General features: G+C 56.3%; 107 protein-coding genes and 2 tRNA genes (1 of these 109 running past the window's edge). 59 read left to right on the plus strand and 50 right to left on the minus strand.

Going from position 1 to position 115343, the window contains the following annotated elements; genetic code table 11:
• Positions 1 to 207: 207 nt before the first annotated feature.
• The 16 genes from QLG07_RS21585 to QLG07_RS21660 all read right to left on the minus strand — a co-directional run bounded on the left by QLG07_RS21585 (position 208) and on the right by QLG07_RS21660 (position 15613).
• A complete protein-coding gene (locus QLG07_RS21585; protein ID WP_048914403.1) occupies positions 208 to 969 on the minus strand; it encodes an amino acid ABC transporter ATP-binding protein in 762 nt (253 codons plus the stop codon).
• A gap of 8 nt (positions 970 to 977) precedes the next feature.
• The gene (locus tag QLG07_RS21590) at positions 978 to 2078 is read right to left on the minus strand and encodes an amino acid ABC transporter permease (protein WP_282470147.1); all 1101 of its coding nucleotides are present in this window, start codon (positions 2076 to 2078) and stop codon (positions 978 to 980) included.
• Positions 2079 to 2093: 15 nt separating this feature from the next.
• A complete protein-coding gene (locus QLG07_RS21595) occupies positions 2094 to 3272 on the minus strand; it encodes an amino acid ABC transporter permease (RefSeq protein ID WP_282470148.1) in 1179 nt (392 codons plus the stop codon).
• Between the two features lie 67 nt (positions 3273 to 3339).
• Positions 3340 to 4365 (minus strand): amino acid ABC transporter substrate-binding protein, encoded by a 1026-nt coding sequence (locus QLG07_RS21600; protein ID WP_048914406.1) that lies wholly within the window; start codon positions 4363 to 4365, stop codon positions 3340 to 3342.
• 339 nt (positions 4366 to 4704) lie between these two features.
• The gene (gene lpxP / locus QLG07_RS21605) at positions 4705 to 5625 is read right to left on the minus strand and encodes a kdo(2)-lipid IV(A) palmitoleoyltransferase (RefSeq protein WP_048914407.1); all 921 of its coding nucleotides are present in this window, start codon (positions 5623 to 5625) and stop codon (positions 4705 to 4707) included.
• Between the two features lie 345 nt (positions 5626 to 5970).
• Positions 5971 to 6267, minus strand: a complete 297-nt coding sequence (gene fis / locus QLG07_RS21610; RefSeq protein WP_003855228.1) for a DNA-binding transcriptional regulator Fis — start codon at positions 6265 to 6267, stop codon at positions 5971 to 5973.
• A gap of 25 nt (positions 6268 to 6292) precedes the next feature.
• The gene (gene dusB / locus QLG07_RS21615) at positions 6293 to 7258 is read right to left on the minus strand and encodes a tRNA dihydrouridine synthase DusB (RefSeq protein WP_282470173.1); all 966 of its coding nucleotides are present in this window, start codon (positions 7256 to 7258) and stop codon (positions 6293 to 6295) included.
• Between the two features lie 307 nt (positions 7259 to 7565).
• Complete coding sequence (gene prmA, locus QLG07_RS21620; RefSeq protein ID WP_048914409.1) at positions 7566 to 8447, minus strand: 50S ribosomal protein L11 methyltransferase; 882 nt, start codon at positions 8445 to 8447, stop codon at positions 7566 to 7568.
• A gap of 11 nt (positions 8448 to 8458) precedes the next feature.
• Positions 8459 to 9913, minus strand: coding sequence for a sodium/pantothenate symporter (gene panF / locus QLG07_RS21625; protein ID WP_048914410.1), 1455 nt, complete (start codon positions 9911 to 9913; stop codon positions 8459 to 8461).
• Complete coding sequence (locus QLG07_RS21630; RefSeq protein ID WP_048914411.1) at positions 9903 to 10148, minus strand: YhdT family protein; 246 nt, start codon at positions 10146 to 10148, stop codon at positions 9903 to 9905. The genes panF and QLG07_RS21630 overlap by 11 nt, the downstream gene beginning before the upstream one ends.
• Before the next feature lie 193 nt (positions 10149 to 10341).
• Positions 10342 to 11691, minus strand: coding sequence for an acetyl-CoA carboxylase biotin carboxylase subunit (gene accC, locus QLG07_RS21635; RefSeq protein WP_048914412.1), 1350 nt, complete (start codon positions 11689 to 11691; stop codon positions 10342 to 10344).
• An 11-nt stretch (positions 11692 to 11702) separates the two neighbouring features.
• Positions 11703 to 12179: an acetyl-CoA carboxylase biotin carboxyl carrier protein gene (gene accB / locus QLG07_RS21640; RefSeq protein ID WP_282470149.1), complete on the minus strand. Its 477-nt coding sequence runs from the start codon at positions 12177 to 12179 to the stop codon at positions 11703 to 11705.
• Between the two features lie 21 nt (positions 12180 to 12200).
• The gene (gene aroQ, locus QLG07_RS21645) at positions 12201 to 12653 is read right to left on the minus strand and encodes a type II 3-dehydroquinate dehydratase (protein ID WP_048914414.1); all 453 of its coding nucleotides are present in this window, start codon (positions 12651 to 12653) and stop codon (positions 12201 to 12203) included.
• A 240-nt stretch (positions 12654 to 12893) separates the two neighbouring features.
• Positions 12894 to 13493, minus strand: a complete 600-nt coding sequence (gene msrQ, locus QLG07_RS21650) for a protein-methionine-sulfoxide reductase heme-binding subunit MsrQ (RefSeq protein WP_282470174.1) — start codon at positions 13491 to 13493, stop codon at positions 12894 to 12896.
• Between the two features lie 3 nt (positions 13494 to 13496).
• Positions 13497 to 14501, minus strand: a complete 1005-nt coding sequence (msrP, locus tag QLG07_RS21655; RefSeq protein WP_048914415.1) for a protein-methionine-sulfoxide reductase catalytic subunit MsrP — start codon at positions 14499 to 14501, stop codon at positions 13497 to 13499.
• 134 nt (positions 14502 to 14635) lie between these two features.
• Positions 14636 to 15613, minus strand: a complete 978-nt coding sequence (locus QLG07_RS21660; protein WP_282470150.1) for an MDR family oxidoreductase — start codon at positions 15611 to 15613, stop codon at positions 14636 to 14638.
• Between the two features lie 223 nt (positions 15614 to 15836).
• On the opposite strand from QLG07_RS21660, the gene csrD reads away from it, so the two are divergent.
• The 8 genes from csrD (at position 15837) to tldD (ending at position 28197) form a co-directional block, all read left to right on the plus strand.
• On the plus strand, positions 15837 to 17786 hold the full coding sequence (gene csrD, locus QLG07_RS21665) for an RNase E specificity factor CsrD (RefSeq protein ID WP_048914417.1): 1950 nt from the start codon (positions 15837 to 15839) through the stop codon (positions 17784 to 17786).
• A 314-nt stretch (positions 17787 to 18100) separates the two neighbouring features.
• Entirely contained in the window at positions 18101 to 19144 is a 1044-nt protein-coding gene (gene mreB, locus QLG07_RS21670; RefSeq protein WP_003855260.1) for a rod shape-determining protein MreB, read from the plus strand.
• Positions 19145 to 19213: 69 nt separating this feature from the next.
• Positions 19214 to 20239 (plus strand): rod shape-determining protein MreC, encoded by a 1026-nt coding sequence (mreC, locus tag QLG07_RS21675; RefSeq protein ID WP_282470151.1) that lies wholly within the window; start codon positions 19214 to 19216, stop codon positions 20237 to 20239.
• Positions 20236 to 20724, plus strand: coding sequence for a rod shape-determining protein MreD (mreD, locus tag QLG07_RS21680; RefSeq protein WP_048914419.1), 489 nt, complete (start codon positions 20236 to 20238; stop codon positions 20722 to 20724). The genes mreC and mreD overlap by 4 nt, the downstream gene beginning before the upstream one ends.
• Before the next feature lie 9 nt (positions 20725 to 20733).
• Positions 20734 to 21327 (plus strand): Maf family protein, encoded by a 594-nt coding sequence (locus QLG07_RS21685; RefSeq protein ID WP_048914420.1) that lies wholly within the window; start codon positions 20734 to 20736, stop codon positions 21325 to 21327.
• Entirely contained in the window at positions 21317 to 22786 is a 1470-nt protein-coding gene (gene rng / locus QLG07_RS21690) for a ribonuclease G (RefSeq protein ID WP_048914421.1), read from the plus strand. The genes QLG07_RS21685 and rng overlap by 11 nt, the downstream gene beginning before the upstream one ends.
• A gap of 26 nt (positions 22787 to 22812) precedes the next feature.
• On the plus strand, positions 22813 to 26637 hold the full coding sequence (gene yhdP / locus QLG07_RS21695) for an AsmA2 domain-containing protein YhdP (protein ID WP_282470152.1): 3825 nt from the start codon (positions 22813 to 22815) through the stop codon (positions 26635 to 26637).
• A gap of 114 nt (positions 26638 to 26751) precedes the next feature.
• Entirely contained in the window at positions 26752 to 28197 is a 1446-nt protein-coding gene (gene tldD, locus QLG07_RS21700) for a metalloprotease TldD (protein ID WP_048914423.1), read from the plus strand.
• 84 nt (positions 28198 to 28281) lie between these two features.
• On the opposite strand, the gene aaeR is transcribed toward tldD, so the two are convergent.
• Positions 28282 to 29196: an HTH-type transcriptional activator AaeR gene (aaeR, locus tag QLG07_RS21705; RefSeq protein ID WP_048914424.1), complete on the minus strand. Its 915-nt coding sequence runs from the start codon at positions 29194 to 29196 to the stop codon at positions 28282 to 28284.
• Between the two features lie 267 nt (positions 29197 to 29463).
• Here aaeR and aaeX point away from each other — a divergent pair, with 267 nt between their 5' ends.
• From aaeX to QLG07_RS21730, 5 genes are all read left to right on the plus strand, one after another.
• Positions 29464 to 29667 (plus strand): p-hydroxybenzoic acid efflux pump operon protein AaeX, encoded by a 204-nt coding sequence (gene aaeX, locus QLG07_RS21710; protein WP_048914425.1) that lies wholly within the window; start codon positions 29464 to 29466, stop codon positions 29665 to 29667.
• 7 nt (positions 29668 to 29674) lie between these two features.
• Positions 29675 to 30607: a p-hydroxybenzoic acid efflux pump subunit AaeA gene (gene aaeA, locus QLG07_RS21715; RefSeq protein WP_048914426.1), complete on the plus strand. Its 933-nt coding sequence runs from the start codon at positions 29675 to 29677 to the stop codon at positions 30605 to 30607.
• 13 nt (positions 30608 to 30620) lie between these two features.
• Positions 30621 to 32579 (plus strand): p-hydroxybenzoic acid efflux pump subunit AaeB, encoded by a 1959-nt coding sequence (aaeB, locus tag QLG07_RS21720; protein ID WP_133622587.1) that lies wholly within the window; start codon positions 30621 to 30623, stop codon positions 32577 to 32579.
• A 137-nt stretch (positions 32580 to 32716) separates the two neighbouring features.
• Positions 32717 to 34171 (plus strand): NAD-dependent succinate-semialdehyde dehydrogenase, encoded by a 1455-nt coding sequence (locus tag QLG07_RS21725; RefSeq protein ID WP_282470153.1) that lies wholly within the window; start codon positions 32717 to 32719, stop codon positions 34169 to 34171.
• Positions 34172 to 34222: 51 nt separating this feature from the next.
• Positions 34223 to 34492 carry a hypothetical protein gene (locus tag QLG07_RS21730; protein WP_099753739.1) on the plus strand — a complete coding sequence of 90 codons (270 nt, stop codon included), beginning with the start codon at positions 34223 to 34225 and terminating at the stop codon, positions 34490 to 34492.
• Positions 34493 to 34571: 79 nt separating this feature from the next.
• Here the strand turns inward: QLG07_RS21730 and yhcN (QLG07_RS21735) are convergent, their stop codons facing one another.
• From yhcN (QLG07_RS21735) to argR, 4 genes are all read right to left on the minus strand, one after another.
• Positions 34572 to 34835, minus strand: coding sequence for a peroxide/acid stress response protein YhcN (gene yhcN, locus QLG07_RS21735; RefSeq protein ID WP_048914429.1), 264 nt, complete (start codon positions 34833 to 34835; stop codon positions 34572 to 34574).
• Positions 34836 to 34939: 104 nt separating this feature from the next.
• Complete coding sequence (yhcN, locus tag QLG07_RS21740; RefSeq protein ID WP_048914430.1) at positions 34940 to 35209, minus strand: peroxide/acid stress response protein YhcN; 270 nt, start codon at positions 35207 to 35209, stop codon at positions 34940 to 34942.
• A gap of 108 nt (positions 35210 to 35317) precedes the next feature.
• Entirely contained in the window at positions 35318 to 35581 is a 264-nt protein-coding gene (yhcN, locus tag QLG07_RS21745) for a peroxide/acid stress response protein YhcN (RefSeq protein ID WP_099753738.1), read from the minus strand.
• A 454-nt stretch (positions 35582 to 36035) separates the two neighbouring features.
• A complete protein-coding gene (gene argR, locus QLG07_RS21750; protein ID WP_048914434.1) occupies positions 36036 to 36506 on the minus strand; it encodes a transcriptional regulator ArgR in 471 nt (156 codons plus the stop codon).
• A gap of 368 nt (positions 36507 to 36874) precedes the next feature.
• Between argR and mdh the strand changes: the two genes are divergently transcribed.
• Positions 36875 to 37810: a malate dehydrogenase gene (gene mdh / locus QLG07_RS21755; protein ID WP_048914435.1), complete on the plus strand. Its 936-nt coding sequence runs from the start codon at positions 36875 to 36877 to the stop codon at positions 37808 to 37810.
• 100 nt (positions 37811 to 37910) lie between these two features.
• Here the strand turns inward: mdh and degS are convergent, their stop codons facing one another.
• The 3 genes from degS to zapG form a co-directional block, all read right to left on the minus strand.
• Positions 37911 to 38972, minus strand: coding sequence for an outer membrane-stress sensor serine endopeptidase DegS (degS, locus tag QLG07_RS21760; RefSeq protein WP_048914451.1), 1062 nt, complete (start codon positions 38970 to 38972; stop codon positions 37911 to 37913).
• Positions 38973 to 39054: 82 nt separating this feature from the next.
• Complete coding sequence (degQ, locus tag QLG07_RS21765) at positions 39055 to 40437, minus strand: serine endoprotease DegQ (protein WP_048914436.1); 1383 nt, start codon at positions 40435 to 40437, stop codon at positions 39055 to 39057.
• 121 nt (positions 40438 to 40558) lie between these two features.
• Positions 40559 to 40957 carry a Z-ring associated protein ZapG gene (gene zapG / locus QLG07_RS21770; RefSeq protein ID WP_048914437.1) on the minus strand — a complete coding sequence of 133 codons (399 nt, stop codon included), beginning with the start codon at positions 40955 to 40957 and terminating at the stop codon, positions 40559 to 40561.
• A 176-nt stretch (positions 40958 to 41133) separates the two neighbouring features.
• On the opposite strand from zapG, the gene zapE reads away from it, so the two are divergent.
• The 5 genes from zapE (at position 41134) to sspB (ending at position 44798) form a co-directional block, all read left to right on the plus strand.
• Positions 41134 to 42261: a cell division protein ZapE gene (gene zapE / locus QLG07_RS21775; protein WP_282470154.1), complete on the plus strand. Its 1128-nt coding sequence runs from the start codon at positions 41134 to 41136 to the stop codon at positions 42259 to 42261.
• A gap of 244 nt (positions 42262 to 42505) precedes the next feature.
• A complete protein-coding gene (gene rplM, locus QLG07_RS21780; protein ID WP_048914439.1) occupies positions 42506 to 42934 on the plus strand; it encodes a 50S ribosomal protein L13 in 429 nt (142 codons plus the stop codon).
• A 15-nt stretch (positions 42935 to 42949) separates the two neighbouring features.
• Entirely contained in the window at positions 42950 to 43342 is a 393-nt protein-coding gene (gene rpsI / locus QLG07_RS21785; RefSeq protein WP_034890399.1) for a 30S ribosomal protein S9, read from the plus strand.
• A gap of 308 nt (positions 43343 to 43650) precedes the next feature.
• The gene (gene sspA, locus QLG07_RS21790) at positions 43651 to 44292 is read left to right on the plus strand and encodes a stringent starvation protein SspA (protein ID WP_048914440.1); all 642 of its coding nucleotides are present in this window, start codon (positions 43651 to 43653) and stop codon (positions 44290 to 44292) included.
• 5 nt (positions 44293 to 44297) lie between these two features.
• A complete protein-coding gene (gene sspB / locus QLG07_RS21795) occupies positions 44298 to 44798 on the plus strand; it encodes a ClpXP protease specificity-enhancing factor (RefSeq protein ID WP_048914441.1) in 501 nt (166 codons plus the stop codon).
• 40 nt (positions 44799 to 44838) lie between these two features.
• On the opposite strand, the gene QLG07_RS21800 is transcribed toward sspB, so the two are convergent.
• Positions 44839 to 46596, minus strand: coding sequence for a sulfite reductase subunit alpha (locus tag QLG07_RS21800; RefSeq protein WP_048914442.1), 1758 nt, complete (start codon positions 46594 to 46596; stop codon positions 44839 to 44841).
• A 35-nt stretch (positions 46597 to 46631) separates the two neighbouring features.
• Positions 46632 to 52163, minus strand: a complete 5532-nt coding sequence (locus tag QLG07_RS21805; RefSeq protein WP_048914443.1) for a glutamate synthase-related protein — start codon at positions 52161 to 52163, stop codon at positions 46632 to 46634.
• 983 nt (positions 52164 to 53146) lie between these two features.
• Between QLG07_RS21805 and arcB the strand changes: the two genes are divergently transcribed.
• The 9 genes from arcB to QLG07_RS21850 all read left to right on the plus strand — a co-directional run bounded on the left by arcB (position 53147) and on the right by QLG07_RS21850 (position 64430).
• Entirely contained in the window at positions 53147 to 55486 is a 2340-nt protein-coding gene (arcB, locus tag QLG07_RS21810) for an aerobic respiration two-component sensor histidine kinase ArcB (protein ID WP_187496956.1), read from the plus strand.
• A gap of 793 nt (positions 55487 to 56279) precedes the next feature.
• Complete coding sequence (gene mtgA, locus QLG07_RS21815) at positions 56280 to 57005, plus strand: monofunctional biosynthetic peptidoglycan transglycosylase (protein WP_099753735.1); 726 nt, start codon at positions 56280 to 56282, stop codon at positions 57003 to 57005.
• A gap of 106 nt (positions 57006 to 57111) precedes the next feature.
• Complete coding sequence (locus QLG07_RS21820) at positions 57112 to 59883, plus strand: sigma-54-dependent transcriptional regulator (RefSeq protein WP_282470155.1); 2772 nt, start codon at positions 57112 to 57114, stop codon at positions 59881 to 59883.
• Between the two features lie 117 nt (positions 59884 to 60000).
• A complete protein-coding gene (locus QLG07_RS21825; RefSeq protein ID WP_282470156.1) occupies positions 60001 to 60423 on the plus strand; it encodes a PTS fructose transporter subunit IIA in 423 nt (140 codons plus the stop codon).
• Positions 60424 to 60445: 22 nt separating this feature from the next.
• Entirely contained in the window at positions 60446 to 60931 is a 486-nt protein-coding gene (locus QLG07_RS21830) for a PTS sugar transporter subunit IIB (RefSeq protein ID WP_187496952.1), read from the plus strand.
• A 24-nt stretch (positions 60932 to 60955) separates the two neighbouring features.
• Complete coding sequence (locus QLG07_RS21835; RefSeq protein WP_282470157.1) at positions 60956 to 61708, plus strand: PTS sugar transporter subunit IIC; 753 nt, start codon at positions 60956 to 60958, stop codon at positions 61706 to 61708.
• Positions 61705 to 62562, plus strand: a complete 858-nt coding sequence (locus tag QLG07_RS21840; RefSeq protein ID WP_187496950.1) for a PTS system mannose/fructose/sorbose family transporter subunit IID — start codon at positions 61705 to 61707, stop codon at positions 62560 to 62562. The genes QLG07_RS21835 and QLG07_RS21840 overlap by 4 nt, the downstream gene beginning before the upstream one ends.
• A gap of 10 nt (positions 62563 to 62572) precedes the next feature.
• Positions 62573 to 63682: a DgaE family pyridoxal phosphate-dependent ammonia lyase gene (locus QLG07_RS21845; protein ID WP_282470158.1), complete on the plus strand. Its 1110-nt coding sequence runs from the start codon at positions 62573 to 62575 to the stop codon at positions 63680 to 63682.
• 1 nt (position 63683) lies between these two features.
• Entirely contained in the window at positions 63684 to 64430 is a 747-nt protein-coding gene (locus tag QLG07_RS21850; RefSeq protein WP_282470159.1) for a KDGP aldolase, read from the plus strand.
• A 47-nt stretch (positions 64431 to 64477) separates the two neighbouring features.
• Here the strand turns inward: QLG07_RS21850 and npr are convergent, their stop codons facing one another.
• The 11 genes from npr to QLG07_RS21905 all read right to left on the minus strand — a co-directional run bounded on the left by npr (position 64478) and on the right by QLG07_RS21905 (position 72483).
• Positions 64478 to 64750, minus strand: coding sequence for a PTS phosphocarrier protein NPr (gene npr / locus QLG07_RS21855; RefSeq protein WP_048914448.1), 273 nt, complete (start codon positions 64748 to 64750; stop codon positions 64478 to 64480).
• Positions 64747 to 65601: an RNase adapter RapZ gene (rapZ, locus tag QLG07_RS21860; protein ID WP_048914449.1), complete on the minus strand. Its 855-nt coding sequence runs from the start codon at positions 65599 to 65601 to the stop codon at positions 64747 to 64749. Before rapZ ends, npr begins: the two co-directional genes overlap by 4 nt.
• 41 nt (positions 65602 to 65642) lie before the next feature.
• On the minus strand, positions 65643 to 66125 hold the full coding sequence (gene ptsN / locus QLG07_RS21865) for a PTS IIA-like nitrogen regulatory protein PtsN (RefSeq protein WP_048914450.1): 483 nt from the start codon (positions 66123 to 66125) through the stop codon (positions 65643 to 65645).
• Positions 66126 to 66301: 176 nt separating this feature from the next.
• A complete protein-coding gene (gene hpf, locus QLG07_RS21870; protein ID WP_062818062.1) occupies positions 66302 to 66589 on the minus strand; it encodes a ribosome hibernation promoting factor in 288 nt (95 codons plus the stop codon).
• A 22-nt stretch (positions 66590 to 66611) separates the two neighbouring features.
• The gene (rpoN, locus tag QLG07_RS21875) at positions 66612 to 68045 is read right to left on the minus strand and encodes an RNA polymerase factor sigma-54 (RefSeq protein ID WP_048914454.1); all 1434 of its coding nucleotides are present in this window, start codon (positions 68043 to 68045) and stop codon (positions 66612 to 66614) included.
• A gap of 48 nt (positions 68046 to 68093) precedes the next feature.
• Positions 68094 to 68819 (minus strand): LPS export ABC transporter ATP-binding protein, encoded by a 726-nt coding sequence (lptB, locus tag QLG07_RS21880; protein WP_048914455.1) that lies wholly within the window; start codon positions 68817 to 68819, stop codon positions 68094 to 68096.
• 5 nt (positions 68820 to 68824) lie between these two features.
• Complete coding sequence (lptA, locus tag QLG07_RS21885; RefSeq protein ID WP_048914456.1) at positions 68825 to 69373, minus strand: lipopolysaccharide ABC transporter substrate-binding protein LptA; 549 nt, start codon at positions 69371 to 69373, stop codon at positions 68825 to 68827.
• Positions 69345 to 69920, minus strand: coding sequence for an LPS export ABC transporter periplasmic protein LptC (gene lptC, locus QLG07_RS21890; protein ID WP_048914457.1), 576 nt, complete (start codon positions 69918 to 69920; stop codon positions 69345 to 69347). Before lptC ends, lptA begins: the two co-directional genes overlap by 29 nt.
• A complete protein-coding gene (gene kdsC / locus QLG07_RS21895) occupies positions 69917 to 70483 on the minus strand; it encodes a 3-deoxy-manno-octulosonate-8-phosphatase KdsC (protein ID WP_133622601.1) in 567 nt (188 codons plus the stop codon). Before kdsC ends, lptC begins: the two co-directional genes overlap by 4 nt.
• Positions 70484 to 70500: 17 nt before the next feature.
• Positions 70501 to 71487 carry an arabinose-5-phosphate isomerase KdsD gene (kdsD, locus tag QLG07_RS21900; RefSeq protein ID WP_133622602.1) on the minus strand — a complete coding sequence of 329 codons (987 nt, stop codon included), beginning with the start codon at positions 71485 to 71487 and terminating at the stop codon, positions 70501 to 70503.
• Positions 71488 to 71502: 15 nt separating this feature from the next.
• The gene (locus tag QLG07_RS21905; RefSeq protein WP_048914460.1) at positions 71503 to 72483 is read right to left on the minus strand and encodes a calcium/sodium antiporter; all 981 of its coding nucleotides are present in this window, start codon (positions 72481 to 72483) and stop codon (positions 71503 to 71505) included.
• A 228-nt stretch (positions 72484 to 72711) separates the two neighbouring features.
• Between QLG07_RS21905 and mlaF the strand changes: the two genes are divergently transcribed.
• The 7 genes from mlaF to murA all read left to right on the plus strand — a co-directional run bounded on the left by mlaF (position 72712) and on the right by murA (position 77637).
• Positions 72712 to 73524, plus strand: coding sequence for a phospholipid ABC transporter ATP-binding protein MlaF (mlaF, locus tag QLG07_RS21910; RefSeq protein ID WP_048914461.1), 813 nt, complete (start codon positions 72712 to 72714; stop codon positions 73522 to 73524).
• A gap of 7 nt (positions 73525 to 73531) precedes the next feature.
• A complete protein-coding gene (mlaE, locus tag QLG07_RS21915) occupies positions 73532 to 74314 on the plus strand; it encodes a lipid asymmetry maintenance ABC transporter permease subunit MlaE (protein ID WP_048914462.1) in 783 nt (260 codons plus the stop codon).
• A gap of 4 nt (positions 74315 to 74318) precedes the next feature.
• Positions 74319 to 74867 (plus strand): outer membrane lipid asymmetry maintenance protein MlaD, encoded by a 549-nt coding sequence (gene mlaD / locus QLG07_RS21920; RefSeq protein WP_048914463.1) that lies wholly within the window; start codon positions 74319 to 74321, stop codon positions 74865 to 74867.
• Between the two features lie 11 nt (positions 74868 to 74878).
• On the plus strand, positions 74879 to 75514 hold the full coding sequence (mlaC, locus tag QLG07_RS21925) for a phospholipid-binding protein MlaC (protein WP_133622604.1): 636 nt from the start codon (positions 74879 to 74881) through the stop codon (positions 75512 to 75514).
• Positions 75514 to 75810 carry a lipid asymmetry maintenance protein MlaB gene (gene mlaB, locus QLG07_RS21930; protein WP_282470160.1) on the plus strand — a complete coding sequence of 99 codons (297 nt, stop codon included), beginning with the start codon at positions 75514 to 75516 and terminating at the stop codon, positions 75808 to 75810. Before mlaC ends, mlaB begins: the two co-directional genes overlap by 1 nt.
• 227 nt (positions 75811 to 76037) lie before the next feature.
• The gene (gene ibaG / locus QLG07_RS21935) at positions 76038 to 76292 is read left to right on the plus strand and encodes a BolA family iron metabolism protein IbaG (protein WP_048914466.1); all 255 of its coding nucleotides are present in this window, start codon (positions 76038 to 76040) and stop codon (positions 76290 to 76292) included.
• 76 nt (positions 76293 to 76368) lie between these two features.
• Positions 76369 to 77637, plus strand: a complete 1269-nt coding sequence (murA, locus tag QLG07_RS21940; protein WP_099753981.1) for a UDP-N-acetylglucosamine 1-carboxyvinyltransferase — start codon at positions 76369 to 76371, stop codon at positions 77635 to 77637.
• 51 nt (positions 77638 to 77688) lie between these two features.
• On the opposite strand, the gene QLG07_RS21945 is transcribed toward murA, so the two are convergent.
• Positions 77689 to 77949, minus strand: a complete 261-nt coding sequence (locus QLG07_RS21945) for a helix-turn-helix transcriptional regulator (RefSeq protein WP_048914468.1) — start codon at positions 77947 to 77949, stop codon at positions 77689 to 77691.
• A gap of 239 nt (positions 77950 to 78188) precedes the next feature.
• Positions 78189 to 79163, minus strand: a complete 975-nt coding sequence (gene ispB, locus QLG07_RS21950; RefSeq protein WP_282470161.1) for an octaprenyl diphosphate synthase — start codon at positions 79161 to 79163, stop codon at positions 78189 to 78191.
• Between the two features lie 255 nt (positions 79164 to 79418).
• Here ispB and rplU point away from each other — a divergent pair, with 255 nt between their 5' ends.
• The 4 genes from rplU to cgtA all read left to right on the plus strand — a co-directional run bounded on the left by rplU (position 79419) and on the right by cgtA (position 82279).
• Positions 79419 to 79730: a 50S ribosomal protein L21 gene (gene rplU / locus QLG07_RS21955; RefSeq protein WP_048914470.1), complete on the plus strand. Its 312-nt coding sequence runs from the start codon at positions 79419 to 79421 to the stop codon at positions 79728 to 79730.
• A gap of 15 nt (positions 79731 to 79745) precedes the next feature.
• Positions 79746 to 80003 (plus strand): 50S ribosomal protein L27, encoded by a 258-nt coding sequence (gene rpmA / locus QLG07_RS21960; RefSeq protein WP_048914471.1) that lies wholly within the window; start codon positions 79746 to 79748, stop codon positions 80001 to 80003.
• Between the two features lie 105 nt (positions 80004 to 80108).
• Positions 80109 to 81104, plus strand: a complete 996-nt coding sequence (locus tag QLG07_RS21965) for a DMT family transporter (protein WP_048914472.1) — start codon at positions 80109 to 80111, stop codon at positions 81102 to 81104.
• The gene (gene cgtA / locus QLG07_RS21970) at positions 81101 to 82279 is read left to right on the plus strand and encodes an Obg family GTPase CgtA (RefSeq protein ID WP_282470162.1); all 1179 of its coding nucleotides are present in this window, start codon (positions 81101 to 81103) and stop codon (positions 82277 to 82279) included. The genes QLG07_RS21965 and cgtA overlap by 4 nt, the downstream gene beginning before the upstream one ends.
• A 49-nt stretch (positions 82280 to 82328) precedes the next feature.
• Here cgtA and QLG07_RS21975 read toward each other — a convergent pair whose 3' ends face one another.
• From QLG07_RS21975 to dacB, 8 genes are all read right to left on the minus strand, one after another.
• Positions 82329 to 82700 (minus strand): hotdog fold thioesterase, encoded by a 372-nt coding sequence (locus QLG07_RS21975; protein ID WP_048914474.1) that lies wholly within the window; start codon positions 82698 to 82700, stop codon positions 82329 to 82331.
• 49 nt (positions 82701 to 82749) lie between these two features.
• Positions 82750 to 83508 carry a 2,3-dihydro-2,3-dihydroxybenzoate dehydrogenase gene (dhbA, locus tag QLG07_RS21980; protein ID WP_282470163.1) on the minus strand — a complete coding sequence of 253 codons (759 nt, stop codon included), beginning with the start codon at positions 83506 to 83508 and terminating at the stop codon, positions 82750 to 82752.
• A complete protein-coding gene (locus QLG07_RS21985; protein ID WP_187498751.1) occupies positions 83508 to 84362 on the minus strand; it encodes an isochorismatase in 855 nt (284 codons plus the stop codon). The genes dhbA and QLG07_RS21985 overlap by 1 nt, the downstream gene beginning before the upstream one ends.
• A gap of 15 nt (positions 84363 to 84377) precedes the next feature.
• Entirely contained in the window at positions 84378 to 85991 is a 1614-nt protein-coding gene (locus QLG07_RS21990) for a (2,3-dihydroxybenzoyl)adenylate synthase (protein ID WP_282470164.1), read from the minus strand.
• Positions 85992 to 86002: 11 nt separating this feature from the next.
• A complete protein-coding gene (locus QLG07_RS21995; protein WP_282470165.1) occupies positions 86003 to 87178 on the minus strand; it encodes an isochorismate synthase in 1176 nt (391 codons plus the stop codon).
• Between the two features lie 227 nt (positions 87179 to 87405).
• A complete protein-coding gene (pmrB, locus tag QLG07_RS22000; RefSeq protein ID WP_187498677.1) occupies positions 87406 to 88461 on the minus strand; it encodes a two-component system sensor histidine kinase PmrB in 1056 nt (351 codons plus the stop codon).
• Positions 88458 to 89120, minus strand: a complete 663-nt coding sequence (pmrA, locus tag QLG07_RS22005) for a two-component system response regulator PmrA (RefSeq protein ID WP_187498678.1) — start codon at positions 89118 to 89120, stop codon at positions 88458 to 88460. The genes pmrB and pmrA overlap by 4 nt, the downstream gene beginning before the upstream one ends.
• Before the next feature lie 4 nt (positions 89121 to 89124).
• Entirely contained in the window at positions 89125 to 90558 is a 1434-nt protein-coding gene (gene dacB / locus QLG07_RS22010) for a serine-type D-Ala-D-Ala carboxypeptidase (RefSeq protein WP_099753983.1), read from the minus strand.
• 249 nt (positions 90559 to 90807) lie between these two features.
• On the opposite strand from dacB, the gene greA reads away from it, so the two are divergent.
• Complete coding sequence (gene greA, locus QLG07_RS22015) at positions 90808 to 91290, plus strand: transcription elongation factor GreA (RefSeq protein ID WP_048914481.1); 483 nt, start codon at positions 90808 to 90810, stop codon at positions 91288 to 91290.
• 130 nt (positions 91291 to 91420) lie between these two features.
• Here the strand turns inward: greA and yhbY are convergent, their stop codons facing one another.
• On the minus strand, positions 91421 to 91714 hold the full coding sequence (gene yhbY / locus QLG07_RS22020; protein ID WP_048914482.1) for a ribosome assembly RNA-binding protein YhbY: 294 nt from the start codon (positions 91712 to 91714) through the stop codon (positions 91421 to 91423).
• Between the two features lie 128 nt (positions 91715 to 91842).
• Between yhbY and rlmE the strand changes: the two genes are divergently transcribed.
• The 16 genes from rlmE to QLG07_RS22100 all read left to right on the plus strand — a co-directional run bounded on the left by rlmE (position 91843) and on the right by QLG07_RS22100 (position 109981).
• On the plus strand, positions 91843 to 92472 hold the full coding sequence (gene rlmE, locus QLG07_RS22025; RefSeq protein ID WP_048914483.1) for a 23S rRNA (uridine(2552)-2'-O)-methyltransferase RlmE: 630 nt from the start codon (positions 91843 to 91845) through the stop codon (positions 92470 to 92472).
• 102 nt (positions 92473 to 92574) lie between these two features.
• Positions 92575 to 94509: an ATP-dependent zinc metalloprotease FtsH gene (gene ftsH, locus QLG07_RS22030; protein WP_048914484.1), complete on the plus strand. Its 1935-nt coding sequence runs from the start codon at positions 92575 to 92577 to the stop codon at positions 94507 to 94509.
• 159 nt (positions 94510 to 94668) lie between these two features.
• On the plus strand, positions 94669 to 95505 hold the full coding sequence (folP, locus tag QLG07_RS22035) for a dihydropteroate synthase (protein WP_187498272.1): 837 nt from the start codon (positions 94669 to 94671) through the stop codon (positions 95503 to 95505).
• A gap of 4 nt (positions 95506 to 95509) precedes the next feature.
• Positions 95510 to 96844, plus strand: a complete 1335-nt coding sequence (gene glmM / locus QLG07_RS22040; protein ID WP_099753985.1) for a phosphoglucosamine mutase — start codon at positions 95510 to 95512, stop codon at positions 96842 to 96844.
• A gap of 268 nt (positions 96845 to 97112) precedes the next feature.
• Positions 97113 to 97445, plus strand: a complete 333-nt coding sequence (gene secG, locus QLG07_RS22045) for a preprotein translocase subunit SecG (protein ID WP_048914487.1) — start codon at positions 97113 to 97115, stop codon at positions 97443 to 97445.
• A gap of 55 nt (positions 97446 to 97500) precedes the next feature.
• Positions 97501 to 97587: transfer RNA gene (locus tag QLG07_RS22050), tRNA-Leu, on the plus strand.
• Between the two features lie 48 nt (positions 97588 to 97635).
• Positions 97636 to 97712, plus strand: a tRNA-Met gene (locus QLG07_RS22055).
• A 212-nt stretch (positions 97713 to 97924) separates the two neighbouring features.
• A complete protein-coding gene (gene rimP, locus QLG07_RS22060; protein WP_048914488.1) occupies positions 97925 to 98377 on the plus strand; it encodes a ribosome maturation factor RimP in 453 nt (150 codons plus the stop codon).
• 24 nt (positions 98378 to 98401) lie between these two features.
• A complete protein-coding gene (gene nusA / locus QLG07_RS22065; protein WP_048914489.1) occupies positions 98402 to 99907 on the plus strand; it encodes a transcription termination factor NusA in 1506 nt (501 codons plus the stop codon).
• Positions 99908 to 99931: 24 nt separating this feature from the next.
• The gene (infB, locus tag QLG07_RS22070; protein WP_048914490.1) at positions 99932 to 102625 is read left to right on the plus strand and encodes a translation initiation factor IF-2; all 2694 of its coding nucleotides are present in this window, start codon (positions 99932 to 99934) and stop codon (positions 102623 to 102625) included.
• Positions 102626 to 102694: 69 nt separating this feature from the next.
• Positions 102695 to 103108: a 30S ribosome-binding factor RbfA gene (gene rbfA, locus QLG07_RS22075; RefSeq protein ID WP_048914491.1), complete on the plus strand. Its 414-nt coding sequence runs from the start codon at positions 102695 to 102697 to the stop codon at positions 103106 to 103108.
• Complete coding sequence (gene truB, locus QLG07_RS22080) at positions 103108 to 104052, plus strand: tRNA pseudouridine(55) synthase TruB (RefSeq protein ID WP_048914492.1); 945 nt, start codon at positions 103108 to 103110, stop codon at positions 104050 to 104052. Before rbfA ends, truB begins: the two co-directional genes overlap by 1 nt.
• A gap of 107 nt (positions 104053 to 104159) precedes the next feature.
• On the plus strand, positions 104160 to 104429 hold the full coding sequence (rpsO, locus tag QLG07_RS22085; RefSeq protein ID WP_048914493.1) for a 30S ribosomal protein S15: 270 nt from the start codon (positions 104160 to 104162) through the stop codon (positions 104427 to 104429).
• Between the two features lie 308 nt (positions 104430 to 104737).
• Positions 104738 to 106876 (plus strand): polyribonucleotide nucleotidyltransferase, encoded by a 2139-nt coding sequence (gene pnp, locus QLG07_RS22090; RefSeq protein ID WP_099753986.1) that lies wholly within the window; start codon positions 104738 to 104740, stop codon positions 106874 to 106876.
• Positions 106877 to 107005: 129 nt separating this feature from the next.
• On the plus strand, positions 107006 to 107890 hold the full coding sequence (gene nlpI / locus QLG07_RS22095) for a lipoprotein NlpI (RefSeq protein ID WP_133622611.1): 885 nt from the start codon (positions 107006 to 107008) through the stop codon (positions 107888 to 107890).
• A 177-nt stretch (positions 107891 to 108067) separates the two neighbouring features.
• On the plus strand, positions 108068 to 109981 hold the full coding sequence (locus QLG07_RS22100; protein WP_062818065.1) for a DEAD/DEAH family ATP-dependent RNA helicase: 1914 nt from the start codon (positions 108068 to 108070) through the stop codon (positions 109979 to 109981).
• 89 nt (positions 109982 to 110070) lie between these two features.
• Here QLG07_RS22100 and QLG07_RS22105 read toward each other — a convergent pair whose 3' ends face one another.
• Positions 110071 to 111081, minus strand: a complete 1011-nt coding sequence (locus QLG07_RS22105) for a luciferase-like monooxygenase (RefSeq protein ID WP_133622612.1) — start codon at positions 111079 to 111081, stop codon at positions 110071 to 110073.
• A 339-nt stretch (positions 111082 to 111420) separates the two neighbouring features.
• Between QLG07_RS22105 and QLG07_RS22110 the strand changes: the two genes are divergently transcribed.
• The 3 genes from QLG07_RS22110 to QLG07_RS22120 are packed head-to-tail and all read left to right on the plus strand — an operon-like array spanning position 111421 to position 114637.
• The gene (locus QLG07_RS22110; RefSeq protein WP_133622613.1) at positions 111421 to 112392 is read left to right on the plus strand and encodes an efflux RND transporter periplasmic adaptor subunit; all 972 of its coding nucleotides are present in this window, start codon (positions 111421 to 111423) and stop codon (positions 112390 to 112392) included.
• The gene (locus QLG07_RS22115) at positions 112380 to 113528 is read left to right on the plus strand and encodes an ABC transporter permease (RefSeq protein WP_282470166.1); all 1149 of its coding nucleotides are present in this window, start codon (positions 112380 to 112382) and stop codon (positions 113526 to 113528) included. The genes QLG07_RS22110 and QLG07_RS22115 overlap by 13 nt, the downstream gene beginning before the upstream one ends.
• Positions 113525 to 114637, plus strand: a complete 1113-nt coding sequence (locus QLG07_RS22120; protein ID WP_282470167.1) for an ABC transporter permease — start codon at positions 113525 to 113527, stop codon at positions 114635 to 114637. Before QLG07_RS22115 ends, QLG07_RS22120 begins: the two co-directional genes overlap by 4 nt.
• 312 nt (positions 114638 to 114949) lie before the next feature.
• Here QLG07_RS22120 and QLG07_RS22125 read toward each other — a convergent pair whose 3' ends face one another.
• A protein-coding gene (locus QLG07_RS22125; RefSeq protein ID WP_048914501.1) for a U32 family peptidase crosses the window boundary here: on the minus strand, positions 114950 to 115343 show its end. The gene runs 485 nt beyond the window's last position; only the last 394 of its 879 coding nucleotides appear in the window; the start codon falls outside the window, past its right edge; the stop codon is at positions 114950 to 114952.

Raw genomic sequence — 115343 nt, forward strand, 5'->3', positions numbered from 1 at the left:
CGATGGTAGTGTGGGGTCTCCCCATGCGAGAGTAGGGAACTGCCAGGCATCAATTAAACAGACAAGCCTCATGCGAAAGCATGGGGCTTTTTTGTTTGTGCGCAATCCAGGAAAACACAATATTAGCGGATAACCGTTGAAAACATGGCGTTAAAAAAGCCCCGTTCATCACTGATCGGGGCTTTGTACCTCAGTTACCACGTGAAATTAGTGGATGACCTGCGACAGGAAAGCGCGGGTGCGTTCTGACTTAGGATTAGAGAAGAACTCCTGCGGCGCAGCCTGCTCAACGATCTCACCGCGGTCCATAAAGATCACGCGGTCGGCCACGGTGCGCGCAAAGCCCATTTCATGGGTTACGCAAAGCATGGTCATACCATCTTCTGCCAGGCCAATCATGGTATCGAGAACCTCCTTCACCATCTCGGGGTCCAGCGCTGAGGTCGGTTCATCGAACAGCATGATTTTCGGCTTCATGCACAATGAGCGGGCAATCGCCACGCGCTGCTGCTGGCCACCGGAGAGCTGCCCCGGGAATTTGTGCGCATGCTCGGCAATACGCACACGCTCCAGGTAATGCATCGCCAGCTCTTCAGCTTCTTTCTTCGGCGTTTTGCGTACCCAGATAGGGGCCAGAGTACAGTTCTGCAATACGCTCAGGTGCGGGAAGAGATTGAAGTGCTGAAACACCATGCCGACTTCCGTGCGCACGCGTTCGATATTACGCAGATCGTCATTAAGCAGGGTGCCATCTACCACAATACGGCCCTGCTGATGCTCTTCCAGATGGTTGATGCAGCGGATCGTTGTCGATTTTCCCGAGCCGGAAGGCCCGCAGAGTACGATACGTTCGCGCGGTTTTACCTGCAGATTGATATTCTTCAGGACATGAAACTGACCATACCACTTGTTCACGTTTTCCAGCGTAATCATCATCGCGTCGTCAGCTTGAGTAATAATTTGAGTCATGTTGAACCTCAGTGTGGCGTACGCCCGGTGTTAAAGCGCTTCTCCAGATACTGGCTATAGCGCGACATGCTAAAACAGAAAATCCAGTAGACCAGTGCAGCAAAGACGTAACCCTCGGTGGACATACCCAGCCAGGTTGGGTCGACGGTGGCCTGCTGCACGCTACTGAACAGATCGAACAGGCCGATGATGATCACCAGGCTGGTATCTTTGAACAGGGCGATGATGGTGTTAACCAGCCCGGGGATGACCAGCTTCAACGCCTGCGGCAGGATCACCAATCCCTGGGTTTTCCAGTAGCCCAGCGCCAGCGACTCAGCGGCTTCGTACTGACCTTTTGGCAACGCCTGCAACCCGCCGCGCACCACCTCGGCAACATAGGCTGACTGGAACAGGATCACCCCAACCAGCGCACGGATCAGCTTATCAATAGTGCTGCCTTCCGCCATAAACAGCGGCAGCATCACCGAGGACATAAACAGCACGGTGATCAGCGGGACGCCGCGCCAGAACTCGATAAACAGGATACAGAGCGTGCGCACCACCGGCATACGCGAGCGACGGCCCAGCGCCAGCAGAATCCCCAGCGGCAACGCACCGGCGATACCCACTGAAGCGATGATCAGCGTCAGCGTCAGGCCGCCCCACTGTCGGGTTTCCACGCGTTCCAGCCCCAGATAGCCGCCGTACAGCAGGAACCACACCACAATCGGATAGATCACGGCCCAGGCGGCGATATAGCTACCGCGACGCGGCAGGATTTTCAGGAACATCGGGACGATTGATAGCAGGCCGATAACCAGCGCCAGATTAATGCGCCAGCGTAACTCGTGAGGATACAGCCCATACATAAACTGGCCGAAACGCGCATGGATAAACACCCAGCATGCGCCTTCCCTGGTACAGTCTGCGCGGGTGTTGCCGAACCAGTTCGCCTGGAACACCAGCCAGTTCAGCGCGGGGGGGATCACCACCCACATCACCCAGATACAGAACAGGGTCAGCAGTGAGTTTCCCCAGCTGGAGAACAGATTTTTTCTTGCCCAAACGACGGCACGTGAGAACGCGTTAGTCGGTACGGGCGGAGTGTCATGAGTCGTTACAGTCATAATTATCCCGTTCTCTTAGCGTTCAATCAGCGCGATTTTGCGGTTATAGATATTCATTAACAGCGAAATCGTCAGGCTGATGATGAGATAAACACCCATGGTGATGGCGATTGTCTCAATGGCCTGGCCCGTCTGGTTCAGCACCGTCCCGGCAAACAGCGACACCATATCGGGATAGCCAATCGCGGCAGCCAGCGAGGAGTTTTTCACGATATTGAGATACTGGCTGGTCAGCGGTGGAATGATCACGCGCATCGCCTGTGGGATGATGACCTGGCGTAGCGTCACCGGGTTTGGCAGGCCGAGCGAGCGGGCAGCCTCATGCTGACCGTGCGGTACGGACTGAATGCCTGAACGGATCACCTCCGCGATAAATGACGAGGTGTAGATCGACAGCGCCAGCGTCAGGGCCGCCAGCTCAGGGATCAGAACAAAGCCACCGCGATAGTTAAAGCCCTTCAGCTCCGGGATATCCCAGTGCATCGGGCTGCCGGCAAACGTTGAAGCCAGCAGCGGAAACAGCACCAGCATCGCAATCGCCGCCGGCCAGGTGCGGCGCAGCTGCCCGGTTTTAAGCTGATGCTTTTTGTTATAGCGGAACAGGCCGACCGTCGACAGGACGGCAAGCAGTAACGCCAACAGAAATGGCAGGGTGCCCGGCGCGTACTCAGGCCATGGGATGTAGAGCCCACGGTTACTGACGAAAGCGAGATCAAAGGCATTCAGCGCCTGGCGCGGTCCCGGCAGATTGCGCAGCACCGCAAAGTACCAGAAGAAGATCTGCAGCAGCGGAGGAATGTTGCGGAACGTCTCAATATAGATATTGGAAATTTTCCGCAGCAGCCAGTTGTCAGACAGACGTGCCAGACCAATAAAGAAGCCGAGAAAAGAGGCAAAGACAATACAGAGTGCGGAAACCAGCAGCGTGTTGGTGAGACCCACCAGGAACACGCGTGCGTAGGTATCCCCCTCGCTGTAGTCGATCAGATGCTGGACGATACCGAAGCCAGCGCTACGTTCAAGGAAACCAAAACCGGAAGTAATGCCACGGCTTGCCAGGTTAATGATGGTGTTATGAATCAGATAACCTGCTACGGCAACAACCGCGACGATCGCAATGATCTGGTAAAGCCAGGCGCGCACCGCAGGATTGCTGAATGAAAAATCCCTTTTTACGGTTGGGCGTTGAGACATGATGAGACCTCAGTAACGAAAATTCTGTCGTGGGCACCCGCACACGGGTGCCCGGTAATCGGGGGAATTAACGTACTGGTGGCGCGTACTGGATGCCGCCCTGGTTCCACAGCGCATTCTGACCACGGGCAATTTTCAGCTGGCTATCTTTACCGACGTTACGGTCAAAGACTTCCTGATAGTTACCCACCTGCTTGATGATGTTGTAAGCCCATTTGTTGTCCAGCTTCAGGTCTTTACCGAAGTCACCTTCGGCGCCCAGCAGGTGAGCCATATCAGGGGTAGAGGGTTTAGCCGTCATCTCGTCGACGTTTTTAGAGGTAATACCCATCTCTTCCGCGTTCAGCATGGCGAACAGGGACCATTTAACGATGGTGAACCAGTCATCATCACCGCGGCGTACTACCGGGCCCAGAGGCTCTTTAGAGATCACTTCCGGCAGTACGATGAACTCGTTTGGTTTGCCCAGCTTGATGCGCAGTGCATACAGCTGAGACTGGTCAGAAGCGAGGGTATCGCAACGACCGGTATCCAGCGCTTTCGCCGACTCGTCAGAACGGTCGAAGGTCACCGGGGTATACTGCATTTTGTTGGCTTTAAAGTAGTCCGCCACGTTCAGTTCAGTGTCGGTACCGGCTTGTATGCAAACGGTTGCGCCGTCCAGCTCTTTAGCACTTTTCAGACCTGCTTTCTGGTGGGTCAGGAAGCCGATGCCATCGTAGTAGTTAACGCCAGCGAAGATGAAGCCCATGCCGCCGTCACGTGCAGAAGTCCAGGTGGTGTTACGTGACAGGATATCCACTTCACCTGACTGCAGTGCGGTGAAACGCTCTTTTGCCGTCAGCGGGGTGTACTTTACCTTGGTCGCATCACCAAATACGGCTGCGGCAGCCGCACGACAAACGTCCACGTCGATGCCGGAAAACTTACCGCTGGCATCCGCATAGGAGAAGCCCGGTAAGCCGTCACTGATACCGCACTGCACAAACCCTTTCTTCTTAATCGCGTCCAGCGTGGTGCCAGCGTGAGCCTGATTCGCAACCGCAAACAGCGTAGCAGCGGCAACCAAAGTTGAAAGCATCATCTTTTTCATAAAGCATCCTGTGTGGCGAAAACGTTTTGTTATGTGTAATGCACGCTTTGGTGCACTTTGCCTGTCTGTGGCCGAAGCCATTCACTGCTTTGCAAAGGTAATGCCAGATTTGCAGAGCCCTGAATCTATTGGAAAGCATTGCTAATATTCAGAAGCATTTGGTAAGTTCGATTAATATCGCGCACCAGGACGGGGCAAAAATAGCACTAATGGTCACAAATAGTGCAAATAGTTTCACTATATGGAAGCAGTGTGAGGGAGATAGCAGTTTTAGTGACTGAAGTGTAAAAAGAGTGGCTAACTCCAGCGCGCAGAGGCGCTGGAGGGGGGCAACGCGGGTTAATAGAGGGAACTGGCTCCGCCGGGACGCGTTTTAAAGCGGCGGTGTAGCCACATATACTGATTCGGCGCACGCATGATCTCGCGCTCAATGACGCGGTTCATGTACTCGGCGGCCTGCTGCTCGCTTTCGATGGGATAATCTTTCAGCTCTGGCTGGATCACTAATTCATAGCCGCTGCCGTCTTCGTTGCGAATCAGCACAACGGTGATCAGCGCAGGTTTTGCCATGCGTGCCAGCATCCAGGTGCCGCTGGTCGTGGCCGCCTCAGGCACGGCAAACAGCGGGGCGAAGACGCTACCTTTCGGGCCGTAATCCTGGTCCGGTGCAAACCACACGGCCTCACCCTGTTTCAGCGCCTGCACCATACCGCGCAGATCGCGACGATTGATCATCGCTTTGTTCGAGCGCATGCGTCCTTTAGTCTGCACCCACTCCATGAATTTGTTGTTATGCGGGCGATACATGGCCATCATCGGCTGACAGAGGCCCATTGCCCGTCCGCCAAGTTCCAGCGACATAAAATGCACGCCGATAATCAGCGCGCCACGGCCATCGGCCTGTGCAGCCTGCAGGTTGTGCAGACCATTAACTTTAAACCAGCGCTTCACGCGGCGGTCGGACCAAAACCAGGCCATGCCGGTTTCAATCAGGCCCATACCCAGGGATTCGAAATTGCCGACGATGCAGCGCTCCAGCTGCTCTTTGTCCATATCCGGAAAGCACAGCTCCAGATTGCGGCGCGCAATCGAGACGCGGCGCTTCATAAAGCGCATAGAAGTGCGTCCTATCCAGATGCCGAACTTATGCAGTAAAGGATACGGGAGTTGGACCAGCAGAAAGAGTACGCTGACGCCAAACCAGGTTAACCAGTAGCGTGGGCGAAGAAAACCCCGGCGGAATTTTTGTGACGGCTTCATCTATTGCTCATTTTGACGTTAAGGACCAGAGAAACTGTAACGCAAGTTGACAACAATCAGCTGCGATACAATCACTCAGACACCCATTCAGGACGATGGTTTAGCCTGCTTCCTGAGCTGGCAGAACTTTACATTTGCGGGGCGTGACGCACGGCTATCAGAAAGGTAAGGGCTGCAGGCCTGGGTAGGCATTTCCATTGGCTGTAATTTTACACAGATTAACGGGACTTCAGGAAGATGTGCAGAGGAATAATCTGACAAGAAAATTTTATCCGCTCAAAAAATAAAAAAGCGCCAGCCCCGGAGGGACAAGCGCTTTCGCAACAACATGATAGCCAAAGACTATTAGTTCATGCCGTATTTTTTCAGTTTCTTACGCAGTGTACCGCGGTTGATACCCATCATCAGGGCTGCACGGGTCTGGTTGCCACGGGTGTATTGCATCACCATGTCCAACAGAGGCTGCTCTACTTCAGCCAATACCAGCTCATACAGATCACTTACATCTTGACCATTCAGTTGAGCAAAATAGTTCTTCAGTGCCTGTTTGACCGAATCACGAAGTGGCTTTTGGGTCACCTGATCCTGTGAATTTACGGTAGATACGGTCAGTACGTCAGAATTTACGCGTTGTTCGAACATAGTTCTGTCAGCTCTTTATTTCTAATTACGCAAGATTTTCGAAGTATGCCTCCAACGCCTCCAGCTGTTCGCTGGCATCCTCTATGGCGTTGAATGTGCGCCGAAACTGGTCGTTTGGGGCGTGCTCCTGTAGATACCAGGAGACGTGCTTCCGGGCAATACGGTATCCCTTGCGATGACCATAAAAGTCGTGCAGTTCCCGTAAGTGCCCGATGAGCAAGCGCTTTACTTCAGCTAGTGGCATCGGTGCCAGCAGCTCCCCAGTGTCCAGATAGTGCTGGATTTCCCGGAAGATCCACGGTCTTCCCTGAGCCGCCCGTCCTATCATCAGGGCATCAGCCCCCGTATAGTCAAGTACGGCTCTGGCTTTATGCGGGTCAGTAATGTCTCCATTCGCGATAACCGGAATGGATACGTTCTGCTTAACTGTCCGAATGCTGTCGTACTCAGCTTCGCCGTTGAACAAACACGCGCGTGTGCGTCCGTGAATGGTCAGGGCCTGAATCCCACAGCGTTCAGCCAATTGGGCAATCTCTACGCAGTTGCGGTTGTCGCTATCCCAGCCAGTGCGAATCTTTAAGGTCACCGGTACTTCGACTGCATTAACTACCGCTGAGAGGATAGACTGCACCAGCTCAGGATGCTGCAGCAGTGCCGAACCTGCCATCTTACGATTCACTTTTTTGGCCGGACACCCCATGTTGATGTCGATGACCTGCGCACCCGATGCTGCATTGATACGCGCGGCTGCCGCCATCTCTTCCGGGTCACAACCGGCAATTTGCACGGTACGAATACCAGGTTCGTCACTGTGAACCATACGCAACCGTGACTTATCGCTGCTCCAGACTTCAGGATTAGACGACATCATCTCGGAAACAGTCATCCCAGCGCCCATTGCATAGCAAAGGGTCCTGAATGGCCTGTCTGTTATCCCGGCCATCGGGGCTGCAATCAAACGATTACGAAGCTGGTGATTTCCTATGCGCATGAAAAAAAAGTGACCATAGTGTGTCCGCAAGGCGGCGTATATTACGCATTTTTTCAGGAAGATGAAAGGCCAAACTTTGAACAATTCGCTGTTGCCAGGGGCTGGTAAGCCTTACCTGGCGGGCTTATTTTTTTAAATCATTTATAAAACAATGGATTAAAAAAAATTGACGAAATTGTGTACAAAGATTTTTCTTTTTTTGTGACCTGGATAACAACATAATTCACGTCAGTTTGCCTGTTATTCGGGACATCTGACGGATGTAAAGCGCTGGCGCAGCTCATCCGATCTGCGCCAGGTGGCTGTTTTATCGGCGGATCCCGGTAATGCGACACCACTCTTCTTTCTCGGCCACCGGGTCGAGAACAAAGGTATCGGCATAAGCTTCACACACGCTCTCGGCCTGGCTGGCCAGTACGCCGGAAAGGCCCAGATGCCCGCCGCCGATCGGCAGTACGCTAATCAGCGGTGCCAGTTCGCGCAGCGGCCCGGCAAGGATATTCGCCACCACCACATCGGCACTGAGGTTCTCCGGCTGCTGATGTGGCAGATAGAGCGACAGACGCTCTGATACGCCGTTACGCTCGGCGTTATCACGGCTGGCCTGAATCGCCTGTGGATCGATATCAATGCCGATGGCGGCGGCGGCCCCCAGCTTCAGCGCGGCAATCGCCAGAATGCCGGAGCCACAGCCGAAGTCGATCACCGTTTTGCCTGCCAGGTCGAGGCCGTCAAGCCAGGCAAGGCACAGCGCGGTAGTGGGATGGGTGCCGGTGCCAAACGCCAGGCCCGGGTCAAGCATCACGTTCACCGCCAGCGGGTCCGGTACATCGCGCCAGCTCGGGCAGATCCACAGGCGCTCGCCGAAACGCATCGGGTGGAAGTTATCCATCCACTCACGCTCCCAGTCTTTGTCCTCGATCTGCTCAATTTTATGCGGAAAACCTGCGCCTAACAGCGGGCACTGCTCCAGCCCGGCGATGACATCTTCCATCTCCGTTTCGGCATCAAACAGGCCAATCACATCGGTATCGCCCCACAGGCGCGTTTCGCCCGGCAGCGGCTCAAACACCGGATTATCATGCGTATCCTGGAAGGTGACCGAAACGGCCCCGTTCTCGATCAGCGCGTCGCTCAGCTCTTCAGCCTGGGCGCCGGTGCTGTTAATTTTCATTTGTATCCAGGGCATAGCGATTCTCTTTATTCAGACAATAGGGCGGCAGCGTCCGCTTCGGCGTCAACACGGCCAAAGCGGTTGCCAATGACAAACGCCAGCAGGCTAAGCAGCAGCGCTGGCACGATAGGGTGGAAGCCCCACGGTTGCAGATTCAGGCTGGCGAGCAGGGTATAGCAACCGGCACCGGCGATCATACTGCTCAGTGCGCCAGCAGCGTTAGCGCGCTCCCAATAAAGGCCCAGTACCAGCGGCCAGAGGAACACCGCCTCCAGACCGCCAAAGGCCAGCAGATTAAGCCAGATGATCATATCCGGCGGGTTCCAGGCCGCCAGCAGCAGCAGCATGCCCAGCACCAGGGTAATCGCGGAAGAGAGACGTTTCAGCAGCGGTTCGTTATCCAGGTGCTGCGGGCGCACGCGCAAAAACAGATCTTTAACGATCGTCGCCGATGATTGTAGCAGCTGGGCATTAATGGTGGACATGATCGCCGCCATCGGTGCCGCCAGGAAAACGCCGGCAGCCAGCGGCGGCAACACCTGGATCATCAGCGTCGGGATCACCTGATCGGGGATCGCCAGGTCAGGCAGCACCGCGCGTCCCAGCGCGCCCGCCAGGTGCATACCCAGCATCAGCACGGCGACCACCACGGTGCCGAGCAGGATCGCCAGATGCATCGCCTTACTGTCTTTATAGGAGATGCAGCGCACCGCCGTATGCGGCAGGCCAATCACCCCAAAGCAGACCAGCACCGAAAACGAGGCAAGGAAGGTGGGCGTCAAAATGCCCCCGACGCCGGATGAAGAGACCAGCTGCGGATCAATTTTCTGCAGCGTGCTGACGGCGCTGTGCATTCCACCTGCGGCATGGATCACGGCAAACAGTAACAGGAAGGTGCCAATCAGCATCACCACGCCCTGCATCGCATCATTCAGCACGCTGGCGCGGAAGCCGCCAAGGGCGGTATACAGCGCAATGGTGCTGCCAAAAATCAGCAGACCTTTGTCGTAGGGGATCCCGGCGGCGGTTTCCAGCAGGCGCGCTCCGCCGATGAACTGCACGGTCATCGCGCCGATAAAGGCGACCAGCAGGCTCAGGCTTGCCAGCCACACCAGCAGCGGGCTGCGATAGCGCGCGTACAGCATATCGTTGAGGGTGACTGCATTGTAGCGGCGCGCCAGAATGGCAAACTTCTTGCCCAGCACGCCAAGCGACAGCCAAACGGCAGGCACCTGCACCATCGACAGCAGCACCCAGCCGAGCCCATATTTATAGGCTGCTCCCGGACCGCCGATAAATGAACTGGCGCTGATATAGGTGGTTGTCAGCGTCATGGCCAGCACAAAGCCGCCCATCGAGCGGCTGCCGAGGAAATACTCGCTCAGGAAGCTGCCGGCGCGGCGCTGGCGCATGGCAAAGACAGATAAACCGGCGACCAGCAGCAGATAGCCAATCAGCGGCAGAATAATTTCAAACTTCATGTTTATCGTCCTCCAGAGGAATGTCGCGGAAGACGACGCGCACCATCAGCCAGCAGAGAAAGATAAACAGGCCGGGTATCAGCAGGCAGGCCATTTCGAACCAGTGCGGCAGGCCGGTTACCCCCTGCGCGTCGCCCGGCAGCCAGGCTGACAGCGCCCAGCAGGCGAGATAAGCCACCGCCAGCCAGAAAGACCAGCGAGCTTCACGGTGGGCCTGTACAAAGCGTTTTTCCATGCGTTTCTTTCCCAAATAAGAAGGGGCCGAATAATCGGCCCCTCTGCATATCGATCGCTGACATTGTTGCGGGCCGGGCATGCCCCCCCCCCCCCCCCCCCCCCCCCCCCCCGCAACAATAGCGCAGTGGCGCGATAACCGCCCCCCACGGGAGCCAATCCCGTAGGGGCAGGCATGCCAGACCCGCGCTTGATTACTTCTCCTGCAGGCCGAGTTTCTTCTCCAGGTAGTGGATATTGGTCCCACCGTGCTGGAAGTTCTCGTCTGACATGATTTTCATCTGCAGTTCGATATTGGTTTTGATCCCATCGATGATCAGCTCAGCCAGCGCATTTTTCATGCGTGAAATCGCCACATCGCGGTTCTCACCGAAAGTGATCAGTTTGCCGATCATGGAATCATAGTACGGCGGCACGGTATAGCCGGCGTAGATATGAGATTCCCAGCGCACGCCAAAGCCACCCGGTGCATGGAAGCGGGTTATCTTGCCAGGGCTTGGCAGGAAGGTGTTAGGATCTTCAGCGTTAATACGGCATTCCACCGCATGACCACGGATGATCACCTCTTCCTGTTTGATCGACAGCGGCTGACCGGCAGCAATGCGCAGCTGCTCTTTGATCAGGTCAACGCCGGTGATCATCTCGGTAACCGGGTGCTCAACCTGAATACGGGTGTTCATCTCAATGAAGTAGAACTCGCCGTTTTCGTACAGGAACTCGAAGGTACCTGCACCGCGATAGCCGATCTCCACGCAGGCTTTCGAGCAGCGCTCGCCGATGTAGCGACGCATCTCTTCGGTGATGCCTGGTGCTGGCGCCTCTTCCACGACTTTCTGGTGACGGCGCTGCATGGAGCAGTCACGTTCTGCCAGATAGATCGCGTTGCCCTGACCATCTGCCAATACCTGAATTTCGACGTGGCGAGGGTTTTCCAGGTACTTCTCCATGTACACCATGTCGTTGTTGAAAGCCGCTTTGGCCTCCGCTTTCGTCATGTTGATGGATTGTTCCAGATCTTTGTCGCTGCGCACGACGCGCATACCACGACCGCCGCCGCCGCCGGAGGCTTTGATGATTACCGGGTAGCCGATACGTTTGGCGAAGGCACGGTTTTTTTCCATATCTTCGGTCAGCGGACCGTCAGAGCCAGGTACGGTCGGTACACCGGATTTTTTCATCGCGGTAATCGCCGACACTTTGTCGCCCATCAGGCGGATCGTGTCAGCTTTCGGGCCGATGAAGATAAAGCCAGAGCGCTCAACCTGCTCAGCAAAGTCGGCATTCTCAGACAGGAAGCCGTAGCCAGGGTGGATAGCCACGGCGCCGGTGATTTCCGCCGCGGAGATCAGCGCCGGGATGTTCAGATAGCTTTTAACCGATGGAGCCGGGCCGATACAGACGGTTTCATCCGCCAGCAGCACGTGCTTCAGGTCGCGATCGGCCGTGGAGTGGACAGCAACGGTCTTGATGCCCAGCTCTTTACAGGCACGCAGAATACGCAGCGCGATTTCACCGCGGTTAGCAATTACAATTTTATCCAGCATGGTTCGCCTCGTTATTCGATGACTACCAGCGGCTCGTCAAACTCAACAGGCTGACCGCTTTCGACCAGAATCGCTTTCACGACGCCGGATTTATCGGCTTCGATCTGGTTCATCATTTTCATCGCTTCAACGATGCACAGGGTGTCACCGGCGTTAACTTTCTGACCGATTTCCACAAACGCTTTCGCGTCAGGGCTTGGGGTGCGGTAGAAAGTACCGACCATTGGGGAACGCACGATATGGCCACTGATCTCGGCAGCAGCTGGCGCTTCCATTGCTGGAGCGGTCGCTGGAGCAACGGCGGTAGCCAGAGCTGGCTGCTGCTGCTGCATCATCGGCGCAGCATACGCCTGCTGCATCATCGGGTAACCGATGTTAGCTGGTGAGCGGCTGATGCGAACTGACTCTTCGCCTTCAGAGATTTCCAGTTCAGCGATGCCTGATTCTTCAACCAGTTCGATCAGTTTTTTAATCTTACGAATATCCATGAGTGTGGTTCCGTACTCTGTTTAATTAGATGGTGACAGGCGTTTAACTGCCGTCTGTAAAGCCCAGGAATAACCGTCGACGCCAAGTCCACAGATCACGCCGGCAGAAATATCAGAAAGATACGAATGATGGCGAAAGGGCTCACGAGCATGCACATTGGACAGGTGAACTTCGATAAACGGAATACTCACCGCCAGCAGCGCATCACGCAGTGCTACGCTGGTATGAGTGAATGCCGCCGGGTTAATGACGATATAATCGACATTGCCTTTCGCTTCATGAATGCGATCAATTAACGCATGTTCCGCATTGGACTGGAGATGGCTCAGAGTCACGTTGAGTTTGCCTGCCTGTGCGGTCAGATCGCTGACAATATCGGCCAGCGTGGTGTGACCATACTTCTCAGGCTCACGGCTCCCCAGCAAATTCAGGTTGGGGCCGTTTAAGAGCAGTACATGAAACTTATCGGTCATCTTGCTGCTATCTCCTGCGATAACTGAGGCATCGCACAAAATACATCGCCAAAGCCGATTTGTCACCTTTTCAGATGAAATTTGGCCCTGGTCACCCTTCGAAGTCGGGCATTATAACGATATCAACGCAATTAGCAGCTAAATACTGGTCGTATCAGCGAAGATGATCAACCGCGCCGCTGAAAAAAGGCGCAGTTGAGTGTAGCAACTGTGGGGTGGGACACAATATTCGCGGTTCGCTTATCGGAACCAATTGCGAACCTTCTTATAGCGCCAGGCCAGCAGGAGCGCCGCAATTAGCGCATAAATCCACGGCTGCGGCGAGTAAACCTTAACCGACCACAGGTAGTGAATGGGCGCAAGGATCGCGACCAGATAGACGCCATTGTGCAGCAGCTGCCAGCGTTTACCCAACTTGCGCTGCGCTTTCTGGAAAGAGGTGAGTGCCAGCGCCAGCAAAATAAGCCAGCTGATAATGCCGAGCGTCAGATAAGGGCGCGAAACCAGCTCCGAGCCGAGCAGGCCAAGATTGCTGATACCCAGCTCCAGCAGGGAGTAGCTCACCAGGTGCAGGGTCGCCCAGGCAAAACACCACAGTCCGAGCAGACGGCGCACGCGGATCAGCAGCGGTTGCTTACCATAGCGCGCCAGCGGAGTGATCAGCAGCGACCCCAATAGAAATTTCAACGCCATCCTGCCGGTAAAATGCTGGATATCTTTCGCTGGATCGGCGCTAAACCAACCCTGATCGATGGATAACAGCAGCCACAGCAGGGGCAGAAATCCGGCGAGATGCAGCACAACCTTCAGTCCGGTGATCTGTTTAACCGACAGGCGCACCATTTAGAAGTTTTCCCGCAGATTCAGCCCGCGATACAGCGAAGCGACCTGGTCAGCATAGCCGTTATACAGCAGCGTTGGCTGGCGTTTCACATCGAGAATACCGCCGGACCCGATAAAGCGTTCGCTGGCCTGCGACCAGCGCGGATGGTCGACGTGTGGGTTCACGTTGGCAAAGAAGCCATATTCGTTCGGGGCGGTCTGGTTCCAGGTGGTCGGCGGCATATCCTTCACCAAAGTGATTTTGACGATCGACTTGATCCCTTTGAAACCGTATTTCCACGGCACCGTCAGGCGAATAGGGGCGCCGTTCTGCGGCGGCAGGGCTTTGCCGTATACGCCGGTGGTGAGCAGGGTGAGTGGATGCATCGCTTCATCAAGGCGCAGCCCCTCAACATAGGGATAATCCATGCCGCCGCCGATAAAGCGGTCCTTCTGGCCGGGCATCTCATCCGGCGCATAAATGGTCTGGAAGGCCACATAGCGCGCATTGCTGGTGGGCTCAGCGGCCTTCAGCAGTTTGCCCAGCTCAAAGCCAATCCACGGCACTACCATCGACCAGGCTTCAACGCAGCGCATGCGATAGATGCGCTGTTCCTGCGGGAAGCGTTTAAAGATGTCATCCATATCCAGCGTCAGCGGTTTACCGACCTCGCCGCCGATCTCAATTTTCCAGTCGGTGGTCTTCAGCGTCCCGGCATTGGCTGCCGGATCGGCCTTATCCAGCCCAAATTCATAATAGTTGTTGTAGCCGGTAACTTTATCTTCCGGCGTCAGGGCAAGGTCGGCCTGATACTGCTGTGGCTTACTGAAATCAAGTGGCTTACCGGCGGGTGCAGGTGGGCGATCGTGGCCTTTAAACCACGACAGCACATCCGCGCGTGCGGCGTTCGGCAGCGACAGGGCCGCCGCGCTCAGGCCCAGGGTTTTCAGCAGCGTGCGGCGACGGCTATTGAACACGCTTTCCGGCGTGACGTCATTTTCAGTCAGTTTATTCACGGGTTTCATCGGCGACCCTTGCTCTTTGTAGGGGAATAATGTTGAGCATGGCTCAGGGCCGGAGTTTGCGCGAGTAATCGGCAAAAAATGTGAAATTTCCTGGAAGAGATCCCCCGCCGGGCGGCAGGGGAAGGGGCGGTCAGTTAGCGGATGCGCACCAGCGTGCGGCCGGTGCTCTGATTATTCAGCAGCTTTTCTGCAGCAGTGGCGGCGTCGGCAAGGGAAACCTCCGTCGTGGCCTGCTGATAAAACGCGGCGGGCAGCACTTTCAGCAGGCGTTTCCACGCTTCGATGCGGCGCGGCGCGGGCGTCATGACTGAGTCGATACCCTGCAAGCGCACGTTGCGCAGAATAAACGGCATCACGCTGGTGGGCAGCGCAAAGCCGCCCGCCAGGCCGCAGGCCGCGACCACGCCGTTGTAGTGCGTCTGCGCCAGCACGCTGGCCAGCACGCGATCGCCTACGGTGTCGACGGCCCCGGCCCAGCGCTGTTTCTCCAGCGGGCGCGACTGCGCGCTGAAGTCGCTGCGCGCCAGGATTTCATCGGCGCCGAGCTGACGCAGATAGTCGTGCGTTGATTCACGTCCGCTGACCGCCGCCACCCGATAACCCAGCGCGTGCAGCAGCGCCACGGCGGTACTGCCCACGCCGCCGCTGGCTCCGGTAACCAGTACCTCGCCACTGTCAGGGGTGACGCCTCCCTCTTCCAGCGCCATCACGCACAGCATCGCGGTGAATCCGGCGGTGCCGATAATCATCGCTTTGCGCCCGTCCATGCCCTGCGGCATTGGCACCAGCCAGTCCGCCTTAACCCGCGCCTGCTCGGCCAGCCCGCCCCAGTGATTCTCACCCACCCCCCAACCGGTCAGCAGTACCGGCTGCCCGCTGTGAAAACGCGGGTCGCTGCTGGTATGCACCCGTCCGGCGAAGTCAATGCCGGGCACCATTGGGAACTGGCGGATAATCTTGCCCTTACCGGTTATGGCCAGCGCGTCTTTATAGTTAATGCCTGACCAGTCAATGTCCACCGTCACATCGCCCGGCGGCAGCGTATCCGCGTCGATCTGCTTAACCGTCGCGACGGTGTGGCCTTCAGACTGTTCGAGAACCAGTGCCTGCATAAGAATCTCCTGAAAATGATGTCTGTAACGAAAATAGCAGCCTGCTGAGACTATACTCGCGAAAATGCGTTTTTATCTGACGCCGGGCAAGCAATCGGCGCGATGATTGTGTTATTTTTGCCCGCCGCTGCCGCCAGGTAGCCGAAATTCTCCGGTCGTTAACAATCAGGCTGCGGTTCAGTGTTAATGACGACTCGATTACCGCTGTTACATGGGCACAAGGATGCGATTAACCACCAAACTCTCTGCGATAGTCACGCTGCTTTGTTCACTGGCGACATTACTGATGCTGGTGGGCTGCGTGCTGAGCTTTTTTTATCTCAGTAACCAGCGGGCAGAACATCGGCTCCAGCGGATGGCCGATGATGTGGATAGCGCACTCCTCACTCAGTCGCCGCAGCAGGTTGAGCCCTGGCTGCGTCAGCTAATGAATCCGCTGCAAATTGAGCGAATTGAGCTGCTGCGCCATCAAACGCCCCTTCTGCAGCTTGCCCGCCATCAGCAGTCGCTGCTGGACGACGAACCCAACCGCTACCGCCAGATCCTGCTACCGCTGCCGCGCCATGCGGATATGACGCTGCGCGTGCAGTGGGTCGATCTCAGCCGCACCTGGTTTACCTCATTTATTGGCGCCTCAACGCTGTCGGCGATTGTCGCGGTGGTGGTGATCATGACCCTGCTGCTGTTACAGGCTCACCGCTGGATGTACCGTCAGCTGCGGGGAATGGAGCGGCTGGAGGCGCGTGCCGAAGCGATCATCAGGGGCGAGCGTTCATCAGTGCGCTCCGGTTCGGTCCATGAGTGGCCGCCCAAGGCCAGTAGCGCTATCGATCTGCTGCTGAGCGATCTGAAAGAGGCGGGCGAGCAGCATAATCGCATCGATACGTTAATCCGCGCGTTTGCCGCCCAGGATGCCCGCACCGGGCTGAACAATCGTCTGTTTTTCGATAATCAGCTGACCACGCTGCTGGAAGACCCCGAAGCGGTCGGGACGCACGGCATGGTGATGATGATCCGCCTGCCGGATTTCGACAGCCTGAGCGAACGCTGGGGCCATGCGGCGGTGCAGGATTATCTGTTTGCCCTCGTCAATATCCTTTCTACCTTTGTACTGCGCTATCCCGGTGCACTGCTGGCGCGTTACTTCCGCAGCGATTTTGCCGTTCTGCTGCCGCATCGCAGCGTTAAAGATGCGGACGGCATCGCCTCGCAGCTGATTAACGCTGTGGATACACTGCCGCCGACGCGTATGGTCGATCGCGACGATATGATCCATATCGGCATCAGCGGCTGGCGCAGCGGGCAGAGCACGCAGCAGGTGATGGAAAATGCAGAGCTGGCGACGCGGCAGGCGACCTTGCTGGGCGGCAATAACTGGTCAGTCGGTGAAGGCGGGCAGCAGGATCTGGCGCGCGGTAGCGTGAAATGGCGCACTTTACTGGAAAATACCGTCAACCGTGGCGGACCGCGGCTCTACCAGAAACCGGCGGTCAATGCGCGCGGTGAGGTGGATCACCGGGAGATGATGCCGCGCATCTTCGACGGCGAGAAAGAGCTGCTCTCTGCGGAGTATCTGCCGATGGTGCAGCAGCTGGGGCTGGCGGAACGCTACGACAGGCTGATGGTGATGCGTATCGTGACGCTGATCGAACTCTGGCCGGAGGAAACGCTTGCTATCCCGTTGACCCTCGACTCATTATTACAGCGCTCATTCCTGCACTGGCTGCGCGATATGCTGCTGCAATGCACTAAATCGCAAAGAAAACGTATTTTATTTGAACTTGCAGAAGCGGATGTGTGTCAACACATCAGCCGCTTAGAACCGGTGTTCCGCTTACTCTACGGTTTTGGCTGTAGCGTAGCGGTGAATCAGGCAGGGTTAACGGTGGTCAGTACCGCCTATATCAAGCAGTTTCAGGTGCGGTTGATCAAGCTGCATCCGGGCCTGGTACGCAATATCGATCGGCGTACCGAAAATCAGCTGTTTGTACAAAGCCTGCTGGAGAGCTGTAAGCAGACTTCAACTGAGGTTTTTGCCGCAGGAGTGCGTTTTAAGGAAGAGTGGCAAACCCTGGTTGAGCTGGGCGTTACTGGTGGTCAGGGGGACTTTTTCGCTACCTCACAACCGGTTAACAGTAGCGTGAAAAAATATTCGCAAAGATATCGAGTTTAGTCTCACGTCTGGCGGGTTTTCACGTAGAATACCCGCGCGGTCGTGGTGCGATGCGGCTTTGTCGCAGACCCAGGCGAAACTGAAAATGTTAATTTTTATGTATGTTATGTCCGCTGAATCGTCGGAAAACCAGGGCAGATTGCCGGAATGACGGCCTCTGTCTCACAACAGATGCTTAAGGTTGTGACGCTGGCGCGAGATAGCATGATTTTTCACCGGAGCAGAACGTTTTTGCGCCTTGTCGCTGCTTCGTGTGGTTGGTAAAGTAAGCGGATTTTATTTTCCGCCCCCAGCTTGCAGGATTATCCTTTAGTATGTTTAAAAAATTCCGTGGCATGTTTTCCAACGACTTGTCCATCGACCTGGGTACCGCCAATACCCTGATTTACGTGAAAGGGCAGGGCATTGTTCTTAATGAGCCTTCCGTCGTTGCTATCCGTCAGGATCGTGCCGGTTCCCCTAAAAGCGTGGCGGCAGTCGGTCATGACGCCAAACAGATGCTGGGTCGTACCCCCGGCAATATCGCAGCTATTCGCCCAATGAAAGATGGCGTTATCGCCGACTTCTTTGTCACCGAAAAAATGCTGCAGCACTTTATCAAACAGGTTCACAGCAACAGCTTCATGCGCCCAAGCCCGCGCGTGCTGGTGTGTGTACCGGTAGGTGCGACTCAGGTCGAACGCCGTGCCATTCGCGAATCCGCGCAGGGCGCTGGGGCACGTGAAGTGTTCCTGATTGAAGAACCGATGGCTGCGGCAATCGGTGCTGGCCTGCCCGTTTCTGAAGCGACTGGCTCAATGGTGGTGGATATCGGTGGTGGTACCACTGAAGTCGCCGTGATCTCGCTGAACGGTGTGGTTTACTCCTCTTCCGTGCGTATCGGCGGTGACCGCTTCGACGAAGCGATTATTAATTATGTGCGCCGTAACTACGGCTCTCTGATTGGTGAAGCCACCGCAGAGCGTATTAAGCATGAGATCGGTTCAGCCTACCCGGGCGACGAAGTGCGCGAAATTGAAGTCCGCGGTCGTAACCTGGCAGAAGGGGTTCCGCGTGGATTCACTCTGAACTCCAACGAGATCCTCGAAGCGTTGCAGGAGCCGTTAACCGGTATCGTGAGCGCGGTGATGGTTGCGCTGGAACAGTGTCCGCCAGAACTGGCATCGGACATCTCCGAACGTGGCATGGTACTGACCGGTGGTGGTGCGCTGCTGCGTAACCTGGACCGCCTGCTTATGGAAGAGACCGGGATCCCGGTGGTCGTTGCAGAAGATCCACTGACCTGCGTTGCGCGCGGCGGTGGTAAAGCGTTGGAAATGATCGACATGCACGGCGGCGATTTGTTCAGCGAAGAATAATCTGCCTGAAGGAGTGCCGGGGCGCTGCCCGCACTCCTTTTTCATGTTGTCGAGGAAAACGCCGAGTTTATGAAGCCGATGTTCAGCAGGGGGCCTTCCCTGCAGTTACGCTTATTTTTAGCGGTTATAGTGGCAATAGGCGTAATTGTTGCCGACAGTCGTATGGGAGCTTTCTCCCAGATCCGCACCTATATGGACACTGCCGTCAGTCCATTCTACTTCCTGGCCAACGGGCCGCGTCAAATTCTGGACAATGTTTCTGAAACATTGGCCTCCCGCCAGCAGCTCGAGCTGGAAAATAAAGCCTTACAGCGTGAACTGATCCTGAAAAACAGCGAATTGCTGATGCTGGGGCAGTTTAAGCAGGAAAACGCCCGCTTACGCGAACTGCTGGGTTCACCCCTGCGTCAGGATGAGCAGAAAATGGTGACGCAAGTGATCTCCACCGGTACCGATCCTTACACCGATCAGGTGGTGATCGACAAAGGCAGCGTCAACGGCGTGTATGAAGGTCAGCCGGTGATCAGTGATAAAGGCGTGGTCGGCCAGGTGGTGGCGGTGGGTAAAATCACCAGCCGCGTGCTGCTGATCTGCGATGCTTCACACGCGCTGCCCATTCAGGTGCTGCGCAATGACATCCGGGTGATTGCTGCCGGTAACGGCTGCACCGAAGATCTTCAGCTGGAGCATCTGCCGGGTAACACCGATATCCGCGTCGGTGATGTGCTGGTGACCTCCGGGCTGGGTGGACGCTTCCCTGAAGGCTATCCGGTTGGCGTAGTGTCATCAGTGAAAGTTGATACCCAGCGCGCTTATACCGTGATCCAGGCACGTCCAACCGCTGGCCTGCAGCGCCTGCGTTATCTGCTGCTGCTGTGGGGCGCAGATCGCAATGGCACGATGCCAATGGCGCCGGATGAAGTGCACCGCGTGGCCAACGAGCGCCTGATGCAGATGATGCCGCAGGTGTTACCGCAGGCGAGTGAAGTCGTCGGGCCACCGGCACCGCCAGCCCCTGCGGCGGCCACGCAAACTGCCGCGCCGGCAGCGGCGCCTGTGCGCACCCAGCCCGCCGTGCGTGGGGTGCAGCCTTGAGTCGCTATCGCAGTCAGGGGCGTTGGGTCATCTGGCTCTCCTTCCTGGTCGCGCTGGTGCTGCAAATTATGCCGTGGCCGGAACAGTTCTATATGTTCCGGCCCTCCTGGCTGCTGCTGATCCTCATTTACTGGACGCTGGCGCTGCCGCACCGCGTGAATGTCGGTACCGGCTTCGTGATGGGATCTATAATGGATCTCATCTCCGGTTCGACCCTCGGCGTGCGTGCACTGGCGCTGAGCATCGTCGCATACCTGGTGGCATTCAAATTCCAGCTGTTCCGCAATCTGGCGCTGTGGCAGCAGGCACTGATGGTGATGGTGCTGTCGCTGGCGATGGATGTTGTTGTTTTCTGGGCAGAGTTTTTAGTGATTAATGTCTCTTTTCGCCCGGAAATATTCTGGAGCAGCGTCGTCGACGGTGTACTCTGGCCGTGGTTGTTCTTACTGATGAGAAAGATTCGCCGCCAGTTCGCCGTACAATAAAGGACAATTATGGTATCCCTGTATCTGGCTTCTGGCTCCCCCCGTCGTCGTGAACTGCTGACTCAGCTTGGCCTGTCATTTGAACGCCTCGCCACCGAAGTGGAAGAGCAGCGGCATGACGGCGAAACGGCGCAGCAGTATGTCCGCCGACTCGCCCATGATAAAGCGCAGGCGGGTGTCGCCGTGGCGGCACAGGATCTGCCGGTGCTGGGGGCGGATACCATCGTGGTACTGAATAATGAAGTGCTGGAGAAGCCGGTCGATACGGCCGCCGCAGGCGCGATGCTGGCGAAGCTCTCCGGCCAGACGCATCAGGTTATGACCGCCGTTGCGCTGGCAGACCGCCAGCAAACGCTGGATTGCCTGGTGATCACTGACGTCACTTTCCGCGCGCTCACGCCCGAAGATATTGCCAGCTATGTTGCCAGCGGTGAACCGATGGACAAAGCCGGGGCATACGGTATTCAGGGACTGGGCGGCAACTTTGTCAGAAAAATTAATGGAAGCTATCACGCGGTCGTTGGGCTGCCACTGGTGGAAACCGCCGAGCTGTTCAGCCATTTTCAGTCGCTGCGTGAAGTGAGAGGTCAAGATGACAGCTGAACTGCTGGTAAATATTACCCCGTCAGAAACCCGCGTTGCCTATATTGATGGCGGGATCCTGCAGGAGATCCACATTGAGCGTGAAGCGCGCCGCGGTATCGTAGGTAACATCTACAAGGGCCGCGTCAGCCGGGTACTGCCGGGAATGCAGGCAGCGTTTGTCGATATCGGCCTGGAAAAAGCCGCGTTCCTGCACGCTTCCGATATTATGCCGCACACCGAATGCGTGGCGCGTGACGAAAAGAAAAACTTTATCGTGCGCGATATCTCCGAGCTGGTGCGTCAGGGCCAGGACCTGATGGTGCAGGTGGTGAAGGATCCGCTCGGCACCAAAGGCGCGCGTCTGACCACCGATATTACCCTGCCTTCGCGCTATCTGGTATTTATGCCGGGTGCATCGCACGTCGGCGTATCGCAGCGCATCGAGAGCGAAGCCGAGCGTGACCGCCTGAAGGCCGTGGTTGCAGGTTACTGCGACGAACTGGGCGGCTACATTATCCGTACCGCCGCCGAAGGCGTGGGTGAAGATGAGCTGGCCTCCGACGCAGCGTTCCTGAAGCGGCTGTGGACCAAGGTGATTGAGCGTAAGAAGCGCAACCAGACGCGCTGCCGCCTGTATGGAGAAGTTGCCCTGTCGCAGCGCATCCTGCGTGACTTCGCCGGGGCTGCGCTTGACCGCATCCGCATCGACTCACGTCTGACCTTCGAACATCTGGTGGAATTTACCGGTGAATATATCCCGGAGATGACCGCTAAGCTGGAGCTGTACACCGGCAAGCAGCCCATCTTCGATCTGTTTGATGTGGAAAACGAGATCCAGCGTTCTCTCGACCGTAAGGTTGAGCTGAAATCCGGCGGCTACCTGATCATCGACCAGACCGAAGCGATGACCACCATCGATATCAATACTGGCGCTTTTGTCGGCCACCGCAATCTCGAAGAGACCATTTTCAATACCAATATTGAAGCGACGCAGGCGATTGCCCGCCAGCTGCGCCTGCGCAATCTGGGCGGGATTATCATTATCGACTTTATCGACATGAATAATGAAGATCACCGCCGCCGCGTGCTGCACTCGCTCGACCAAGCGCTGAGTAAAGATCGGGTGAAAACCGGGGTCAATGGCTTCTCCCAGCTCGGGCTGGTGGAGATGACGCGCAAGCGCACCCGTGAAAGTATTGAGCATGTATTGTGTCAGGATTGCCCGGTATGCAAAGGTCGCGGCACGCTGAAAACCGTGGAAACGGTATGTTACGAGATCATGCGTGAAATCGTCAGGGTGCATCATGCCTATGACTCCGATCGTTTCCTGGTCTATGCTTCTCCCGCGGTCGGCGAAGCGCTGAAAAGTGAGGAGTCGCACGCGCTGGCGGAAGTGGAAATATTTGTCGGCAAACAGGTTAAAGTCCAGGTTGAACCGCTCTATACCCAGGAGCAGTTTGACGTGGTGATGATGTAGATTCAGGCTGTGACAAGGAGAGGTATGTGAGGCGATTGCCGAGGATTTTGCTACTGACGGGCGCAACGTTAGTCGTGGTGACTGCGCTACTGGTCAGTGGCTTACGCCTGCTGATGCCTCATCTCAACGGCTGGCGCACGCCTGTCCTTGAACATATCTCCTCCGCCACCGGCGTGCCGGTGCAGGCCAGCTCTTTAGAAGGCAGCTGGGAAAACTACGGCCCGCGCCTTGAGATTAGAGACATTCAGGCCGGATTGCCCGACGGTGGCGAACTGAAAATTCAGCGCGTGACGCTGGCGCTCGACGTCTGGCAGTCTCTGCTGCACCTGCGCTGGCAGTTTCGTGACCTGACCTTCTGGCAGTTCCATCTGGTCACCAATACCCCGCTCAGCTCCGGCGACAATGGTAAATCCAACATTCAGGTAGAGCAGCTCAACGACCTGTTCCTGCGCCAGTTTGACCATTTTGATCTGCGCGACAGCGAAATCAGCTTTGTCACTCCCTCCGGCCAGCGTGCCGAACTGGCGATCCCTCAGCTGACCTGGCTGAATGAGAAAACCCGTCACCGCGCGGAAGGACTGGTCAGCCTTTCCAGCTTTACCGGGCAGCACGGGGTGGTGCAGGTACGCCTCGATCTCAGCGACAGCAACGGCTATCTGGACACCGGCCGCGTGTGGATGCAGGCCGATGACGTCGATGTGAAGCCGTGGCTGGGCCAGTGGATGCGCGATAACACCAGCCTCGACAGCGCGCGCTTCAGCCTGGCGGCGTGGATGAGCGTGAAAAATGGCGAAGTGCACGATGGCGATGTCTGGCTGAAGAAGGGGGGCGCGAACTGGCAGGGCGATCGACAGTCGCACCATCTCAGCGTTGATAACCTGACCGCGCATATCAGCCGTTTCAACAGCGGGTGGAACCTCTCTATCCCGCAGACGCGCTTTATTACCGACGGGCAGCCGTGGCCGCACGGTCAGCTTTCCCTGATGTGGCAGCCGGAAAACAGCCTGCTGCCCGGGCCGGATCATCAGCCGGAACTGCGCGTGCGCGCCACCGACCTCGATCTGCAGCGTCTTGATCCGCTGGTGCCGCTTTTCGCCAAACTCTCACCGCAGCTGCTGGATAACTGGCGTTCGATACAGCCGCGCGGACAGCTACAGGCGCTGGCGGTCGATGTGCCGCTGCAGCAGCCGGAGCGTACGCGTTTCCAGGCGAAATGGCAGGATCTGAGCTGGCAGCAGTGGGAGCTGTTGCCGGGCATGGAGCATTTTAGCGGCTCACTGAGCGGGAGTGTCGCCGACGGGCAGCTGGCGTTCGCCATTCAGCAGGCCTCGCTGCCTTACGGTGAGATGTTCCGGGCGCCGCTGGAGATTAACCAGGCTAGCGGAACGATTAACTGGCAGTACGGCGAGCAGGGGCTGACGTTATCCGGTCAGCAGCTCGACGTGCAGGCGAACTCCCTGTGGGCGCGCGGCGATTTCAGCTATCAGCAGCCAAAAGGGCAGCCGCCGCGCCTCAATATTCTCGCCGGTATTAACCTGAGCGATGCCAGCCAGGCCTGGCGTTACTTCCCTGAGCCGCTGATGGGCAAGAATCTGGTGCACTATCTTACCGGCGCGCTGAAAGGCGGGCAGGTCAGCAACGCTACCCTGCTGTTTGCCGGTAACCCGCAGGATTTTCCGTTCAAGCATAATGAAGGGATGTTTGAAGTGGCCGTGCCGCTGCGCAAGGCCACCTACGAATTTGAGCCCGGCTGGCCCGCGTTGGAAAACCTTGATATTGACCTCGACTTCGCCAACAACGGCCTGTGGATGAAGGCAGAGAAGATCAAGCTGGGCGAGGTGGACGGGCACAATATCTCGGCGGTGATCCCTGACTATCTGCAGGAAAAGCTGATCGTTGATGGCGATATCAAAGGCGGCGGGCCGCAGATCCGCGACTACTTCAATCAATCCCCGCTTAAGCCTTCACTCGGCGGCGCGCTGGATGAGCTGCAAATTGGCGGTGATGTGAGTGGTCACTTACATCTTGATATCCCGCTGGACGGCGAGCAGGTGCGCGCCACGGGCGATGTGAACCTCAATAATAACTCGCTGCTGGTTAAACCGATTGAAACGCGCTTTGAGCAGCTTTCCGGCCGCTTTACCTACGATAATGGTGACCTGAAAAGTGATGCAATGACGGCGCGCCTGTTTGGTCAACCGATCGGCGTCAGCTTTAATACGCAGGAAGGCGAGAAAGATTACCAGATAGGCGTCGATCTCAACGCAAACTGGCAGCCGGGCAATATTGCGCAGATCCCTGAAGCCGCGCGCAAAAAGCTGGGCGGCAGCGTGCCGTGGCGCAGCAACGTGCTGATTAGTTTACCGCACGGCGGCGGGGCTAACTATCAGGTTAATGTCGACGGCGATCTGAAAAATGTGAGTAGCCGCTTACCTTCTCCGCTCGATAAGAAGGGCGGCAGCGCCATGCCGGTGAAGGTACTGGTAAAGGGTAATCTCAACGGCTTCAATTTGAGCGGTGCGGTCGGTGAGCGCCATCGCTTTAACAGCCACTGGCTGCTGGGCAAACAGCTGCGCGTTGAGCGCGGCATCTGGGAGAATGACACCCAGCGCACCCCTGCGCTGCCGGATACGCGCGGCATGGTGCTGAACCTGCCGCCGCTGGACGGTGAGGCCTGGATTGGGCTGCTCGGTGCTGGTGCTGGTGCTGGTGCTGGTGCTGGTAGCGGTGCGGGCGGTCAGGCAGGCAGCGCGTATCTGCCGGGCGATATTAAACTGCACACCCCGACACTGACGCTGGCGGGCCAGCAGTGGCAGGATCTGACGGCGACCCTCAGCCAGGCAATGGGGGGCGAGATGACGGTACAGGCACAGGGCAAAGAGATTAACGGGTCGCTGGCGATTGCCAAAAATGGCCCGTGGCTGGCTAACCTGAAATACCTTTATTACAACCCGCAGTGGGACAGTAAAGGGACCCGCTCGGTACCGCTGCCGCAGGACGCCTCGTCGATCAACTTCAGCCGCTGGCCGGCACTGCGCCTGAATTGCGATGAGTGCTGGCTACGCGGGCAGAAATTTGGCGTGATGAAAGCCGAGCTGACGCCGTCCGGCGATACCCTGACGTTAGCCAACGGCCTGATAGACAGCGGCAATACCCACCTGACGGTCAATGGTGAGTGGGTCAACAAGCCCGGCGAGCAGCGCACCTCACTGAAAGGTGTGCTGAGCGGTAAAAAAATCGATGAGGCCACCAACTGGTTTGGCGTTACGTCGCCACTGCGCGATGCGCCGTTCAGGCTCGAGTATGACCTGCACTGGCGCTCTGCCCCGTGGGAGCCTTCGGAAGAGACGCTGAGCGGCGTACTAAAATCCCACCTCGGCGCCGGACAGATTGCCGACGTCTCCACCGGGCGCGCCGGGCAGCTGCTGCGGCTGGTGAGCTTTGATTCGCTGGTACGCAAGCTGCGCCTCGACTTTAGCGATACCTTCAGCCAGGGCTTCTGGTTTGACTCGATCAACGGCACGGCCTGGATCGAAAATGGCATGATGCGTACGGATAATCTCCTGGTGGACGGGCTGGAAGCGGACATCGCGATGAAAGGCAATGTGGACCTGGTTAAACGCCGCATCGATATGGAAGCCACCGTCGCGCCGGAAATCTCCGCCACTGTTGGCGTGGCGACGGCCTTTGCGGTCAATCCGGTTATCGGTGCCGCCGTGTTTGCTGCCAGTAAGGTGCTCGGCCCACTGTGGAATAAAATTTCGGTGCTGCGCTACCACATTAGTGGGCCAATCGATAAGCCGCAGATTGACGAAGTGCTGCGCAAGCCGCGTGAAAACAGCGAGAAGTGAATTTGACGTAGCCGGCTTATTGCCTCAGGCTGTTACCATAGCGTAAACCAAACATCACCCGGCTAAAGCGATGCGGTCAACGTCTTATGGCCCATCCACACAGAGCGAGAATTCATGAGTCTGAATCTGGTAAGTGAGCAGTTACTAACTGCTAACAACATTAGTCAAAGCGACCTCTTTTCCATTCTCGGCCAGCTGTCCGAGCGCAAGCTGGATTACGCTGACCTCTATTTTCAGTCCAGCTACCATGAATCCTGGGTGCTGGAAGACCGCATTATTAAAGACGGCTCCTACAATATCGATCAGGGCGTGGGCGTGCGCGCCATCAGCGGTGAGAAAACCGGTTTCGCCTATGCCGATCAGCTGACGCTGAATGCCCTGCATCAGAGCGCCACGGCGGCACGCAGTATCGTGCGCGAGCAGGGTAATGGCCAGTCACGCACCCTCGGGGCGGTGGCAAACCGCCCGCTCTACCCGGCGCTTGACCCGCTGCAAAGCTTGACGCGTGAAGAGAAAATTGAGCTGCTGCACCGCGTCGATAATGCGGCGCGTGCTGCCGATAAGCGCGTTCAGGAAGTCTCCGCCAGCCTTACCGGCGTCTATGAACTGGTGCTGGTGGCGGCAACCGACGGTACGCTGGCAGCGGATGTGCGCCCGCTGGTGCGCCTGTCGGTCAGCGTGCAGGTTGATGATAACGGCAAACGCGAGCGCGGCTCCAGCGGCGGCGGCGGCCGTTTCGGCTATGAGTTTTTCCTCGCCGATGAAAACGGTGAGATGCGTGCCGAAGCCTGGGCGCGCGAAGCGGTGCGTATGGCGCTGGTTAATCTGAATGCGGTAGCGGCCCCGGCGGGGATGTTCCCCGTGGTGCTCGGTGCGGGCTGGCCGGGCGTGCTGCTGCACGAAGCGGTCGGTCACGGGTTGGAAGGCGACTTTAACCGTCGCGGTACCTCGGTGTTCAGTGGTCAGATGGGCCAGCTGGTCGCCTCCGAGCTGTGTACCGTCGTGGATGATGGCACCATCGATGGCCTGCGTGGCTCGCTGGCGATTGATGATGAAGGCGTACCGGGGCAGTACAACGTCCTGATTGAGAACGGCATTCTGAAAGGCTACATGCAGGACAAACTGAATGCGCGCCTGATGGGGGTGCCGCCAACCGGTAACGGTCGCCGCGAGTCTTACGCGCACTTGCCGATGCCGCGTATGACCAACACCTATATGCTGGCGGGTAAATCAACGCCGCAGGATATCATTGAAAGCGTAGAGTACGGCCTTTACGCGCCAAATTTCGGCGGCGGCCAGGTCGATATCACCTCCGGCAAATTCGTTTTCTCCACTTCAGAAGCCTATCTGATTGAGAACGGTAAAGTGACGACGCCGGTTAAAGGTGCCACGCTGATTGGTTCCGGCATCGAAGCGATGCAGCAGATTTCGATGGTCGGCAACGATCTGGCGCTGGATAAAGGCGTCGGCGTCTGTGGTAAAGAGGGGCAGAGCCTGCCGGTTGGCGTGGGTCAGCCAACCCTGAAGCTGGATAAACTCACCGTCGGCGGCACCGCATGATATCGGGCGGACCGGAAAAAAAGGTCCGCCCCTACCACTGAGTCCTGCGTAGGGGGCGGCCATTTTTCCGGTCGCCCCTGCGGGCTATTTGCGAAACTCGCGATAGATCTCCGCCACCTTGTCAAAATATTCGGTCAGATGGTTAATACACACCTGTACCTTTAGCGGGAGTTTGTCCTTCTGCGTGTACACGGCATACACCGGGCGCGGCACCGACTGGTAGTGCGCGAACAGAATTTCCACCTCCCCGGCATTAATCTCTTCGATAATCCACATCAGCGGCACATAGGCGATCCCGGTTCCTGATTTAAGCCAGCGGATCAGCGTTTGCGAATCATTAGTGGCAAAGCGCCCCTGCGGCGACAGGCGAATAGCGGTACCTTCCGGTGAGGTCAGCTCAAAATCGTTGTCCGGGCGCACGCTGTATTCCAGCCACGAAAAGTTGCTGATATCGGCAGGATTTTCCGGAACGCCATGCTGTAACAGATAGCTTTTGGCCGCGCAGACCACCATCGGCATCGAGCCAAGGCGCTTCGAAAACAGGTTGGAGTCCCGCAGTGCGCCAACGCGGATCACCAGGTCCAGCCCGTCGGCAATCAGGTCCGGTGCCGGGATACCGGTTACCAGATTCACCGTCAGCCCCGGATACTCTTTCAGCATCTCTTCCGTCATGGGTGCCAGCAGGTTCTGCGCCATGGTGGAGGAGCTGCCGATACGCAGCAGGCCAATCGGGGTGTTATTAAATGCCCACAGCTGTTCATGCACCTGCTGAGCTTCGGAAAGCATGCGGCGACAGCCCTGGAAGTAGATTTTACCTGCCTCGGTCAAGCCGATGCTGCGGGTGCTGCGGTTGAGTAGTTTGACCTGCAGCTCATCTTCCAGCCGGGCAACCGTCTGACTCACTGCGGATACGCTTAACTGCAGATGCTGCGCCGCGGCGGTAAATGAGCCCATTTCAACGACTTTGGCAAAGACGGACATGCCCTTGAGTCTTTCCATTGTTAACCCTGGATTAAAAGTGATTTAGATCACATTTGGTAGATTACTTATAGTCAGGCACGTTACTATAGCATTGTTGGGTTACTGCTCCGTAACGCTATCCCTTTAAATGCTCCTTGCCGGATACGCTATTATTCATTCAGTATCGGTTCTGATTCGCACCCTTCGTCAGGTCATCATTACCCGCACGCGTAGCCGCCCTGAAACCGGGAGGGGATAACGTTATGCCAGCAGATTTATCCGGCATAGTATCAACAAGGATAAAAGATGAGTGTACTTCCGGTTATTGTGGTGTTCGGGCTGTCGTTCCCACCGATATTTTTTGAAATTATTGTGTCACTGATGCTGTTCTGGCTGGTACGACGGTTGCTGACTCCGACCGGAATTTACGATCTGGTCTGGCACCCTGCACTGTTTAATACTGCGTTGTACTGCTGCCTGTTCTGGCTGGTATCCCGTTTGTTCGTCTGAGGTCTGAGTGAAAGCACTTACAAGAAAAATTTCTCGCGTCGCCATTACCCTGCTGCTGGTGATCGTTGCCGTTGTCCTTATTTTCCGCGTATGGGTGTTCTATACCGAATCGCCGTGGACGCGTGATGCCAAATTTACCGCCGACGTGGTGGCAATCGCCCCTGACGTCAGCGGTTTGATCACCGATGTGCGCGTGCATGATAACCAGCTGGTCGCTAAAGACCAGGTCCTGTTCACTATCGATCAGCCGCGCTACCAGCAAGCGCTGGATGAAGCGCAGGCTGATGTCGCCTACTATCAGGCGGTGCTGAGTGAAAAACGTCGCGAGGCGGCGCGCCGCAACCAGCTCGGGGTTTCCGCCATGTCGCGTGAGGCTATCGACCAGGCAAACAACGACTTCCAGACCACTGAACATCAGCTGGCGAAAGCCGTCGCCGTGCGCGACCTGGCGAAGATCGACCTCGATCGCACCGTGGTGAAAGCCCCATCCGCAGGTTGGATCACTAACCTGAATGTCTATACCGGGGAGTTTATTACCCGTGGTTCTACCTCGGTAGCGCTGGTGAAAAAAGACTCCTTCTACGTGCTGGCCTACCTTGAAGAGACCAAGCTGGACGGGATCCGCCCAGGTTTCCGCGTGGAAATTACGCCGCTGGGCAGCAATGCGGTGCTGTATGGCTCTGTGGATAGCGTTGCCGCGGGCGTTACTAACAGCAGCAGCACGGTCGACAGCAAGGGCATGGCCACCGTCGACTCCGACCTGGAATGGGTGCGGCTGGCGCAGCGTGTCCCGGTGCGTATTCACCTTGATAAGCAGCCGGGCAACCTCTATCCGTCCGGGACCACCGCGACCATCGTGGTGACCGGGGCGCAAGATCGTCAGCAGCACGAGATGTCGCCAATGATGAAACTGATGCATCGCCTGCGCGAGTTTGGCTAAGGCGGGGCCTATCATGCAGTGGTATCGTCTGCGCTATCCGATCAAACTGACCTTTGCCATCCTTCTGGCGCTGTGTGTCGGCTTTGAATTTAATCTCGAAACGCCGCGCTGGTCGGTGATGACTGCGGCAATTGTCGCGGGCGGCACCGGGTTTGCTGCCGGGGGCGATCCGTTCTCCGGCGCGCTGCGTCATCGCGGCATGCTGCGTATTATCGGCACCTTTATCGGCTGTATCGCCGCGCTGGCCATCATGATCACCACCATTCGTGCGCCGGTCGTCATGCTGCTGCTGTGCTGCATCTGGGCTGGCGTCTGCGTCTGGCTCTCCTCGCTGATCAAGGTCGAGAACTCCTACGCGCTGGGACTGGCGGGCTATACCGCGCTGATTATTGTGGTCAGCGTTGACGCTAACGGCTCCCTGCTGCTGGCTCCGCAGTTTGCGGTTGAGCGCTGTAGCGAAATCGTAATCGGTATTGTCTGTGCCATCCTCGCCGATCTGCTGTTCTCCCCACGCTCCATCAAGCTGGATATCGACCGTGAAATCGATGCGCTGCTGGTGGAGCACTATCGTCTGATGCAGCTGTGCGTTTCGCATGGCGATAAAGAAGAGGTCGATAAGTGCTGGGCCGGGCTGGTGCGCCGTACCACCGCGCTGAACGGCATGAGAACGCATCTGATGATGGAGTCCGGGCGCTGGCAGAAGGTCGATCGCCGTCTCAAGGTGCTCCACTCCCTCTCACTGACGCTGATCACCCAGGCTTGTGAAACCTTCCTGATCCAGAACACGCGTCAGGAGTATGTCCCGCCGCAGTTCCACCTGTTCTTTGAAAAACCGGTGGAAAATATCAGCGATATCCACAAGCGCATGAAGATTATGCGCCGGGTCATCACCCTTAGCGGCAGTAAAAATACCCCGGAAACCATCCGTAACTGGGTTGGCGCTGCCAGCCGCTATCTGCTGTTAATGAAGGGCATTCACACCAACAGCAGCATCAGCCGGATGGAAGAAGAGGTTTTAAATACCGAACCGGTGGTAAAAATGCGTTCGGCAGAAACCCGTCACGCGTTGGTTAACGGCGTGCGCACCTTTGTTGCCACCGCCGTAGGTTCGCTGTTCTGGCTGTGGACCGGCTGGACTTCCGGCAGCGGTGCGATGGTGATGCTGGCGGTGATTACCGCGCTGGCAATGCGCATGCCGAACCCGCTGATGGTGGCGAAAGACTTCCTCTACGGCATGATCGTCGCCATTCCGGTTGGCGGGCTGTACTACATGGTGATCATGCCGAACACCCAGCAGAGCATGCTGCTGCTCTGTATTGCGCTCGGGATCATGGCCTTTATCTGCGGCATTCTGATCCAGCGCCGCCAGATCGGTACGCTCGGCGGGCTGGTGGGCACCATCAACATCCTGACGCTGGATAACCCGATGAAGTTCAACATCAGCGTGTTTCTTGACGGGGCGCTGGGCCAGGCGATCGGCTGCTTTGTTGCACTGCTGGTGATCCTGCTGATCCGCGATACGTCGAAAGCCCGGGTTGGCCGCACGCTGCTTAATCGCTTTATGTATGCGGCGGTTTCGGCGATGACGACCAATACGGCGCGCCGCCGCGAGAACCATCTGCCCGCGCTGTACCAGCAGCTGTTTATGCTGCTGAATATCTTCCCCGGCGATGTGAACAAGTTCCGTCTGGCGCTGACGCTGATTATCGGCCATCAGCGGCTGCGCGCCGCTGACGTTCCCGTCAATGCCGATCTGTCGGCTTACCACAAGCAGCTGCGCCACACCGCCGACCGGGTGATCTCCGCCAGCAGTGATGGCAAGCGGCGCCACTACTTTGAGCGCCTGCTGGCGGAGTTCGACATTTATCAGCAAAAGCTGGAGCAGTATCAGGCGCCACAAAGCGTGACCGAGCCCGTTGCGCTGCTGGCTGGCATTCTGAAGAAATATCAGAATACCCTGATCGAGATTTGATCTTGCCGCTGACGGCGCCTGCCGTCAGCATTTTTCCCGGCCATAATCCCCCCGATGATGCCCTTTTGTCACAAAACCTCGCGGTTTTGCCATCTATACTTAATCCAGCTGAAGGGTAAACACATCTGGAGAAAATCATGACGATCTCAACGCTTAAGGACAACGACCTGTTTCAGACCGGTTTCCTGGTAAACGGAAAGTGGCTGCAGGCGGCCAGCACTTTTGAGGTGCTCAACCCGGCGACGGGGGAAGTGGTTGCTGCGGTGGCTAAAGCGGGTAAGGCGGAAACGGAACAGGCGATTGCCGCCGCCGCCGCGGCATTCCCGGCGTGGCGGGCAAAAACGGCCAAAGAGCGGGCAGAGATTCTGCATCGCTGGTATCAGCTGATGATTGAAAACAAAGCCTGGCTCGGCCAACTGATGACCGCCGAACAGGGCAAGCCGTTAAAAGAAGCCGAGGGTGAAGTGGAGTACGCCGCCAGCTTTATTCAGTGGTTTGCCGAGCAGGCCAAGCGCGCCAACGGTGAGATTATCCCGCCGGCCAAGCCCGGCAGCCGTATTCTGGCCACGCGCGAGCCGATTGGTGTGGTGGCGGCAATTACCCCGTGGAACTTCCCGATGGCGATGCTGACGCGCAAGCTGGGTCCGGCGTTAGCGGCGGGCTGCACCGGCATCATCAAACCGGCGAATAACACCCCGCTTTCAGCCTTTGCCCTGCTGGCGCTGGCGAAAAAAGCGGGCGTACCGGACGGCGTTCTCAATGCGGTCGCGGGCGATACTCACGCCATCAGCGACGCGATTATGGCCAGTAAAGCGGTGCGCAAAATCTCCTTTACCGGTTCCACCCAGGTCGGCAAGCTGCTGATGCGCAATGCGTCAGAGACGATGAAAAAAGTCTCGATGGAGCTGGGGGGCAACGCGCCCTATATCGTGTTTGAGGATGCCGATATAGACGCGGCGGTACAAGGGGCCATCGCCAACAAATTCCGCAACGCCGGGCAGGTCTGCGTCAGCGTGAATCGCTTCTATATTCATAACAGCGTCTACGACCGCTTCGTTAACCAGCTGGCAGACGAAGTGAAAAAGCTAAAAGTGGGCAATGGCATGGATGAGGGCGTCGTGGTTGGCCCGCTGATTGAAGCTTCGGCGCTGGAAAAAGTCGAGGAGCACGTCAATGATGCGCTTAGTCATGGCGGCAAGGTCATCACCGGGGGAGCGCGTCACGCGCTGGGCGGCAACTTCTGGCAGCCTACGGTGATTGCCGAAGCGAATGAAAGCATGAAGCTGTCACGGGAAGAGACCTTTGGTCCAGTGGCGGCGTGCTTCCGCTTTGATGAGGAAGAGGAGGTGATCCGCCGTGCCAACGACACCGAATTTGGCCTGGCAGCTTACTTCTATACGCAAAACCTGCAGCGCGTATTTCGCGTCTCAGCCGCGCTGGAAAGCGGCATGGTGGGAATTAACGAGTGTGCGGTGTCCACCGAGCTCGCGCCGTTTGGTGGCGTAAAAGAGTCGGGATTAGGGCGTGAAGGCTCGGTGCTGGGGCTGGAAGAGTATATGGAAGTAAAAGCCCTGCATATTGGCGGACTTTAACCCAACGGGCGGCAGTCGCCGCCCAGCTGTGTGTCCTGCGGAGCAGACCGAATGAAAAGAGAGATTTTCGACTTTGATGTGATTGTCGATCAGGCGCATTTCTTCCGACAGTTCACTGAACGCTTTGCCCTGACGGATCGTACCATCGCCGATCTGGACAGTCTGTGGGATGCTATCACCGGGCCGCAAATGCCATTACCGTTGGAGATTGAGTTCGTCAATTTGGGCAGCGGCCAGAGGCGACGCTACGGCGCGCTGATTCTGCTATTTGATGAAGCGGAAGAGGAGCTGGATGGCGAGTTTCGCTTTAACGTTAAATAGTCAGGCAAAAAAAGGGCCCCGGCGAACGGGGCCAAAGGGTTCGTCTTGCCGGGCAACGGGTGTGCCCATCGACGAGGAATTACTTATACAGCTCGGCGGTGACATGCCAGTTATCCTGATTGCGCGCTTCAACAATTCGGTAAGCACTGGCACCTTCACTATCCGCTTTCTGTGACACCTGCTGACGGATATCCGACGGCACGCCTGCCACACCGCTTAATGTAATCGTCCCCGCAGATTGCAGATTCTCAGCCTGTTGGTTATTGACCAGCTGTGCGGCGCTGGCGCCGAAACTGACCAGTGAAAACAGGCTCAATGCAGCGATGGTTGTTTTGATTTTCATATTTAATCTCCTCATTGTGACCAACAACCTGCGGGCTTCGACTTTATGACCGCGGTCATGTCACGGACGGGCGCTGACAGCGCCCGATGTCTGTTCGTTAACGGTTATTTATACAGTTCAGCCGTTACGTGGTAGTTGCCGTCGTTACGCGCTTCAATCACACGGTAGGCGCTGGCACCCTGCTGATCCGCTTTCTCAGACAGCTGATGACGAATATCCATGGTAGTGCCGTTAATGCCGCTCACGCTGACGGTACCGACTGACTGCAGGTTCTGATTATTAACCTGGTCGTTAGTCACCAGGCTGGCAGCGCTGGCACCAAATGAAAGAACGGAAGCAAGACCTAAAGCAGCGATGGTGAAGGTAGTTTTCATGATATGACTCCAGAAATTGGGTTGGGCGGTAACCGAAAGGGCTAAAAAACGTTTATTATTCTTGGGGTTACCGTAATTTTTTGTTTTTACTCTCAGACAGATACGAACTTATTTGTACAGCTCGGCAGTAGCATGCCAGTTGCCATTCACATTATTTTCGATAACGCGATAAGCGGTGGCACCTTTCTGGTCGGCTTTATCGTTCAGCGCCTGGTGGATATCCATCGGTGAACCCGCAATGCCGCTTACGCTGACAGTGCCGATTGGCTGAAGATTTTTAGCCTGTTCTGCGTTGATAGATTCAGCGGCGAAAGCGCCGAATGACAGAGCAGAAAGAAGGCCAAAGGTAGCAATAGTAGTGGTAACTTTCATGATTTGATTCCTCGTCAACTGTTTTTATCTTTTTAATTACTGTGATTTGTATCACGAAAACAAGTATAGATCTAATAACGTAAAAAATTAATAGCATGCTAATAATGTTTTGTTGGGATTCTTGTGATGTGAAGGGGTTTTTAATAACCAGCCGTTATAAAAAACGCTTATATTTTACCCTCACCCCGTTAAATGCTTGGAAAAACATCAGGCTGCGTGAAATTAACAATTTGTGCGCTTATCTGCGGTTGATCACATTGCTGGAAGAAATTTAAGCGGGTGATGGCGGGCGTATTGACCAGCAAAGGCAGTGAGATCTGCTGCTGAGTACTGAATTATCAGGGGAATAGCAAAGGGCCGTATGATGACGGCCCTGAGGATTTCGTCGCATAGAACAATGTTGTACTGAGGAGACCTACGCCACGATATGCATAAGTCTTATAAGCGGCATGCTTTACAGTTCCTGTTCGAACAGGACCAGAATGGCATCGTGCAGCTGCTTAACGGTGAACGCACGGGCTGGCGTAATAAAGATAGTGTCATCACCGGCAATGGTTCCGAGGATGCCTTCGGCTTTCCCCAGTGAATCCAGCAGGCGTGCGATCAGCTGCGCGGCACCTGGGCTGGTGTGAATAACCACCAGTGCATCATTGAAGTCGATATCCAGCACCAGATTCTTAAGCGGGCTGGTGGTGGTCGGCACGCCCAGCTCAGCAGGCAGGCAGTAGACCATCTCCATTTTCGCGTTACGCGTGCGCACCGCGCCGAACTTGGTCAGCATGCGTGAGACTTTCGACTGGTTGATATTTTCGAAGCCATCTTCCTGCAGCGCGCTGACGATTTCGCCCTGCGAGCTGAATTTTTCTTCTTTTAGTAAGGCCTTGAACGCCTTAATTAACTCTTCTTGTTTTGATGGGTTACGCATAGGTTACCGATTCGAGGAAAATAGAAGCCATGCCCGTGGCGGGATATTAAATTATTATGCAATTAAATGAATTTTTATGCAAATGGGAAATGGTGCAGCTGCCGGCTAAAGCCGCCAGGGGCGTGCAGTTTAACAGAGTTTGAATGGGAAAAAAAATTTGCTGACGGCTTGCTGAAGCGGGCAAGAAGTGAACGATTTGTTATAATAATGAGGTTGTTCCAGTTAGCGCTAACGGTGTAATGTAACGCCGAATCACGATGATATCCTGTCGTGCTGAACCGCCAGCTAAACTCGCGTTTCAGCAAATCCGGATAGAGCAACATGGATTTCACGGCACAATAAATGCTTAATATAATAAGGAGTTTAGGATGAAAGTTGCAGTTCTCGGTGCAGCAGGTGGTATCGGCCAGGCATTAGCCCTCCTGCTGAAAACCCAGCTTCCGGCAGGTTCAGAACTCTCTCTGTACGATATCGCCCCAGTGACTCCCGGCGTGGCGGTCGACCTCAGCCATATCCCTACCGCAGTGAAAATCGAAGGCTTCAGCGGCGAAGATGCCACCCCGGCGCTGAAAGGTGCTGACGTGGTACTGATCTCCGCAGGCGTGGCGCGTAAGCCGGGTATGGACCGTTCTGACCTGTTCAACGTCAACGCCGGTATTGTGCGTAACCTGATTGAGCAAGTCGCCTCAACCAGTCCTGGCGCCCTGATCGGTATCATTACTAACCCGGTTAACACCACCGTCGCGATTGCAGCGGAAGTGCTGAAGAAAGCCGGTGTTTATGACAAAAACAAACTGTTCGGCGTCACCACGCTGGACATCATCCGTTCCAACACCTTTGTTGCTGCGCTGAAAGGCAAGCAGCCAGAAGAACTCAACGTGCCGGTGGTTGGCGGTCACTCAGGCGTGACGATCCTGCCGCTGCTGTCGCAGATCCCAGGCGTCAGCTTCAGCGAGCAGGAAGCTGCTGACCTCACTAAACGCATTCAGAATGCCGGTACCGAAGTGGTTGAAGCGAAAGCGGGTGGCGGATCGGCCACGCTGTCGATGGGCCAGGCCGCGGCGAAATTTGGTCTGTCACTGGTACGTGCGCTGCAGGGCGAAAGCGATGTAGTGGAATGTGCTTATGTCGAAGGGGACGGCGAATACGCGCGTTTCTTCTCGCAGCCGCTGCTGCTGGGTAAAAAGGGGATTGTTGAGCGCCGTCCGATTGGCCAGCTGAGCGCCTTTGAACAGCAGTCGCTGAATGGCATGCTGGATACGCTGAAAAAAGATATTGTGCTGGGTGAAGAGTTCGTTAAGTAACACTTCTTCATACCTGACGCCGCAGCCACGTGGGCTGCGTGCCATTACCCCGGTCGCTTACCTGTGTGAGCTTCCGGGGTTTTTCATTTTTTATCTGGCGCTACTGGTTCTGCGTCTGGATCTCGTCCGGATACTCCAGCACCGTGACCGGCATCGTCATCTTCTTCTCGTTACGCGTGATATCGACGTTAATCACCGTGCCCGGGCGGATCTCAGCCACCTGGTCCATGGTTTCTACCGGTGATACCGCCGCCGCATTATTCACGCGGGTAATCACATCATTGACCTGAATACCGGCTTTATCTGCCGGGCCGCCGGCCTTCACCTCAGTCACCACGATGCCCTGATTATGATCCATACCTGATGTCTGACCGCTGTAGCGGCGGAATTCGCGCCCGGTAATGCCGATATAGCCGCGTATTACCCGCCCGTCGCGGATCAGTTTCTCCATCACCTTTGTCGCCAGCTTGGTAGGAATTGCAAAGCCCAGACCTTCCGGCGTTTCGCCGTTGCTGCTCTTATCAAAGGAGAGGGTGTTAATGCCCATCAATTCGCCCAGCGAGTTAATCAGCGCGCCGCCTGAGTTGCCGCGGTTGATAGACGCATCGGTCTGTAGGAAATCCTGATGGCGGGAAGGGCTGAGGCCAACCCGTCCGGTGGCGCCAATGATACCCTGCGTCACCGTTTGCCCGATGTTATACGGATTACCGATCGCCATCACCAGGTCGCCAACGTGCGCGACGCGCTGCGGATTGATCGGGATCACCGGTAAATTCACCGCATTGATTTTCAGCACCGCCAGGTCGGTCAGTGAGTCAGAACCGACCAGCATCGCTTCAAAGTAGCGGCCATCCTGCAGATTGACGATGATCTGGCTGGCGTCGTTGATCACATGCTTGTTGGTCAGAATATAGCCGCGCGGATCCATGATCACCCCAGAGCCGAGCACATCGCTGGTGCCGTTGGCGCTGCGGTTGTAAACATACACTACCGCAGGCGCGGCGCGTTTTACCCCCGCGTTGTAGCTGACCGGCTGAAGATCGGCGCTGTCGTCGGCAGTAGACAGCAGATCGCTGCCCAGCCGCAGGCCCGGCACGGCTACCAGAAGGATAGCGGCCACAATCAGGCCGAAGATCGCTGAACGCAAAAGTTTAGGAAACATGGTTTTAGGCAGTGTATGAATAAACGACTGGCAGGATAGCATGAGTTACGCGGACACAGTAGCCTGTGTCCGCGTGGCAGGGTTAACGCAGCAGCAGATAGATATTCTCATCGCCGCGCATGATGCTCAGCGCCAGCAGGTCCGGTTTGGTCTCCAGCAGTTTACGCAGCTCTGCCAGATTCTGTACCGGCGTGCGGTTAACGCCAACGATCACATCATCCTTCTGCAGGCCAAACTGCGCCGCCGGAGTCGCTTTCGCCACCTCGTCGACTTTGACACCTTTGGTGCCATCTTTGGCCGCGCCGTCGCTCAGGGTGGCCCCTTGCAGCGCTGGGGTCATCAGTTCGGCACTGGCGGTCGTCTGGCTGCTGTTATCCAGCTTAACGGTGACCGTGACCGGTTTACCGTCACGCAGCAGGCCCACTTTCACTTCCTGGCCCGGCGGCGTGGTGCCGATTTTCACCCGCAGTTCAGCAAAGTTAGCGACGTTTTTGCCGTCGACGCTGGTAATGATATCGCCCGCTTTAATCCCGGCTTTCGCGGCCGCCGACTGCGGCAGCACCTCGTTGACGAAGGCGCCGTGCTGGATATCAACCTTAAAGGCTTTCGCCATATCGGCGGTCATCTCAGTGCCCTTGATGCCCAGCTGGCCGCGTTTCACTTCACCAAACTGGATCAGCTGCTGGGCCAGGCCCATCGCCATATTGCTTGGAATCGCAAAGCCAATGCCGATATTGCCGCCGCTTGACGCAAGGATGGCCGTATTCAGCCCGATCAGCTCACCGTTAAGATTCACCAGCGCACCGCCGGAGTTACCGCGGTTAATCGCGGCATCGGTCTGAATAAAGTTTTCCAGCCCCTCAAGGTTAAGACCGCTGCGGCCGAGCGCCGACACGATCCCCGAGGTTGCCGTCTGTCCCAGGCCAAACGGGTTACCGATGGCCACGGTAAAGTCCCCGACCTTCAGCTGGTCAGAGTCAGCAATTTTTATCTGGGTCAGATTCTTCGCATCGATCAACTGGATCAGTGCGATATCGGTCTGCTCATCGTGACCGACCAGCTTGGCCGTGAATTCGCGACCATCGCTCAGCTGCACGCTGATTTTATCTGCGCCATTCACCACGTGGTTGTTGGTCAGCACATAGCCTTTGGCGGCATCAATAATCACCCCGGAGGCCAGCCCTTCAAACTCCTGCGACTTATCGTCACCGGGGGCACCTTCCTCTCCATCCTGACCAAAGAAGCGTTTTAGCTGGTCGGGGATCTGCTGCTGGCTCTCTTTTTCTGTCCCTTCAACGTGAACGCTGACGACGGCCGGCAGAACTTTCTCCAGCATTGGTGCCAGGCTCGGCAGCTGCTGGCCCTGAATCTGTCCAGGAAGAGCAGCCACAGCCGCAGGGACTGTGGCCATATTGACACCGACACTCAATGCTAATGCGCTTAACAGAAATAATTTGTTCTTCATCGGAAGCAAACTCTCGCTAGCAGGGAAATGATGCCCATCGCCAAAATGGCAGGCTGTATGTGTCTTGCAGTGAACTGAACGGTGCTTGAAACGTGGGGTGGCTGGCACCCCACGAAGATGATTACTTGGTAGCGCGCTCGCCACGCAGCAGGCCAGAGGCGCTGTCCGGGTAGTCACGCGGCATCTCTACCGGCACCTGGTCGTTATCCGCTTCTGATTCTGTCAGCTGATAAGCAAACGGGTTTTTCTCACCCGGCAGGTTTGGCAGCAGGTCATTAGAACCTTTCGCCATATGCTGATACAGCTGACGGTAGTCGCGTGCCATGTTGTCCAGCAGCTCGGCGCTGTGGGCAAAATGGTTAGTCAGCTCTTCACGATAATCCGCCAGCTCTGCCTTGCTCTTTTCCAGCTCGTACTGCAGGCTGCGTTGCTCGCGCAGTTTTTTGTTGCCGAAACGCATTGCTACCGCGCCAATAATAATCCCAACTACTAACCCAATAAGCGCGTATTCCCAGGTCATAATGACTCCCATATAGTCTTCGTTGTTACGTAGGGCTTTTCCATCTGATACCAGCCACTATAACCGCTAATGTATTGGAAGTGGAATCCTGCGGCAGCTTCGCTTAGTGTAGAACGACTTTTTTTTCGACGATCAACACCGGCATAGGCCTTTTTTTCAGGGAATGTGACTCAATTATGCAAACGATGTCCCCGCTGGTGCGCTATCAGCAAGCGCTGGAAAACGGCGAGTATCAGCCCGATGAAGTTCAGCGCGCCGCCATGACCCGCTTAGACGGTATCTGGCAGGCGTTAAGCCGTGTTAGCCCTCCTGCGTCTGCCGCCAGCGGCGGTCTGTTTGGCAAGCTCAATAAGCTGATGGGCAAAAGCAAATCGACGGTCCAGGCACCGGCGCGCGGTCTCTATATGTGGGGCGGCGTTGGGCGCGGCAAAACCTGGCTGATGGATATGTTTTTTCAGTCGATTCCTGGTGAGCGTAAGCAGCGCCTGCACTTTCATCGCTTTATGCTGCGCGTGCATCAGGAGCTGACAGAACTGCAGGGGCAGAGTGACCCACTGCAGATTGTCGCCGACCGCTTCAAGGCAGAAACCGACCTGCTGTGTTTTGACGAATTTTTTGTCTCAGACATCACCGATGCGATGCTGCTCGGCACATTGATGGAAGCGCTGTTCAGCCGTGGCATCACGCTGGTCGCCACGTCAAATATTCCGCCGGACGATCTCTATCGTAACGGTTTGCAGCGCGCACGTTTTCTACCTGCGATTGAGATGATCAAGCAGCACTGCGAAATCATGAATGTTGATGCCGGTATCGATTACCGCCTGCGCACGTTAACCTCGGCGCATCTGTGGATGACGCCGCTCGGTGAAGAGACCGCCAAAGAGATGGAGCGGATGTTCGTGGCGCTGGCGGGAAAACCGCGTCAAGCCCATGAACCGCTGGAGATTAATCACCGTAAGCTGCCCACGTTGGGCGTGGCTGAGGGCGTTGTGGCGATGAGTTTCCTTGCGCTGTGTGGGGAAGGGCGCAGCCAGCACGACTATATTGAACTGTCGCGCCGTTTTCACAGCGTATTGCTGTATGATGTGCCGGTGATGATTTACAAGACCGAAGACCAGGCACGGCGATTTCTGGCGCTGGTGGATGAATTCTACGAGCGGCACGTCAAGCTGGTGGTCTCGGCGGAAGCATCACTGTACGAGATTTATCAGGGCACGCGGCTGAAGTTTGAGTATCAACGCTGCGTATCCCGTCTGCAGGAAATGCAGAGTGAAGAGTATCTGCGACTGCCGCATTTGCCCTGAAACTTGAATGGGCGTGGCGGGATGAGGATTTTATCGCAGAAAACGTTCGATCTTTTTGGGCGACTTCTCTATAATCTTGCGACCCCACGTTACAGCAAAGGTTTTTTTCCCAAAACTCTTTGTGTTCCAGTAACTCTATCCGAAGGGGTGGGCTTACTGGTCAAGATGGTCGTGTGAGCTCCAACCGTTTATTCAAGCGTTTGGGATTTCACCAACGTGTAACTTAATTTGGGTAAGCTTTTAGATGAAAACTTTTACAGCTAAGCCAGAATCGGTCCAACGTGACTGGTATGTTGTTGACGCAACAGGCAAAACATTAGGTCGTTTAGCGACTGAATTGGCTCGTCGCCTGCGCGGTAAGCACAAAGCGGAATATACTCCGCACGTTGATACTGGTGATTACATTATCGTTCTGAACGCAGAAAAAGTTGCCGTAACCGGTAACAAGCGTACCGATAAAGTGTATTACCATCACACCGGTTTCGTCGGTGGTATCAAGCAAGCGACCTTCGAAGAGATGATTGCTCGCCGTCCTGAACGCGTGATTGAAATCGCGGTTAAAGGCATGCTGCCAAAGGGTCCGCTGGGCCGTGCTATGTACCGTAAACTGAAAGTTTACGCGGGCAACGAGCACAACCATGCGGCACAGCAACCGCAAGTTCTTGACATTTAATCGGGATTACAGGCAATGGCTGAGAATCAAAACTACGGCACTGGTCGCCGCAAAAGCTCTTCCGCACGCGTCTTTATTAAGCCGGGTAGCGGTAACATCGTTATCAACCAGCGTTCATTAGAACAGTACTTCGGTCGTGAAACTGCCCGCATGGTAGTTCGTCAGCCGCTGGAACTGCTGGACATGGTAGGTAAATTCGATCTGTACATCACTGTTAAAGGTGGTGGTATCTCTGGTCAGGCTGGTGCGATCCGTCACGGTATCACACGCGCTCTGATGGAGTACGACGAGTCCCTGCGTGGCGAACTGCGTAAAGCAGGCTTCGTTACTCGTGATGCTCGTAAAGTTGAACGTAAGAAAGTCGGTCTGCGTAAAGCACGTCGTCGTCCTCAGTTCTCCAAACGTTAATTTTTCCTGCTCACGCAGAAACGATTATCGGAAAACCCGGTGCCTGGCGCCGGGTTTTTTATTTCCTGCCTGTACAAAAAGCGCGAAACACCCACGGCTTTGTTATTTTCCCCCGCAATTCGACACTCCGCTCCCCACAAGCTGGCTAAAATCTGGTAAACTGTGTGTCACTTTGTGCCCATTGGCCGGGCAATGACGCTGGTATCCTGTGCAATGGACGATCGGTCAAACTTCGGGCTGATGGCAATAATGAGTCGCCGCGTGGATGGCTATTCGCAGTAATTTTCTCGATAAACTTGGAGGTTTACATGGCTGTCGCTGCCAACAAACGTTCGGTAATGACGCTGTTTTCTGGTCCGACTGACATTTTCAGCCATCAGGTACGTATTGTCCTGGCTGAGAAGGGTGTTAGTGTCGAGATCGAGCAGGTTGAAACGGATAACCTGCCGCAGGATCTGATCGACCTCAACCCGTACCGTACCGTACCCACCCTCGTTGATCGCGAGCTGACGCTGTATGAATCGCGCATCATCATGGAGTATCTGGACGAACGTTTCCCGCATCCACCGCTGATGCCGGTTTATCCGGTTGCGCGTGGTGAAAGCCGCCTGATGATGCACCGCGTCGAGCAGGACTGGTACAGCCTGATGCGTAAAGTCGAAAACGGCACGGCGCAGGAAGCGGAAGCGGCGCGCAAGCAGCTGCGTGAAGAACTGCTGGCCATCGCACCTCTGTTCGCCCGCACCCCGTTCTTTATGAGCGAAGAGTTTAGCCTGGTAGATTGCTACCTGGCCCCACTGCTGTGGCGTTTGCCACAGATGGGCATTGAGCTGATTGGTGCCGGTTCGAAAGAGCTGAAAGGCTATATGACGCGTGTCTTCGAGCGTGATTCCTTCCTGGCTTCCCTGACGGAAGCGGAACGCGAAATGCGCCTGCAAACGCGGGGCTGATTACGATGGAAATGTCTCAACTTACCGCACGTCGTCCCTATCTGCTGCGCGCTTTTTATGAGTGGTTGCTCGACAACAATCTCACGCCGCATCTGGTCGTAGACATTAATTTGCCGGGTGTCATGGTGCCCCTGGAATATGCCCGTGATGGTCAGATCGTTCTGAACATCGCGCCGCGTGCCGTGGGCAATCTTGAGCTGGGCAATGACGAAGTGCGCTTCAGCGCGCGTTTCGGCGGCGTTCCACGCCAGGTTTCCGTGCCGTTAATGGCGGTGCTGGCGATCTACGCCCGTGAAAACGGCGCAGGAACGATGTTTGAGCCAGAGCCAGCGTATGAAGAAGCGGGTGAATACGATGCTGCTGACGCGCAGGATAGCGCACCGGAAACGGTGATGTCGGTTATCGATGGCGATCGTCCTGACGACAGCGGTCAGGATGACGACAACGGTCCTGATGATGAGCCGCCGCCGCGCGGTGGTCGTCCGGCGTTACGCGTCGTGAAATAAAAAACGGGCCGTCAGGCCCGTTTTTTTATGCTGCGAAGGCTTAATACACGTCGCGCAGGTAACGCTTCTCTTTCTTCAGCTGGTCAACGTAGTCGGCTGCACGCTCCGCAGACATGCCACCAAACTGAGTAATCACCTGGTACAGCGCCTTATCGACGTCTTTTGCCATGCGTGATGCATCGCCACACACGTAGAAGTACGCCCCCTCTTCCAGCCACGCAAACAGCTCTGCGCCCTGTTCCAGCATGCGGGTCTGCACGTAAATCTTCTCAGCCTGATCGCGGGAGAACGCCAGGTCAAGGCGGGTCAGCAGACCTTTCTCTTTCCAGCTATTGAGCTCGTCCTGATAGATATAGTCATGTTCCTGATGCTGGTCGCCGAAGAACAGCCAGTTTTTGCCTTTGGCGCCCAGCGCATCACGCTCCTGAAGGAAGGCGCGGAACGGTGCGATACCGGTGCCCGGGCCAATCATGATCAGCGGCGCATCGCCGTTGGACGGCACGCGGAACGCTTTATTTGGCGAGATAAAGATCGCCGGCTTTTCACCGCGCTTCACGCGTTCGGCCAGGTAGGTCGAGCATACGCCGCTGCGCGCGCGTCCGGCGCTGTGGTAGCGCACGGAAGCAATCGTCAGGTGCACCTGATTCGGGTGCGCCTTCTGGCTGGAAGAGATGGAGTAAGCGCGGTGCTGCAACGGGCGCAGCAGGGCAACAAACTCAGGAATGCTCAGCGCACGGGTGACGTCGAGCTGCAGCAGATCGAGGGTATCTTTGCCCCACAGCCAGACGCCCAGCGCATCTTTATCATCGTGCTGCAGGACGTGGCGCAGCTCCTGGTTGGTGGTGTTCTGGCCCACCCACTCAATCAGCTTGCGCGAAGGTTCGGAGATCTCGAACTGATAGGTCAGCAGGTCACCGAGGCTACGTTCGAAGCCAGGGACCGGCGTATCGTAGTCGGATTTTAGCTGCGTCAGCAGCAGGTTAACCAGTGCCGGTTCGTTCACCGGGATCACCCCCAGCGCGTCGCCCGCTTCGTACTTCAGCCCGCTGTCGGTCAGGTCAAACTCGAAGTGACGGATGTCCTTACCGGAGTTTTCACCGGACAGACGCTTGTTGGTCGCCAGCGCTGCCGCATACGGGTTGTTCTTGTTGCTGCCCGGAATGACCGGCGCTTCCGGGGCGCTCTCCAGCGCTGTGCCGCTGCTGCCCGCGCTGGCGGCAAACTGAGGCATGGAAGCGGCGATCCACTCATTGGACGGCTCTTCAAAGTCGATGTCGCAGTCAATGCGGTCGTAAACGCGTTTCGCACCCAGCTGCTCCAGGCGCATATCAATAAATTTACCTGCCTGGCAGAAGCCGTCGTAGCCGGTATCACCGATAGCCAGAACCGCAAAGTGCATCTGCTCAAGACGCGGCGCGGTGCTGGCAGAAATCGCCTGCCAGAACAGCTGGGCGTTATCCGGCATCTCGCCTTCACCGTAGGTGGAGGTGATCACCAGCACGTGACGCATGGTGGCGAACACTTCAATATCCACTTCGCCCAGCCCCTGAACCACGGGCACCAGACCTTTGGCGCGGGCGGCTTTCGCCGCGCTCTGCGCTAAGGCTTCAGCATTACCGGTCTGTGAACCAAACAGGATATGCAGCTGGGTGTTGGCAGCCGACGCTGCCCCGCTTGCCGCCTGCGGCTGGTTTTCCAGCACCAGCAGGCGTGAATGTAACCCGGCAAGAAAGCCCGCCAGCCAAAATTTCTGTTCGCCATTGAATGGCGCATCTTCAGGAATATAAGGAATCTTCATCGCTTTTATCTACTCAATCCCGTTCTCATTATTTATCAGGCTAATTTGCCAACCGCCGCCGCCAGTTCTGGCAGTGCAGCGCGCGCAAACAGCTCTTCAAAGTCAGGCAGACGTCCCAGCACTTCCCGGTTACAGGCATCCTGATACATGATCCAGCCATAGGTTGCCAGGCTGTCCATGGAGCGGATATTACGCTGCGTCAGGGCGGCTTTATAATCCGACATACGCTTAGCGCCAATCAGGCAGGAAAGCTCTTCGTCGCTGTAGCTTTCAATCGCGGCACGACCGTGGCGCTGCAGCTTGCTGATCAGGGTGAAATCTTCCGTCATCAGCAGGTTGCGCACCGCTTTCTCAACGGCTGGGTCCTGCACCGGCGTGCCTTTCGGCAGGCGGGAGAGCGCCAGCTGCTGTGCCGAACTCAGCACGGTGTAGTTGTTCAGCAGCACCAGCATTTCAGGGGTGTCGGTGGCGCCGTAGCCCGGAACCGCACCGTTAGCGATCGCCTTGCCATCGCGCCATGCCGCTTTAAACTTCGCCACCTGGTGACCGGCCAGCGCGGTAGATAGCTCCTCCAGCAGATCCTTACGGGTCTTGGCTTTCAGGATCTCAGCGCCGTCCTGGTAGAGCAGCAGGGAGCGCGGCATCACGTAGACGAAATGCTGACTCTCGCTTTCCCAGTGATCCAGCAGCCACTGCGCACGCGGCGAGCGGGTCGCTTCCAGATGCCAGTTCAGCATCGTCAGCACCGCGTCTTTGTGTACGCGCGCCATCTCGTTGTCGTCGGTGATCGAACCCAGCATCACCGAGTCAGCCGCCACGGAGCCCGCCAGCGTGCCGTACGGATCATACTGATAGGCGAAGCCGCCGCTCATACCGTTGCCGAAGCCGGTACCGTAAGTGCCGAGGTTCAGCACTGCGCCGTTGGTCATATATTCGCAGCAGAAATCACCGACGCCTTCGACGACCGCCGTGGCACCGGAGTTACGCACGGCGAAGCGGTCACCTGCCTGGCCCTGAGCAAACAGACGCCCGCCGGTGGCACCGAACAGCGCGAAGTTACCGACCAGCACGTTGCCCTCTGCATCCTGCGAGCCGCCGCCAGGCGACATCACCACGATTTCACCGCCGCACTGGCCTTTACCGACGCCGTCGTTACAGGTGCCGTAATGCTCAAGGCGCATGCCGTCATTGCAGAACACGCCGTAAGACTGACCGGCAGAGCCGGACGTGGCGATGGTGACGGTACCCGGCGCCAGATAACGGCGACCGCGATCGTCCAGCAGGGCTGCCGGAATAGCGCTCAGCTGCTCCGCATCCAGCTGATGGTTCAGCAGGCGTTCGATATCAATCGCCAGCTGGCCACCAACGCTCTTATTACGGTTGTTCAGGATGATGCCATCGCCAAGGGCGATCGCGGTCGATCCCTGATTGACCAGTTGATCTTTCACCAGCTCGACCCAGCCATCGTCCAGCTCGAAATCTTTTTCCAGATAGACCGGGCGGGCAATTTTCAGCTCCGGCACTACGGTTAACATGGCGCGCAGATCCAGCTTGCCGACTTCCAGCGGGTGATCCATCAGGTGCAGCAGGTCAGAGCGTCCCCGCGCTTCGCGCAGAGAGCGCAGGCCGAGGCGCGCCAGCATCTCACGCACTTCGTGCGCAACGTTGATAAAGTACTGCGCCAGCTGGCGCGGATCGCCATCAAACGCTTCGGCGTTGGTGGTTAAACCGGCCGGGCATTTCACGTTACAGTTTTTCGCCATCACGCACTTCAGCATCATCAGTGCGGTAGTACCGAACTCGAAGCTGTCGCCGCCCAGCAGCGCGGATTTCACCACGTCGCTACCGGTCTGCTGGGCGCCGGAACAGCGCAGCAGCACTTTTTCGCGCAGGCCGTTGGCACACAGCGCCTGGTGAACTTCGGCGATGCCGATTTCCGCCACGCGGCCAGTGTATTTCAGGCTGGTTACGGAAGCCGCACCGGTGCCGCCGGTGTTACCCGCGACGTTAATCACATCGGCGCCGGCTTTCGCCACGCCAACCGCGATGGTGCCGATACCTTCGGACGACACCAGCTTCACGATCACGCGCACGCGCGCTGCTTTACAGTCGTGGATCAGCTGTGCCAGATCCTCGATGGAGTAAGTGTCGTGGTGCGGCGGTGGTGAAACCAGCTCAACGCCCGGTGTGCCCCCGCGCGCTGCGGCGATCTCAACGGTAACTTTCGCCGCCGGTAACTGACCGCCTTCGCCCGGTTTTGCACCCTGGCCGATTTTGATCTCCAGCTCTTCCAGCATCGGGTCCGCCAGATAGGCTGCCCAGACGCCGAAGCGGCCGGAAGCCAGCTGCTTGATGCGTGAAGCGCGAATGGTGCCGTGGCGCGAATAGTGCTCGCCACCCTCACCACAGTTGCTCATGCCGCCAACCATGTTAGTGCCGTGCGCCACCGCTTCATGCGCCGGAGCCACCAGCGCGCCGTGGCTCATCGCACCGGAGGCAAAGGTACGGGTAATTTCATGCGCAGGCTGCACTTCGCTCAGCGGCAGCGCCGCAGAGATGGTGAAGATGCGCGACAGGTAGTCAGCCGCCTTGCCGTTAGCGCTGATGTGCAGCGCGTCCGCGCTGATTTCGCTGTGCTCAATGGCATCACCGAAGCGTTTTTTCAGCACGCCGGACAGGGTGGTCAGGCGATCGTGCTCGCTTTTCAGGCCGACAATGGCATCGGTCAGGCGCAGCGTGAACTGGCCTTCACGGCCTTCGACCGCCTGGCACACCATACCGCGCACCGCAAAGCCATTGTTGACCAGCGAGTAACGGCCCAGCTTACGGGTAAATTCGGCTTCGCTGTCGACGTGGGTCAGGTCCGCCGGGAAGGCGAGAATGTCACGCAGCGCCGCAGGACGGCGTTTACGCTCTTCCAGCATCAGGCTGGAGAACTGACGATAGTCCGGGGTGATAGCAAAGTTATCGATCACCTCGTTCGGGATGCGCTCAAAGCTGCTGTCCTTAAAGGATTTGGCTTTGATGTTAAAAGCGTTATCCAGCTTGGCCAGCGTCATCAGGCGGATAAAGTTATCCTCCTCACGCGGCTTGTCGGCGAAGCGGATCGGCTGCTCGGTCATATCGATGAAGGTGCGCACGGCGATGGTGCCGTAAGAGTGGCCGGCCCCTTCCGCGCGCTCTTTAAACAGGCCGAGCAGCGGCACTTCGTTTTCGCCTTGAATGCGCAGCGCGCTCTGATGCCAGTCCACCGCCATCTGCGCGATGCTGGCAAAACCTGCGCCGCCGACCGGGGTCTTGATGTTCGGGAAGTACTTCTTCAGCACGCGATCTTCGGTATCAAGGAAGTTCGGCTCGAAGAACTCACCGCAGCTATAGCTCTCAACGGTACACAGGCCGACTTTGCCCATGGTTTTCATCAGCGCTTTTTCTGCGGCTTTGGCATAGCGTTTAAAGGCTTTGTTGCCGCCTTCGCCTTCACCGTACTTCTCTTCCGCACGCATCTGCACGCCGAGCGGATAGACCGCGGAAGCGCCAAATCCGAGGGTGGCCGCGATATGGTGTGACGAGATGCTCTGGCCGCTCTCCACCACCAGCGAAACGTCGAGGCGCAGACCTTCCTGCACCAGGCGCTGGTTAATGGCGGAAACCATCAGCAGCATGGGAATGCTGGCGCGGGTTGAGGAGATGTGGCGATCGGTGATCACCGCGATGCCGCCTTGTTCGCGGGCGAAATCGACCACTTCCTGAGCTAAATCGTCGATGGCTTTTTCCAGCGCGTCCGCGTTGGCGGCACGATTCAGCGGGTCGACGCCAATTACCGGGGTGTAGAGCATCTCAAAGCGTTTGTACGGAGCAACGGTCTGCTCACGCAGCTGCAGCATATCCAGGTGGGTCAGGATCGGGCTTGGTACCACGATCTGCTTGCCTTTGCTGCGGCCGAGGTGCGGTTTGGCACCCAGCGCCACGCGCAGCGTCATGCCGTCGGCTTCACGAATGGAGTCGAGCGGTGGGTTAGTCACCTGCGCAAAGCGCTGGGAGAAGTAGTGCGCCATGCCGCCTTCGTGGTCGGACAGGGCGTTGATGGCGTTGCCGTAGCCCATCGCGGAGATTTTCTCTGCGCCGGTGGTGAGCATCGGGTCCATCATGAACTTGAAGCTTTCCTGGTTGTAGTAGTACGCCACAAAACGCTGATAGGTTTTGAGGTCGCCGCTATAACGCAGTGGGGAGCCTTGCTGCTCCGCTGGGATCACCGGCAGCTCTTCGAGCGTGACGCGCGACTGTGCCAGTAGCGCCGGGTAATCCGCTACCGCCGCCAATTTTTCCAGCGCTTCGAGGGTGGTGTAGCTGCGCTTTTCGCGGTGATCGTAATACAGCATCCCGCCCGCTTCGATACGGCCACGGCGCAGCACGCTCTCCGGTGGGAAGGCGATCTGACCGGCTTCGGACATGGCACCGATGTACTCTGCGGTCTCAACGGAACGCAGCGGGCGCAGGCCCAGGCGGTCCAGACGGGCACCAATCACTTCACCGTTGCCGAAGATCAGCGCAGCCGGGCCGTCATTCTTCTCTTCATACAGGGAGAAGTACTCCAGCATCGCGCGCACTTCCGCAGACAGCGACGGGTCGTTCTCCCACGCAGGCGGCATCATTGAGACCACGGCGGTGATCAGGTCGAGGTTATCTTCCATCAGGCGGCTGTGGATGCTCTGGTCAAGGCGTGAGCTGTCGGACTGGCCTTTCGGGCGCACAATCTTCTTGCCACGGGCCAGCGCCAGCGCCGACTCCGCAATGCGGTTTTTACGGTCGGTATTCAGCTCGCCGTTGTGCGCCATCAGGCGGAACGGCTGCGCCATGGTGGTATGCGGGTCGGTATTGGTTGAGAAACGGGTATGGAAGAACAGACCGCGCACCTGATGGTCGGCGTCGGTCAGATCCTGGAAATAGGGGATCACTTCGTTTGAGTTCAGGCGTGCTTTAAATACCTGAGTGCGCGAAGAGAGCGACAGTGGGTAGAGACCGCCAAATTCGCTTTCGGTAAAGGCGCGTGCTTCGATATCCAGCAGCGCGCGATAGATGCGCTTCTCGAAGTCTATCTGATGAGTGATATCGGCCGGGGCAGTAAACACCCACTGCACGATAGGCAGCTGGAACGGGATCGCCGCCGGGCGCAGCACGCTGGTATCCAGCGGCATGTCACGCTTAATGATAATGGCAAGATCATAAGTGGCCAGCGTCTCTTCTACCAGACGCTCGGCGTTGGCACGCAGCGCAGCATCTTTCGGTACGAAGAAGTTACCCACGCCAAAGCGACCGGCCTCTAACGGCAGCCCGGTGACTTTGCGGAAGAAGTGCAGAGAGAGGTCAACGTTCACCCCGGCTCCGTCACCGACGCCTTCAGCAGACATGCCTCCACGGTGAGGTACGGTGCAGAGTGCGCTGTGCGCCATTTGCAGAACCTCATGAGTTTGCTCGCCGTCCTTACGAGTAATGAAACCCACACCACAACTGTCACTGTCTTTTGATGGATCGTACAGTCCATAAGGATAAGGTTTTGAGTTGGACATCGAGGGCCTCCTTAACTGCTTTGACATTACCACTAATCTTCAGGCACAGAGGGCGCTCGGCATCTCTCCAGGCTCTGTATCCTATTTTTGCCGCTGTTTGTTACGGACACCGTGAATCCGGGCAGCCTTCGCCAGATATTTTCTAAAACATCCTTGAAGGGGACCGCTCACTTTAATTCCGGGTCTCTGGGTGGAGATAACTTGCATCACAAGGGAGTCTGGTTGCTGCATAGATATGCCAAGACGCTGACCCCTGAGGAAATCTTCCAGCGGATTTCCAACTTATCGGTAAAGCGTACTCAGGTCAAATAGCGTTCTTACTGATGCTTTTTGACGCTTTGAGTGAGTTATCTTATTGATATATATGGTTATCACCACCATTTTTAACGCTGTTCAACAGGAGTTGTCAGGGGGCGAAGTGTGAGCTGACTCACTATAGGGCAGGCGCCAAATCTCTGCACCATGCTGGTGCCGGAGGTAATGGCAGCAGAATGTGCTGTAAGAATGAGTATAACCGCAGGAACGCACTGTTTTTAATTAGTGGGGTTATTTGAATAAAATAGGGGGTGTCATTAGTAAAATTAATCATGCCAGGTGTGATTAATATTTCATGAATTGTGAATGGTTATTCGTTTGGATGAGACAAAAGAAGGCGAGTGATTTCCATCATCGCTAAGAAAAACATCATCTGAGAATGGCGCGGCGAACTGGCAGCGGCCCTACAGATTATGCAGTTATAAAATTTAGTCAATATGCGAAGGCGTAACTTTTTTGATCCGGGCGAAATGCGTACCTGGCGCGGGATAACAGCGATCCGCAGCCGTTGCCTGACGGCGACGATAATCCCGCCATAAGCGGCCGCCGCCTGTGGGTGGTGCTGCACTATTACCGTGCAGCTGCTGGCAGTGTCCTGCGGTCAATCGTGCGTTGGTCTTTTGTCCAATTCCGGTATGATTGCGGCTATCAGGCGGAAGGGATCCTTTATGAAACAAATTCGTTTATTAGCGCAGTACTACGTTGATTTGATGGTGAAGCTGGGGCTGGTGCGCTTCTCGTTGCTGCTGGCCTCTGCGCTGGTGGTGCTGGCGATGATTGTGCAGATGGCCGTCACCATGGTGCTGCGCGGCCACGTCGAAAGCATTGATATGGTGCGATCGGTGTTTTTCGGCCTGCTGATCACCCCGTGGGCGGTCTATTTCCTCTCGGTGGTGGTGGAGCAGCTGGAGGAGTCGCGCCAGCGCCTGTCACGGCTGGTGGATAAGCTGGAGGAGATGCGTAATCGCGACCTTGAGCTGAACCAGCAGATGCAGGGCAATATCACCCAGCTAAATCAGGAGATTGCCGACCGTATCAAAGCCGAAGAGGCGCGCCTGCAGGTGATGACCCGGCTGAAAGAGGAGATGGCGCGGCGTGAAGAGGCGCAGATCGAGCTGGAACAGCAATCCTCCTTCCTGCGCTCGTTCCTTGATGCTTCCCCCGACCTGGTTTTCTACCGTAACAGCGACCAGCAGTTTTCCGGCTGTAACCGGGCGATGGAGCTGCTGACCGGCAAAAGTGAGAAGCAGTTAATCGGCCTGACACCCAAAGAGGTGTACGACGACGATGCCGCCACCAAAGTGCTGGAAACGGACGAAAAAGTGTTCCGCCACAACGTCTCACTGACCTACGAGCAGTGGTTACAGTATCCCGACGGGCGCAAGGCCTGTTTTGAGATCCGTAAAGTGCCTTATTACGACCGCGTGGGCAAACGCAGTGGGCTGATGGGCTTCGGGCGCGATATAACCGAGCGTAAGCGCTATCAGGACGCGTTAGAGAACGCCAGTAGGGAAAAGACCACCTTTATCTCTACGATTAGCCACGAGCTGCGTACGCCGCTTAACGGCATTGTCGGTCTGAGCCGCATCCTGCTGGATACCGATCTCAATCAGGAACAGCTGAAATACCTCAAAACCATCCACGTTTCGGCGATCACTCTTGGCAATATTTTCAACGACGTGATTGAGATGGATAAAATCGAGCGGCGCAAAGTGCAGCTGGATAACCAGCCGATCGACTTCACCGGCTTCCTCGCCGATCTGGAAAACCTCTCCGGCCTGCTGGCGGAGCCGAAAGGGCTGAAGTTTGTACTGGCGCCCGATCTGCCGCTGCCGCACAAAATTATCGCCGACGGCACGCGCCTGCGTCAGATCCTGTGGAACCTGATCGGCAACGCGGTAAAGTTTACCCAGCAGGGCGAAATTGTGGTGCGCGTTGGCTACCTGGAGGATGACTGCCTGCGCTTTGAGGTTGAAGACTCCGGCATGGGCATTCCGCAGGACGAGCAGGATAAGATCTTCGCCATGTACTACCAGGTGAAGGATCAGCGCGGCGGCAAACCGGCGACCGGAACCGGCATCGGGCTGGCCGTATCCCGCCGCCTGGCGCAGAGCATGGGCGGAGACATCAGCGTGCGCAGCGCCCCGGGCCAGGGCTCCTGCTTTACCCTGACGCTGAACGCCCCGCGTATCGCGGAAGAGGTGGAGGATGAGCAGCCGGAAGACGACCTGCCGCTGCCTGCGCTGCATGTGCTGCTGGTAGAAGATATTGAGCTGAACGTTGTCGTCGCGCGCTCGGTGCTGGAGAAGCTCGGCAACAGCGTGGAAGTGGCGATGACCGGCCAGGCGGCGCTGGATATGTTCAACCCGGATGAATTTGACCTGGTGCTGCTGGATATCCAGCTGCCGGACATGACCGGGCTGGACGTGGCGCGTGCTATTCATCGGCGCCACGCGGGTGAGCAGCTGCCGCCGCTGGTGGCGCTGACCGCTAACGTGCTCAAGGACAAGCGTGAATACCTGGATGCCGGCATGGACGATGTGCTGAGCAAACCGCTGGCGGTGCCTGCGCTGACGGCGATGATCAAAAAATACTGGGATTATCAGGAAGTCGAGCTGCCAACCCTAACGGAGAGCAACATGGATGAGAAACAGCTGGCGCTGCTGGATGTGCCAATGCTTGAGCAATATATCGAACTGGTCGGGCCGAAGTTGATCCATCAGAGTCTGGAGATGTTTGAGCAGATGATGCCGGGTTATCTGGAGGTGCTGGATTCCAACATGATGGCGCGCGATCAGAAAGGGATTGCCGAAGAGGGCCACAAGATCAAAGGGGCTGCAGGATCGGTCGGTCTGACCCACTTACAACAGGTTGCCAAACAGATTCAAAGCCCGGAACTGCCAGCATGGTGGGATAACGTGCAGGAGTGGATTGATGAGCTGAAACAGGAGTGGCGCAATGACGTTGAAGTACTGCGTCAATGGGTTAGGGATGCTGAAAAAAAATGACCCCGACCGAGGCCGGGGTGCGCGAATACTGCGCCAACACCAGGGAAACTGGAAACCTGCGCTATTTTGATAGGAATCGTCGGGAGCGCAGATTTGGTATTGGGTGAACCATTAATAAGCTCAGGAACTACTTTAGCAAATCTCACATCACATGTTACCAGATTCATTAAAATGTGTGATGTGGAGCAGCCTTGGTAAATAGAAGACCTTAATTTTACTTCTCAGTCAAGTAACGAATGCAATTGATTGCGGATTTGTCTTATTTTTGACCATATGTGCTTTTTTTTTCGCCAGTCAGATTGACGCAAACTTTTTACCGCAGGGCCATTTTCACATAAGCTTATGCGGTAATGGATTTTGGCCAAATACGTGTTACTAACTCAATGTTTTATGGTTGTTTTTAGGTGTTTTTAAACAGCCTTTCCGAAACGTTTAGGTTTCTGCTAGCACAAATCCTGAGTGGGCCTTTCTGCATAAGTCAAAAGCTGACTCCGTTCAGCAGGGTATCCGATGGCGATGGCCTCACTCCGCGGGCGAAAAAACGGTCAAACCGGCATCATTTGCGAGTGATTTTCTTTTGTAGCAGATCGGTTTTCGAATACGACAGGGCGAAATTTATAAGCGCTGCGAACCAATCAGGTGGTAACGCTTTCATCCTGTGCCAGGTCCAGCGCATAACAGAGCGAAATCAGCTGGCGTGATGGAACCGATTCCAGTTATATCGCTTAACTAAAGGCATTCGGATATTTCGGGTGTATTTCCGTACTAATCATTTTTTAAAACAGGTTCTGGCATGAGTCGTCGTAATAATAGCGTCACCGCACGCATCAAATCGGGTTTGCTTCGCCTCGTTCTCGGCGTACTGGGTTTATGGCTTACCGGCATTATTGCCTTTGCCTTTCTTCCGGTGCCATTTTCTGCCGTGATGGTTGAGCGGCAGCTGGGTGCCTGGTTTAGCGGCAACTGGAGCTATGTTGCTCACTCGGACTGGGTAGGGATGGATGAAATCTCACCGTGGATGGCACTGGCGGTGATCGCTTCCGAAGACCAGAAATTCCCGACCCACTGGGGCTTTGATGTTGCGGCGATCCAGTCGGTGCTGGACAGCGAAGGCGAGAAGGCCGGAATGCGTGGGGCATCGACCCTGTCCCAGCAGACGGCAAAAAATGTGTTCCTGTGGGACGGCCGCAGCTGGATACGTAAAGGGCTGGAGGCCGGGTTAACGGTGGGGATCGAAACCGTGTGGACCAAACGCCGCATTCTCACCGTTTACCTTAACGTGGCGGAAATGGGCAAAGGGGTATTTGGCGTGGAGGAGGCTTCACAACGCTATTTCCATAAGCCAGCCAGCCGCTTAAGCATGTCTGAAGCCGCGCTGCTGGCCGCGGTACTGCCTAATCCGATTCGCTTCCGCGCCGATGCGCCATCCGGCTATGTGCGCCAGCGCCAGCAGTGGATCCTGCGCCAGATGCGTCAATTGGGCGGTGAAGGTTTCCTGCGCCAGCATAAACTGGATTAGGAACATCCCTGTTTTTATGGGCAGCGGAGAGAGACCACATTTTTAGCGGAATTTTTGTGCTAGCGTGACCCTGTTGTAACATATTGTTAAACAGGGATAAATTATAATGAAACGCATTGATGTGGTCTGCAAGGAGTTGGAGCGTCTGACGCTGCAAGCGGGAAATCCACAGGCAACCGCACAAAAAATCGGCCTCAACCTGGGCCTGGCGCGTAACTCCGTTAGCAAAGAGCTTAACCAGCTGTGGGGTGAAGGCCGGGCAATCAAGATTAAATCCCGCCCGGTCTATTTTCTGCATCGTGCGTCACTGGAGGCCCAGGCCGGGCAGCCACTCCCCGCGGAATTCAGCGATCTCGATGCTCTGAATCAGCGCTTAAACCCGCATACCGTTGTCGTCAGCGATCCTTTTCAGGCCATGATTGGCCATCAGCGCAGCCTGCGCAGCGCCATTGAAAAAGCCAAAGCCGCCGTGCTCTATCCTGCCGGGCTGCATGTGCTGCTGACCGGGCCTTCAGGCGTGGGGAAAACCTGGTTTGCCGAGCTGATGCACCAGTTCGCCAGCCATCATCAGCCGGGCATTGCTCTGCCGTTCATCTACTTCAACTGTGCGGAGTATGCGCATAACCCGGAGCTGCTTTCATCCCACCTGTTTGGCCATCGCCAGGGAGCCTTCACCGGTGCGGGCAAAGATAAGGTCGGGCTGGTGGCGCAGGCTGACGGCGGCTATCTGCTGCTGGACGAGATCCATCGCCTGCCATATGAGGGGCAGGAAAAGCTGTTCTCCCTGCTGGACCGCAACGAATATCGGGCATTGGGTTCGAGTGGGGAGGCGCAGCGAGTCAACATTCGCCTGATCTGCACCACCACTGAAGCGGTGGATTCGGCACTTTTACGCACCTTTATGCGCCGTATTCAGGTCAGCATTACGCTCCCCGCCCTGCGTGAACGGTCACTGGAAGAGCAGATAGAACTGAGCAGCTTTTTTCTCCAGCGTGAAAGTGCCAAAACGGCACGTACGCTGCGGGTGGATAAGACGCTGATGCAGTGGCTGCTGGCGAAGCCGCTTGCCGGAAATGTCGGCCAACTGAAAAGTGATATTCAGTTTATCTGCGCCCAGGCCTGGGCGGCGGATATCGCACAGCCGCAAGGGGCACTGACGCTGGATAAACGCTTTGCCCTACCGGCCGTGGTACCTTCTGCAGCGCTGCGTCAGCGCATTGATGCGCTGTTTGCCGACCGCCCATGGCTGGAGATTGGTGCCCGGACCAGGCTCCCGTCATCTGCCGCGCTGCCCGATGCCCTCGAACAGGAAGAGAGCGATCATTTTTATCACTTCCTCACCCGCGAATATGTCAGCCTGCGCAACAGTAATGTTCCGGCGCTGGAAACGCTGGCAATTCTGAAAAACAAGCTGTGCTCAATATTTAAGTACGGCCTCTACAGCCGCGACAGCGCCACCATCGGCATTAACGCTCAGCTGGAGCAGCGGCTTTCGGCTCTCATCCAGCGCATTGAGCGGATCACCGGTTTCAGCCTGCCGGAGAACATGATTAATCATCTGCGTAAGCATATTCTGGTGCTGCTGGACTACGTGCAGCGTGGGATGATCCCGCAGTTATACTCCTCCAGCCTGATCCTCGACCACTGCCAGGATGAATACCCGCACGCGGTACAGCTGGCGCGCTTTATCGAAGAAGCCTTTGCCATCCAGTGCCCATCCACCGAGATCGTCTATCTCTGCCTGTTCCTCAAAGCCTGCCGTCAGTACCGCGAACAGCTGGCAACCAGCCCGGATCTCGGCGCGATCCTGATCGCCCACGGTGCAACGACGGCGACCAGCATGGCGCAGTATGCCAACCAGGTGCTGGAACAGGATCTGTTTAGCGCCATTGATATGCCGTTTGAGCAATCGGTGCACGACACGTTGGATCAACTGACGCAGCGTATCCGTCAGCGCGGCTATGGTCGCCTGATCCTGATGGTAGATATGGGATCGCTGGTGCATTTTGCCAGCACCGTCAGCCAGCTATTCAATATCGATGTGCTGCTGCTGCCGTGCATCAGCCTGAGCAGCCTGCTTGAAGTGGGGTTGGATCTGACCTACGACACGCGTGAGCTCACGCAGCTGCATCAGCTGATGGAGGACAAAGGTATTGACTGCCAGCTGTGTACCCCGGAGCAGGTGGCGGGCGGCCGGGTGCTGGTGGTTTCCTGCATTACCGGCATGGGCACGGCGGAGAAGATCCGCAAAGTCTTACAGGAGAGCTTCGGCGAACTGATGGGGCAGGATTCACGACTGCTGATGCTCGACTATGGCGAAGTGCGCAGCCTTGAGCGCCTGCGGCAGTCACTACAGCCCGGAGAGCGGCTGGTGGGCATTGTCGGCACCTTCCAGCCGGGGCTGCCGGATATTCCGTTTATCTCGCTGGAGGAGCTGTTTTCTGAGCAGGGGCCGGAGCTGATCCTCGGCCTGTTTGACCCGGATTTGCACCGCGCCGAGCGCCGTCAGGAGGTGGAGCGCTGCGCGCTGCGTTTTGTCAGCGCGCTGACGCTGGAGAGCATTATCAACCAGATTTCGCTGCTTAACCCGCGCCGCATCCTGCAGGAGATGGAGCAGATTTTACAGCAGCTGTGCCAGCAGCTGGATATCAGCCCGGGCCGTCAGGTGACACTTCGTTTCCTGATCCACTGCTGTTGTATGGTTGAGCGTATCGTGATTAGCCGCAAACCGTTACAGATGACGCTGGAAAGCGCCAGCGGGCAGGAGAAAGCGGCGATAAATGTCATCAAAAGCCAGTTTGCCGTGATTGAAGCGGCATATTCTATTCAGCTATCCGATGCTGAATACCACTATATCTATCAATTGCTGTACAGCTGAGACCAACAATGGCGGGCCTCAGCGCCCGCTATGACCCTTCATCCAGCCCGCGTGACACATTCTCTGGCACAGCCGTTGCAATAGTGACCTCACCACAATACTGAGCGGATGAATCACGTGACGGAAAACAAAACGGCTTTGCCTGAAATACTCATTTTGACCCACGGTGGCTGGGGCGCGGAGCTGTGTAACAGCCTGCGCATGGTCGTCGGTGACATTGCCGGGGTGCATACCCTGGCCCTGATGCCGGTGGATACCTTCAGCGACTTCTACCAGTCGGTGCAGCAGGTGGTGGCGAAGATGCCGGCCGGTTCGCTGATCCTGACTGATTTTATCGGCGGCACCACCTCAAATGTCGCCGCCCGTGTCAGCCTCGACCATCCTATCGCGGTGGTCTGCGGGCTGAACGCCACGCTGCTGCTGCAGGCGCTGGACCTGCGCGAGCAGGGCACCCTCACCGCGCAGGTTGCCGGGCTGGTTGAAGCCGGGCGCGAAAGCTGCCGCGACGTGGTGGCTCATATTCAACGACAACAACCTTAACCATCACCCAGGGAGCATTCTCATGGCCACAATTACTTTATGCCGAATCGACAGCCGCCTGATCCACGGACAGGTGGTGACTAAATGGGTTGGACAGTCGCAGTCCAACCGTATTGCGGTGGTCAGCGACGAGCTGGAAGCCGACCCGTTTATGAAAAATATCTATCTGATGGCCGCACCGCCGAGTGTCAAAGTGGACTGCTACAGCAACAGCAGCTTTGCCGCAGCCTGGCAGGAAAACCAGCTGGGTGAGGGCAACGTGCTGGTGCTGTTCCCGTCGCTGGCAGCGGTACTGGAAGCGGTACAGCAGGGCTTCTCGGTCGCGGCCATCCAGGTTGGCGGTCTCGGCGGTGGGCCGAAGCGCAAAGCGGTGTTCCAGAACATTACGCTGGATGATGCTGACGTGGCGATCCTCGGCGATCTGCAGGCAAAAGGGATCAAAGTCCTGTTCCAGACCATTCCGGAAGATAAGCCGCAGTCGCTGGACGATATCCTGAAAAAATACTAAGCCTTTCACTGTAAGGAGCACGCTATGGATACGCTATGGATCGCTGCCTGTATGGGGTTGTACTACTGGTTTGCCCGCCTGCGGCTCGGCTACTCCTTCTCGGGAATGCTGGTGCAGCCGATTGTGATTGCGGTGTTTGTTGGTCTGATCCTCGGCAATATGCAGACGGCGATGATTATTGGCGCCGGGATGCAGCTGGTGTATCTCGGCGTCACTTCGACGCCCGGCGGTAATGTGCCGTCCGACCCTGCACTGGCTGCCTGTATCTCGATCCCGATAGCGGTACAGGCCGGTATGGAGCCGAACCTCGCCATCGCGCTGGCGATTCCGTTCGGCGTGATCGGGGTGTTCCTCGACCAGCTGCGCCGCACGCTGAATGCCGCCTGGGTCCACATGGCGGACGCCCACGCAGAGGAGGCAAATATCGGCGGCATTATGCGCTGTGCCTTCCTCTGGCCCGCGCTACTCGGGCTGGTTATCCGCTTCCCGGTGGTGTTTGCGGCCAACTATTTTGGCCAGAACGTGGTGGAAAAATTTCTCGCGCTGATGCCGCACTGGCTGACGCATTCGTTTGAAATTATGGGCGGCATCCTGCCCGCGCTCGGCTTCGCCATCACCATAATGGTGATTGGTAAAAAGAGCCTGCTGCCGTGGTTTATTGGCGGATTCTTCGCGGTGCTGTACCTGAAGGTCGATATCATGGCGATGGCGATTTTCGGCACCTGCGTCGCGTTCCTGATTAAAGGCCTGGGCAAAACAGAAGGGGCTTCCTCATGAGCAATACCGCTATTCCACAAGAGCTGCTGGATCGCGCTCGCGCAAGCAAAACGCTGACGCGTCGAGACATCACCAAAGCCTGGTTTATCTACTGGCTGGGTGCGGAGGTTTCAAACTCTTATGAACGCTTACAGAGCCTGATTTTTTGCGCCTCCATGACGCCAATCATCAAGAAACTCTATCCTGAAAAAGAGGAGCGGGCTGAGGCGTTGAAACGCCATCTGAATTTCTTCAACAGCGAGCAGACCTTCGGCGCGGTGATCCAGGGCGTGGCGATCGCGATGGAAGAGCAGAAAACCCGAGGCGAAGCGATCTCCGATGCCTCAATCACCGGGATCAAGACCGGGTTGATGGGGCCGCTAGCGGGGATCGGCGACTCGGTGATCTGGGCCGCAGTGATGCCGCTGCTGATCGCGATCTTTATCCCGTTTGCCGCCAATGGCAGCGCGTTCGGCGGCATTATGCCACTGATGCTGTATACCGCCATCACCCTGGCGGTGAGCTATGGGCTGGCACATAAAGGCTATACGCTGGGGCGCGAGTCGATCATCGGGCTGTTGCAGGGGGGCAGGATCAAAGAGCTGATCTACGGTGCCAACGTGCTGGGATTGATCATGATGGGGGCGCTGTCCGCCAGCTACGTGAAGATCACCACGCCGTTTAAGATCGTCGCTCTTGAAGGATCGGAAGTGGTATTTCAGCAGATCCTCGATTCGATCGCCCCGGGCCTGCTGCCACTGGCGGCGGTATTTTCCATCTATTTCTACCTGGTGAAAAAAGGGCCGCGTTACACCACTATTCTGCTGTCGGTGGTGGTGATTAGCCTGCTCGGCTCACTGACCGGTTTGTTATAAGGAGCGCCTCATGACAGGGAATATCTATCAAAGTCTGGGCCTGAAAAGGGTGATTAACGCCTGCGGAAAAATGACCATCCTCGGCGTTTCCAGCGTGCCCGCCAGCGTAATGGCGGCGGTGGCGCAGGCCGCAGGCAGCTTTGTTGAAATTGATGCGCTGGTGGATCGCGTGGGCGAGCGGGTGTCTGAGTTTACCGGCGGGCAGGACAGCTACGTGACCTCCTGCGCCACGGCGGGCATTGCCATTGCCGTCGCGGCGGCGGTCAGCCGCGGCGAGCCGGATCGCGTGGCGCAGCTGCCGGACAGCAGCGGCATGGCGAATGAGGTTGTGATGCTGCGCGGGCATAACGTTGATTATGGCGCCTCGATAATGAGCGCCATCCGCCTGGGGGGCGGGCGCATTGTGGAAGTGGGGCACAGTAATCTGGCCTACCTGTGGCAGCTGGAAAAAGCCGTTACGCCACAGACCGCCGCGCTGCTGTATGTGAAGTCGCACCATGCGGTACAGAAAGGGATGCTGACGCTGGAGACCTTCGTTGAGGTGGCGCGCAGCCACCGGCTGCCGCTGATTGTCGATGCGGCGGCGGAAGAGGACCTGCGGCGCTACGTAGCGGCCGGGGCTGATATGGTGATCTACAGCGGGGCGAAGGCGTTTAACGCGCCCACCTCGGGTTTTATTACCGGGGGTAAGCAGGGGATCGGCTGGTGTAAGGCGCAGCATAACGGCATTGCGCGGGCGATGAAGATTGGTAAGGAAAATATGGTCGGTCTGGTGAAGGCGCTGGAGCTGTATCACCAGGATCAGAATCATGCATCGGCGGATGCGCTGCTGCCGGCAGTAGCGGCAATCAACGCGCTGACGGGCTTTGCCGCCGATATTGAACAGGATGAGGCCGGGCGTGCTATCTGGCGCATTCGTGTCACCGTGGATGCCGTGCTGCTGGGGCTGAATGCACGCGAAGTGGTCGAACTGCTGCGCCATGGCGACATCGCGATTTACCCACGCTGCTATGCGCTGCATCTGGGCGTTTTCAGCCTCGATCCCCGCACGCTGGCGCAGGGCGAGCTGAGTCTTATCGTCGATCGGCTGGCAGAGATCGCTAAACAACAGGGAGAGTGAAATGCAACATATTAATTTTTATCGCGGACGCGTGGCGATTAACGTTCTGGCCTGCGATCTGGAAAACGCACGCGAGGTGTATGACGCGTCTGAAGGCCATGCGGTGATTGGCGTGCTGTCATCGCAGTTTGCGGATGTCGGGCAGGGCGTGCAGGAAGTGGAGCCATGGACCAGCTTCATTCCGGCGATCTCCGTCGGGCTGGGGGCGGGCGACCCGACGCAGTATGCCAAAGCTGCGCTGATTGCTGCCGCGACGCGCAGCGCGCACGTCAACCAGACGTTTACCGGGGCAGGGTTCGCTGCCGGGGCGCTGGCGCTGGCGGGCAACGCACATACCTGCATTAATGCGCTGGTCAGCCCGAGCGGGCAGCCGGGCAGGGTGATTATATCAACCGGAGATCGCAGCGGGCAGCAGCAGCCGGTACTGGCGGATTGCGATAGCGCAGTCTGCATGATGCTGGATATGGGGGCGCACGCGGCGAAGTTTTTCCCAATGGGCGGTGAGAAATCGCTGGCGGAGTTAAAAGCACTGGCGGAAAGCGCGGTGCGCCAGGGGATGACGATGATCGAACCGACCGGCGGCATCGATCTGGCAAACTTCAGTGTGATACTGGAAACCTGCCTGCGCGCAGGCGTGCCGAAAGTCATGCCGCACATCTACAGTTCGATTATTGATAAGCAGAGCGGCAGAACGCGCCCGGAAGATGTGGCAAATCTGATGCAGCAGGTGAAAGCGCTGCTGTCGTAATGCCTGCCAGCTAAATAACAAGGCCGGTGAATACCGGCCTGAGAGGCTTAGTCTTCGTCGAACCCGGCGTTAAACAGGTCAATCACCGCCGCCAGCGCTTCCTCTTCCTGCAGGCCGCTGGCCTCCACTTCAATATGCCCACCCTTGGCGGAGTCGAGCATCAGCAGGGCAATCACGCTGCTGGCTTCTGCTTCCGTGCCGCTTTCATTGCGCAGCAGCACTTCTGCATCAAAACTCTGTACCAGCTCAAACAGCTTCATCGCCGGGCGGGCGTGCATGCCCAGCTTGTTTTTAATTTCAACGGTTTGCTTCACGGTCATGATTTGCGTTTTTCCAGCGTGCGATGACGGGACTGTACGTTTTTCCCGCGCGAGCGGAAATAATCTGCCAGCTGTTCGGCTATGTACACCGAGCGGTGTTTACCGCCGGTACAGCCAATCGCCACGGTCAGATAGCTGCGGTTATTGGTTTCCAGCATCGGTAACCACAGCTCAAGATAGCTGCGCGTCTGGTAGATAAAATTGTGAACTTCGGTGTGGCGGTCGAGGAAGGCAGCAACCGGGCGGTCGAGGCCGGTCATCGGGCGCAGCTTCGGGTCCCAGTGCGGATTAGGCAGGAAGCGCACGTCAAACACGTAATCAGCATCAATCGGGATGCCGTGCTTGAAACCAAAGGACTCAAACACCATCGTCAGCTCGCGCTCGCGCTTGCCCAGCAGTCGGGTACGCAGCATTTCGGCCAGCTCGTGCACTGACATTTCCGAGGTGTCGATAATCAGGTCGGCGCGCGAACGCAGCGGCTCCAGCAGATCGCTCTCTTCATCGATCGCGCTTTCCAGCGACAGATTCTTGCTGGAGAGCGGATGCAGACGACGGGTATCGCTGTAACGGCGGATCAGCGTGTTGCGGTCGGCATCCAGGAACAGCAGCTGCGGCGAAAAACAGTCCGGCAGGCTGTTCAGTGCAGTTTCAAACACTTCCGGGGATTCCGGCATGTTACGCACGTCAATGCTCACCGCGGCGGACATGTTACGCTCAGAAAGTGAGCGAGCCAGGTCTGGCAGCAGTACCACGGGTAAGTTATCCACGCAGTAAAAGCCCATATCTTCCAGTGCCCGCAGGGCGACTGATTTACCTGAGCCCGAACGTCCGCTGACGATCATCAGCACCATTAACTCTTCTCCCCGTTTGTCTCAACGCGATACAACTGCGTTTAGCTCTCTTCGTGATCTTCCGTGATGATCTCATACAGATCTTCATCGGTCTGAGCGGCACGTAAACGGCGCAGCACCGTTTTATCGGCCAGGCGTTTGGCCACCAGCGACAGCGTGTGCAGATGCGTCTTGCACTGATCTGCCGGAACCAGCAGGGCAAACAGCAGGTCTACCGGCTGATTATCAATGGCGTCAAACGCGATAGGCTGGTCAAGGCGGATAAACACGCCAACGGCGCGCAGCGTATCTTCTTCCAGCTTACCGTGCGGGATGGCAATGCCGTTGCCAATGCCGGTACTGCCCATACGCTCACGCGTCAGGATAGCTTCGAAAATTGTCTGGTGCGGCAGATTTAACTGCTTCGCTGCCAGCTCGCTGATAATTTCCAGCGCCCGTTTTTTGCTCTGACAGTGCACGCCATTACGGGTACATGCAACGCTCAATACGGAGCCCAGTTCCAGTTTCAGATCATTGTTCATCATAGTTTCACTTAGGTATTCACTTGCACAGGGCGATAGCTCGAACCCGACATTCGGATCGCGAGATTAACATGCCGTATTGATTAACGGCTCGTCTTCCCGAAGGAACACGAGCCGAAAACGCTTCCGGCTTAACTGATATTGGGTTCGCCGAAAAAACAATCAATGTACAGTGAAGTTTAGTGTTGTTTTAGCTTATCTTTATGTTTATTTAACTGGCGAGCGAGCTTATCAACCAGCCCGTCAATCGCCGCGTACATATCTTTATCTTCCGAGGTGGCGTGCAGCTCCCCACCGTTCACATGCAGCGTGGCATCTGCAATCTGTGTCACTTTCTCCACCTTTAACACGATATAGACCTGATTGATGCGGTCAAAGTAGTGTTCCAGTTTGGCAAACTTTTCAGTTAAAAAATCACGCAGTGGCTGGGTGATTTCAACGTGTTGTCCAGTGATATTGAGCTGCATAGTGTCTTCCTTCTCAGTGCTTTCAGACCAGCTGTTTGCGCTGGTTTGATGGTGGGATGGATAAAGACTCTCGGTATTTTGCCACAGTGCGCCGGGCCACCATAATCCCCTGATCGGAAAGAAGGGTGGTGAGCTTGCTGTCGCTGAGCGGTTTGGCGGGATTCTCCGCCGAGATTAATTTCTTCACCAGCGCACGGATCGCCGTGGAGGAGGCTTCGCCACCGCCCTCGGTATTGACGTGGCTGGAGAAAAAATACTTCAGTTCAAAAATGCCGCGCGGACTGTGCAGGTATTTCTGCGTGGTCACGCGCGAGATAGTCGACTCGTGCATTTCTACGGCGCTGGCAATATCGGCCAACACCATCGGACGCATGAACTCTTCACCCTGTTCGAAAAAGGCCTGCTGCTGGTCGACGATACAGCGCGTCACCTTCAGCAGCGTGTCGTTGCGGCTTTCCAGGCTTTTAATCAGCCACTTTGCTTCCTGCAGATTGCTGCGAATAAACTGCGTGTCGCTGTCGCTGCGCGAGCTGGCGCCGAGGGAAGCGTAATGCTGGTTGATCTTCAGGCGCGGCACGCTGTCGGCGTTGAGTTCCACCGTCCAGCGATTGCTGGCTTTGCGCACCAGTACGTCCGGAATGACGTATTCTGGTTCCTGGGTGTTGATCGACTGGCCCGGGCGCGGGTCGAGGGTCTGGATCAGCTGCATCGCCCCTTTCAGCACCTCTTCCTTCAGGCGGGTGACGCGCATCAGGCTGCGGAAGTCGTGGTTTGCCAGCAGATCCAGGTGCTCGCCGACGATCAGGCGCGCCTCTTTCAGCAGTGGAAAATCAGTCGGAAACTGTGAGAGCTGCACCATCAGGCAGTCGCGCAGATCGCGGGCGCAGACGCCGACCGGGTCAAAACGCTGCACGCGCTTCAGCACCGCTTCAACTTCATCCATCGACAGCTCGTCATCACCAATGCTGCCGAGGATTTCATCCAGCGTCACGGTGAGATAGCCTGTATCGTCAACCGCATCAACAATCGAGGTTGCTATCGCGCGGTCAGTGTCGGTAAACGGCGTCAGCTCAACCTGCCACATCAGGTAATCCTGCAGCGTCTGGGTGGTTTCACCCTGATAGACCGGCAGTTCATCATCATGATAGTCAGTGCCCGTACCGGATGGCGTGCCGGCGGTGTAGATCTCATCCCAGGTGGCATCGAGCGGCAGCTCTTCCGGCATGTCCTTCTGTTCCAGCGCTTCGCGGGTATCCAGCGCTTCGGTTTCCTGATATTCGCGGGTATCAACTTCTTCGTGAATGTCGGTCTGTTCAAGCAACGGGTTACTTTCCAGCGCCAGCTGAATTTCCTGCTGTAGTTCAAGCGTAGAGAGTTGCAGCAGGCGAATGGCCTGCTGCAGTTGTGGCGTCATGGCAAGCTGTTGGCTCAGCCTGAGTTGTAAACCTTGCTTCATATTCAGAATATTAATTCCCCAGAAATCTTACCGAATGTGAACACCTTATCAGAGTCTGAACTCTTCACCCAAATAGACGCGCTTAACTTGCTCATCGGCCAGGATCGCTTCCGGGGTGCCATGGGCGATCAGATGCCCCTGGCTGACGATATAGGCTCGTTCGCAGACTGCCAGCGTTTCGCGTACGTTATGGTCGGTGATCAACACGCCCAGACCGCTGTCACGCAGGTGCTCAATAATCTTTTTAATATCAATGACGGAGATCGGGTCAACACCGGCAAAGGGCTCATCCAGCAGGATAAACTTCGGGTTAGCGGCCAGCGCGCGGGCAATCTCGACGCGGCGGCGTTCACCACCGGAAAGCGCCTGACCCAGGCTGTCGCGCAGGTGCTCAATGTGGAACTCGGCCAGCAGTTCATTCGCGCGGTCGTCGCGCTGCTCGCTGGTCAGGTCATCACGGATCTGCAGGACGGCCATCAGGTTGTCGTAAACGCTCAGACGACGGAAGATGGAGGCTTCCTGAGGCAGGTAGCCAATACCACGACGCGCACGGGCATGCAGTGGCAGAATACTGATGTCTTCATCGTCGATCACGATACGGCCCGCATCACGCGGCACAATCCCAACCACCATGTAGAAGGTGGTGGTTTTACCTGCACCGTTCGGGCCCAGCAGGCCGACGATTTCGCCGGATTTAACTTCCAGGCTGACATCTTCAACCACGCGACGGCCTTTGTAGGCCTTCGCCAGGTTTTCCGCAATTAAGGTTGCCATGTTAGTTAGTTACTCTTTTTCTGACCGTTTGACTGAGTGCCTTTATCCTGCAACTGCGACGGCACTAACACGGTGGTGACGCGTTTGCCGGTGCTGCCAAAGGCCTGCATTTTTTGCTCTTTGACCAGATAGGTGATTTTGTCACCTTTCACGTTGCTGTCGAGCTGTTCCAGATAAGCGTTGCCGGTCAGTTCGACCAGGTCTTTTGCCAGCTCGTAATGCATTTTCTGGGCGTGGCCCTGCACCGGCTTGCCGTTATCCTGCATCTGGTAGAAAGTTGCCGGATTACCATAGGCATCAACAATGGTTTTATTGCTGTCGCCGCCCGGACGGGTCACCACCACTTTATCCGCGGTGATTTTGATTGAACCCTGGGTGACGATAACTTTGCCGGTAAAGGTAGCCACGTTGCCCTGCATATCCAGCGCCTGGTTTTCTGAATCGACGTTAACCGGTTTCTCGGAGTCGCCGGTCAGTGCCAGAGCGGGCAGGCTGGCGGCAAGCAGCAGTGATGCCGTCAGAAGTTTAAGGCTGTTGTTCATTTTGAATTTCATAAGATGTTTTGACCTTTTCAATCAACTCGGCAGTTTTCTTCCGTAAATTCCCACGCATCTTCATACCTGTAGAGTTAAAGCTGCGGCCATAAAGCGTAACCTGATCGTCTGAAGTGACATCCTGAGTGGTCAGGTTAATTTGAGCGTTATCGGTTTTAATCCGCTCAAGCTGAGCGTCTTTGGTCAGGCTGTTCACTTCCACATGACCATAGAGATAAAGCATGCGGTCATTAGTGAGCTTGGCTTTGTCCGCCCGCACCGACCAGGTTGGAATTTTGTTTTCGTCGTAGGTCGTCATCACCGGGTTATCGAACCAGCTCACCGCTTCGGTCTGGAAGTAGGTGACCTTGTCTGACACCAGCTTATAGCTCAGCGCGCCCTCAGGGTTGTACACCACCGTATGAGAATTATCGCTCATATAGGTCGGTTCCGTGTCGTCACTCCGGGTAGCGTTGCTATCGCTGTCGTTTCCGGTCAGGTTCCAGCCGATCAGCACAATGGCGACCAGCGCCAGTATCAGCGTTATCCAGCGTCTTGTTTTGCTCATACTGACTGCCCTTTGGCCTCTTCAAACTTACCTTGCGCGATCAAAATAAGATCGCAAATTTCCCTCACGGCACCGCGTCCACCGGCAATTCGGGTCACGTAGTCCGCACGGGGCAATAAAACAGGGTGTGCATCGGCCACGGTCACACTCAGGCCAACTTCCGCCATGACCGGCCAGTCGATCAGGTCATCACCAATATAGGCAACCTGCCCGGCACGAAGCGATAGTGTATCCAGAAGTTCACGGAAGGCCAAAAGCTTATCTGTCTGTCCCTGGTAAAGATGGGTAATTCCCAGCGTGGCGCAGCGATCTTCCAGCAGTTTGGCTTTACGGCCGGTAATAATCGCCACTTCAATGCCGCTGGTCAGCAGGCAGCGAATGCCATAACCATCGCGCACGTTGAAGGCTTTAAGCTCTTCACCGTTATTTCCCTGGTAAATCACCCCGTCGGACATCACGCCGTCAACGTCACAAATCAACAGCTTAATTTGCTGTGCCTGCGCCATGACCTGCTGGCTGACTGCGCCATAACAGGTCTCAATGGTGGCTACTGGATTGCTCATTATTTTCAGTTCCTGGTTTATACAACGCCTGCGCGCAGCATGTCATGCATGTGAACCACGCCGAGCAGCTGATCGCCATCGGCGACCATTACGCAGGTAATATTTTTATTCTGCATCAGGTTTAACGCATCCACGGCCAGCGTATTCGGGCGCACGCGCACGCCACCTGGCGTCATCACGCTGGCGATACTGGCATGCTGGATATCAATGCCCATATCGAATACGCGGCGTAAATCACCGTCGGTAAAGATGCCTTCGATTTTCATCAAGTCATTGCAGATTACCGTCATTCCCATGTTTTTACGGGTGATTTCCAGTAAGGCATCACGCAGAGAAGCATCACGGCTGACGTGCGGCATCTCGCTGCCGGAGTGCATGATATCATCAACGCGCAGCAGCAGTTTACGGCCCAGCGCCCCGCCAGGGTGAGAGAGCGCAAAATCTTCCTGGGTAAAACCGCGAGCTTTTAGCAGCGCAACGGCCAGGGCATCACCCATCACTAAGGTTGCGGTGGTGCTGGTGGTCGGGGCCAGGCCCAGCGGGCAGGCTTCCTGCGGCACTTTAACACACAGGTGGATATCTGCCGCACGTCCCATTGCGCTGTCAGGGCGGCTGGTGAGGCAGATCAGCGAAACATGCAGGCGTTTTAGCACCGGGATCAGCGCCAGAATTTCGGAGGACTCGCCGGAGTTGGAAATAGCAATCACCACATCGGATGGGCTTACCATACCGAGATCGCCGTGGCTGGCCTCAGCCGGATGAACAAAAAATGCTGACGTACCGGTGCTGGCAAAGGTCGCCGCCATCTTCTTACCGATATGACCGGATTTGCCCATCCCCATCACCACGACTTTGCCACGGCAGCGATAAATCAGCTCGCAGGCCCGGCTAAAGTCGTCGTTAATGTACCGATCGAGCTGTTCCAGCCCTTCACGTTCAATCCGTAAAACCTCTTTCCCGGCCTGTTGAAAGTCAAAGTCGGGATCGGCCGTGATATGCGCCATAATTCTCCAGTCCTTTTACCAGAAGGTCACTGAGGGGAACTGATACAGCATTCCCACCCAGACGATAAATCCGCACAGCAACAACGCGCCTGCCAGCCGACCAATGCGGCGACTGCGCTGCAAACAGATCAGTGTAAACAGGGCACTGACTCCCAGCATCACCCAGTAATCACGGGCGAAAGCGGCGGAGTCGAGTGTGCCTGGGTGAATCAGTGCCGGAATGCCCAGCACAATTGCCATATTATAAATGTTAGAGCCGATAAGGTTGCCGATGGCGATATCATCTTCGCCCTTCAGCGCGCCAGCAATCACCGTTGCCAGCTCCGGCAGGCTGGTGCCGACCGAAATAATTGTCAGGCCTATCACCAGTTCGCTGACGCCGAAATAGTCGGCAATCACCGTGGCGTTGTCGATGACCATGCGTGTCGACATCGGCAGCACAATCAGCGCCACTGCCAGCCACAGAAAGGCGACAGTATTGCCGACGTCATCTCGCGGCAGTTCAGCCAGCTGCTCACGCGTGAGCGAGTCGCTGTTTTCGCGTTCGGCGCGGCGAGCAATCTTGATAATAAACATCAGATAGATAGCGGCAATGGCGATCATCGCCAGACCATCGTTGCGGCTCAGCTCGTTATCAAACAGCATGACGCCGCACAGCAGCGTCACCAGCAGCATCAGCGGCAGCTCACGGCGTACCAGTCTGGAGTGGACGGTGAGCGGGTGCAGCAGCGCGGCGCCGCCAAGGATCAGTAAAATATTGGTAATATTTGACCCCATCGCGGTGCCAACTGCGATATCCATCTGCCCGTGCGTGGCGGCGGAAAAGGAGACAATCAGCTCCGGTAATGAGGTGCCAATGCCCACCACCGTCATGCCTATAATCAAGGGTGGAATCCCCAGTGACCGGCACAATATTGCGGCGCTAAACACCAGACGATCGGCTCCATAAACCAGTAAGACTAAACCGATAATCAATAGTGCTGTAGCTACGAGCATGAAGTGTCCTTTGGATCGGGTATAATCGTTGGTTACCGTTTGCTTTAAAGAGTTAAGGCAAAGAAAATTTAATGGCTGTGATTTTGACGGTCTGCGAGTGAAAAGTAAAACTTATGCCAGCTTTAGCTACGTTATTGCGGTAAGTTTCTGTAAAAGTGTCCGGTCCGATAGGTAATACGTTACCATTGGGGGTAAATTTAACGCCTGAGAATAAGGAATGAGGTAACTATGAGCCAGACGGAGACGAATTTGGTGGATGTGCGGGGCGTGAGTTTTTCCCGTGGCAACCGGCCGATTTTCGATAACATCTCGCTTACGGTGCCCAAAGGGAAGGTCACCGCGATAATGGGACCTTCCGGCATAGGCAAAACCACTTTACTGCGTTTAATCGGCGGGCAGATCCCTCCGGACAGCGGTGAAATCTGGTTTAACGGCGAAAATATTCCCACGCTGTCGCGCTCACGCCTGTATGAGGCGCGTAAAAAAATGAGCATGCTGTTCCAGTCAGGGGCGTTATTCACCGATCTTAGCGTGTTTGACAACGTGGCATGGCCGCTGCGTGAACATACCCAGCTGCCAAAAGCGCTGCTGCATAGCACTGTGATGATGAAGCTGGAAGCGGTGGGCCTGCGCGGCGCCGCCAATCTTAAGCCTTCTGAACTTTCCGGCGGGATGGCGCGCCGTGCGGCACTGGCGCGAGCAATCGCGCTGGAGCCAGATTTGATCATGTTTGACGAACCCTTTGTCGGCCAGGATCCCATCACCATGGGCGTGCTGGTGAAGCTGATCGACGAACTGAACCACTCGCTGGGCGTCACCTGTATCGTGGTATCGCACGATGTGCCTGAGGTGCTGAGCATTGCCGATTACGCTTATATTATCGCGGATCAGAAAGTGATCGCTCAGGGGACAGCCCCTGAACTGCGTGATAACGAAGATGCCCGCGTGCGTCAGTTTATTGACGGCATTGCTGATGGCCCGGTACCTTTCCGTTTCCCGGCAGGGGATTACCTGCAAGATTTAGTCGGCTCAGGGAGTTAACAGACTGATGTTTCTAAGAGCACTGGCGTCATTAGGGCGTCAGGGAATTAATACCTGTGCCTCGTTTGGCCGCGCCGGACTGATGCTGTTCCATGCGCTGTTTGGCATCCCCCGTTTTCGTAAGCACGCTCACCTGCTGGTTAAACAGCTGTACAGCGTCGGCGTGCTTTCACTGCTCATCGTGATCGTATCCGGGCTGTTTATCGGCATGGTGCTTGGCCTGCAGGGCTACCTGGTGCTGAAAACCTACAGCGCGGAAACCAGCCTGGGGATGATGGTCGCGCTGTCGCTGCTGCGCGAGCTGGGGCCGGTGGTGACCGCGCTGCTGTTTGCCGGGCGTGCCGGTTCGGCCCTGACGGCAGAGATTGGCCTGATGAAAGCCACCGAGCAGCTCTCCAGCATGGAGATGATGGCCGTTGACCCACTGCGCCGCATTATATCGCCGCGTTTCTGGGCGGGCTTTATCAGCATGCCGCTGCTGACGCTGATTTTTGTCGCGGTCGGGGTGATGGGTGGCGCGCTGGTGGGCGTGGGCTGGAAAGGGATTGACCCTGGCTTCTTCTGGTCAGCGATGCAGAGTGCGGTCGACCTGCGAACAGATATTATCAACTGCGTGATCAAGAGCGCCGTATTTGCGGTGACTGTGACCTGGATTGCGCTGTTTAACGGCTATGACGCCATCCCGACTTCTGAAGGGATCAGTCGGGCAACGACGCGTACCGTGGTACATGCTTCACTGGCAGTACTCGGTCTGGATTTTGTGCTTACGGCACTGATGTTTGGGAACTGATGCAATGCAAACGAAAAAAAGCGAAATTTGGGTAGGCGCCTTCTTACTTTTAGCGCTGTGCGCGATCATCTTTCTCTGTCTGCGCGTTGCCGACCTGAAATCCCTCGGCAATGAACCGACCTGGAAGCTTTATGCTACTTTTGACAATATTGGTGGCCTGAAAACCGGCTCCCCGGTCAAAGTTGGCGGTGTGGTAGTGGGGCGCGTAACCGATATCACGCTGGACCCGAAAAACTACTCACCGAAAGTCGCTATGGATATTGAAGACAAATATAACAATATCCCTGACACCAGCTCGCTGGCAGTACGGACTTCCGGTCTGTTGGGCGAACAGTATCTGGCGCTGAATATCGGTTTTGATGACCCGGAAATGGGCACCGCAACCCTGAAAGACGGCGGCACCATCCAGGACACCAAGTCAGCGATGGTGCTGGAAGATCTGATAGGCCAGTTCCTCTACAAGAGCGGGAACGGCGACAACAAGAATCCACCTGCCGCGGGCGATGAGGCGGCTCCGGCCGCAGCAGCGCCTGCTGCGGCGAACAATCCATAAGAGGGCAAGTAATGTTTAAACGTTTACTGATGGTCGCGATGCTGGTCATTGCACCCGTAGCGGCGAATGCCGCAGCCGACCAGACCAATCCTTACAAGCTAATGAATGAGGCGGCGCAGAAGACCTTTGACCGCCTGAAAAACGAACAGCCTAAAATCAAGCAGGATCCTAACTATCTGCGGCAGGTCGTGCGTGAAGAGCTGCTGCCGTATGTGCAGGTGAAATATGCGGGGGCGCTGGTACTGGGCCGCTACTACAAAGAAGCCACCCCGGCACAGCGTGAAGCCTATTTTGCGGCTTTCAGCGACTATCTGACCCAGGCATACGGCCAGGCGCTGGCGATGTATAACGGCCAGACTTATCAGATTGCCCCGGAGCAGCCGCTGGGTGATGCAAACATTATCGCTATCCGCGTCACCATCATCGACCCGAACGGCCGACCACCGGTGCGCCTGGACTTCCAGTGGCGTAAAAACAGCGTCAGCGGAAACTGGCAGGCGTTTGATATGATCGCTGAAGGCGTGAGTATGATTAGCACCAAGCAGAATGAGTGGAGCGGCGTGCTGCGTCAGCAGGGCATCGACGGCCTGACCGCGCGCCTGAAGTCGGCAGCAAATGAGCCTATCACGCTGGACAAGAAGCAGTAATGGACGGGCAACTGCGCTGGCAGGTCGAGGACGACCGGCTAACTCTTGCCGGCGAGCTGGAACGTGAAACGCTGCTGCCGCTTTGGCAGCAGCGTGCTGAGGTGATGGGCCGGGTTGAGATTATCGACGTTGCGGGCCTGCAGCGCGTGGACTCCGGTGGCCTGGCCCTGCTGGTCCATCTGCGGCAGATCGTGCTAGCGCGTGGCAAAGCGCCGCGTTTCGCCGGTATCACGGATAAACTGCGTTCGCTGATCACCCTCTACAACCTGCAGAAAATTATTGCCGAAGGCGAGTAAGACACTGGGCGCGTTAGTCCGGCAGCAGTAGCCGTGGAACGCGTTGAGTTTACTCGTTTTTACCCAAGGGAGCGCATTGTCGCTCCCTTCTTCGTTACGCGCCGGGAGTGTTATCTGTTCTCATTTAGGCTTTTTCTCAAAGCGCAGGCATTTTTTGCTTGTTTAAGAGTCGGGCAGATTCCACTAAGATGTGTGCCTGTTTATTATCAAGTGAATTTAAGAGCATCATGGAAACCAGTGAAATTCAATCCGTGCTGATGAGCGCGCTACCGCTGCAGGAAGTCCACGTAACCGGAGATGGCAGCCATTTCCAGGTGATTGCCGTGGGTGAACTGTTTGGTGAACTGAGCCGCGTTAAGAAACAGCAGACTGTCTATGCTCCGCTGATGGAGTACATCGCGGATAACCGCATGCATGCGGTTTCCATCAAGACTTATACCCCTGAAGAGTGGGCGCGTGACCGTAAGTTAAACGGTTTTTAAGCTGCCAGAGTTTGCCACGCGTAACGTGGTGAGGCGCTGGCGGCAGATTTTTAGCTGACAACAGAGAGCAGTTGCAATGGATAAATTTCGTGTACAGGGTCCGACCCGTCTGAGTGGTGAAGTCACTATTTCCGGGGCCAAAAACGCCGCATTGCCGATCCTGTTCGCTGCTTTGCTGGCTGAAGAGCCGGTAGAGATTCAGAATGTCCCGAAGCTGAAGGACATCGATACCACCATGAAGCTGCTCAGCCAGCTGGGTATGAAAGCAGAACGTAATGGTTCCGTGCATCTGGATGCCAGTGAGGTCAACATTTACTGTGCGCCTTACGATCTGGTGAAAACCATGCGCGCTTCTATCTGGGCGCTTGGTCCGCTGGTGGCGCGTTTTGGCCAGGGGCAGGTTTCACTGCCCGGCGGCTGCGCTATCGGTGCGCGCCCGGTTGACCTGCATATCACCGGTCTGGAGCAGCTTGGCGCCACGATTAAGCTGGAAGAGGGCTACGTGAAAGCCTCGGTTGATGGCCGCCTGAAAGGCGCACATATCGTGATGGATAAGGTCAGCGTTGGCGCAACCGTAACCATTATGAGTGCGGCCACGCTGGCCACCGGCACCACCGTGATTGAGAATGCGGCCCGCGAGCCGGAAATCGTTGATACCGCTAACTTCCTGAACACGCTGGGGGCGAAAATCACCGGCGCAGGCAGCGACCGAATCACTATTGAAGGCGTGCAGCGCCTGGGCGGCGGCGTGTACCGCGTACTGCCTGACCGTATTGAAACCGGCACCTTCCTGGTCGCTGCGGCGATCTCCGGCGGTAAAGTGGTGTGCCGTGCGGCACAGCCTGACACTCTGGATGCCGTACTGGCTAAGCTGCGTGAAGCGGGTGCCGATATCGAAACCGGTGAAGACTGGATCAGCCTGGATATGCACGGTAAGCGTCCTAAGGCCGTCAATCTGCGCACCGCGCCGCATCCGGGCTTCCCAACCGATATGCAGGCCCAGTTCAGCCTGCTGAACCTGGTAGCGGAAGGGACCGGTGTAATTACCGAAACCATCTTCGAGAACCGCTTTATGCACGTGCCAGAGCTGGTACGCATGGGCGCACACGGCGAGATCGAAAGCAACACGCTGATCTGCCACGGGGTGGAAAAACTGTCCGGTGCACAGGTTATGGCTACCGATCTGCGTGCTTCCGCCAGCCTGGTTCTGGCTGGCTGTATCGCAGAAGGCACCACCATTGTGGACCGTATTTACCACATCGATCGTGGTTACGAGCACATTGAAGACAAGCTGGCCGCTCTTGGGGCGAATATCCAGCGCGTAAGCGGCAGCAGCGAAGAGTAATCTTTGCGCGCAGCAAGAAACAGGGTCGGTAGATAATACCGGCCCTTTTTTTTACTTGCGGATGCGCTGCTTGCGATCGAGCAGCCGGTGGGTGTGCGGATCATAGTAGCGGCTCGGCCAAATCTCCGATGGATGAATATTTAGCGCATCAGCAATCAACCATTCACCTTTCGGCCACGGGCGGCACAGGGTGTTGGCGAGTGTCGATGAGCTTAAGCCAGCCTGTCGGGATTGTGCGGCTAGCGTGGTGCCTTTTTTACGCAGCGCGGCAATAATATCGGCGGGGTGCCAGTCTTGCTGATTGTGTCTCACGTGCTTACCCTCCTTGGGCACTTTTGGATATAACAGGTGCTTTATAGCAAATAATTTCCATTTATTTCCAGTAAAATGAGCGACTAAAACATTTTTTGCGTAGTGCTACGCAAAAGTACAGGTAATGGCGTGAGGTTGTTGCATAAAGATGAGAAGGCGGGCAGAGCTGCCGGGCTAAATAGCCGGATCGTGGAGAGAAAAAAAGCGCGGCAGGCCGCGCTCTTAAAGCAGAATCGAGATTAGAATTCGCGCTGTACTGACATATGTGCCAGCGCTTCCAGCGCGCTACGCCACGGTGATTCCGGCAATACATTCAGCGCAGCGATCGCCTTATCGGCTTCTTTCTCTGCGGCGTCGCGGGTCCATTCCAGGGAACCACATTCACGCATGGTTTCCAGAACGGGTTCCAGTAAATGACGGCCGTTACCCTCTTCAATCGCCGAGCGAATCATCGCAGCCTGCTCCGGGCTGCCGTTACGCATCGCGTGCAGCAGCGGCAGCGTTGGTTTGCCTTCGCTCAGGTCATCACCGACGTTTTTCCCCAGAGTTTTGCCATCGGCACTGTAATCGAGAAGATCGTCGATCAGCTGGAAAGCGGTGCCGATATAGCGGCCATAATCCTGCAGCGCCTGCTCCTGTGCTGCTGTGGCACCGGCGAGGATTGCCGAAGATTGCGCCGCCGCTTCGAACAGGCGTGCGGTTTTGCTGTAGATCACCCGCATGTAGCTCTCTTCGGTGATATCCGGGTCGTTACAGTTCATCAGCTGTAACACTTCCCCTTCCGCAATCACGTTCACCGCTTCCGACATCAGCGCCAGCACCTTCAGTGAACCCAGGCTGGTCATCATCTGGAAAGCGCGGGTATAGATGAAGTCGCCGACCAGCACGCTGGCGGCATTGCCAAATGCCGCATTGGCGGTGGCTTTGCCGCGCCGCATATCGGATTCGTCGACGACGTCGTCGTGCAGCAGCGTCGCGGTGTGAATAAATTCGATCAAAGCTGCCACGGTAATATGCTGCTTACCGGAGTAATCATTCACCGCGCGTGCAGCCAGCACGGCGATCATTGGGCGGATGCGTTTCCCTCCGCCGCTGATAATGTAGTAGCCCAGCTGGTTGATAAGGGATACATCGGAGTTCAGCTGGTCGAGTATTGTCGCATTGACGTCCGCCATATCTTGCGCGGTGAGTTCGTTTATCTGTTCTAAGTTCATCAGTCTTTTCAGCTATCGCTCAGTTCGCTGCTATGATAAGCGCCTTAACCCGTGCCTGTGGCATGAAATGTATGACAGATTGTACTGCAAAAACGCGGCGGTGAAACGTCTCCATTCATGTTGCGTTTTTTTTCTGCAATACAGCGCAACAGGCACTTGTCTTTAGTGAGGAAGTTGCGTAGAATTCGCGCCCTATTGTGAATATTTATAGCGCAGCCCGAAATCAAAGAAGGCAAGCGCGAGAGCGGAGTTTATATGTACGCGGTTTTCCAAAGTGGTGGTAAACAACACCGAGTAAGCGAAGGTCAGACCGTTCGCCTGGAAAAGCTGGACATCGCAACCGGCGAAGTTGTTGAATTCGACCAGGTTCTGATGATTGCTAACGGCGAAGACGTTCAGATCGGCGCACCATTAGTTTCTGGTGGCCTGGTCAAAGCGGAAATCGTTGCTCACGGTCGTGGCGACAAAATCAAGATTGTTAAGTTCCGTCGTCGTAAACATTACCGTAAGCAGCAGGGTCACCGTCAGTGGTTCACTGATGTGAAGATCACTGGCATCAGCGCTTAATAGGAGATCTGACAAATGGCACACAAGAAAGCTGGTGGTTCGACTCGTAACGGTCGTGACTCCAACGCAAAACGCCTGGGCGTAAAACGTTTCGGCGGCGAAACTGTTCTGGCTGGTAGCATCATCGTTCGTCAGCGTGGCACCAAATTCCACGCGGGCACCAACGTTGGCTGCGGCCGTGACCACACTCTGTTTGCAACTGCAGACGGCCAGGTCAAATTCGAAGTTAAAGGCCCGAACAACCGTAAATACATCAGCATCGTTGCTGAGTAATTAGGTTTTCGTGCCGCAGAGTGGCAAATGCCGCTCTATGCGACGACGAAAAGAAAAGCCCCGCACTAGACTGCGGGGCTTTTTACATTCTGCCAGGGAACACCGATGTCAGTCAGTAAGCAGCAGGCAGGGATAGGGACCGCTCTCGCGCTGGTCACTGCAATGAGCTGGGGCTCGTTGCCTATTGCGATGAAACAGGTGCTGGTGGTGATGGATCCCGCCACGGTGGTGTTCTACCGTTTTCTCCTTGCAGCAGCAGGCCTGGGCGCAATTTTAGCGCTGAAACGCCAACTGCCGCCGCGTGACTTCTTTCGTCACCCGCGCTGGCTGGTCTGGGTGTTAATTGCCACCGCGGGTCTGGTGGGCAACTTCGTGCTGTTTGGTTCTTCGTTGCAGTATCTCAGCCCTACCGCCTCCCAGGTGATTGCCCAACTGGCACCGCCGGGCATGATGCTCGCCAGCGTATTCATCCTGAAAGAGAGGATGCGTGGCAGCCAGATCGTCGGTGGGGTGATGCTGTTATGCGGACTGGTAATGTTCTTTAACACCAGCCTGATTGAGATCTTCACGCGCCTGACGGATTACACCTGGGGTGTGATCCTCGGTGTCAGCGCGGCCATGGTGTGGGTAGTGTACGGCGTGACGCAGAAAATTTTGCTGCGCCGTCTGGGCTCGCAACAAATCCTGTTTTTGCTGTACACTTTATGTGCAGTGGCGCTGTTACCGATGGCTCGGTTGGAGCTGTTGTGGCAGCTGGACGGCTGGCAGTTAGGCTGTCTGTTATTTTGCGCGCTCAATACCCTGGTGGGTTATGGCGCGCTGGCGGAAGCCTATGCACGCTGGCAGGCGGCACAGGTCAGCGCAATCGTGACGCTGACGCCCTTATTTACCCTGCTGTTTTCAGAATTTTTATCGCTTGGCTGGCCCGACTTTTTTGCCATTCCGCAACTCAATACCTTAGGGTTTGTTGGAGCAATCGTCGTGGTGTCAGGCGCCATGTTTTCCGCAATTGGTCATCGCTTATGGCCACGGCGGAGCAATCCCGACCCGCTGCCAGCAGGCAGTGAGCCCGGGCGAATGAGTGACGGAGAAGTAAAATGAAGTTTGTTGATGAAGCGACGATTCTGGTAGTAGCGGGCGACGGCGGCAATGGCTGCGTCAGCTTCCGTCGTGAGAAATATATTCCGCGTGGTGGTCCAGACGGGGGTGATGGTGGTGACGGCGGCGATGTCTATATGCAGGCTGATGAAAACCTCAACACCCTGATTGACTACCGTTTTGAGAAATCCTTCCGTGCCGAGCGCGGGCAGAACGGCCAGAGCCGTGACTGTACCGGTAAACGCGGCAACGATATCCTGATCAAAGTGCCGGTCGGCACGCGTATTATCGACCAGGGTACCGGTGAAACGCTGGGTGATATGACTCACCATCAGCAGCAGATGATGGTAGCGAAGGGCGGCTGGCACGGTCTGGGTAACACCCGCTTCAAATCCTCCGTAAACCGTACGCCACGTCAGAAAACAATGGGCACCCCGGGCGAAAAGCGCGACCTGCAGCTGGAGCTGATGCTGCTGGCCGACGTCGGTATGCTGGGCCTGCCAAACGCCGGTAAATCGACCTTTATTCGCGCGGTTTCTGCCGCGAAGCCAAAAGTGGCCGATTACCCGTTTACCACCCTGGTGCCAAGCCTCGGCGTGGTGCGCATGGACAGCGAGCAGAGCTTCGTGGTGGCCGATATTCCAGGGCTGATCGAAGGCGCATCGGATGGTGCTGGCCTGGGTATTCGCTTCCTGAAGCACCTCGAGCGCTGCCGCGTTCTGCTGCACACTATCGATCTGGCGCCGATTGACGAAAGCGACCCGGTTGAGAATGCGCGCATCATCCTCGGCGAGCTGGAAAAATACAGCGACAAGCTGTTCAATAAGCCACGCTGGCTGGTGTTCAACAAAGTTGACCTGCTGGATGAGGAAGAGGCGCAGGCGCGTGCTAAAGCGATTGCAGACGCGCTGGGCTGGACCGAGAAGTATTACCTGATCTCCGCGGCGAACCGCGTGGGCGTCAATGCGCTGTGCTGGGACCTGATGTCCTTTATCAACGCCAACCCGAAAGAAGCAGAACTGGAAGCGAAGCAGCCAGAGAAAGTGGAATTCATGTGGGATGACTACCATCGTCAGCAGCTGGAAGATGCACAGCCAGAAGTTGAAGAAGACGATGACTGGGATGACGACTGGGACGAAGACGACGAAGAAGGTGTCGAAACGGTCTATCAGCGTTAATCCACGCTAAAAAAAACGGGACGCCACTGGCGTCCCGTTTTACAGGGTGCTAACCGATAATCGCGGTGGTCAGGCGAGAGATGCAGCACAGCCGATCCCGTGGGTCATATATCTCAATTTGCCACACCTGATTCAGTCCGCCGAGGTGCAGGGCGCGACAGACACCGCGCACCGATCCGCTGTACAGGGCGCGCAGATGCGTGGCGTTAATATCAATGCCCACCACATTCTGGCCCGGCAGCGAGCAGAGCCAGCCCGCCATTGACCCCAGCGACTCTGCCAGCGCCACCGATGCGCCGCCGTGCAGCAGGCCAAAAGGCTGCCGGGTACGATTATCCATCGGCATGACAGCTTCCAGCCAGTCTGCTTCCAGCCGGGTAAACACCATCCCTAAGTGGGCAATCAGCGTATCCTGCGCCATCCCGTTTAGCTCGGCCAGAGTGCTTTGCCGTTTCCACAACCGCTGTACGTCAGGCACCGAGGGTCGCCCCACCGTCGATGACGATATCCTGCAGCACGACATGGCTGGCGCTGTCGGAAGCCAGGAACAGCACCGCGTTAGCGATCTCTTCCGGCTGTGCAATCTTTTGTAACGGAATACCCAGCTTGTACTGCTCCGGATAGCCGGCAATCATCTGCTGCTCATCCTCCGGCCTGCTCCACAGGCTGCGCTGCATGGCGGTGTCGGTAGAGCCCGGCGAGACAATATTACAGCGTACGCCATACGGTGCCATCTCCAGCCCCACCGTCAGGCACAGGCTGCGCAGGGCGGCCTTTGAGGCGCCATAAGCGGACATGCCGATGCGCGGGGCATGGGCGGCGTTGGAAGCGACCGTGACAATGGCCCCGGCGCGCTGCTGGCGGAACAGCGGCAGCGTCTGCTGGAAAAGATTGAACGCTCCCCCGGCGTTAACCGCCATGCAGGCCTGCCAGTCTTCTACCGCCAGTTCGTCGGTGGCCCCGGTGCGCAGGATGCCGGCAGCGTTCACCAGCACGTCCAGACGCTGAGTATCTGACAGCAGGCGCTGGCAGACGCGTTTTACCTGGTCGGCGTTAGCGATATCTACGATAGCGCGCTGAAACGGGTAATGACTCTGGGAAAACTGCTTATCAAAGCCCACTACCGTGGCCCCTGCGGCGACAAACGCCAGCGCGCTATGATAGCCAATTCCCTGACCGGCACCGGTCACCCACACCTGTTTTCCACTAAAGTCAAAGCGGCAGGACATCAGGCAGGCTCCCTCGACAGCAGTGACCACCAACCATCAATGCTGGGATCCTTCGCCAGCGCAACGAAATCGATATCGCTGTGCACCTGGCGCCAGCGGGCGGCCAGCGCCATCATGCGCACGGAATCGAGGCCATAGTCGATGAGGTTTTCGCCATCATCCAGATCTTGCGAATCCTCGTCGAGCAGCGGCAGCACCACCGCGCGCAGCTGTGCTTTGCTCTGCGGGACCGGCAGCAGAGTCTCGGTCATGACCACGCGGCCACTGCGGCCTGCCGTGTAGGTGAGGGACATCATATGCTCTTCGCGGCTGAAGTCCGCCAGCGCATCGGCAACCATAAACGGCTTAATATTGCGCATAAACGCGTCGGTAGCGGTGGTCAGGCAACCGATATGGGCATACACGCCGCAGATGATGAGCTGGTCGCGTCCGGTCTCGTTAAGGATCGACTCCAGCGGCGAACGGTGGAAAGCGCTGTAGCGCCACTTCACCAACACCTGGTCATGTTCATCCGGGGCCAGTGCGGCCACGACTCTCTGCTGGTCAGGATGCCTGTTCAGGCCCGGTCCCCACATATCATTCAGCAGGGCACGATCTTCGTCGCTCTGCTGGTTCGGCTGCGCGGTGTAGAAAACCGGAATGCCCTGTGATTTGCAGTAATGACGCAGCTGGGCAATATTCGCCACCACTTGCTGCACCAGCGGGCTATCTTCACCCCAGAAGTTGAGGAAATATTCCTGCATATCGTGGATTAATAACGCCGCGCGCGCCGGTTCAAACGCCCAGTTCACTTTATTGGTCGGCAGCTCGGCTGCGGTTGGCAGCGCGTAAGATTCGAGTTTTGGAATAGCCATGTTATCTCCTGAAAGTTATCCGTTTTGCCGGTCGGCGAGCTGCTGGCGCAGGCGTTTTTTATCCACTTTGCCAACCGGCGTCAGCGGCAGCGAGTCAACGCACTCGATGCGGTCCGGCAGTTTGAATTCCGCCACGCCCAGTTCACGCAGGTGACGGCGCAGTACCACCGGCTTCAGCACGCTGCGGGCAACGATAAACGCGCAGCTCTTTTCGCCCATCAGGCTGTCCTCCATCGACACCAGCGCGGCGTGGATCACCTCCGGGTGGCGATGCAGCAGGTTTTCAATCTCTTCGGCGGCGATCTTTTCCCCACCGCGGTTGATCTGATCTTTCTCACGCCCCTGCACGGTGATATAGCCATCTTCGGCGATGGCGATCAGGTCGCCTGAGCAGTAAAAGCCCTGCGCATCAAAGCTGGCGGCATTGTGCTCCGGGCTGTTGAAGTAGCCGCGGAAGGTGTAAGGGCCACGCGTCATCAGACGCCCGGTCTGGCCGGCTGGCAGCGGATTACCCTCTGCATCCGCCACCCACACTTCATCATCTGCCGAGATTGGGCAGCCCTGAGTGGTGAGGATATGCTGCTGGTCGTCGTCCAGACGGGTGTAATTGACCAGCCCTTCGGCCATGCCAAATACCTGCTGCAGCTGGCAGCCAATTTCTGTCTGGATACGTGCCGCCAGCGACTCGCTGAGTTTGGCGCCCCCCACCTGCAGCAGCTGAAGCGAGGCCAGAGCACGGTTGCTGCCCCATTCGGCTATCGCCTGTAACCACAGGCTGACGGCCGGGGGCACCAGTGCGGCGACGTTAACCTGATGTTTTTCAATCAGCGGGAAGCAGAGATTGGCGCTGGGATCGTTGGCCAGTACCACGCAGCCTGCGCCATAAAAGACCCCAAGGGAGCCCGGGGAGCTCATGGCGTAGTTGTGGGCGGAGGGCAGGGCATTGAGGTAAATCGTCGCCTGATTGAAGCGGCAAATCTCCACGCTGGCACGAATGCTGTAGTAGTAATCGTTGTGGGTGCGCGGAATGAGCTTTGGCGTGCCGGTGCTGCCGCCGGAAAGCTGGAAGAAGGCGACTTCATCCGCCGCTGACGGGCTGGCGCAGAAATCCCCGGCGGCTTCATCAATCAATCCGGCCAGCGACAGCGCCGTGCTGTGATCATTGTGCAGAGCCACCACGCGCAGCGCCGGCATCGCCTGGCGCAGCTGATTAAGGTAGTCATCGTTAGCAAACAGCGCGTGCTGGCGGTCGGCAATCAGCAGCGCGGGCTGGATTTGCAGCGCGTAGGCATTCAGTTCGCTGCGCTGATGGCTGAACAGCGCGTTAACCGGGGCGACGCCCAGCTTCATCAGGGCAAAAAAAGTGACGTAAAATTCGGCGATGTTACCCAGCTGCACCAGCGCCGTGTCGCCCATTTTCAGGCCGCGACGCTGCAGTGCGGCAGCAAGACGGTCGGACTGCTGCGCCAGTTGAGCGTAGCTGTAGCGGTGTTCCCCGTCGATGACGGCGATGGCGCTGTTGTTTTGCTGACGCTGTAAAATATCGGTCAGCGGCAGATCCAGCCAGTAGCCTTGCTGACGATAGCGGGCGGCCAGATCGTCCGGCCAGCGGGTATAAGGGATAGTCATTGTGCTGCTTCTCAGTTAAGGCCAAAGGCACGGAGCATGGTGTTAAGTTTGACGCCGGTTTCACGCCATTCAGATTCCGGGCTGGAGGCCGGGACAATCCCGGCACCGGCAAACAGCCGCACGCGGTTGCCGTTGACTTTGCCGCAGCGGATGGTTACCACCCACTCACCGTTACCCTGCGCATCGCACCAGCCGACAATGCCGCCAAACAGCCCGCGGTTGAACGGTTCCAGCTCGGCAATCAGCTGCTGGGCGAGCGCGTGCGGAAAGCCGCTCAGGGCGGGGGTCGGATGCAGCAGGCAGGCCAGCGACAGGGCGCTATCAGCCTTATCACTCACTTCCCCTTCGATGGCGGTGCCGAGATGCCACAGCGTCGAGGTGGCGAGCAGTTCCGGCGTTTCAGGCAGCGTCAGCTGCGCGCTGCGGGGTTGCAGCACGTCGCGCATGGCGTCGGTTACCAGCTTGTGCTCGTAGCGGTCTTTGCTGGAGTTCATTAACTGCTGCCCGGCTGCACGGTCGCGGGCGTCATCTTTTTCGCGCCGTGCCGAACCGGCCAGCGGATGGGTAAAGAAACGATCGCCCTGTTTGCGCAGCAGCAGTTCCGGGCTGGCACCCAGCAGGGACCCGCCTTCCGCTAACGGTACGTGGAAGTTATAGCTGCCCGGGTTCTGCGCGATCACCCGCGTCATCAGGCTGGCAATATCTATCGGTTGTGCAGTGGCGATCTCCATCAGGCGGGACAGGACGACTTTATCCAGCTGCTGCGCTGAGGTGGCGTCCACGGCGCGGCTGACCATCTGCATAAACTCATCCTGCTCCGGCAGCGCGGTGCGGCGAATCACCTCCGGCAGCGCAGCCTGGCTGGTCGCCATCTGCTGGCGCCAGGCTCTGCTGTCGAAATACTGGCTGGACTCAGGGATAAACAGCGCAGAGGGCTGGCTGGCGTCGAAGGGGATGGCACCGACCAGTATTGGGTTGGCAATCCCCTGGCGCTTCGCCTCGGCGAAACGCTGGTGGATCTCCTGTTGAAACTCTCCGTGCAAAGACTCTCCGCCCAGGGCAGGGGTGCTGATAGTCGTGAAGCATCCCTGTGCTGCCAGGCTACGCCAGGGGGACATGAAGAAGAAGCCGCTGGCGGCGGCTTTTGTCGCGAACTGCAGCGTGCTTTCTGACGTTAACGATTCCATCGGGCATCCTTTGATAAATGATAAACGTAGTAAGAACTATTATCATTTGCTTTCAGGTGCAGTAAATTACGTCGAATAGGGCATAGTGTCAATAAAGGTAAATTAATTTAATTAGCGTAAAGGGAGGCTTACATTCAGCGCCAATTCCTTGCCGTTAGCGGTGTTATCGCCAGGTAAGGGGGCGCCATAGGTAAGCGCCGCTGGGGGAAGGCGGGGGAGAGCTGTGATTAACCGAGTTGGTAAGGTAGCCAGCAGGTGGCGATCAATCCCTGGCGGTCTGTGCGGTTGGCCAGGTCAAAATTGCCGTGGTGAATCTGGATAATGCGCTGGACGATATTCAGCCCGAGGCCGCTGCCACCGTAGCGCTGGTCCATTCGGCGGAAGGCTTTTACCACTTCGCGCACTGCGCTTTCTTCGATGCCGGGGCCTTCATCGCAGACGGTGATTTCACTGCCATCACTGCTGGCAGTGATATTCAGTGTGACGGTGCTGTGCTGTGGGCTGTAGCGTGAGGCATTTTCCAACAGGTTGCGCAGCATCAAACGCAGCAATACCGCGTCGCCTTGAGCCGTCAGCATCAGATCACCGCTGACGATCAGCTGCTGCTGACGCAGGGCCAGCAGTTCATCAATCTCTTCGCGCAAGGGTTCAACGATCTCCTGCCACGATACCGTCTGATAATGCCCGCTGGCCAGCGCGTGGCCTGCACGCGACAGCATCAATAGCTGTTCGATAACGTGCATCAGCTGATCGATGCGCTCAACCAGCATTGGCCCTTTTTTTACCCCTTCCTGCTCCAGCAGTTCCAGATGCAGACGCAGGCCTGCCAGCGGGGTGCGCAGTTCATGCGCCGCGTCGGCGGTGAATAATCTCTCCTGCTGCAGCTGATGATCCAGGCGGCCCAGCAGCTGGTTTAGCGCGCCGGTAACCGCGACAATTTCATCCATGTCAGAATGCAGCGGCAGCGGGGTGAGATTATCGGCAGAGCGGGCGGTGAGGCTTTTTTGCAGCGAACGCAGCGGGCGGATGATCCAGCTGATGGCCCAGAATGAGAGCAGCAGCGTGAAGCACACCATCACTAAAGAGGGGAGCAGCAGTGAGGCAATCGCCTCACGGATCTCATTTTCGACGTGCTCATTGCGGGAATGGGCGGAGAGCGTTTCGTTGACCAGAAAGCTGATCTGCTCACGGCTCTCATGCCACAGCCATAACGCGCTCATCAGCTGGCAGCTGAGCAGGATCAGCGCCAGCATGATCAGCAAACGCCGCCGCATACTGTTCATTCACGCTCTTCCAGGCGATAACCGACGCCGCGTACCGTTTTGATCCGATCCTTACCCAGCTTGCGGCGCAGATTGTGAATGTGAACCTCAAGGGTGTTGGAGCCGGTATCATCCTGCCAGCTGTAGAGATCCTGCTGTAAGGTTTCGCGATGTACGGTCTGACCGATGCGCATTAATAGCCGGGTCAGCAGGGCAAACTCTTTCGGGGTGACTTCGACCGGCTTGCCCTCAACCCCCACCTGCTGCGAGGAGAGATTGAGCGCAATGTCACCATGCTGCAGCAGGTTATCGCTCTTACCCTGGTAGCGGCGGATCAGTGCACGGGCGCGCGCTTTCAGCTCTACCAGCGCAAACGGCTTGATCAGGTAGTCATCTGCACCGGCATCCAGCCCCTCCACGCGATCTTCTAACGCATCGCGTGCGGTGAGGATCAGCACCGGCAGGTCAACCTGCTCTTTGCGCCACTGGCGCAGCAGGTCGGCTCCGTCCCGGTCCGGCAGGCCAAGGTCGAGCACGATTAAACTGTACTGAGCGTTTTGCAGCAAGGCCACCGCTTCGCGGGCGTTGGCGGCACAGTCAACCGCATATCCTTCACCGGTCAGGGCGAGGGATAATCCTTCCTGCAGCAGCACATCATCTTCAACGATCAGTATTTTCATCGGCTCAGTTGTTCTGATAAACGTCTTTATACAGACGGCTTTCGAAGCGCACCAGTGGGATACGGCGCTGACGCTGATCCTCAGGTGGTACGGCGTAACCAGACAGATACTGGACAAAAGCCACGCGCTGTCCGCTGGCGGTGGTCATAAAGCCGGCCAGGTTGTAAACACCCTGCAACGAACCCGTTTTGGCGGACACTTTGCCATCCACGCCGGCTTCATGAAGACCGCCGCGATAGCGTAAGGTTCCGTCATAACCCGCCAGCGGCAGCATAGAAATATAGTTTAGCTGCTGATCGTTCTGCGCAATGTACTGCAGCACCTGCATCATTGTCGCAGGGGAAATCAGGTCGTGGCGCGACAGGCCGGAACCGTCGACCTGAATGCTGTTACCGAGATCGATATTGGCTTTCTGACGCAGGATCTGACGCACGGCATCCGAGCCTGCTCGCCATGTGCCCGGCACGCCGAAGCGCTCATGACCGATGGTGCGGAACACCGTATCGGCGATCATATTGTCGGATTTTTTCAGCATGATCTTCAGCAGATCGTGCAGCGGAGCCGACTGCGTCGCGGCCAGTACGGTACCGGGTTGCGTCACCTGCGTCTGGCGCACCAGATGCCCGGTATAGTCGATACCGGCGCTCTGAAGTTCGGATTTGAGGATAGCACCCGCATAGCTGGCTCCATCCTGTATCGCGAACGCCAGCGGCAGCGGCTCACTGCGCTGCGTCAGGCAGCCGGTGAGCGTAAAGCGGTTCAGCTCACCGGGGACCACGTCCAGCTCGCAATACTGCGCATCCGGTGACCCTTTTGCCAGAGTGCGCACTTCGCTGAACATATTGACCGGATACCAGGAGGCGACGCGTATAAAGGCTTTTTCTCCCGGATTCGGCGCGCTGTAAAGCGACACCGAGAAGCAGTTACGGTCAACGATAGCGGCGCCAGGCGGAGCACTAAAGCACTGGGTCATATCATTCCACGGCCAGCCGGGGGCTTTGTCGTGGCTGGCGAACACCGAGGTGTCGATCACCAGGTTGCCGTCAATATGCTGCACGCCCTGTTTCTTCAGTGCCGCCACCATATTGCGCAGGTCCTGACGCGTCAGCGTCGGGTCACCGCCGAAGCGTGCGACCAGATCGCCACGCAGCGTATCGCCGCTCAGGCTGCCTTTACTTTCGAGCTGGGTGTGAAAACGGTAATCAGGACCAAGCTGTAACAGTGCCGCCAGCGCGGTAATCACTTTCATGGTACTGGCCGGCAGCGCCATCTGCTGGCTGTGATAATCAATCGAGGGCGACGCAGCGCCAATTTTCTGCACAATCAGCGCCAGGTTCGCGCCGTCGGGTAAGTATTGGGTGTAGTCTTCGACGGGGGCTGCCTGCGCTTGCAGCATAAATGCGCAGCTAATGCCGGTGACAATTCGTGAAAATCGCATAATCTCGCGGTAACTGACAGGTGATGCTGTCATACTACGGTGCATCGTGGTGGAAAGTAAACGATGACCCTTGAGGAACTCTGGGGTAAAATACGTATCAAATTGCAAAATAAGCCAGACCCTGGAAACTGCTCCGGGTCAGGCTTCTTTCGTTTTAAATCAGTAATAAGCGCCGCGGGACGCCTTTCCTGCATGCCACCCGTCAGGACGACGACACATTGAACAGGACAGATTTTACGAGGTATTGAGATGAATCAGATTCCGATGACGTTAAAGGGCGCGGAAAAATTGCGCGAAGAGCTGGAAGAGCTGAAAACCGTAAAACGCCCAAGAATTATTGCCTCAATTGCGGATGCAAGGGAACACGGCGACTTAAAAGAAAATGCGGAATACCATGCTGCCCGTGAGGAGCAGGGGTTCTGTGAAGGCCGTATTCAGGAAATCGAAGCCAAGCTTTCCAATGCTCAGGTGATCGATGTCACAAAAATGGCCGGCAATGCGAACGGCCGCGTGATTTTTGGCACCACCGTTACCGTGCTGAATGTCGAAACGGACGAAGAGTCGACCTACCGCATTGTGGGCGATGATGAAGCCGATTTTAAAAAGAACCTGATTTCAGTGAACTCACCGATGGCGCGCGGTTTGATTGGTAAAGTCGTTGATGACGTTACCATTGTCAAAACCCCCGGCGGCGATGTCGAATACGAAATCCTGAAAGTAGAGTATCTTTAATTATTCTCTGAAGGTTTTGTAAAGATAAGAAAAAGGCCGCATCGCGGCCTTTTATCAGAATCAGGAGCATGGCACTTTCTCCAGACCTGAGCTTAGTATGGACGGGCCGTGACGAAAAACGGCCGACTCCTCAGCGCGGAATGGAGATCTTGCGTTCCTTCGTTGGACGGTACAGCACCAGCGTCTTGCCGATGACCTGCACGTTAACTGCACGTGTTTCGCGCACGATAGCTTCCACTACCAGGGCTTTCGTCTCACGATCTTCTGTGGCGATTTTCACCTTGATAAGTTCATGGTGCTCAAGTGCTTGTTCGATCTCGGCCAGCACCCCTTCGGTCAAACCATTGTTGCCCAGCATGACAACGGGCTTCAGAGGATGGGCCAGGCCTTTCAGGTGCTGTTTTTGTTTGGTACTCAGATTCATCGTATTTTTTACTTACATTGGGATTGAAAACGGGTCATTCTACCGCCATCTCTGGTGTATCACCAAATCGGCAGAGCTGATTTGCGCGGTTTATTTATCGCGAACAACGAATCATAGTTGGAAATTGTATGACTGGTAAAAAGCGTTCGGCCAGTTCCAGCCGCTGGCTACAGGAACACTTTAGCGATAAATATGTGCTTCAGGCACAGAAAAAAGGGTTGCGCTCGCGCGCCTGGTTTAAACTTGATGAAATACAGCAAGGCGACAAGCTCTTCAAACCTGGTATGACCGTGGTTGACCTCGGCGCGGCGCCAGGCGGCTGGTCGCAATATGTGGTAACGCAGATTGGGTCAAAGGGTCGCGTCATCGCCTGTGATATCCTGCCAATGGATCCCATCGTTGGTGTCGATTTCCTTCAGGGCGATTTTCGTGATGAACTGGTATTGAAAGCCCTGCTGGATCGCGTAGGGGATACCAAAGTTCAGGTTGTGATGTCAGATATGGCACCAAACATGACGGGTACCCCTGCAGTTGATATTCCCCGCTCGATGTATTTATGTGAGCTGGCGTTAGAGATGTGCCGTGATGTTCTGGCACCTGGCGGCAGTTTTTTAGTGAAAGTGTTTCAGGGAGATGGCTTTGAAGAATACCTGCGGGAAATTCGCTCCCTGTTTACGAAAGTAAAAATTCGTAAGCCGGACGCTTCACGCTCTCGTTCGCGTGAAGTGTACATTGTAGCGACAGGGCGCAAACTATAACCCTAATAGCCGGGATCACAGCGATTCCAGATATGACGGATATATAGTACCCTACGCTGTCTGTTAACACAGTTGTAATATGAGGTTAATCCCTTGAGTGACATGGCGAAAAACCTAATTCTTTGGTTAGTCATCGCAGTCGTGCTGATGTCTGTATTCCAGAGCTTTGGGCCCAGCGAGTCGAATGGCCGTAGGGTTGATTATTCAACCTTCCTGTCTGAAGTGAACCAGGATCAGGTCCGCGAGGCACGTATTAACGGGCGTGAGATTAACGTAACCAAAAAAGACAGTAATCGATATACGACCTACATCCCCGTCAACGACCCCAAGTTACTCGATAACCTGTTGACTAAAAATGTAAAAGTAGTGGGTGAACCACCAGAAGAGCCGAGCCTGCTGGCTTCAATCTTCATTTCCTGGTTCCCTATGCTGCTTCTTATCGGTGTCTGGATCTTCTTTATGCGTCAGATGCAGGGCGGCGGCGGAAAGGGCGCGATGTCCTTCGGCAAGAGCAAGGCCCGCATGCTGACAGAAGATCAAATCAAAACAACCTTTGGCGATGTTGCCGGTTGTGACGAAGCCAAAGAGGAAGTGAGCGAGCTGGTTGAATACCTGCGCGAGCCAAGCCGCTTCCAGAAACTCGGCGGTAAAATTCCGAAAGGCGTGCTGATGGTCGGTCCTCCGGGTACCGGTAAAACCCTGCTGGCAAAAGCGATTGCCGGTGAAGCAAAAGTGCCTTTCTTTACCATTTCCGGTTCTGACTTCGTTGAAATGTTTGTTGGTGTGGGTGCATCTCGTGTGCGCGACATGTTCGAACAGGCTAAGAAAGCCGCGCCGTGCATCATCTTTATCGATGAGATCGATGCCGTTGGCCGTCAGCGCGGTGCCGGTTTAGGTGGTGGTCACGATGAGCGTGAGCAGACGTTGAACCAGATGCTGGTTGAGATGGACGGCTTCGAAGGCAATGAAGGCATCATCGTTATCGCCGCAACTAACCGTCCTGACGTACTCGACCCTGCGCTGCTGCGTCCGGGCCGTTTTGACCGTCAGGTTGTCGTTGGTCTGCCGGATGTTCGCGGACGTGAGCAGATCCTGAAAGTGCATATGCGCCGTGTACCGCTGGCGACGGATATCGATGCGGCAATCATTGCGCGCGGTACGCCTGGCTTCTCCGGTGCTGACCTGGCTAACCTGGTCAACGAAGCTGCTCTGTTCGCGGCACGTGGTAACAAGCGTGTGGTGTCGATGGTAGAGTTTGAAAAAGCCAAAGACAAAATCATGATGGGTGCGGAACGTCGCTCCATGGTGATGACCGAAGCACAGAAAGAGTCTACCGCGTATCACGAAGCAGGCCATGCCATCATCGGCCGTCTGGTTCCTGAGCATGACCCGGTACATAAAGTGACGATTATTCCACGTGGACGCGCTCTGGGTGTGACCTTCTTCCTGCCTGAAGGCGACGCCATCAGCGCCAGCCGTCAGAAACTGGAAAGTCAGATCTCCACCCTTTACGGCGGCCGTCTGGCGGAAGAGATTATCTACGGTGTGGAACATGTTTCTACCGGCGCGTCGAACGACATTAAAGTCGCTACTTCGATCGCACGTAACATGGTTACGCAGTGGGGCTTCTCTGAGAAACTCGGTCCGTTGCTGTATGCAGAAGAAGATGGCGAGGTGTTCCTCGGCCGCTCCGTGGCGAAAGCTAAGCATATGTCTGACGAAACCGCGCGTATCATCGACCAGGAAGTTAAGTCACTGGTAGAAGTGAACTACAAGCGTGCCCGTGTCCTGCTTGGTGAGAACATGGACATCCTTCACGCGATGAAAGACGCGCTGATGAAGTATGAAACCATTGATGCTCCACAGATTGACGACCTGATGGCACGCCGCGAAGTGCGTCCGCCAGCGGGTTGGGAAGACTCTGGTAGCAGCAACAGCTCAGACAACAACGGCACGCCTAAGGCGCCGCGTCCGGTCGATGAACCGCGTACGCCAAACCCAGGCAACACCATGTCCGAGCAGTTCGGCGACAAGTAATTTTGCCGCAGTAAGCTGTTATAATCGAAACCCCGGCGCTGACCGGGGTTTTTTTATATCCCAAATAATTGGAACTGCATCAAGGCGAGCAAACGCAGGCAACACAGATGCAGCTTCAAGTATGACGGATATAGACTTGTTAACCGGAGACCATTCGTCATGAAGCTGTACGCCAGAGATTCCGTGCTCGACCTTTCTCATCCTCACGTTATGGGGATTCTGAACGTCACCCCCGACTCTTTTTCTGATGGCGGCAAACATAACGAATTGATTCAGGCACTGACCCATGCCAATGAGATGATCAACGCCGGTGCGACCATTATTGATGTGGGGGGGGAATCAACCCGCCCGGGCGCTGCTGACGTTAGCGTGGAGCAGGAGCTGGAGCGCGTTATTCCGGTGGTTGAGGCTATCGCTCAGCGCTTTGAAGTGTGGATCTCTGTGGATACGTCGAAGCCCGAGGTGATCCGCGAATCGGCGCGCGTTGGCGCCCATATCATCAACGATATCCGCTCCCTGCAGGAGCCGGGCGCGCTGGCCGCGGCGGCAGAGACCGGGCTGCCGGTGTGCCTGATGCATATGCAGGGTGAGCCGAAAACCATGCAGCAGTCGCCGCATTACCACAATGTTCTGCGCGATGTGGATCAGTTCTTTGTTGAACATATCGCCCGTTGCGAAGCGGCCGGGATCAAAAAATCGCAGTTGCTACTCGACCCGGGTTTCGGTTTCGGTAAGAATCTGTCGCACAACTATCAGTTACTGGCGCATCTGGCCGATTATCATCGCTTTGGGCTGCCGCTGTTAGTCGGCATGTCGCGCAAAAGTATGATTGGACAGTTACTCAATGTAGGCCCTTCGCAGCGCCTGACCGGCAGCCTGGCCTGCGCGGTGATTGCGGCAATGCAGGGCGCCCATATTTTGCGCGTACACGATGTGAAAGAAACCGTAGAAGCGATGCGCGTCGTCGAAGCTACACAGTCCGCAAGGGAAGAATAACACTATGAGTAACCGCAAGTATTTTGGTACCGACGGCATCCGCGGCAAAGTGGGTGAATCGCCAATCACGCCTGATTTTGTGCTGAAATTGGGTTTTGCTGCAGGCAAGGTGCTGGCGCGCCACGGCTCGAAGAAAATCATCATTGGTAAAGATACGCGTATTTCTGGCTACATGCTGGAATCCGCGCTGGAAGCAGGCCTTGCCGCAGCCGGACTCTCTGCGGCATTTACTGGCCCGATGCCGACCCCTGCGGTTGCTTATCTGACCCGTACTTTCCGTGCTGAGGCTGGGATTGTGATTTCCGCCTCGCATAACCCGTTCGACGATAACGGCATTAAATTCTTCTCCACCGAGGGCACCAAGCTGCCGGACGACGTGGAAGAGGCGATTGAAGCCGAGATGGAAAAGCCGATCACCTGCGTCGAGTCCGCCGCGCTGGGTAGAGCCAGTCGTATTGTCGATGCTGCCGGGCGCTACATTGAGTTCTGCAAAGGAACTTTCCCGAGCGAACTGAGCCTGAACGGCCTGAAAATTGTGGTCGACTGCGCTAACGGTGCCACCTATCACATCGCCCCTAACGTGCTGCGTGAACTGGGTGCGACGGTGATTGCTATCGGCGTGCAGCCGGACGGCATGAACATTAACAAAGAGTGCGGTGCGACCGACCTGCGTCTGTTGCAGGAGCGGGTGCTGGCAGAGAAAGCTGACGTGGGTCTGGCCTACGACGGTGACGGCGACCGCATCATGATGGTTGACCACCTTGGTCAAAAAGTGGATGGCGACCAGATCCTCTATCTGATCGCGCGCGAAGGTCTGCGTCAGGGCCAGCTGCGCGGCGGCGTGGTGGGTACGCTGATGAGCAATATGGGCCTGGAGCTGGCGCTGAAGCAGCTTGGTATTCCGTTTGCGCGTGCCAAGGTCGGCGACCGTTACGTGCTGGAGAAGCTGAAAGAGAAGGGCTGGCGTCTTGGCGCTGAAAATTCCGGGCACGTCATTCTGCTGGACAAAACCACCACCGGTGACGGTATTGTGGCCGGCCTGCAGGTGCTGACCGCGATGGTGCGTAACCATATGAGCCTGCACGACCTGTGCAGCGGCATGAAACTGCTGCCGCAGATTCTGGTCAATGTACGCTTTAGCGGTAGCCACGATCCTCTGGAAGATGCCACGGTGAAAGCCGTCACGGCAGAAGTGGAGGCCGAGCTGAAAGGCCGTGGCCGCGTGCTACTACGTAAATCCGGCACCGAGCCGCTGATCCGCGTGATGGTGGAAGGCGAGGACGAAGCGCAGGTCACCGCGCTGGCGCACCGCATTGCCGATGCGGTAAAAGCGGTTTAACGCCGCAACCGATTTACCCAGGGGGCGACCTTTTTTCCGGTCGCCCCGTGCTGATGATTTGCACTGTTTCTCCCTCGTTCGCACGTAAATAGAGCGCTTTGCTGATTTTTTCCGCACTCAGCAGCAGCGTATGAAATTGCTCTTGCACGTGCGGGCGCCTTTGGTTAGTATTCACACCCGCTTCATAGGTAGGTTGTTACCTGCTTATCAAGACTAACTGGTTTGAAGCTTTTGATGTGCGGTTAACGCGCAAGGAACAAGGTTGATTATGTACGAAGCTCTTTTAGTTGTTTTCCTTATTGTAGCGCTGGGCCTTGTGGGTCTGATCATGCTGCAGCAAGGTAAAGGCGCTGATATGGGAGCATCATTTGGTGCAGGCGCTTCTGGTACGCTGTTCGGTTCTAACGGTTCTGGTAACTTCATGACCCGTATGACTGCAGTGCTGGCGACCCTGTTCTTCATTATCAGTCTGGTTCTGGGTAACATCAACAGCAACAAAACTCAGAAAGGAAGCGAGTGGGAAAATCTGACCCAGCCAGCGCAGTCCCAACAGACTACGCCAGCTAAACCGGCAGCGCCGGGTAACGATATCCCGCAGTAAGCAGTACGCAGTAACCGTTTCGACGCGACAGAAATAAAAAAGTCGCCTCTTTAGTGCCGTGGTGGTGGAATTGGTAGACACGCTACCTTGAGGTGGTAGTGCCCGCATGGGCTTACGGGTTCAAGTCCCGTCCTCGGTACCAAATCTCAGTTGTGCTTGCAATTTATGCAAGTTTTGCGTAGTATTCGGACGCGGGGTGGAGCAGCCTGGTAGCTCGTCGGGCTCATAACCCGAAGGTCGTCGGTTCAAATCCGGCCCCCGCAACCACTTTCCCTTAGAGTTCTTTTTCAAATATACTGTTTGCACTACTTAATGGCGCACTGCAGCGATTTTGAAAAAAATTCTTTTGGACTGTGCCGAGCCGCCTTTGGCGGTTTACAGGGTCCAGTGACATTAAGCCCCGAATTTTCGGGGTTTTTTGTTATCAGGAAGCAGCATCACTGGGCTATAGGCCCTTTTTTTACGTCTTGGGGGTGGGATTGTCCACATTAGAGCAAAAATTAACAGAGCTGATCTCAGCACCGGTAGAAGCGCTAGGCTACGAACTGGTTGGTATTGAGTTTGTACGCGGTCGCACATCCACCTTGCGCATCTATATTGATAGTGAAGATGGCATCAATGTTGATGATTGTGCTGATGTGAGCCACCAGGTCAGTGCGGTATTTGACGTCGAAGACCCGATCACCGTGGCTTACAACCTCGAAGTCTCCTCGCCTGGCCTTGACCGTCCAATGTTTACCGCAGAGCATTACGTACGATTTACTGGCGAAGAAGTGAGCCTGGTTCTGCGTATGGCGGTTCAGAACCGACGCAAATGGCAGGGCATCATCAAATCTGTGGAAGGTGAGATGATCACTGTTGCCGTTGAGGGTAACGACGAAGTGTTCGCGCTGAGCAACATCCAGAAGGCGAACCTGGTTCCCCACTTTTAAAAGTCCGGATTGAGGCATACCAGGATGAACAAAGAAATCTTAGCTGTTGTAGAAGCGGTCTCTAATGAGAAGTCCCTCCCACGCGAGAAGATTTTCGAAGCGCTGGAGAGCGCGCTGGCCACAGCCACCAAGAAAAAATACGAGCAGGAAATTGACGTTCGCGTCAGCATCGATCGCAAAAGTGGCGATTTCGATACCTTCCGCCGTTGGCTGATTGTTGATGAAGTCACCATGCCTACCCGCGAAATTACGCTGGATGCGGCACAGTTCGAAGATGAAACTCTCGGACTCGGTGGCTTCGTTGAAGATCAGATTGAGTCTGTGACCTTTGACCGTATCACCACGCAAACTGCCAAGCAGGTTATCGTGCAGAAAGTGCGCGAAGCAGAGCGTGCGATGGTGGTTGATCAGTTCCGTGAGCAGGAAGGCGAAATCATCACCGGCGTGGTGAAGAAAGTAAACCGCGACAATATCTCGCTTGAAGTGCGTCCAAACGATGGTTCTAACACCAACGCGGAAGCCGTGATCATTCGTGAAGATATGCTGCCACGTGAAAACTTCCGCCCGGGTGACCGTATCCGTGGCGTACTTTACGCCGTGCGCCCTGAAGCGCGTGGTGCTCAGCTGTTCGTTAGCCGTTCCAAACCGGAAATGCTGATCGAACTATTCCGCATTGAAGTGCCGGAAATTGCTGAAGAAGTGTTAGAAATTAAAGCCGCTGCGCGCGATCCAGGCTCCCGAGCTAAGATCGCCGTGAAAACCAACGACAAGCGTATCGACCCGGTCGGCGCCTGCGTAGGTATGCGTGGTGCGCGTGTTCAGGCGGTATCCAGTGAACTGGGTGGCGAGCGTATTGATATCGTGCTGTGGGATGATAATCCTGCGCAGTTCGTGATCAACGCAATGGCCCCTGCGGATGTCGCCTCTATCGTGGTGGATGAAGATAATCACACCATGGATATCGCTGTAGAAGCCGGAAATCTGGCTCAGGCGATCGGCCGTAATGGCCAAAACGTGCGTCTGGCTTCTCAGCTGAGTGGCTGGGATCTGAACGTGATGACGGTCGACGACCTGCAGGCTAAGCATCAGGCTGAAGCTCATGCTGCCATTGATGTCTTCACCAAACACCTCGATATCGACGAAGACTTTGCTACCGTACTGGTAGAAGAGGGCTTCTCCTCACTCGAAGAGTTGGCTTACGTGCCAATCAACGAGCTGTTGGAAATCGACGGTCTGGATGAAGACACGGTAGAAGCGTTGCGCGACCGGGCTAAAAACGCGTTGACCACCCTGGCACTGGCAAAAGAAGAGAGCCTCGGCGATACCAAACCGGCGGATGACCTGTTAGGTCTGGAAGGTCTGGAGCGTGAGATGGCCTTTAAGCTGGCGGCAAAAGGCGTTTGCACGCTGGAAGATCTTGCCGAGCAGGGTGTTGACGACCTGTCAGATATTGATGGCCTGAGCGATGAGCGGGCTGGTGAGCTGATTATGGCTGCACGAAATATCTGCTGGTTCGGCGACGACGCGTAATAAACTGTAGCAGGAAGGAACAGCATGACGACAGATGTAACCGTAAAATCGCTGGCCGCAGAGATTCAGACACCGGTAGAACGCCTGGTACAGCAATTTGCTGATGCAGGGATCCAAAAGTCTGAAACCGACTCTGTTACCCAGCACGAGAAAGAGACATTACTTACCCATCTGAATCGCGATCATGGCGGCGGATCTGGTAAGCTGACTTTGCAGCGCAAGACGCGCAGCACATTAAGTGTTCCAGGCACCGGGGGCAAAAGTAAGTCGGTGCAAATCGAAGTCCGCAAAAAACGCACTTATGTAAAAGGCGATCCGGCTGATGCTGAACAGGCAGAAGCAGAAGCCCAGGCAGAGCGTGAAGCGGAAGAACTGGCTCGTCGCGAGGCTGAAGAACAAGCCCAGCGCGCAGCTCAAGACAAAGCGAAGCGTGAAGCCGAGGAGCAGGCCAAGCGTGAGGCAGCTGATAAAGCCAAACGTGAAGCAGCGGAAAAAGATAAAGTGAGCAATCAACATACCGACGATACCACCCGGGCTTCCCAGTCCGACAAAGCCCGCCGTGAAGCGGAAGCGGCAGAACTGAAGCGTAAAGCTGAAGAAGAAGCGCATCGCAAGATCGAAGAAGAAGCGAAGCGCGTAGCCGAAGAAGCTCGCAAAATGGCGGCCGAACGAGGTGAAGAGTGGGCGCAAGTTAAAGAGGTTGAAGACACCTCTGATTACCACGTCACCACTTCAACCCACGCCCGTGCTGCAGAAGACGAAAACGACGCTCAGGTTGAAGGTGACCGTCGCACTCGCACTGCGGTACGCCCAGCCAAAGCCCCGGTTCGCAAGAAAGGCAACAAGCATTCTGAAGCGAAAACTGACCGTGAAGAAGCGCGTGCGCAGGTTCGCGGCGGTAAAGGCGGCAAGCGTAAGCCAAGCACCCTGCAGCAGAGCTTCAACAAGCCTGTTCAGGCGGTTAACCGTGACGTCATTATCGGCGAAACTGTTACCGTAGCTGAGCTGGCTAACAAGATGGCAGTCAAAGGTTCCCAGGTCATCAAAGCGATGATGAAAATGGGCGCAATGGCTACCATCAACCAGGTTATCGATCAGGAAACTGCCCAGCTGGTCGCGGAAGAGATGGGTCACAAAGTGACGCTGCGCCGCGAGAATGAGCTGGAAGAAGCGGTAATGAGCGATCGTGATACCGATGCCGTTCACGAATCCCGTGCGCCGGTTGTCACCATCATGGGTCACGTTGACCACGGTAAAACCTCTCTGCTGGACTACATCCGTTCGACCAAAGTCGCCTCTGGCGAAGCGGGCGGCATTACTCAGCACATCGGTGCATACCACGTTGAAACCGACAACGGTATGGTGACCTTCCTGGATACCCCGGGCCACGCAGCGTTTACTTCAATGCGTGCACGTGGTGCTCAGGCAACGGATATCGTTATCCTGGTTGTTGCAGCAGACGATGGCGTGATGCCACAGACTATTGAAGCTATTCAGCACGCCAAAGCGGCCAAAGTGCCGGTTGTCGTTGCAGTGAACAAGTGCGATAAGCCAGAAGCCGATCCGGATCGTGTTAAAAACGAACTGACTCAGTACGGGATCATCCCGGAAGAGTGGGGCGGCGAGAACATGTTCGTCAACGTTTCTGCAAAAGCCGGTACCGGTATCGACGACCTGCTGAACGTTATCCTGCTGCAGGCTGAAGTTCTGGAGCTGAGCGCAGTTCGTCAGGGTATGGCAAGCGGTGTGGTTATCGAATCCTTCCTGGATAAAGGTCGTGGTCCGGTTGCTACCGTGCTGGTACGTGAAGGTACGCTGAACAAAGGCGATATCGTACTGTGCGGCTTCGAGTATGGCCGTGTGCGTGCGATGCGTGACGAACTGGGCCGCGAAGTGATGACTGCGGGTCCATCTATCCCGGTTGAGATCCTCGGCCTGTCCGGTGTTCCGGCAGCGGGTGATGAAGCGACCGTGGTACGTGACGAGAAGAAAGCCCGTGAAGTTGCGCTGTATCGTCAGGGCAAATTCCGTGAAGTTAAGCTGGCGCGTCAGCAGAAATCTAAGCTGGAAAACATGTTTGCTAACATGACCGAAGGCGAAGTTTCCGAGCTGAACATCGTGCTGAAAGCTGACGTACAGGGTTCTGTCGAAGCGATCTCCGAGTCCCTGATGAAGCTTTCTACTGATGAAGTGAAAGTGAAAATCATCGGTTCTGGCGTTGGCGGTATCACTGAAACCGACGCCACTCTGGCTGCTGCGTCTAATGCAATCCTGGTTGGCTTCAACGTCCGTGCCGATGCTTCTGCGCGCCGCGTGATTGATTCTGAAAGCCTGGATCTGCGTTACTACTCCGTCATCTATAATCTGATTGACGAAGTGAAAGCAGCGATGAGCGGTATGCTGGCACCTGAGTACAAACAGCAGATCATTGGTCTGGCTGCGGTACGTGATGTGTTCAAATCACCGAAATTTGGTGCTATCGCCGGTTGTATGGTGACTGAAGGTAACATCAAACGTCACAACCCAATCCGCGTACTGCGTGACAACGTGGTTATCTACGAAGGCGAGCTGGAATCTCTGCGCCGCTTCAAAGATGACGTTAACGAAGTCCGTAACGGCATGGAATGTGGTATCGGCGTGAAGAACTACAACGATGTGCGTGTTGGCGATATGATCGAAGTCTTCGAAATTATCGAAATCCAGCGTACCATTGATTAATAGTCACTTTTCATAATTGACTGTATTTGGGAGGCTTCTGGCCTCCCAAATTATTTGGAGAGAATAATTATGGCGAAAGAATTCGGTCGCCCGCAGCGTGTTTCACAGGAGCTGCAAAAGGAGATCGCAATGATCCTGCAGCGCGAGATTAAAGATCCGCGCCTCGGCATGATGGTGACGGTTTCTGGCGTTGATGTATCACGCGACCTGGCCTATGCCAAAGTGTTCGTGACCTTCCTCAACGACAAAGATGAAGCGGCAATCAAAGCTGGCCTGCGTGCGCTGGGCGATGCCTCAGGCTACATCCGTACCCTGCTGGGCAAAGCGATGCGCCTGCGCATCGTGCCAGAGCTGACCTTCTTCTACGATAACTCGCTGGTTGAAGGGATGCGTATGTCGAACCTGGTGACCAACGTCGTCAGAAACGACGAAGAGCGCCGTGGCCCGGCAGAAGATGAAGAGCAAGAAGGCAAAGCAGAGTAATGAGTCGTCCTCGTCGTCGCGGTCGCGATATTCACGGCGTACTGTTGCTGGATAAATCTAGCGGATTGTCCTCCAACGACGCGCTGCAGAAAGTCAAACGCCTGTATAACGCCAACCGTGCCGGTCATACCGGTGCGCTGGATCCGCTGGCAACCGGCATGCTGCCGATCTGCCTTGGGGAAGCGACTAAGTTTTCCCAGTATCTGCTGGAGTCCGACAAGCGTTACCGGGTGATTGCCCGCCTTGGGCAGCGCACGGATACATCTGATGCCGATGGCATCGTGGTCAGCGAGCGTCCGGTTACCTTCAGCGCTGATATGCTGGAGCAGGCGCTGGAGAGTTTCCGTGGTGAGACCCAGCAGGTGCCGTCGATGTATTCGGCCCTGAAGTACCAGGGGCGCAAGCTGTATGAATATGCGCGAGAAGGTATTGAAGTGCCGCGTGAATCACGCCGTATCGTGGTTTACGAGCTGCTGTTTATCCGCCATGAAGGGGATGAGCTGGAGCTGGAAATTCACGTGTCGAAAGGCACCTACATCCGCACCATTATCGACGATCTCGGCGAGAAGCTGGGCTGTGGTGCACACGTGACCTATCTGCGCCGCTTACAGGTTGCCACCTATCCCATTGAAAAGATGGTGACGCTGGAACAGTTGCAGGAGCTGGCGGAAGAAGCTCATCGTCAGGAGAAAGCCCCGGCGGAGCTGCTGGATGCACTGCTGATGCCGATGGACAGCCCGGCGGCGGAATACCCTGTGGTTAACCTGCTGAGCTCGGTTGCCGCTTACTTCAAGCAGGGCATGCCGGTTCAGGCAGCAGGCGCGCCGGCCAGCGGGCTGGTTCGCGTGACTGAGGGTGACGAGCACAAGTTCATCGGCATGGCAGAAATTGCTGACGATGGACGCGTGGCACCGCGCCGCCTGGTTGTAGAATATTCCGACTAGCCATTTGCGATTAAGTGGCGCGCAGAGTAGAATGACGCGGCTTTACACTGGGTTGCTGAATTAGAGATCGGCGCCTGTACATTTATCTTTTAATTTGGAGTTGTATCATGTCTCTAAGTGTTGAATCTAAAGCACAAATCGTTGCTGATTTCGGTCGCGGCGCAAACGACAGTGGTTCTACCGAAGTTCAGGTTGCTCTGCTGACCGCACAGATTAACCATCTGCAGGGTCACTTCTCTGAGCACAAGAAAGACCACCACAGCCGTCGTGGCCTGCTGCGCATGGTATCTCAGCGTCGTAAGCTGCTGGATTACCTGAAGCGTAAAGACGTTGCACGCTACACCAGCCTGATCGAGCGTCTGGGTCTGCGTCGCTAAGTCTTACGGGTTGTCCCGCCACGCTATCAGAGCAATCTGGCAGAAAAGTGGGGAAACCGGACAACCTGTGCGAGATTCGCTGGAAGGGGCCTTTATGGCCCCTTTTTTCACGCAAGCGGCAGCAATTATGCGCAAACTATTGTATTGTTGCTGGGTGTGATCTTCAGTTGCAGAGGTTCGCGCGGCTAATGAGAGGCTTTGTCCCATTGGGGATTAGGGTTGTCATTAGTCGCGAGGATGCAAAAATGAAGATCGGAAATCCACGGCCGGTATAAAAAACTACCCGCCCTGATGTTAAGGAAATAATTTTGCTGAATCCGATCGTTAAAAAATTCCAGTATGGTCAGCATACCGTCACTATTGAGACCGGTATGATGGCTCGCCAGGCAACAGCTGCTGTCATGGTAAGCATGGACGACACTGCGGTGTTCGTAACTGTTGTAGGCCGTAAAAATGCAAAACCAGGTCAGGATTTCTTCCCGCTGACCGTTAACTATCAGGAGCGTACTTACGCTGCTGGTCGTATCCCAGGCAGCTTCTTCCGTCGTGAAGGCCGCCCAAGCGAAGGCGAGACCCTGACTTCACGTCTGATTGACCGCCCGCTGCGCCCACTGTTCCCGGAAGGTTTCGTCAACGAAGTCCAGGTTATCGCGACCGTGGTTTCCGTTAACCCACAGGTTAACCCGGATATCGTTGCCCTGATCGGTGCTTCTGCTGCGCTGGCGCTGTCTGGCCTGCCGTTCAACGGTCCAATCGGTGCTGCGCGCGTCGGTTACCTGAACGACCAGTACGTGCTGAACCCAACTACCGATGAGCTGAAAGAGAGCAAGCTGGACCTGGTGGTTGCAGGTACTAAAGCCGCTGTTCTGATGGTGGAATCTGAAGCTGAACTGTTGAGCGAAGACCAGATGCTGGGCGCAGTGGTGTTTGGCCACGAGCAGCAGCAGATCGTTATCGACACCATCAACGAACTGGTAGCCGTTGCCGGTAAACCTCGTTGGGACTGGCAGCCAGAAGCTGTAAACGAAGCTTTACATGGTCGTATCGCTGCACTGGCGGAATCTCGCCTGAGCGATGCTTACCGCATCACCGAAAAACAGGAGCGTTACGCTCAGGTTGACGTGATCAAATCTGAAACCACCGCTGCACTGCTGGCTGAAGACGAAGCGCTGGACGCTGGCGAAATCAGCGACATCCTGCACACGCTGGAAAAAAATGTGGTTCGTAGCCGCATCCTGCGCGGTGAGCCACGCATCGACGGTCGCGAAAAAGACATGATCCGTGGTCTGGACGTGCGCACTGGCGTACTGCCACGTACTCACGGCTCTGCGCTGTTCACCCGTGGTGAAACTCAGGCGCTGGTGACGGCAACTCTGGGTACTGCCCGTGATGCGCAGAACCTTGATGAGCTGATGGGCGAGCGTACCGACAACTTCCTGTTCCACTACAACTTCCCTCCATACTCTGTCGGCGAAACCGGCATGGTTGGTTCACCGAAGCGTCGTGAAATTGGTCACGGTCGTCTGGCGAAACGCGGCGTGCTGGCAGTGATGCCTAAAGGCGATGCGTTCCCATACACCGTGCGTGTTGTGTCTGAAATCACTGAATCAAACGGCTCGTCTTCAATGGCGTCTGTTTGCGGTGCTTCTCTGGCACTGATGGATGCAGGCGTACCAATCAAAGCTGCCGTAGCCGGTATCGCGATGGGCCTGGTCAAAGACGAAAACAACTTTGTTGTACTGTCAGATATCCTCGGCGACGAAGATCACCTTGGCGACATGGACTTCAAAGTAGCCGGTAGCCGTGAAGGTATCACCGCGCTGCAGATGGACATCAAAATTGAAGGTATCACCCGCGAAATCATGCATGAAGCACTGAACCAGGCTAAGGGCGCGCGTCTGCACATCCTCAGCGTGATGGAACAGGCTATCAGCACGCCGCGTGGCGACATCTCTCAGTTTGCTCCACGCATCCACACCATCAAGATCAGCGTTGATAAGATCAAAGACGTGATCGGTAAAGGTGGCTCGGTTATCCGTGCGCTGACAGAAGAGACTGGCACTACCATCGAAATCGAAGATGACGGTACTGTGAAAATCGCAGCAACCGACGGCGACAAAGCGAAGTTCGCGATTCGTCGTATCGAAGAGATCACCGCAGAAATCGAAGTGGGCCGTATCTACAACGGTAAAGTGACCCGCATCGTTGACTTCGGTGCCTTCGTTGCAATTGGTGGCGGTAAAGAAGGTCTGGTACACATTTCTCAGATCGCTGACAAGCGCGTAGAGAAAGTGACTGACTATCTGGCGATGGGTCAGGAAGTTCCAGTAAAAGTGCTGGAAGTTGACCGTCAGGGCCGTGTACGCCTGAGCATCAAAGAAGCCAGCGAACAGGCTCAGCCTGAAGCAGCTCCAGAAGCGTCAGCGGCAACGCCTGAAGCAGAATAAGCGCATCACCATTGAGTTCCCCGCGCCAGCCGGTGCGGGGAATTGTTTGAACGCGAGGGCGGGATGGCCTTGTGCATGGCAGGCGGATGACAGGATGTGCATCCCAATGTTTGTTTTCAGGAGTGGGAAATGAAGCCATTTTTGCGCTGGTGTATTGTTGCGACAGCTTTAACGCTGGCAGGATGCAGCAACACCGATTGGCGTAAGAACGAAGTTTTGGCAGTCCCTTTGCAGCCTACGCTGCAACAGGAAGTCATTCTCGCTCGCATGGAACAAATACTTGCCAGTCGGTCATTGACCGATGATGAACGCGCACAGCTGTTATATGAGCGCGGAGTGTTGTATGATAGTTTGGGTTTGAGAGCACTGGCGCGGAATGATTTTTCACAAGCGCTGTCTATCAGACCCGATATGCCTGAAGTATTCAATTACTTAGGCATTTATTTAACGCAGGCAGGCAATTTTGATGCTGCCTATGAAGCGTTCGATTCTGTACTTGAGCTTGATCCAACTTACAATTATGCGCGTTTAAATCGTGGTATCGCCCTGTATTACGGCGGAAGATTTAAACTGGCGCAAGATGATCTGCTGGCGTTTTATCAAGACGATCCTAACGATCCCTTCCGCAGCCTGTGGCTGTATCTCACAGAACGTGAGATCAACGCAGACCAGGCCAAAGTTTCGCTGAAACAGCGTTACGACAAAGCGGTTAAGGACCAATGGGGATGGAATATTGTCGAGTTCTACCTGGGTGACATCAGTGAAAAAACGCTGATGGAAAGGCTCCAGGCAGACGCAACGGATAACACCTCGCTCGCTGAACATCTCAGTGAAACCAACTTCTATTTAGGTAAGTACTACCTAAGTCTGGGGGAGAAGGACAACGCAGAAGCGTTGTTCAAGCTGACGGTCGCCAACAACGTTCACAACTTTGTTGAGCATCGATATGCATTGTTGGAGCTGGCGCTACTCGGCCAGACACAAGACGATTTATCAGAATCTGACCAGCAATAGCTGACGAACTTTTATTGCCCGAATTTTCGAAAAGTCATCATCTTAGCGGATGAGGGCCTTTTTGTTCGTCGAAACCACTAATTTGAGCCGGTTCACACTTTTTGATGAAAATGACTGAAAATTTTCACGACGAGTTATGTAGACTGGCCGCCGCAATCTACGAGGCACGTGTACTACATGACTGATATCCAAACTACTTTTGCTGACCTTGGCCTGAACGCCGACATCCTTGAATCATTGAACGGTATGGGCTACGTGAAGCCTTCCCCAATCCAGCTTGAGTGTATTCCTCATCTGCTGGCGGGCCGTGACGTGCTGGGTATGGCACAGACCGGTAGCGGAAAAACGGCGGCTTTCTCTCTGCCGCTGCTGCATAACATTGACCCAACTGTTAAAGCACCACAGATTCTGGTGCTGGCACCGACCCGCGAACTGGCGGTTCAGGTTGCTGAAGCCATGACCGAATTCGCGAAACACATGCGCGGCCTGAACGTGGTTGCCCTGTACGGCGGCCAGCGTTACGACGTGCAGCTGCGCGCACTGCGTCAGGGACCACAGGTTGTTGTGGGTACCCCTGGCCGTCTGCTTGACCACCTGAAGCGCGGCACGTTAGATCTGTCTAACCTGCGCGGCCTGGTGCTGGACGAAGCTGATGAAATGCTGCGTATGGGCTTCATCGAAGACGTTGAAACCATCATGGCGCAGATCCCAGAAGGTCATCAGACCGCGCTGTTCTCGGCTACCATGCCAGAAGCGATTCGTCGTATTACTAAACGCTTCATGAAAGATCCTCAGGAAGTGCGTATTCAGTCAAGCATGACGACGCGCCCGGACATCAGCCAGAGCTACTGGACTGCCTACGGCCGTAAAACTGATGCACTGACCCGCTTCCTGGAAGCTGAAGATTTTGATGCTGCTATCATCTTCGTGCGTACGAAAAACGCCACGCTGGAAGTGGCCGAAGCGCTGGAGCGTAGCGGTTACAACAGTGCTGCACTGAACGGTGACATGAACCAGGCACTGCGTGAGCAGACGCTGGAGCGCCTGAAAGATGGTCGTCTGGACATCCTGATCGCGACCGACGTTGCGGCACGTGGTCTGGACGTTGAGCGTATCAGCCTGGTTGTTAACTACGATATCCCTATGGATGCCGAATCTTACGTGCACCGCATCGGCCGTACCGGTCGTGCTGGTCGTGCTGGCCGCGCGCTGCTGTTCGTTGAGAACCGCGAGCGTCGTCTGCTGCGTAACATTGAACGCACCATGAAGCTGACTATTCCAGAAGTTGAACTGCCTAACGCAGAACTGCTGGGTGAGCGTCGTCTGGCTAAGTTCGCCGCTAAAGTTCAGCAGCAGCTGGAAAGCAGCGATCTGGAACAGTACCGCGCACTGCTGGCTAAAATGCAGCCGGAAGATGAGCTGGATATTGAAACGCTGGCCGCAGCACTGCTGAAAATGGCTCAGGGCGAACGTCCACTGATCGTGCCTGCTGATGCGCCACAGCGCCCACGCAGCCAGTTCCGTGACCGTGACGAGCGTCGTGAAGGCGGTCGTGGTGACCGTCCAGAGCGTGGCCCACGTGAACCACGTAGCGAAGCTGCCGGTGACCGTCCACGCCGTGAACGTCGTGACGTTGGCGATATGGAAGTTTACCGTATTGAAGTCGGCCGTGATGACGGTGTTGAAGTGCGTCATATCGTTGGCGCTATCGCTAACGAAGGCGACATCAGCAGCCGCTACATTGGTAACATCAAGCTGTTCGGTACGCACTCTACCATCGAGCTGCCGAAAGGCATGCCGGGCGATGTGCTGTCGCATTTCACCCGCACGCGTATTCTGAACAAGCCGATGAACATGCAGCTGATTGGTGATGCGGTTCCACGCAGCAACGACCGTGGCGGCGAACGTCGTCCAGGCGGCCCGGCACGCGGTGGCTTCGGCGCTGGTGCAGGTCGTGAAGGCGGTCGTGGTGCAGAAGGCGGTCGTCGCTTCAGCAACGAGCGTAGCGGTGAGCGTCGTCCAGGCGGCCCATCACGCGGCCCACGTCGTGAAGACACTGGCGCAGCGCCAACTCGTCGTCGTGATGCATAATCACTGACGCAAAATAAAAAACCAGCCTTCGGGCTGGTTTTTTTTTGCCTGCAGTTTACTCAGGGTCGAGGCACGCCCGACCTCGGGTTCTACAGCGAGTTACGCGCCTGCATCGCCAGCTCGAAAGAGTAGAGCCGCGCCTGGCTGTCAAAGATCTGGCCATTCACCATAATCTCATCCGCCTGCGTTTCGCGCATCAGCGCCGCAAGGCCGTGACGTACCTTCTCTTTATCACCAACCACCGACATGCTCAATGCCTGCTGAACGCCATACTGTTCGGACGGCGACCACAGGTTATCCATGTTTTCTACCGGAGCCGGCAGCGGGCCGGGTTTGCCGCGGCGCAGATTGATGAACTGCTGCTGCATGGAGGTAAACAGGAAGCGCGCATCACGCTCGCTGTCGGCCGCTACCACGTTGACGCATACCATGGCATACGGTTTAGCCAGCCGTTCTGACGGCTTGAAGTTCTCGCGGTAGAGGTGCAGCGCCTGCATCAGCATTTCAGGAGCAAAGTGGGAGGCAAAGGCAAACGGCAGCCCCATCTGAGCCGAGAGCTGCGCGCTATACAGGCTGGAGCCGAGCAGCCAGACCGGAATTTTCAGTCCGGTACCGGGAACGGGCTGCACCGGCGGCGCGGGCTCGTCTTCGGGCGCATCGAACCAGCGGATCAGCTCAGCGACATCGGCCGGGAAATTGTCGACGTGGCCGGCCATATGGCGGCGCAGGGCCATCATGGTGCGCTGGTCTGAACCCGGCGCACGGCCAAGCCCCAGATCGATACGGCCGGGATAGAGCGACTCCAGCGTGCCGAACTGCTCGGCAATCACCAGCGGCGCATGGTTGGGCAGCATTACGCCGCCAGAGCCTAAGCGCAGCGTATCGGTATTGGCCGCCAGATAGCCGATCAGTACCGAGGTGGCGGCGCTGGCGATCCCGGTCATATTATGGTGTTCGGCCAGCCAGTAGCGGTGAAAACCGAGTTTCTCTGACTGCTGTGCCAGCGCGAGTGAAGCGTGGAAGGCATCGCGAGGAGAACGTCCCTGCGGGATCGGGGCAAGGTCGAGTACCGACAACGGTACATTTTTCTTATCAGGCATAGTTGCTCACTTTGTCTAACGGCCGGGAGTGCGCCATGTGCAAAATTACAGGCTACGGGATCTTCTGCCGCTGTAATTGTCCGTTCGCAGCACTTTTGCTAAAACGTTCGGCGATTAATTAGGCTGCTAGTTAAATAAAGTATTACCTAACTGCCAGCATAATTAAACCGCATTATTTACTCGGTTTCCCTCCCCCGGCCGCGCCGCAAAGTGGTTAAACAACAAAAATCGCCACCGGCGAGCGAGTATATTGCTGATAACCTGGTCTTTCTTTGCGAAGGATATTGCAATGCTTTGCCTCAGTAACGCCCTGAAGCGACTGATTTCAGGGGCCTTTCGATGAAAAAAAGAGCCTTTTTTACCCTGCTGATTATTATTTCAGGCATCGCTCTGGCCGTCCTTATCCGCGCGCATAATCACGACCTGCTGTTGCAGGGAGAAGTCGATGCCACCGAAGTGATCGTCTCCTCAAAAGCGAAAGGGCGCGTGGTGGAGAAGCGGGTACGGCGCGGCGACGATGTCAGCGCCGGGCAGTCTCTCATCGTGCTGGATGCCCCCGAGCTGATTGCCCAGCTTAAGGCTGCCGAAGCGGCGCGTGACCAGGCGCAGGCGACGTTAGACCTCTCCCTGAACGGCACCCGTGAAGAAACGGTTCGCAACCTGAAAGCCTTGCTGCAACAGGCTCAGGCGACCTGGCGTGATGCCCAGTCCACCTGGCAGCGCGATCTGAGCGTGGCGCAGAAGGGCTATATCTCCGCCGAACAGCTGGATAATGCCCGCCAGGCGCGCGACGGTGCCTGGCAGCAGGTGCAGGCGGCGCGGGCTAATCTCGATCAGGGGGTAAATGGCGATCGCATCGAGCAGCGTGAAGCCTATCTGGCACAGCTGCGCCAGGCAGAGCAGAACCTGCTGGAGATTAAGGCCCAGAGCGATGAACTGGTGGTGCATGCCCCGGTAGCGGGGGAGGTCGGGCCAATCCCGGCTGAGCGCGGGGAATTACTTAATGCAGGCAGCCCGCTGCTGACGCTGATCGAGCTGCCCACCGCCTGGTTCACATTTAATCTGCGCGAGGACATTCTCGCTCACGTGCGCAAGGGCGATAAAATACGCATTCGCGTCCCGGCGCTGAATAATCGGGTGATCGAGGCGGAGGTGCGCTATATCGCGCCGCTCGGCGACTACGCGACCAAACGCGCCACGCGCGCCACCGGGGATTTTGACCTCAAAACCTTTGAGGTGCGGCTTTACCCACTCACGCCGGTTGAAGGCCTGCGTCAGGGAATGAGTGCCCTGTGGTCATGGCAGACGTAAAAGACGGGCTGTGGGCATTTGGCCATGCCTTCAGTCGTGAAGTCCGCGTTGCCTGGCGTAAACCGGTGTTCCACTGGCTGGGCTGGTGTTTTCCGCTGCTGCTGTTCGCCCTGATTGCCAGCGATTTCTCCGAGGGATCGCTAATGGATCTGCCGGTGGCGGCGGTCGATCAGGATCACAGCACGCTATCGCGCACGCTGATACGCAATCTGAATGCAGGCTCGCATGCCGATGTCAGCCAGAATGCCGGCGGTGAGCCGCAAGCGCTGGAGAAATTACGCCAGGCACAGGCGTATGCCGTGCTGTTGATCCCGCCATTTTTCGAAGCGGATACGCTGGCGGGTCGGCAGCCGCGCGTCACGCTCTACTACAACGCGCTGTTTTATGGCGCGGGCTTTTACTCGACGCAGGATTTCGCCGGGCTGGTCAGTACGCTGAATGCGCAGTATCAGCCGGTGCTGGCGGCGGCCACCGGGCGGGCAATGCCAGCGCTACCCCACGCAACGCTGGCTTATGACAGCCTGTTTAACGCCAGCGGCAGCTATATCTACTATCAGCAGTTCGCCGCCAGTATTCATATGGTGCAGCTGTTCGCCGTCACCTGCATGATCTACCTGCTGGCGCGCAGCCGGCCGCTGATTTACCAACGGCATTTTGCTATGGCGCTGCTCGGTAAGCTGGCCCCTTACACCTTGTGCTACACGGTGCTGCTGGTGAGCGAAATCGCCCTGCTGGTCGGCGTATTCAGCGCGCGGGTGGTGGGAAACCCCTTCTATATTCTGTGCGTGGCTTTCTTCTACGTCATGGCGGCGCAAAGCCTCGGCATCCTGCTATTTAGCTTCACCGGGAGTGCGATCACCGCCTATATGATGATGGGGATTATGGTCAGCATTGCCCTGACATTTTCCGGCACGGCAATGCCGGAGCTGTCGATGCCGTGGCCGGCTCAGCTGATCTCCAATCTGGAGCCGCTCACCCACGCGCTGTATGCCATGTTTGATCTGTTCCTGCGCGACGTTCCGGGAAAACCGGTGGCCAGCGTCTGCCTGCTGCTGCTGGTCTATCCGCTGGCTGTGGCGCTATTGGTGCGTAAACGCCTGTTCCGCCGTCTGGCAACGCCGGAGGAGATGCAGTGAGGCTGTGGTGGCAGGCCTTCATCACAACGCTCAGCGGGCTACTGCAAAAACCGATGTGGATGATGCTGCTCTGTTCGCTCTGCCTGATGAGTACGGTGTATCTCAATCACAGCGTCTGGGATCTGCCCGTCGCGGTGATCGATATGGACCACAGCCCGGCCAGCAGAATGCTGACTCGCCAGCTTGATGCTACGCCGAAAATCACCAACGTGGCCTACAGCAGCCTGCCGCAGGCGCTCAGCGACCTTGGCCTGCGCAAACTGTTTGCGGTGATTATTCTGCCGCAGGATATGGAACAGAAGATGCTGGCAGGGAAAGAGGTCACGCTGCCGGTCTACGGAGATGCCACCAACCGCCTGGCGAATGGTCAGATCCAGCAGGATGTCATGGCCGCCTGGCAGCAGGTTTTAGGGCGCTACAATCTCAAGCTGATGATGATGGCGGGTTTTAGCGAACGGCAGGCTTCGGTGGTGCTGACGCCATTTATTGGCCAGGCCATCGATGTGTTTAACCCGGGGATCAGCTTTGCAGCGATTGTCTTTCCCGGCCTGCTGGTGATGCTGCTGCAGCACTCGCTGCTGATTGCCGGCGTGCGCGTCAGCATGACGCTGCGCAGCCAGGGGCCCTTACCCCTGCCGGTGACGCTAGGCACGCTCTCCGCGCTGATCCCCATCTGGCTGTTTCTTTCTATCGTGCTGTTTGCCCTGTGGCCATGGGTACTGGGCTATCGGCAAACGGCCAGCATCCCCGAGCTGCTGATGCTAACGTTCCCGTTCCAGCTGGCGGTGCTGGGCCTGGCGAAGCTGGTGACCGAGTGCCTGCGTGAGGTAGAGCGCATCTACTTTTCGCTGTCGTTTATTACCACCCCGGTCTACTACCTTTCCGGCACGCTGTGGCCGGTGCAGTCGATGCCAGACTGGGTACGCGGCATTTCGATGATGCTGCCCTCAACCTGGGGCACGCGGATGATTGCCGGGGTAAATCAGATGGGGCTGCCGCTTAGCGAAGTGAGTCAAGATGTGGTGATGCTGCTGATCATGGCGGTGGTCTATACGGTACTGGGGATGGGGGTCGGAAAGCTGCGCGACTACCTCGGTCGTCGCCATTGACGGTGGGTCGGGCATGCCCGACCCCTACACGAATATGATTTGGGGCGGCGGCACGCCCGGCCCCTACACGAATATGATTTGGGGCGGCGGCACGCCCAACCCCTACACGAATATGATTTGGGGCGGCGGCACGCCCGACCCCTACACGAATATGATTTGAGGCGGCGGCACGCCCGACCCCTACACGAATATGATTTGGGGCGGCGGCATGCCCGACCCCTACAAGAATATGAGTAGGGGCGGTGGCACGCCCGGCCCCTACATGAATATGAGTAGGGGCGGTGGCATGCCCCGCCCGTACAGACGGCGTAGTTACTCCACCAACTCTAGCCCCGCCACCCGCTGCCAGTAGCCGTTGCAGTCGGCCGATCGCGCCAGGCTCAGCGGCTGCCTGCCGGTTTCATTGGCGCGAAAGCGCTCGATCATTGCCAGCGTGTCATCTCCCTGCGGCGACAGGCGCACAATATCCACCAGCCCCTGCATCGACAGCAGATCGTTACCCAGGTTGTAGCAGTAGCCGCTCATGGTCTGAATACCGTTCAGCACAAACACCGGCTGATCTTCCTGGGTGCGCACCTGGCGCCCGTGCGGGTAGTCAATACAGCATGTCTGGCACTCGTCCTTACTGCGGTTTTCAGCGCGGGCGCTAAAACAGCGGGCAGAGTACGCCAGTGGCAGATAGCCATAGCTCAGCACCTCGACTTCA

The organism is Erwinia sp. V90_4 (genome assembly GCF_029967685.1).
GTDB classification, from domain to species: Bacteria; Pseudomonadota; Gammaproteobacteria; order Enterobacterales; family Enterobacteriaceae; genus Erwinia; species Erwinia aphidicola.

Coding starts and splice junctions, on each gene's coding strand:
- QLG07_RS21660 (WP_282470150.1), bottom strand. CDS start 15,613: ATGCAGGCACTGGTTCTCGAACAGTCTGAAGGCCACACCGTCGCGACG.
- kdsD (WP_133622602.1), bottom strand. CDS start 71,487: ATGGCGCATATCACGGCCGATCCCGACTTTGACTTTCAACAGGCCGGG.
- rplU (WP_048914470.1), top strand. CDS start 79,419: ATGTACGCGGTTTTCCAAAGTGGTGGTAAACAACACCGAGTAAGCGAA.
- mdh (WP_048914435.1), top strand. CDS start 36,875: ATGAAAGTTGCAGTTCTCGGTGCAGCAGGTGGTATCGGCCAGGCATTA.
- mreC (WP_282470151.1), top strand. CDS start 19,214: ATGAAGCCGATGTTCAGCAGGGGGCCTTCCCTGCAGTTACGCTTATTT.
- truB (WP_048914492.1), top strand. CDS start 103,108: ATGAGTCGTCCTCGTCGTCGCGGTCGCGATATTCACGGCGTACTGTTG.
- QLG07_RS22100 (WP_062818065.1), top strand. CDS start 108,068: ATGACTGATATCCAAACTACTTTTGCTGACCTTGGCCTGAACGCCGAC.
- yhbY (WP_048914482.1), bottom strand. CDS start 91,714: ATGAATCTGAGTACCAAACAAAAACAGCACCTGAAAGGCCTGGCCCAT.
- dusB (WP_282470173.1), bottom strand. CDS start 7,258: ATGCGCATAGGAAATCACCAGCTTCGTAATCGTTTGATTGCAGCCCCG.
- mtgA (WP_099753735.1), top strand. CDS start 56,280: ATGAGTCGTCGTAATAATAGCGTCACCGCACGCATCAAATCGGGTTTG.
- degQ (WP_048914436.1), bottom strand. CDS start 40,437: ATGAAGAACAAATTATTTCTGTTAAGCGCATTAGCATTGAGTGTCGGT.
- QLG07_RS21975 (WP_048914474.1), bottom strand. CDS start 82,700: ATGGCGCAGGATACGCTGATTGCCCACTTAGGGATGGTGTTTACCCGG.
- folP (WP_187498272.1), top strand. CDS start 94,669: ATGAAGCTGTACGCCAGAGATTCCGTGCTCGACCTTTCTCATCCTCAC.
- rpsO (WP_048914493.1), top strand. CDS start 104,160: ATGTCTCTAAGTGTTGAATCTAAAGCACAAATCGTTGCTGATTTCGGT.
- QLG07_RS21600 (WP_048914406.1), bottom strand. CDS start 4,365: ATGAAAAAGATGATGCTTTCAACTTTGGTTGCCGCTGCTACGCTGTTT.
- tldD (WP_048914423.1), top strand. CDS start 26,752: ATGAGTCTGAATCTGGTAAGTGAGCAGTTACTAACTGCTAACAACATT.
- QLG07_RS21590 (WP_282470147.1), bottom strand. CDS start 2,078: ATGACTGTAACGACTCATGACACTCCGCCCGTACCGACTAACGCGTTC.
- accB (WP_282470149.1), bottom strand. CDS start 12,179: ATGGATATTCGTAAGATTAAAAAACTGATCGAACTGGTTGAAGAATCA.
- ptsN (WP_048914450.1), bottom strand. CDS start 66,125: ATGATGAACAATGATCTGAAACTGGAACTGGGCTCCGTATTGAGCGTT.
- pmrA (WP_187498678.1), bottom strand. CDS start 89,120: ATGAAAATACTGATCGTTGAAGATGATGTGCTGCTGCAGGAAGGATTA.
- rbfA (WP_048914491.1), top strand. CDS start 102,695: ATGGCGAAAGAATTCGGTCGCCCGCAGCGTGTTTCACAGGAGCTGCAA.
- arcB (WP_187496956.1), top strand. CDS start 53,147: ATGAAACAAATTCGTTTATTAGCGCAGTACTACGTTGATTTGATGGTG.
- rlmE (WP_048914483.1), top strand. CDS start 91,843: ATGACTGGTAAAAAGCGTTCGGCCAGTTCCAGCCGCTGGCTACAGGAA.
- sspA (WP_048914440.1), top strand. CDS start 43,651: ATGGCTGTCGCTGCCAACAAACGTTCGGTAATGACGCTGTTTTCTGGT.
- accC (WP_048914412.1), bottom strand. CDS start 11,691: ATGCTGGATAAAATTGTAATTGCTAACCGCGGTGAAATCGCGCTGCGT.
- QLG07_RS22105 (WP_133622612.1), bottom strand. CDS start 111,081: ATGCCTGATAAGAAAAATGTACCGTTGTCGGTACTCGACCTTGCCCCG.
- secG (WP_048914487.1), top strand. CDS start 97,113: ATGTACGAAGCTCTTTTAGTTGTTTTCCTTATTGTAGCGCTGGGCCTT.
- kdsC (WP_133622601.1), bottom strand. CDS start 70,483: ATGAGCAATCCAGTAGCCACCATTGAGACCTGTTATGGCGCAGTCAGC.
- zapG (WP_048914437.1), bottom strand. CDS start 40,957: ATGACCTGGGAATACGCGCTTATTGGGTTAGTAGTTGGGATTATTATT.
- aaeX (WP_048914425.1), top strand. CDS start 29,464: ATGAGTGTACTTCCGGTTATTGTGGTGTTCGGGCTGTCGTTCCCACCG.
- mlaD (WP_048914463.1), top strand. CDS start 74,319: ATGCAAACGAAAAAAAGCGAAATTTGGGTAGGCGCCTTCTTACTTTTA.
- aroQ (WP_048914414.1), bottom strand. CDS start 12,653: ATGACCGATAAGTTTCATGTACTGCTCTTAAACGGCCCCAACCTGAAT.
- hpf (WP_062818062.1), bottom strand. CDS start 66,589: ATGCAGCTCAATATCACTGGACAACACGTTGAAATCACCCAGCCACTG.
- QLG07_RS21805 (WP_048914443.1), bottom strand. CDS start 52,163: ATGTCCAACTCAAAACCTTATCCTTATGGACTGTACGATCCATCAAAA.
- QLG07_RS21850 (WP_282470159.1), top strand. CDS start 63,684: ATGCAACATATTAATTTTTATCGCGGACGCGTGGCGATTAACGTTCTG.
- aaeB (WP_133622587.1), top strand. CDS start 30,621: ATGCAGTGGTATCGTCTGCGCTATCCGATCAAACTGACCTTTGCCATC.
- QLG07_RS21595 (WP_282470148.1), bottom strand. CDS start 3,272: ATGTCTCAACGCCCAACCGTAAAAAGGGATTTTTCATTCAGCAATCCT.
- QLG07_RS21835 (WP_282470157.1), top strand. CDS start 60,956: ATGGATACGCTATGGATCGCTGCCTGTATGGGGTTGTACTACTGGTTT.
- rpoN (WP_048914454.1), bottom strand. CDS start 68,045: ATGAAGCAAGGTTTACAACTCAGGCTGAGCCAACAGCTTGCCATGACG.
- mlaB (WP_282470160.1), top strand. CDS start 75,514: ATGGACGGGCAACTGCGCTGGCAGGTCGAGGACGACCGGCTAACTCTT.
- QLG07_RS21990 (WP_282470164.1), bottom strand. CDS start 85,991: ATGACTATCCCTTATACCCGCTGGCCGGACGATCTGGCCGCCCGCTAT.
- QLG07_RS21830 (WP_187496952.1), top strand. CDS start 60,446: ATGGCCACAATTACTTTATGCCGAATCGACAGCCGCCTGATCCACGGA.
- mlaF (WP_048914461.1), top strand. CDS start 72,712: ATGAGCCAGACGGAGACGAATTTGGTGGATGTGCGGGGCGTGAGTTTT.
- rpmA (WP_048914471.1), top strand. CDS start 79,746: ATGGCACACAAGAAAGCTGGTGGTTCGACTCGTAACGGTCGTGACTCC.
- mlaC (WP_133622604.1), top strand. CDS start 74,879: ATGTTTAAACGTTTACTGATGGTCGCGATGCTGGTCATTGCACCCGTA.
- panF (WP_048914410.1), bottom strand. CDS start 9,913: ATGAAGTTTGAAATTATTCTGCCGCTGATTGGCTATCTGCTGCTGGTC.
- yhcN (WP_099753738.1), bottom strand. CDS start 35,581: ATGAAAGTTACCACTACTATTGCTACCTTTGGCCTTCTTTCTGCTCTG.
- QLG07_RS21725 (WP_282470153.1), top strand. CDS start 32,717: ATGACGATCTCAACGCTTAAGGACAACGACCTGTTTCAGACCGGTTTC.
- QLG07_RS21995 (WP_282470165.1), bottom strand. CDS start 87,178: ATGGAATCGTTAACGTCAGAAAGCACGCTGCAGTTCGCGACAAAAGCC.
- dacB (WP_099753983.1), bottom strand. CDS start 90,558: ATGCGATTTTCACGAATTGTCACCGGCATTAGCTGCGCATTTATGCTG.
- aaeR (WP_048914424.1), bottom strand. CDS start 29,196: ATGGAAAGACTCAAGGGCATGTCCGTCTTTGCCAAAGTCGTTGAAATG.
- lptA (WP_048914456.1), bottom strand. CDS start 69,373: ATGAAATTCAAAATGAACAACAGCCTTAAACTTCTGACGGCATCACTG.
- zapE (WP_282470154.1), top strand. CDS start 41,134: ATGCAAACGATGTCCCCGCTGGTGCGCTATCAGCAAGCGCTGGAAAAC.
- ibaG (WP_048914466.1), top strand. CDS start 76,038: ATGGAAACCAGTGAAATTCAATCCGTGCTGATGAGCGCGCTACCGCTG.
- lpxP (WP_048914407.1), bottom strand. CDS start 5,625: ATGAAGCCGTCACAAAAATTCCGCCGGGGTTTTCTTCGCCCACGCTAC.
- fis (WP_003855228.1), bottom strand. CDS start 6,267: ATGTTCGAACAACGCGTAAATTCTGACGTACTGACCGTATCTACCGTA.
- QLG07_RS22110 (WP_133622613.1), top strand. CDS start 111,421: ATGAAAAAAAGAGCCTTTTTTACCCTGCTGATTATTATTTCAGGCATC.
- QLG07_RS21630 (WP_048914411.1), bottom strand. CDS start 10,148: ATGGAAAAACGCTTTGTACAGGCCCACCGTGAAGCTCGCTGGTCTTTC.
- glmM (WP_099753985.1), top strand. CDS start 95,510: ATGAGTAACCGCAAGTATTTTGGTACCGACGGCATCCGCGGCAAAGTG.
- prmA (WP_048914409.1), bottom strand. CDS start 8,447: ATGCCCTGGATACAAATGAAAATTAACAGCACCGGCGCCCAGGCTGAA.
- rplM (WP_048914439.1), top strand. CDS start 42,506: ATGAAAACTTTTACAGCTAAGCCAGAATCGGTCCAACGTGACTGGTAT.
- QLG07_RS21840 (WP_187496950.1), top strand. CDS start 61,705: ATGAGCAATACCGCTATTCCACAAGAGCTGCTGGATCGCGCTCGCGCA.
- ispB (WP_282470161.1), bottom strand. CDS start 79,163: ATGAACTTAGAACAGATAAACGAACTCACCGCGCAAGATATGGCGGAC.
- degS (WP_048914451.1), bottom strand. CDS start 38,972: ATGTTTCCTAAACTTTTGCGTTCAGCGATCTTCGGCCTGATTGTGGCC.
- lptC (WP_048914457.1), bottom strand. CDS start 69,920: ATGAGCAAAACAAGACGCTGGATAACGCTGATACTGGCGCTGGTCGCC.
- infB (WP_048914490.1), top strand. CDS start 99,932: ATGACGACAGATGTAACCGTAAAATCGCTGGCCGCAGAGATTCAGACA.
- lptB (WP_048914455.1), bottom strand. CDS start 68,819: ATGGCAACCTTAATTGCGGAAAACCTGGCGAAGGCCTACAAAGGCCGT.
- greA (WP_048914481.1), top strand. CDS start 90,808: ATGAATCAGATTCCGATGACGTTAAAGGGCGCGGAAAAATTGCGCGAA.
- rapZ (WP_048914449.1), bottom strand. CDS start 65,601: ATGGTGCTGATGATCGTCAGCGGACGTTCGGGCTCAGGTAAATCAGTC.
- csrD (WP_048914417.1), top strand. CDS start 15,837: ATGCGATTAACCACCAAACTCTCTGCGATAGTCACGCTGCTTTGTTCA.
- QLG07_RS21965 (WP_048914472.1), top strand. CDS start 80,109: ATGTCAGTCAGTAAGCAGCAGGCAGGGATAGGGACCGCTCTCGCGCTG.
- npr (WP_048914448.1), bottom strand. CDS start 64,750: ATGACCGTGAAGCAAACCGTTGAAATTAAAAACAAGCTGGGCATGCAC.
- QLG07_RS21820 (WP_282470155.1), top strand. CDS start 57,112: ATGAAACGCATTGATGTGGTCTGCAAGGAGTTGGAGCGTCTGACGCTG.
- msrP (WP_048914415.1), bottom strand. CDS start 14,501: ATGAAACCCGTGAATAAACTGACTGAAAATGACGTCACGCCGGAAAGC.
- QLG07_RS21800 (WP_048914442.1), bottom strand. CDS start 46,596: ATGAAGATTCCTTATATTCCTGAAGATGCGCCATTCAATGGCGAACAG.
- cgtA (WP_282470162.1), top strand. CDS start 81,101: ATGAAGTTTGTTGATGAAGCGACGATTCTGGTAGTAGCGGGCGACGGC.
- ftsH (WP_048914484.1), top strand. CDS start 92,575: ATGGCGAAAAACCTAATTCTTTGGTTAGTCATCGCAGTCGTGCTGATG.
- dhbA (WP_282470163.1), bottom strand. CDS start 83,508: ATGTCCTGCCGCTTTGACTTTAGTGGAAAACAGGTGTGGGTGACCGGT.
- nusA (WP_048914489.1), top strand. CDS start 98,402: ATGAACAAAGAAATCTTAGCTGTTGTAGAAGCGGTCTCTAATGAGAAG.
- argR (WP_048914434.1), bottom strand. CDS start 36,506: ATGCGTAACCCATCAAAACAAGAAGAGTTAATTAAGGCGTTCAAGGCC.
- QLG07_RS21585 (WP_048914403.1), bottom strand. CDS start 969: ATGACTCAAATTATTACTCAAGCTGACGACGCGATGATGATTACGCTG.
- sspB (WP_048914441.1), top strand. CDS start 44,298: ATGGAAATGTCTCAACTTACCGCACGTCGTCCCTATCTGCTGCGCGCT.
- mlaE (WP_048914462.1), top strand. CDS start 73,532: ATGTTTCTAAGAGCACTGGCGTCATTAGGGCGTCAGGGAATTAATACC.
- QLG07_RS22115 (WP_282470166.1), top strand. CDS start 112,380: ATGGCAGACGTAAAAGACGGGCTGTGGGCATTTGGCCATGCCTTCAGT.
- yhcN (WP_048914429.1), bottom strand. CDS start 34,835: ATGAAAATCAAAACAACCATCGCTGCATTGAGCCTGTTTTCACTGGTC.
- QLG07_RS21730 (WP_099753739.1), top strand. CDS start 34,223: ATGAAAAGAGAGATTTTCGACTTTGATGTGATTGTCGATCAGGCGCAT.
- QLG07_RS21685 (WP_048914420.1), top strand. CDS start 20,734: ATGGTATCCCTGTATCTGGCTTCTGGCTCCCCCCGTCGTCGTGAACTG.
- QLG07_RS21985 (WP_187498751.1), bottom strand. CDS start 84,362: ATGGCTATTCCAAAACTCGAATCTTACGCGCTGCCAACCGCAGCCGAG.
- murA (WP_099753981.1), top strand. CDS start 76,369: ATGGATAAATTTCGTGTACAGGGTCCGACCCGTCTGAGTGGTGAAGTC.
- yhcN (WP_048914430.1), bottom strand. CDS start 35,209: ATGAAAACTACCTTCACCATCGCTGCTTTAGGTCTTGCTTCCGTTCTT.
- QLG07_RS21845 (WP_282470158.1), top strand. CDS start 62,573: ATGACAGGGAATATCTATCAAAGTCTGGGCCTGAAAAGGGTGATTAAC.
- rpsI (WP_034890399.1), top strand. CDS start 42,950: ATGGCTGAGAATCAAAACTACGGCACTGGTCGCCGCAAAAGCTCTTCC.
- pmrB (WP_187498677.1), bottom strand. CDS start 88,461: ATGAACAGTATGCGGCGGCGTTTGCTGATCATGCTGGCGCTGATCCTG.
- nlpI (WP_133622611.1), top strand. CDS start 107,006: ATGAAGCCATTTTTGCGCTGGTGTATTGTTGCGACAGCTTTAACGCTG.
- QLG07_RS21905 (WP_048914460.1), bottom strand. CDS start 72,483: ATGCTCGTAGCTACAGCACTATTGATTATCGGTTTAGTCTTACTGGTT.
- rng (WP_048914421.1), top strand. CDS start 21,317: ATGACAGCTGAACTGCTGGTAAATATTACCCCGTCAGAAACCCGCGTT.
- mreB (WP_003855260.1), top strand. CDS start 18,101: ATGTTTAAAAAATTCCGTGGCATGTTTTCCAACGACTTGTCCATCGAC.